Source organism: Williamsia limnetica, assembly GCF_003217475.1.
In the GTDB taxonomy this organism is placed as follows: domain Bacteria; phylum Actinomycetota; class Actinomycetes; order Mycobacteriales; family Mycobacteriaceae; genus Williamsia; species Williamsia limnetica.
In genome coordinates, this window is the sequence record NZ_QJSP01000001.1 from 230,687 (window position 1) to 346,029 (window position 115,343).

The following is a 115,343-nucleotide window of genomic DNA, read 5'->3' on the forward strand; positions in this document are numbered from 1 at the left end:
GCGTTGGTCGGAACCCCCGTCGAACTGCCCGATGCGACACCGTTCGCCGAAGACACCTCACATGCCTCGTACGACGCTGACGCGGTCACTCGGTTCTGGCGGTCGCTCGTCAGTGCTCACGGTGTTTTCTCGAAGTTCCGTGGTGAGTTCCGAGGAAAATCCTCACCTGTTCACTTCTTCTGGGGTGCATTCGATCTGGCCGTCACACGGTTCTCGGGTCGGTCTGCACCTGAGCATCCGGGTGGTGTCCCGAACTGCCCTGACTGGGTCATGCACGAGGCCTATAGCGACGAGGTCTCGAGCGCAGGCTATTGGCCCGGTGGCGCCGAGGAAGGCGTGTTCTACGCGTACGCCTACCCGCATCCGGCCGGATACGACACGCATCCGGCCGTCCAGGCCCCTGCTCGTTGGGACACCGAACTGGGGGAGTACGTGCTGCCGTATCACCTCGTGCGTCAAGCCGCGGATCCCGAAGCCATGGTCTTGTCATTCCTCGCGCAGACCCACCGCGCGGCCGCGGAGACCGCCGACTGGCGTTGACCCACAAACGCCGGTCACCGATGAGTTTGGACGTGCGCGATCGACGTCACCGAGCTGCGGTCCGACATTGGGGGACAAACGACTGGGTGAGAAGCAACTCGAGCCGAGCTCAGGGAGTTGTGCCGTCCAGCCCCTCGCGACGTCGACGTTCGATCTCGCCCAGACGGCGCTGTTCCTCTGCCCGCCGGCGAACTTGGCGCAGGAACTCGGCGTCGGCAACCGGGTCTTGCGGCACGAACCTGCCCGGCCGGTCATACTCCGGAAACGCCGCCACCACCGCCGCCGACGGCTTCCGCTCACCTGGGCGGTTTCGCCGGCGCCGCCGCAGTCGCCGCGGGGTGGGACGTCCGAAGACGAGCCACAGCACAGTTCCGGCCACCGGCAACAGGACAATCAAGAACCATGCCCACCGTGGAAAGAGCCGAACACCGGTGTCGTCGCGGCACAAGACGTCAATGACCCCGATTACCAACGCCACCAGAACAAGTCCCAGGGCCACGGAGGTGTATGGCAGTCCTGGACCACCGATCATCGACAGATACCCCAACACCTGCGCACCCCTCCAGATCACCAATCATCAACACGCCACAGCGCATAGTTTCACACCCGAAACCACACGTATAGACATCATTCGAAGGACCTGATTGCCGCTGTTCTTCCTCCGTGAATTGCGGGGACCAAAGATAGGGAGATCGCCGACTGCATTCAGGTGTTGCCCTGCACACGCTCTATGTTTCGGCGATCAGAAACTTCAGCGCCCCTTATAGTTGGACCCGTGGGTTGGATTCTTTTGACCGTGATAGTGGCAATTCTATTCGTCGCGATGTACTCGGTCTCGCTGCAAATCGGCGCACGAAACAGCGTGGGTTCGGGCCGTAACCTGGAACTGATCATCGACCCTGCCCCACATCCCATTCGTACGCCCGAGGCCCCTGACCCGGTCCGTGACATCTCTGTTGCGGTCACCGCACTGGGGCCGGGTTTATGGATCGACATGGAAGGCTCGCTGACCCTCTACGACGGGACCATCGTCGCTGATCTGTGGTCCGGCCGGACGCTGACTGCGACCGACCAGCCGATCACCGTCGCCCGCCGCATCGATGACTCCGTGATTCCGTCGCTGTATGTAGTCATCACCTGGAAGCGGTCTACCCGTACAGGCCCACGTCCGATGGCTCTACGAGCTCCTCTGCACCCGAAGATCGACTATCAACCCCTTCCCATCGCAGACACCAAACTCGGTGCGGCACCGGTGATCCCCATTCGCCAGTTCCCCATCGGAGAGTTCCACTGGTACGCCGTACACCGACTCCGCCACCGCTACCAGCAGCTCGCTCCCCGCTGGTGGCTTCCCGGCGCCGGCACACCGAAACCGCTCGGCGCGTGGCGACCCAGACCTCTTGTCACCTACAGCGACGCCCAGACGCCCGGCCTACCGCACTGACGCTGGCCGAGCATTAGGGACTAAAGGGTCCATGGGGGATGGACATGCCACATGAGGATAAGTCCCTGGCGGATTGCCGCATTCAATCTCCTACGTGCCCGGGTTTGTGATCATGGTCGAGAGTCGCGTGCAGTTCCTCGAGTAGTCGACGGGTGAGGTGTTGGAGCTGGTTCCTCTCGTCGACGGTCAGGCCGCTGAGGAGTTGGTTTTCCCGGTGCAGGACGGTGTCGACCAGTTGCTCGACGGTGTGGTGACCCAGTTCGGTGAGTTGAACCTCCACTCGCCGTGCGACTTTGGGATCGGCATGTCGTGTGACAAGGCCCTGTCCTTCGGCGCGAGATACTCGTTGGGAGATTGCGCCGGCGGTGATGAGCGCCTGGTCGGCAAGTTCGCGCGTGCTGAGCCGATACGGTGTTCCTGCGCGTCGCAGGGTTGACAGCAGGTCCAATGTTGCCGAGTCGGTGCCATGCTCACGGAGCAGTCTCATGCGATCGTCACCGAATAGTTTTGCTGCCTGCCAGATCCGGGTCACGATCGGGATCGAGTGAATCGGCGTCTGCGGTCGTTCCCGTATCCAAGCCAGAGCGATGGCATCGATGGGATCGTCGGGGTCAAGTGCCATGTTTGCTCTTCTTCCGGTTAGCCGATACGCTCGTTTAGGCCTAAATAAACAGTCTAGCGGAGGAGTCGCAGCAGATGTCGAAGAAGATTGTGATCACTGGAGGGGGTACCGGGATCGGCCGCGCAATCGCGGTGAGGTTCGCAGCGGCCGGCGATCAGGTTGTGATCACCGGCCGTCGCGCTGCGGTCCTCGAAAACGCCGCGCAGGAGATCGGCACGGGTGTGCCGTGGCGGCTTTCGATGCGTCGGACCCGGAGGCTGTGGCTGGGTTCGCTGCAGACATCGGTCAGATTGATGTACTGGTCAATAACGCGGGTGGCAACACAGACTTCGACCGCGAGGACGTCGACACCCTTCCGGCTGTCGCTGACTCATGGCGGGCGAACTTTGAGTCGAACGTTGTATCTGCGGTTCTGATGACTACGGCACTCATGCCGGCGATCGCTGAAGGCGGAGCGGTCATAACGATCGGTTCTATCGCTGCCGACAAAGGGGCCGGATCCTACGGTGCGGCCAAGGCTGCGGTCGCCTCATGGAATGTCGACCTCGCACGTCAACTCGGCCCGCGTGGCATCACCGCCAACACAGTGGCACCCGGGTACATCGCCGACACCGAGTTCTTTCGTGATGCGCTCACCCCTGACAAAAAGACAAGTCTGATTGACGCCGCGATCACGAAAAGGCCTGGAAATCCTGACGATATCGCCGGCATGGTCGAGTTCCTGGCCTCACCCGATGCCCGGCAGATCACCGCCCAGACGTTCGCCGTCAACGGCGGCGAGTGGACGACCAGGTGAACCCCCGCGGAGCGCCGGGACTCCGAGCCCGCTACTGAGCGATCTCGCCAGGATGCAAAATGCGTCGATGTGGAGTGGCTTCTAGGAGAACCGAATTGCGATGGACGGGTAGTTCACTATCAGCCCGAAGTGGTCGTACGTCAGTTCGCACGCGAAATTGAATGATATCGATGTGTAGGCGAATCGCCCAGCCTCATCGAGCCGTGTGTAGGTTTGTTCGAGCCGTTCGACACTGAGATCGTGTGACCGTACGAACGCTGCAGGCACGCTGATCGTGTCACCGACAGCAAAATCTATTCGGTGGATGGGCAGGGTGTTCGTGACAGCGGACGACTCGAAATCTACATCGACACAGCCGTCCAGGTCGGGCCGGTGATCGCCGTCGACCAGCCACTGCCCGTCGTTCCCGCGTTCGAGACGTGTGTGCGCAGAGCCTTCTACGGTGTGGTTTGTTGCATGCACCCTCGTAGTTCGCCACGACTCATCGGCGGTGATCGTATAGCCGACGTTCCATCCGATTCCGCCTTCGACGGCCGTGGTGTCGCCGGTAAGCGTGTGACCTTTCGCGCCGCTGGGGGCGAACAGTACCTCGAAACCGTCGCGTGCACCCGAGTGACGCCACGACGTCAGCGCCGGTATCGCCGTGAGCTGCATGGCAGTGAATCTACCTGGCGGAGGCAGGATCGCAGATTGACTCCTGCAGACGTAGCGGACGGGGGCCCGGCTGATTTCTATGCGCGTACCGAAAGATGATTGTTTGGGGTGCCCGGTAGGTAAGGGCTCAGTAGCGCGGGTCGCTGCACGTCCAACCGTCGATGACTTGCTGCCGCGTTGCCCATCGAGCCCGTATTTGTGTTCGCTCGGGTGACGAAGAGCATTGCAGCAGAGTGTGTTATGCGCTGGACCGATCCGGGCAACCAAGCCCGCAACGCCACCGACGATGATTTCGACCGACTCACCTGAGCGATGGGTAAGGATGGCTGACCAACGTTGAATTGATAGCCGCCTTACCTGCGGGGTGTGGACCCCCGGATACCACGGCCACAGCGGCGATGGATGGTCACCAATATGACCGTGTACCGCTCAACCGCATTGCCTTGGCTCCTGCTGATCCTGGCCGGCCTCGTCGCGCTACGTGGTAGCGGCGACCTATCCATCCAGGAGACTGGTAATCGCTTCTTTGTCTGGTTCATCGCTGCTGCGATTACGGCGGCGATCCAATCAACGCGACCGCTTCATGCGACAGCACCAAACTAGGGGCGCCACTTGCGGACCGGTACCGTGTCTACGGTGGCAGACCTGCTGGCGGAATCGGGCCTATCGGAGTGCACCAACGCCGGACTCTGTGGGGGACCTTCGGCAGCGACCGTAGCGCTGTTTCTGGTTGGATTCTCCGCGATTTCGACGTGGATCGCCGCTTCGATGGTCGCCACGGCCAGCATCTTCAATGCACCGGACCCCATCGCGCGACCGAGATTGTTGTGGCTTCTCGTCGTTTGGCTGAATCCGCTGGTCGGGCCCGTTCTATGGTGGATCCATCGGCGTCCTGCAAGGCTTCGGTAGAGATCGTCGCGACGACTCTTGACTATCAAAGTGTGAGCAAGCGGCATTTGACGTAGGCCGCGAAGCTCTATGGAGAGAAGCGCTTCGAACTGATGTTCAAAAAATACGAGGCGCAATCGGCTGCTGTCTGAAGAAGTCAAGACTCTCGAGTGCGAGCTTCATGGTGTCGTCGACAGAGCCTTGATGTATTCGCCGCCCCACTGATTGAGTTCAAGTGCGAAAGCTTTCAGACCTTCGCCCGTGACGGTCAGCGAATATTCGACTCGTGGTGGGACTTCGGCATAGGCATGCCGCACTACGATCCCGTCCTGCTCCAATTCACGCAGTTGGCGCGTGAGCACTCGTGGCGTGACGTTTCCCACGCGGCGGCGAAGCTCCCCGTAACGCAGCGAACCCTCGAGGAGGTGCTTGACGATCGTCATCTTCCATGCGCCGCCCAGAACGGCAATGGCAACTTCCACAGGACACACGTCCATGGCGCGCTGCACGGGTCCCCTGATGCCGCTTCCGAGGTCTGCTGTCATCCCATCCATAGGAACATTTTCGTCCATATGGACAGAAATGTACATACTAACTTTTAGGCTCACACCTTGATATACCGGAACACAGAGAGCCAGGAGCACGTAAACGCTGCCGGAGTAACACCAAGGAGATTGACGTGAGCAGGCAAACCGTAGACGAGGCGCAACCCATCAGAACGCGTGATGTTGCAGTGATCGCCGTCTTGAGCGCAACTCCTCCTCTGACGTGGACAGCAAGTGTTTTGCCTACGGCGGCGGCCGCTGCGTTCTACACCTTGGCGGCAATCGCTTCACTAGCTGCGCTGGTCGTCATCCAGGTGAACGTGGGACTGCGGATTCAAGACGGAGCAGCACTCAGCACCGCGATCGTGGTCATTGCTGGAGTTGCGGCTTGGACTGTGGCGATGGTGCTCGCGCTGGGGCAATCGCCGGGCGCGATACTCAGCACGATCGCTGCCGCAGTGCTGCTGTCGCGGGCACTGAAACTCGGGACAGATCGCCGATGTGGTGGTGCTACTCGGACTTCAGCCACTCGATGAATTCGTCGGGAGGTAACCAACACGATCCGACCACCCGCGGGCGCCGATGGCCTCGTGGACGGAGTGTTCAAAGCACGCGCAGGTGTCGGTCTGCCTCCTGTATGCGGTGCAGGGCAAGATTGTCGAGCGCGTTCTGCGACTGCGCGTTTGCCGCGCGGTAAATGATCAGCCGCAGGTCGGGATCGCCCAGGGGGTTGAGGACGTCGAACGACACGGTCAGATCGCCCACCGCAGGATGCCGCATCGGTTTGTCGCCGCGAGCGCGGACCGCGACGGCGCGTGAGCGCCAGTAGCCGGCGAACTCGGCACTGCCCTGTTCGAGTTCGTTGATGAGGTGGGCGAGTTCGATGTCGGTGGCGTGCGCGGCCCACGCCGCGCGTAGGTCGGCCACCGCCCCCAGGACCACATCCTCCCGGCCTCGATAAAACCCGTCGAATCGCGGGTCGAGAAAACACATGCGCAGGACGTTGCGCGAACGTGCGGGTTGTTCATCGAGGTCGAGAAGCAGGGCGGCCATGACCTCGTTCCACGCCAGGATGTCGAGTCGATAGTTGACGATCATCGCCGGACGCGGATAGATATCGTCGACGAGTTGGACCAAGCTGGCCGGCACGAGCGGCACGGTGTCGCGTTGGGGCACGCGGTGTCCGGCCAAGGTCAGCAGGTATGCGCGTTGATCGTTGTCTAGGTGCAGAGCCGCGCAGAGGGCTTCGGCCACCTGTACAGAGGGCCTGGCATCGCGGGCCTGCTCTAGACGGGTCAAGTAGTCGACGCTGACTCCGGCCAGCGCCGCGACCTCTTCGCGGCGAAGCCCCGGTGTGCGCGACGCCCCGATGCGCGGAGCCAACCCCACGTCGACGGGCTGGAGCGCTTCGCGGCGGCGACGCAGCAACGCCGCCAGTTCCTGCCGGGCCACCGGCGATGTGGTGCTCACGAGTCCACGCTATGCCGGTTGGCAGAAATTATCCTGGTACGCCCTGACCCAGGATGACTTCGGCCTACCTGCCGACGCCCACGTCGGGCACCGTCAACGAGAGACGACGCAATGGCTGTCGGCGCTAACAAACACACCGCAGGGAGCATTCAGTGACAAGACTCGATGACTATCGACTACTGGGACGGTCCGGACTACGGGTCTCGCCACTGTCGTTGGGGGCCATGACTTTCGGTGACGCATGGGGGTGGGGAGCCGACAAAGCGTCCGCCCGCCAGATTTTCGACACTTATTTGGAGGCGGGGGGCAATATGATCGACACCGCCAACATTTACACAGACGGCCAATCCGAGCAGTATCTCGGTGAGTTCCTCCGATCCCGCCGCGAATCGGTGGTGGTGGCGACCAAATACTCAGGCACACGCAACCCCGGCGATCCCAACGCCGGAGGCGCCCATCGCAAAAGTCTCGTCGCCTCGGTAGAAGCAAGCCTGCGCAACCTGCGCACCGACTATATCGATCTGCTCTACGTCCACGCCTGGGATGGTCTGACCTCCGGCGATGAGGTCATCGCAGCCTTGAATGATCTGGTGCGCAGCGGCAAGGTCCTCTACCTCGGCATATCGGACACACCGGCGTGGCAGGTCGCGAAGATGGCAACCATCGCCGAACTACGCGGCTGGGCGCCGTTGTCCGCGCTGCAAGTCGAGTACAGCCTGATAGAACGCACCACCGAGCGGGACCTGATCCCGATGGCCGCCGAACTCGGTCTGGCAGTGGTGCCCTGGGCGCCGCTGGGCGGGGGCGTCCTCACCGGCAAATACACCTCCGCCGACCTCACCGCACCGCCGGCTGATCGCGCCGGTGGCACACGTCGAGACCACGCGAAGGTCAATGGCACCCTCACTGAACGCGGCCTGCACATCGCCGAGGCCGTTGTCTCGGTCGCCGGCGAACTGGGAGTGCGCCCGGCCCAGGTCGCTCTGGCCTGGACGCTCCACAACCCGGCAGTGGTGAGCTCGCTGATCGGTGCCCGAACACTGCACCAGTTGCACGAAAATCTCGCGGCCCTAGACATCGACCTCGATTCTGAGCACATCGACCAGCTCGATCGGATCAGTGCAATCGAGCACGGTTTTCCGCACGAGTTCCTGACCAGGCCGATGGTGCGCGGCGTCGTTCACGGCCACACCACCACCCGCCTACGACCCACCGTGCGATGGTGACCAAATGGGATTCACGGCGTTGTTCACACCGATGATCGGTGGACTGATGATCGCGGTCGGGGGTTTCGTTGCTTGCTAGCAGGAGTCGCGAATGATGGAGCGACCCGCTGGCTCCGATCAGCTAGCGCCGGTGGTGCGCACGGTGTACGGCCGGCCGAATTGTGTGGAGACACCGGGCGAGTACAGCACCGAGTCGGGTGGCCGGTTGGAGACGTTCGGAAGTCCTGCTGCGCCGACGAGTTGGTCGTTGCAGTGGGTGACCGTACCGTCTGACAGTTCCCAGCGCCGATGCACATTCGGTACGTAGAGAAGTCGCCCTGCAAGCGATGTGTGTAAACCCCAACGCGCCGTGAGGAACACGGCGAGCGCGTCGTCGGACATGTCCCGCGATCCACGAACCACCCCGAACTCCGTTGTGGTGCCGCGGAGTGGTGGCGCCAAGCGCGAACTTCGGTAGGAGATCGCCGATCGGTCGTCAGCGATTGCCATGGATGCCCAGCGGTATGGAACACCAAGGAGGTTGGTGCCCAGGACTACAGCGAGTCGACTCGCTTCGAGTGAGCGGAATACGACGCCACGTCGGCCATCTGAGTCCGTCGAATACAGCCGAACATTGATCTCAGGAAATGTGCCTAGATAGGGAACAGGACGCCGGTATCCCAGGCCGGCGCCCACCATGCGGAACCCGATCAGCCCAACCCACGACGAGCCGTCGAACTCATCAGGGATACAGCCGTGGGGCAACAGCGGAGCAACAAGGTCGCCGGAGACGCGCCAGTGCAAGAACACAAGCCGTTCCCAGCGTTGGTCCATGACAATCGGGCGCGGTAGGAGAGGAGGCCTCGGCCAGAGTCGTCGTCCACCATCGCAGTCCATGTCATGAACGATAGGCGCGATGGCCCGGGGTATCCGGTGCAGTACGCAGAGGTCCACTTGCAACCCTGCATGGTCAGGAATAGTGGAGCCGCATGCTCGAGTGCAGGCCGGCTCTACGGCCTGTTCATTGTCCGCCCCCGACGCTTGGCCACTGAGCGGTGATGGACCGCGGCGTCAGCCGCTTCTCATCGGACCCGTCGGGGTTCATGGAGCCGAGCTCAGCCCGACTCGGGATGGCTATATCTGTGACGAGCTCGCCGGTTTCCGTGGTGGCCCGGGTGTAGATGATGCGCGATCCATCGGGCGTGAATACCGGATGTATTGCGTAGGTGTCAGTGAGCTGCCTGATCTCACCGCCCGTGGTGGGCATCGAATAGATTTCCGATCCATTGTTTCCGCCGCGGTTGCTAGAGAAGACGAGGGTCGATCCGTCGGGGGAGTAGGCAGGATCAGCATTCCAGAATTGGTCGCGCAAGACGACTTTCGATTCTCCGCCTGTCGTTGGTGCCTCGACGAGGTACCCGGCGACGTTGAAGATCACGCGTGAACCGTCTGGAGAAAATGCCGGTTCGGAGGCCCCGTCGTTCTGCGCGATGACACGCACATCAGAACCGTCGCTGTTCATGACGTGGATGGAGCCATTGCTCGTGAACGCGATCACAGAACCGTCCGGCGAGAAGACCGGTTGGTAGCCGCCGTCGCGAATAGTCTTCGACTTGCCTGACTTCAGGTCGACGAGTTCGATGACCGTGCCGCCCCGGGTGTACGCGAGTTGTTCGCCGGACGGGGACAGTGCGGGGAAGTTCGCGTATCTCATGTCGGTGTCATCGCCCAATGTCGGGGTGATCTGGCGTAGGCCACTGCCGTCCACGTCTGCCACGAATACCTGGCCCCACCCGTCGTCGAAGGCGATGAGAACCGGTGTTGGCGCTGGCCGTGCGTCGTCCGAGCAGGATGTCAGGACCACGAGCGCGGCGATGACAACGGGCACTATCCGGGAGAACCGCACCGGGTGATGATCGCAGATACTGAGCATCAGCACGGTCGAACCAAGACGTCTTCATAGCGATTTGGCTGCGGCCTTTGTTGGCGTTTGCGTGCGCTCTTCACATCAGGAAAGCCCCAATGCGCGTCCTTCAAACAGGTGAACATGTCCACCCGACTAGGTTCGATGCGGCCAGTACCTCTGTGAGACAGTATTTTTGAAGTTTCGCGTCGAAGGGGGACAGGCGATGCCCTATATGGGTTTGATCGTGCTTGTAGTGATGATTGCGGCATTGATCGACATTGTCGGCAGTGAGGCCGGTATTCGAGGTCTGCCGCGGTGGGGATGGCTGCTGTTGGTCATAGTGCTGCCGTTGGTGGGGTCGATTGTCTGGTTCGTGGCCGGCCGGCCGGTCGCAGGTGGTCATCGGCATCCGTCGGGTTCGGGCCGGGCGAGTGCGTTGGGGTTTCCCGAGTATGACGAACCGGGCCGATTCGAGCCGGCAGATCCCGCGGCCGATGCTGAGTTCTTGCGGCAGGTGCGTGAACGAGCCGACGAACAACGCCGACAGGCAGAGCTGCAACGTCGACGCCGAGAGCAGGACGGTTGAGTTGCGGTGACTGAGCCCGGTCATGCTCGAACGGTGGGCGATGCGGCGTGGTGGGTCTTCATCGTCGCCAGCCTGATCGCGGGAGGCGTGACATGGCTCGCCGGTGAGCGTTATGTGCAGTTCGTGCCCCCTTCGGCCGTCATGAGTGGTTCCGATATGGCGTACTCGGGTTCGTACTCCAGCTTCGTCGGTGTGGCCATAACGGAGGCTTCCACGGGGGACGGGACCACCAGCTGGTGGCTGAACCCGGCGTTCTACTCTTTGGCCGCGTTCGTCGTCGTGGTTGCGGCTTCCTTGTGGGAAGCCTGTACCTACCGGGATGTGGTCACGGCTGCGGCAACTGTCACCGTCCCCTTCGCTGCGCTCGTGGTCCTGGGACTGGCCACACCGGGTGTCATCGTCGATCAAGACCTGACTCCGGTAGCGACGTTGGCGCTGGCAATCGTGGCTGCAGGGATACGGGGATTGTGGAAGCGAACACTCCCGTCGACGAGCATGCAATAACCGGCGCACCACGGTGGCTGTGCGATTTGCCGCGCACTAGTCGTAGAGGACTGCACCGCCGCGGCGTCGTAGCGCGTCCAGCCCGGCGCGGAACTGACGAAGGTACTCGGGAGAATGCCCGACCCAGTCGGTCATCTCCCCAACGATCTTCACCGGCTGGGCGCTCCGATAGGAGTGAGTCGGATTGCCGGGAATTTTCTTGTCGGTGACATTCGGGTCGTCTTCGACGTCGTCGTTGGGCTCCACGATGTAGACGCGGCAGGCTCCATCGCCCACCGCCATTTCTGCGGCCAGCACCGCGCCATCCAACACCTTTGTCATGTAGACGTAGTTCGAGATGTGATCGGCGCGGTAATTGGAGCGATGACCGGGCACGAGTAAGTCACTTACCTGAAGATCGGCCTTGGTGCCGTGGAAGTAGTTCCCTGACTCGTGCACCAAAAAGCGTTCTGGCGTGTCTGCCATATCTGCCATCGAAAACCCCTCCGCATGTCGGTTGCCGGGTGATTGTGCACGACGTCCGGGGTCTTGCGGCAAGCCCCCGGCCCCGCGATATCATCAAACGGGAACTGGCAGTACGGACGATCGAGCCAGGCGGCGCGCCATTGGACTGTTCAGATGAATGAGACACCTCCTTCACCCGAGAACCGCTGTAAAGTCGCGGGAACCGGCGCCTTTGTTGCGGTCGTCATCGTGATCGCAGTGCTGGTAGTGGTTCTTGCGGTGCCAGCCTTCATCGTCGTTGCCTATCTCGTTGCGCTCTGAGCGCGGCAGGCAGCTCAGTATTTCCCGACGCCTGTCAGCGATTGCCCGATCGCCGTCCCGCTACTGGTTGAGGCAGCTTCATGTGGGACGACTTCGCGGGGGATCAGTTTTGGCCCTGCTGCAACGCTGCTGTTACTGCGGTGTACATGGTGGTCTTGATTGCTCCCAACGTGTCCGGGCTTTTCCCGATGATGGGTGACAGTCGGCCGATTGCGGCGTCCACGACGTCGGCTTCTGGCGCGGTGTCGTCGACGATGCCGACGGTCAGTGCTTCTGGGCCACCATATCGATGGCCGGTCGTCATGGCAGTGACTGCCGTCTGGGGGCTCAGCTTTGCTTGGATGAGGGCCGCCATTCCAGGCGTGAAGGGAATGTTGATGTCGACTTCGGGGAAACAGAAGTAGCCGCGGTCGTCTCGCATCACCCGATAGTCGTGGGCGGTCGCAAGCATGGCTGCGGCGCCAAAGGCATGACCGTTGATCGCCGCCACCGTAGGCAATGGGAAGGTCAAGATCCGGTTGAACAGCGCGTGTACCTGATCGACGTACCATTCGGCGCGGTCACCGTGTGCCAGAAGCCAGTCGAGGTCCAGTCCGTTGGAGTAGAACTTTCCCGTTGCGGTGGTGATGAGTCCTTGGGCGTCGGTGTGAGCGGCGGTCAGGTGTGTATTGACTGTCTCGAGCCAGTCCGGTGAGAACCTGTTTTCGTCGTCGCCGAAGTTCAGTACGGCGATCTTGTCGTGGTACTCAAGGGTTGCGGTCATAGGACGTCCTTTCACTTCACTTTCTGGTTGATCTGGCGGTAGGCGGAGAAACGGTCAACACTGCTCGCACGGCGGCGGCGAGTCGTTCTCGTGCCAGGGAATCGTGAGTGTCTTTGTGACGCAACAGCAAAGCGGATGGCAGTTCGACGACGCAGTCTCGGATGACCGCAACCGCGAGTCGGTCGGCACGGTTCCACATCACCTGAGACAGTTGGATGAGTAGGTCGCCCAAGGTCTTGTCGAGCAAGCGCAGATCCTCGGCTATGTCGGCCGGAATGTCGCCGGAACCCAGGAGTTCCTCACGTCGCACGGTGAGGAGAAACCGTGCCGAGATAGGGTGCTCAATCGAGAACAGGGCAGGGGTATCGGCGGCCGCGACCACCGCCTCGACCGCGCTCTCGCGGCCAGAGCCCTCGGCTAGTGCTCGGTCAACCGAGTCGCGTTGCAGCGCGAGAAACTGTCCGGCCGCACGCAACCACACCCGCCCAACCAACCCGGTCCGTGACCCAAAAGCGTTGTATATAGCGCCATTTGATACCGCGGTGGCCTCAGAGAGCGCGCGTATGGTGACAGCGGCCGGCCCTGCATCGACAGCCAGCTTTTCGGCGACATCCAACAGGTGGTCGTGATCGTGAACGCGGGGGCGTGCCATGGAGCCACCATAACAGAGCGCTTGCTCTGAAACCCACACCCAAGCGGTTTGGACCCGCAAGACGCCCTCCCGATACGGGGCCGCTCGTAACAGCTGTTACGATCTTTGTAACAGCTGTTACGAGCGTGAGACGGGAGGTGAGTGAACTGGCCGCCAAAGTGAACGACGCGCGAGGCCGTATCTCCCGTGCAGTGTGGGACACGGTCGCGGAACTAGGAATCGAAGCGACGACCGTGCGTGCCGTCGCGGACCGCGCCGACTGCACCACTGGCCTGATCATGCACCGGTTCGGCTCTCGGTCGGCCATGCTGGTCCATGCGCGACAGATGCTCTTCGAGCGCACCTCAGCGCGGGCCGACAGCGTCGCCGAAGCAAGGGCCACCTCTGCGGCCGAGCGTCTTTTCGCCATCGCTTGTACAGCGCTGCCGCTTGACGATGAACGCATCGTAGAAGCCCGGATCTGGACAGGCTTCGCGGCAGCCTCCATCGCCGATGCCGACCTGCGAGAGCTGCACGTGCACAACACGCGGCAGTGGCTCGCTCGCATCACGAACCTTGTCGCCGGTCTCGATTCGGACGTCACCGATGCCGACGCCACCGAGTACGCCCAACAGATCATTGCCGTCGTCGAGGGCGCCGCAGTCCTGGCGGTGCTCGACGACACAATGTATCCGCCGGCACGGCAGAAACGGCTGCTACACCAGACGATCACCGACGTGGTCAACCGGATCGGGAGTGACCGGCTGTGATCGATCCTCGGTTTGTCCTGGTCGGTGCGGCCCTGTCAATGCTCGGTAGCTCGTGGTACGCCTTGCTCACCCTGCGTGGTGTCGTGCGCCCCAACCGCGTCTCGTGGTTCTTGTGGTCAGCCGCACCCGCCGTAGCGTTCGGCGCGCAAATCAGCGACGGTGTCGGGCTTGCCGCCGTCACCACCCTCGCTGTCGGCCTAGGCCCGTTCCTCATCTTCTGCGCGTCATTCGTCAATCCGTCGAGTTATTGGCGGGTAAGCAGATTTGACCTGTGGTGCGGCGTCGGCGCCGTGATTGCCCTGCTGCTCTGGCTCGCTCTCGACAATCCCGTCCTTGCTGTTCTCACTGCGGTCGCCGCCGACGCCATCGGCGGCATTCCCACCGTGGTCAAAGCATGGCGACAACCTGATACCGAGCGGGGCTTTGTCTACCTGCTCGGCACTGCCAACGGCACAATTGCTTTGCTGAGCCTGCCCGTGCTCGACGTCACCACCGTCGCGTTCCCGCTCTACTTGCTTCTACTCGGGCTCACCATGTGCTCCGTCGTGTCGATACGCGGGCGCCGATTCCACACACGAGACCACTACCCCGCACCGACGAAACGGATCCGAAATGCCCACCCTCCATCACGCCCCACTCGCTCGAATCGACCAACACACCCTCTACCGCATCATGGCTCTGCGGATAGCAGTGTTCGTGCACGAGCAGGGAATCGTCGATGAAATCGAGCTGGACGGCGCGGACCTACTGCTCACAACAGACTTGTTCTGGATGCAGAACGACGACGGCGAGGTGACAGCCACTCTGCGCGTCCTCGCCGACCACGACCCGGTCCACATCGGGCGCGTGGCGACGGCGGCCGCCGCAAGGGGCCGCGGTTACGCCGGGCAACTTCTCAGGGCCGCTCTGCGGGCTTACCCCGGCGCAGTAGAGATCTCAGCACAGTCCCACCTCGAGAAGTGGTACGGCCGCTTTGGCTTCGCTCGCATCGGCGACAACTACCAAGAAGCGGGAATCCCGCACGTGCGGATGCTCAAGACGTCTGGTGAAACCGACGCGACTTAATCCCACGAAAGAACTCCGGTCCGTCTGAGGCGAATCGCCCCTGGAAACAGCCTTGTTCGTTGCGCCGCCGCCGGGACAGCGCTTCGTTTTGACACGGTCGGTGACGCTTCGAATGCGTGCTGAGAACGGCTGCCGCTGCTGGTCCTGCGATGACGTCCGAGCCCACAGATGGGAGTCGCCGACCAAGGCAGCGCTGATATAGGAGACGAACATCCCAAAACAGTTGTCATCGAACTTCGGTGACGTCCACCAGTCGATAGTGCTCAGGGCGCGCCGTGGTGGGAGTGGTGCAGGACGTCAAACGTGAGGGAGCTGGGGCTGAGGCGAGTTGAACCCGGTACCGCCGGTGGGCGGTGTCGACCACGACGAAGATGTCGTTGCCGAGGAACGTGGCCGGGTGTGGGGTCACGTCGGTGATCCCAGTCAGACCCAAATGTTCCCGGACGAGTGCGTCGGCCGCTTGTTCGACGGGTTCGTCAACGCACCGACCCCGGTAGAGATCGAGTCGAATGTCGCCGCCATCGTGCTCGTCAAGAAGTTCGGGCGCAGTGGCAGCGTCGACATGCCCGTAATAGATACCCTCCGGCAATCCGACCACACCGGCAGCGAAACGGTCACCGCCTAGGTGGGTCGACTCCCACGCACGATCGCCGCGATCACGCAGGGCCCGGGTGACCCGTTTGCCGAAGACCGCACAACATGCGTCCTTCTTTCCGTGAGTACAAACCAAGTAGAGAGCGGCCTCGACAGCGTTCCAACCAGCCACCGGCACAGGGCTCGCAGCAGCCTCGATATCCAGGGACAGGACGTCCAACGGGTCCGCGAGCGTGCGTGAGCGAAGCCACGGACCTTTGCGGCCGGAGTGAGCCAAGAATACTGTGATGGCCTTGTCATCCGCGGGTTTGCGGACGGTCGGCCTGATCAGTTGAGGACGGATTGCCGCCGCCCTACAGCGCACCTTCAGTTCCTCAACGACCTCCTGAGCAAAAACACTGTGGGTGAATGCATCTCGGGACCACGGGCCCGTCTGTTCGATCAGCAGCCATCCAGCAGCGCGGGCAGCGGTACCGCGAAGTGGCTCCCGCAGGGTACGGGCGATCTGAGTGCAGGCAGGGGGTCGGGTGGGGAGAGCGGTCACGCCGTACCGCCGCCAATGGTGTCGAGAAGCCTGTTGGCTGACAAGACATTGCCGAACAGAAACTCTGCCGACGGAGCGGTCGTGATCGAAGACGCGGCGACCGCGAACAATGGGTTGCCGATCGAACGGACGACCTGATGTTCGGTGTCCGAATCGGCCTCGGCTCGGACGCGAATTACCAAGCGCTCGAGGTTATCCGGATCGCGGGTATCTGACATGTCGGTGATCTTGCAATCGGAAAGCAAGGACTGCGCCTGCGCAGAGCAATCACGGAACTCAGCGAGCTGCGTCAATGTCTGCTGCCACCGATCGGGCGCGTAGACGCCCACGATCGCCGGCGCGATGTCAGCGATCCCATCGAAGAGCTCACGGGTGTCGCCGCACCTATTGGGAGGCCCGCGACCGCCATCACGGCGATCACCATCATTCGATTGCGAATCACAGCGTGCTCGCCTTGTCGAGTATGGCATTTGCGCCAGTCACACCGATTCCGGTGATCCAGGTGCGATAGTCCACCATGTGGATCTCGCCCCGGCGATACACGTCGAGATTCACGAGGAGCGTTTCCGGGATCTCCATGGCACTAGAGGAATTCGCTACGAACACCTGGTCAGTGTCGATCTGGGAGATGTACTCCATCGAGATCTCCGACATATTGTTCTTGGGGTCCCACGGCTGCTCAGCGATCGTGTAGCCGGCAGACGTGAGCACCGATCCGGCAAAAGTCTGCGGTCCGTGGAGACGCAGCTTTCCGTCCACAACTCGGACGAGATGAACTGTTCGCCCAGTGGTCGCCCGAGCAGACATGGTGTCGGCGCGAGTTTGCAGGTCGGCCAGCAAGGCGTTTGCCTCGTCGGCCTTGTTCAGCGCCTCGCCGAACGTTCGCACCGATCCTTGCCAGTCGATTGCCGGCGACGCCACGAAAACTGTGGGAGCAATCGCCGACAGTGCATCGTACAGATCGCCGTGCCGTTGTTTGTTCGACAGGATCAGATCCGGCTCCAGCGCGAGGATCGCCTCGAGACTGGGGTCAGTGATGGATCCGACGATTTCGGTGGGGTCCAGAGCTGAACCGAGATACAGAGGCAACGTGTCTGCAGAACCGGCCTGGGCTGCGCCGACGGGGGAGAACCCCAACGAGACCGCTGTATCGATCGGGAGACTGTCCAACGTCACGACCCGCTTGGGATTGATGACCACCTCGGACGTGCCCATTGCATGCGAGATCGACCGAGTCTTGCCCCCGTCGGTTGACTCACTTGAACTTCCACAGCCGACGACCACCGCACCGAGCGCCGCTGCACCGATGCCGAAACCGAATTGGCGTCGGGTCAGAGCCATGACCAACGACTCCCATGAGGCAGGGTCTATATCCCTGTCGTTCGTACGAATGCTCGTGCGGTCCATCACTGAGGTCACCATGACAATCACCTTAACGCAGGTGAGCCTTGCCTAATGACATTGAGTAGTGTCCGCTCGATGAGGCTTCGCAGCGTGCAGATGTAGAACCGCGCGTCGCCGTTCGACACTTGGGCGCGGGCGCGGGCGCCGGGCATCATCATTCGATATGTCTGACGCGCTGTAGCGGCCACTCAAGGCGGATACTCGAAAAGATCCACTTTATCGGCGCCCTGAAAGGGCTGGGGGAAAAGTTCTTTCAGCGACGGCTTGAGACATGTTGCCCCCTCATTGGAGTGAGTCTCATTCTCTGCAAAGAGTTTTGACGATGGCAGTGGGGTCAGTGGTCCTTATGGATATTCGTTCGGGAGTACATGCTGTTCGAGGTCGATGCTCGTGCGATGGTCGCCAGGCTGATGGCGATGAGAACTATTCCGCCGATCCAAATCCCGGTGGCGTCGGAGTTCAGTGGGATTGCTGACGAGGCGAGGACGATCGCTGCGACTCCGGCTGCGAGTGCTCGTACTCGGCGGGTGAGGACGTCGCTGCTGTTGTCGCGGTTGCTGATGTCGCTACTGTTGGTGCGGTTGCTTCTGGCGTGCAATTTGTACGACGAGAACGCTGCGACGGCCAAGAGGATGCCCGCGATGATGAGGAGGATGTTTGCGGCGGTTTCCATAATGTTCCCTGTGCTCGTTGATGGTGCTTGTTCGTCAGTGATCGCTACTGCGCTGGGTGAGATTGATGAGCATTGCGTTTCACCGATTGAGGTGAGGCCCGAATGTGCTGGAGAAGATCTTCCCCCGCTCTCGGTTACATTGCGTCTGCGAGTGTGTTTGGTGCGGTTTCACCTGGGTGCTTCCGAGGTGGCAGTTGATGTGGTGGGGGCTGGGTCGCCGGGTACGTTGGTTGGTCCGTAGAGCGTGCTGATGATCGACTTCGCCACCACTACGGCGGCGTTCTCTCCATCGACCGGGGAGGCCGAGAGATTCGTGCCGACAATGATGGTGTCACCGGTGTTGAGGTTGTAGGCCATAAACGACGAGAACCCGGGTAGCTGACCGTCGTGACCGAGGATGCCGGGGGCGAACTGTGCGATCCCGAGGCCATAGCCGACGCCGCTCGTTGAGCCTGGGGTCATAGGCTGCACACTGTCGAGTCGCAGCTTCTGGGTTGTGTCGTCGAGCAAACCGCCGCGGACGAGGGCTTTCACGTATATAGCAAGGTCAGCGGGGGTGGAAATGGCGCCGCCCGCCGTCCACGCCCATGATGGGTTCGCATCGGTCTGATCGATCGGCTTGAGGGTTCCATCGAGCGCATCGGGCAGTTGCGCGGCGGGTACTGCGTACGAGTCGATCGTTTCGACGTTCGTGCCGAACTGGTAGCCCTGCGGATGGGTGTCGGGAATCGATGAATCGTCCGGCGCCGGCAGGTGGGTGTGGGTAAGGCCGAGCGGTTCGAAGATTCGCTTGTCGAACGCTTCCGAGGCCGACATGCCGGTGAGCTGTTCGATCACCACCCCGAGCAGCACGATGTTGGTATTGCTGTATTCGAAGACCTGATCGGGAGCGGCATTGGCCGGATGTGAGAAGGCGATCGCGAGCAGTTCATCGGCCGTCCACGCTTTTTGTGGCTCTGCATCGAGCGTGGCATTGAAAGTGGGGTCGAAGGTGTAACTGTAAAGCCCGCTGCGCATCTCGGAAAGATTGGCAATGGTGATGTCGTCGCCGCCAGGTACATCGGGCCGAAACTTCGAGATCGGGTCCTCGAGGGACAGTCTGCCCTCTTGGACGAGCTGCAGGATGACGGTCGAGGTCATGGTCTTGGTGTTGCTGCCGATGCGCAGGTAGTCATCGATGGCTATCGGCACATCTGCGCCGAGCTCAGCGGTGCCGAATGTCGATGTCCAGTCTCCCCGGGAGGGCGACTGCACCATGACGACGACGCCCGGGATGGCGTTGTCTGCCATGACTGTAGGGACGGCACTCTGCAGCTGGGTCGAGTAGGCGGGTTGGGCTGACGTTGTCGATGTGTCGGCGGTGGGGGCGGCGCCGGTCGGTGACTGCGATGTGCACGCGCTCAGGGCTAGCACTGCGACCGCGGCGATCGTCGCCAGGGCGGTTCGGTTGCTCGATGTCATTGCGTGTCCTTCGATCACAGTGGCAGTGGGTGGTTGAGTAGCCCGGTCGCCTCGCCGCGCCCGGACAAGATCGAACAGAACTCGATGGCATCGATCTCGATGGCCTCACCACCGTCGCCGGCGCGGTACGAGCCACCAGCAGGGCCGGTCAGCGTCAGGTTGAACGGCAGACCGTGAGTGCCCGCCCATTCGGCGACGATGTCGGCGATGAGGCGGCCGTCGTGCTCGGCGTCGACGTCGAGTTCGGTCCCCGCAGCACGCGCGATGTCCACCCGGTGCATCCAGACATCTCGGGTGAACCCGACATCAAACAAGTACCCGACCGGCTGACGCCCCACTGGGGCCGGCAGATTGAGTAGCGGCAACTTGGCGATCAGGCGAGGCAGCGTCGTGCGGGACTTGAGTGCCTTCGGAACTATCGCGTCCCACTCAGCGATCAACTCCTCAGGCGAGCTGGTCGCCCGCTCGCGGACATGCACCTCGTTCATGCCGTCCCACCAATACTGCCCACCGACCTCGGCAACCAGCGGCTTGCCTTTACGGACCTGCCGGACGAACTCACGCGGCGATGCCTGGCCGGCGGCCGATCCGACAATGTGGGCAGCGACGGCGTGCACGTCCCACAGCTGACAGGCCGTAGGCTTGCCCCAGTCGCTCGTCCGGAGGGCACGTAGCGCGGCGGCGAACTTGCCGTTCTCGACAGCGGTGATCTGCATCGCCTCGTGGTGCTTGATCCGCGGGATCGCGGCGACGTCGGTGTTCGTGGGACTGGTCATGATCTGCCTTTCGGGTGAACGGGCGCGAACTGGAGTGTGGTCGATCAGGTGGCCGGACGGACTGCGCCGGCGAGGAACATGGCGACGACGCGGGGCACATGCTCGACCCACCGGTCGCCGCCTGGGTCGTTGGCCATCTGCTGGTCGCACAGACCTGCGACCAGCGCGCTGAAGATGTCAACGTCGTCCTGGTGCTCGACTCCTGCGTCGGCAAGGACCCCTCGGGCCCGGTGGTAGAAGTCCAGGGCCACCTCCCAGGACGCGGTCGACGGGGCGAACCCTGGGATCACGCGCTGGAAGAGCAGCTGGTGAACCACCGGCTCGGCACTCGCGAAACGCACGAGCTCGACCACGAAGTGCTCGACCGCGGCTCGCGGCTCGCCCGGCAGTGGCCGCTCATCCAAATACGTTGCGAGACGGCGGTACCCGTCGGCGAACATGGCGTCATACAAGTCGAGCTTGGAGGCGAAGTACACGTATAGCGACGGCTGACGCAGATTGACCCGGGCGGCCAAGTCGCGCAGCGAGATCAGCGCCAACCCGTCGCGCTCAGCCAACAGCCAAGCCTCGGCAAGGATCCCAGCGATCTTGGCCTCTCGCCTCGCTTGGCGGGGGTCGGTCTGCGTGCCTGACATCTACACTCCTATCGGCGATAGGAAAACTATCACTGAAAGGTAAAGGTGTTGTCAAGCTTTCTGCGCGATTGGCCGAAGATGTAGCGAACGTGGAGGAGGGCCACCGCGGAACCACTGAACTTCCGAATAGCTCCTGGGTACGACCCACCTAAGCCGCGTGCCGGCCATCGTTTTGTCTGCCGTCACGAGCCACCCGCGCCGCCGAGATCGGCTGGCTCTGATCGAACAGGACTACCCGGGAGCGATCGCCGAAGAACGCGCACCGACGCGACGGCTACTACGACACCACCATCGTCAACTGATCCGCCGACTCACACGGGCGAAGAGCCGCCGAGATCCGTGGGTCTTCGGCCCGCGATCGTGGTCGTCGATCTCCGGCCCGAACAGCCGAAACCATCTAAACTGCTGTCTGATCGAACAAACACCGGGGTCACCCGCTCGTGGTCGCCGCCGCGAGCCGTCCGCGAGGAGAGACGACTTGCCCGCTCGCCGCCAGGGGAGAACGCGTCCTTTCCGCTCGACGAGTATGCGAGCGCTGGTCGCGACGGCTCTGGCCGCACTGGTGATGGTGATGGGTTGCGCTCCTGCGACCAGTGCGCCGGACCCCCAACTTCCCCTCGCGCTGATCTACAACGGTCCTCAAGGGTGCGACGACTGCGCGCCCTCCATCGCGACGCTCCTGCGCAACGCGCCGCAACCGTTCCGGACCAAATATGTGGGTCCCGGCACCGGCACCCCTCTCACCGCGGCCACTCTGGCCACCGCGTCGCTGTACGTGCAACCCGGGGGAGGCCAGGATCTCGAGTCCAGTTGGGACGACCTCAAGGGAGTGGCCGGCGACCTGCGCGCGTGGATCAGCGGCGGAGGTAGCTATCTCGGCGTTTGTTTCGGAGGCTACCTGGCGGGAGCCGATCCCGGTTTCGACCTGCTGCCTGCCGCAGTGGGCGGGTACACGGACACCGCCGGCGCCACTGTGCACAACGACAGGGACACCGTCGTCGATGTCACCTACCGCGGACAGAAGCGGCACATGTACTTCCAGGACGGTCCCGCGTTCACCGTCAAGCCGAACTCGAATGCCGAAGTCCTGGCGACCTACCCCAACGGAATCGCCGCAGTCATGGTCGCGCCCTATGGGAAAGGCAAGGTCGGGGTCAGCGGCCCACACCCCGAAGCTGACCAGTCGTGGTACGACGAAGCCGATCTCGAGAATCCGGACGGAGTACGGACCGATATCGCCTACGAGCTCATCGAGAAGACCACCGGCCGGTAGGTGGACTCGCGAAAGGACGCCGCAGCAGACTGATCGGCGGAACGGTGTTCGCGCCGCAGACCGACCGTGAGCACTTGGGCGAGCTTGGTTCGGACCGCGGTGGTGCCTGCGTCGGTGGGTCCGCTTCGGGGCGTTAGAACTGCACTTCGAACCTCTCGCGTCCGGCATCACCCGCACCGGCGCTCACCCCGACGACTACCTCCAGGACATGAGCGAGGCTGGCCTCGACCTCACCCATTCGCGCGATGTTCGAGATGTTCCAGTCAACGCAGCCACCCTCGCCCTCGCCGAGCGAGCCACCGAAACTCCATTGCATCCGGAAGTGTTTCACAGCAACACTTTCACACTGGGACTCGTCCAAGCGTCCAGGTCACCTGCCAGTCGCCCCGCATAGCCAGAGCGAGACCTGCACTCGCGGGGGTCCGTGGAACAGGTCAGGGGCGGGCCGCGCGCCATCCGTCAATGACGGCCATGGCGGACGCACCCGGATCGGCCCCTTCCGGAAAGTGACCGGCAAGCATCAACGTGGTTAGCCCATGAACCTGCGACCACAGCGAAGCCACCACGGTATCTACCTCAGCCGACCGAAAGATGCCGGCGGCGATGGCCCGCCGCACACCGTCCCTCAGCGGCGCGATCGCGCGGGCCGAGGCAGCTTTGGTCTCAGGACTTTCCGCGATACCAACAACTGATTGCCCGAACATCAGCTCATACAGCCGCGGATTCTCCAGCGCCCACGCCACATACATCACACCCATGCCCGCGAGATCAGTAGACGCCTCGCCGGACTGGGTGCCGGACACCTGCGCCTGGGTGAAAGATTCGAACGCCCGGACCAGGACGCTTCGCGCCAAACCGTCCTTGCTGCCAAACAGGGAATAGACCGCGGAGGTCGAGGTGCCGGCAGCGCTCGCGGCCTCGCGGACAGACAATGCCGCTATGCCGCGGTCCGCGACGATCCTCATCGCCTCGTCCACCAGCCGGTCACCCACCGCGTCCGTGTGCATTTTTGGTCTTGCCACAACTCCCATAGTTGCATAACATCGTTTCGTAACAACGTTTCGAAACCAGGGGTAGGCGCTATGGTCCAGACCGAGGCGACACGGATGACCGCCGAATCTCCCTCACAGGGAACAACCTTGTTCCTGATCGGCATGCGCGTGACACGGCCGTGGCGCCCGCTCTCGTGGCTATCGGTGATGATCGAGATGCCGCCGATGCTGTGGCATCTTCGAAGGCATCGCGACGCCGGAATGCTCGCCAGTCGCATGTATTTCGGCGGTTCGATACTGGTGGTGTCGTACTGGCGTTCCGGTGAAGACCTGCGCCGCTTCGCGGCCGACACCTCCGCACCGCATCTGCCCGCCTGGCGCCGCTACTCCAAGCGCCTGGCCGATCGCAACCGTGTTGGTATCTGGCACGAAACGTACGTCATCGGCGAACACGAGACGATCTACGCCGGAATGCCACCCTGGGGGCTTGCCGAGGCAGTCGGACACAGACCGATCGGACCCACCCAAGCCACTGCACAGAGGCGTCTCGCCGCATCTCGCACGACGCCAGCACAGGCCGACGCCCATCAGGCTCTGTGAGGGTTACTGCGCCCTGTCACCCGAACGGCACTGTGTTCGAAGGCGGCGCGTCCGAATAGGGCTGTGAGTGTGTAGTCGATTTGTCGAAAGTCGCACTCCCGCCGCGCGGCATCCCGAGCGCGGCTCCAAGGATCCACGCAAAGAGGAACCCTGGCATAGCTGTGATCGAGAGCCCTTGCAGGGAGAGCGGTCCATCTTTGACGATGAAAGCCCCCTTGCCTCAATTCGCACTCCAGTACGCGGCATGGCGCAATGCCCTGCCAGCCGTTGGTCAGCTTTACTTGACAAAATCTAAATATCCCGGCGTATCGCTCTGTGGTGCAATGTGTTCCGTTACCTGTGACGAAACGAAGCCCGATCTAGGATGAGCACGGTCCCACGAGGTCGCTCCGCCATCCAGCGCTCGCCAACTATAGTTGTGTTAGTCCAACATTAGTTAATAACAGGGGTGCGGACCATGCAGCTCAACAAGCCATTCGCTACGGCGACGCCAACCCTGGACGGTGACGTGCTCGCCGTCCTGGCGAGTTCGGACGTTACACACGATCGGCCAGGTCCAGCGCATCCTCACCACCGTGTCGGGGGAGGGCATCCGCAAGGTCCTCAACCGGCTCACCACTCAGGGCGTAGTGCTGCACGACGAAGTGGTCGGACCCACACCTACCGCCTTAACACCGAGCACCTCGCGACCGAGCCGATCATGGCGCTCGCGCGGCTGCACTCCACATTCCTGCGCCGCCTCGAGTGACACGCCACCGCGAGCACTTGGACCCGATCGTCGAGGTGTCCGTATCGCGGAGGACTGCAGTGAGGACAATTCACGGGGCTCGCTCAGAAGCAGAACTCGCCGGGGTTGGCGAGAGTTGTAGCAACAACTCCCGCCGCCACGATCGCCGCGACCACGACGAGCACAACCGCCGCAACTGACCGGGTTCGGATGGCCAGCGCCATGAACGGAACCATCCACACCGAAGCCACGACAATGAGATACACAACACCGAGCGTGGACGGCCGCAACTTGCCTCCGTCGCAGCTGGTGTCGGACACCGCGAACCTACTAAACGTCGCATAGATGCCGACGAAGGCGGTCCACCCGGCGAGTGCGAGGCCGATGGCCAGCGCCGTCACTACCTGCCGCCTGCCCATCTGCCGCCTGCGCATATCCGCGCAGTCTAGCGTCCGGCGGCACCGCCACATGATGGAGTCGGGTCATCGGTGCCAGATTCGTAGTAGTAGGCGAGCCCGCGGAGTTGTTGTTTTGCCTGATCATCGACACGCTCGGTCCGTGATTCATCGGATGAAACTGAGTGCATTACTTGACATAATGTTTCTTATCGGCGCGGAACTAATACCAGGCCAGGGGCCTAGGGCCGGCTGCAGCCCGAGTCGCTTTGTTGCGAGCCTCTGCGGTCGATGCCGACGCAACGACCGCGTCACAACCCAAATACTCGGTGAGCGCTGAGCCGCCCCGCGGCGACTACGGGCAAGTTGACACTGGATGCGAACCCCCGAGTCGGCTGCGGTCATCCTTCGGTGACATTCTTCGGCGACGGCCCTCAGTATGGATGGGCTGCACAGAGCCCGCTGTTAGGCACCAAAACGTCACACGTGACGAAACCTGGTGATCAGCTGTTACTAATTCACCTGCGGCTCACGCCCTTTGGACCCGCTCCGCTCATGACTACTTGCTGGCGAGGCCGGCGACCGCAGTGGCGCCGATATCGATCAGGCGTAAGACGAACTCGTCGCGCTCCATCGGTAGTGCACCGCGAAGCCACATCGCCACGACATGTGTCGAGCCGGACACGAGCAGGTGCGCCACCAATTTGGCGTCGGCGTCGTTGACTGGGTCTGCGACCATCAGCCCCAAGAGCTGGTCGACGTAGCCATCGACAGCAGCATCGCGCGTGGCGAGCAACGCCGGACTGGCGGCCGACTCCAGGTACAGTCGTGCCGCGCGCGGGTCGTCCATAGCCGTCAAGACGGCGTCGATTGCAACCTCGAGGATCTGTTCGGGTGTGACGTCGCCGGGGCTTCGTACCGACTCGATGGCTTCTGCGATGCGGTCAAAAACACCTTGTAGTGCGGTCGATAGCAGTTCGTCGAGTGATGTGAAGCTCTCGTAAAAATATCGCTTGGCCAAGCCCGCCCTGGTGCACACGGCGCCAATGGTGAGCTCGCCGACGCCACCCTCATGCACCAGATCGAGTGCGGCGCTGAGCAGACGCTCGCGACGATCAACGAGACGTTCCGCCTGCGACACACCACCGTACGTGCGTCCGAAACCATCGGCTGTGTTCATGAAGACATCTTGACAGTGATCGGCGACGCATGCGAGCATTCAGGAACTGCTACGTAGCAGTTCCTGATTGGAGTCTTCATGGTGTGCTGCATCGCCGCCGTCGCTGTCCTTGCCGTCCTGACGCGGTTCGTCGTTGCACCGCTGTCCTGGATTCGTGGCACGACGCAGGACAGCTGCACGTTGCCCACAGCTCAATACACGGCTCAGCATGCCGAGAAGTCGGGAGCACTACAGTGACGCACGACCACTCTCCTACCCTTCTGACCCGGCCGATGGTCATGCCGCTCCTCGACGAACATGCCCGCCTCCTTCCGCCCGTCACGCGCAGAATCATCGCGAGATCCGCACTCTCCTATGCAATCCTCTGGCTTGTCGGCATCATTCTCATTCTTTCTGGCACCGGCCGTATACAGATGCTGGGCGCGGGCTTGCTCGTGCCGGGCGGGGCCCACTTCGCACACGGTCACATTGCTTTCGGAGTCGTCGCCCTCGCCGCAGTGGCTGTGGCCGTGCTGCTGTGGTGGATGGTGGGTGCATTCGTCGCGCCGTTCATCGTGTGGGGAATCGACCTCGCGTGGTCGGTTGCAATGGCCAGTGGACACCACCACGACGACACCGCACTGGCCGTCCTGCCCACCGTCGTGCCCGCGGTCGTCGCGCTGGCTGCGATTGCCCACGGGTTACGTCACCGGCGGCGGCTCGAGACCGCCGCCCGCACCAATCACGTCCTCAGTGCCCGCCCCGTAGAGGTGACGCGAGTGCCCTCCCGAGCCGTGCTACCCGTCGGCGAAGCCACACCCGAGGATCTGGCTCGGCTTCGGCTTGCCTTCGACCTTGCCCTGCAACCCATCGATCGATTTGATGGCTTCGACCGACGCGATCAGTTTCGCGAGGCTGCGCTGCGATACCAGCTCAGCATCCTCGGATATACGCTCTCGACCTACCGTTACAACTACGCGCCAGCATTCTCGGGGTACCTTGCCGAAGCAGGAGCCCGCTCGATCCAGAAAATGAGTGACCGACGAGTGTGGGGATACTGGGCTCTGGAAAACGCATGGGGTCGAATGAAACCGGGCCGCGACCCGGTCGACAACACCGACAACATCATGCTCACCGGGTGGCAGGGCGTCTCCGTAGGAATGTTCGAAAGCCTGGAGGACGACCGCTTCTCCCAGCCCGGGGCAATCACATACCGGTGGTCCGATACCGAGTCGTACGCCAACGACTTCCACTCTCTCGCAGTCTCCATTGAAGGGAACATGCGCAGATCGCCGTACACGCTGTACTCCTGCGAACCTCGCTGGATCTACCCGGTGTGCAACACCTTTGGCGTCAATACCCTTGTGCTGCACGACCGTCTTCACGGGACCAACATGTTCGCGGGCCTCGAGGAGGCCATCAGACGGGCGTACCTCGAGGAGTTCCACCGTCCCGACGGGAGGATCATCGGCGTGAGATCGGAGACATTGGGAATTTCCTGGAGCCCGTGGTCAGGCGACGGAGTATGGTTGCCCACCACCTACTGGATGCACGCCGCCCTGCCCGACCTTGCGCATCGTTCCTGGCAGCTGATGCGCGAGAACGTACTTCGCCACGACGGTGAACGGTTCCACCTACCGCGCACCCTGGCCAATCGTTGCGATGCCGGTTCTTACTCGTTCGGTCGTGACACCTTCGGCCAGATAATGCTGGCCATGGCAGCGCGTGAGATCGGCGACGAGGAAGTCGCGTCCAACGTCTTGGACCACCTCGATCACCACGAACCCATCCAAACCATCAACGAAGCAACAACATTCACCCAGACCTCCACGCAAGGAAACTTGTACTCACTGATGGCGCGATTCGGCCGGCACTCCGGTCTCCGCGATCTCATCGGCCACGGAGCGCAATCCACCTGGCATGGAGGGCCGCGCCTCGGGGATGCGTCGTATCCGGACGTGCTCGTGGCCCGCGCCGTCAACGACGGAGCAGCACTCGAGTGTGTTCTGTACCCCGGCGCAGGTGCCAGGCGAGTGAAACTCACCATCGACCGCGCGCAGCCCCACCGAACCTACCGAGTACGAGGTGCCCACGAATCTCAAGCATGCGCGGACACCGACGGAACGTTTCTCCTGACAATCGATCTCGGTGGTCGGACCGAACTGAAAGTGGAACCGCAGCTGTGAAACGGACCTTGGGCTGGAACGTCCGGCGGAAGATGCGAGCACTTGATCCGACCTGCGATGCGGACGAGATCGCGAGATTGTCGCTGGTCACGCTCAACGGAAAGAGTCGCCTCGTCTACACACTCTTCACCGTGGCGTTCATCAAACAGGTTGCCGTGCCTGCCATGGCACGCACACTCTATCGCCGCGGCACAGGCGATATCGTCGAGCAAACCATCAAACGCAACGACGACACAATCGTGTTCTTTGGGCAGCTGCTCGACCACGGACCGAGTTCACCGACCGGCCGTGACTGGATCGAACGACTCAATCAGATACATGCGCATTTCCCCCTCCGCAACTCCGACTCCCTGTACACCCTGTCGACGCTCGCGCTCGATCCACACGACCTGACCGCTGCACTCGGACACTCACCGTTCACCCCGGCCGAACTCGGATCACACTGGCTGTTCTGGCGGCAAGTGGCCGAGCGGCAACACCTCTACGGAATACCCGAGACACGCGCCGAACTGCGCACCTGGGCACAGCAGTACGAGGAAACCGAATATGCTCCCAGCGACGACGGCCGCCAGATCGTGGCAGCGCTCGTGCGAGCATTCGGACAACGCTGCCTGCCGGCTCCGCTCCGCCGTTGGGATGCCCACATCATCGGCGCCTTCTGTCCCCCGCGACTCCGTGACGTCCACGGCCTACCGGTCCCCGGACCCATCATCCACACCATCATCCGGCTCGGACTCGCGGTGTATGTTCACACCCTCGCCCTGCATCTTGTACCCACCGACCGCTCTCTGGCAGAAGATTTCGGCGACAAACGCTACGGTTCGCGGCCGCCGGCCGACGTCGGCTATCAGCGGACGCGCGGATGACCGGCTTGGCGGGTGGCACGATGGACCGTATTAGAGCTCAGCGAAAGGTGGACATGGTCAAAGTCTTGGCGTTCGACACGTTCGGCACCGTCACGGACTGGCACAGTGGCGTCAGTGCGGCGCTCTACAGATTGTTCCCCGACATCGACGGGTCTGAACTCGCGCTCGACTGGCGACGCACCTACGGCCCTGCGCTTGCTGAAGTGGAAGCCGGCGCTCGACCCTGGACGTTGCTCGACGACCTGCACCGCGAAGCACTCGAGCGACTACTCCACGACCGTGGCGTTGTGAACGCCACTGCCGATCAGATCAATTCGGCTGTGCACGCGTGGCACACGATCCCTGGCTGGCCCGAGGCCGCTGAAGGTCTGCGCCGACTCAAACGGCGATATACCGTGTGCGCGCTCAGCAATGGCAACGTTGCGCTGCTCACCGAGATGGCCAAGCTCAACGATTTCGCCTGGGACTTCATCGGTGGCGCCGATCTTTGGCGTCACTACAAGCCGGCCTCCGAGGTGTATCTCGGAATTGCCGATCTCATGCGCGTCGAACCACATGAGGTGCTGATGGTAGCCACCCACGCATCTGACCTCGAGGCGGCCAGATCTTGCGGTCTACGCACCGCGTACGTCGAACGACCTCGCGAGTGGGGAACGCAGCACAAAGATGAGCCCGTCAACCCACTCGATGACTACCACGTCACCGGAATGGACGATCTGGCCACACAACTGGGCTGCTGACCTCTGCCGGCTAAGTGCGGCGCACGAGTAGGTTGGCCATCGGGAATCTGTAACTACTGTCCCGGTAGATGATTCGCCAATCTTCGGCGAAACCGTGACTCCTCAGTAGTCGGCTGAACTCGTCGGGGTGCCATCGCCACGCGGGCGCAACCACGTGGTCGAACGGAACAGGCGGCCCGGGGTCGTCGCATGCCTGAAACGCAATCAGGACCGGCGTGCCCTCGGTCAGCCTGTCAGACCAGATGCGAACAACCTCGACAACCTGATCGGGCTCGACGTGGATCAGACTGAATCGGGCTATGACCGCGGCGATCCGGGTGTTCTCGGACAACACCGTCAAAGTCGCATCGCCCGCGATGAAGCGCAGGTCGGGGTATGTGCGCCACGCATGGTCGAGCATTCCCGTGCTGGGGTCGCAGCCGATCGCATCGAGCCCGCGATCAATCAAATCCGCTGTCACATGGCCGAGCCCACATCCAACGTCGACCGTCACGCCATCGCGGTCCTTGGCCACCTCTGCGAACGCGGCCACCGCATGCGCTTCGATGGGAAATTGATAGGCCGTCGGGATGGTCGCTGCGTACAGATCGGCCATGGCGTCGTAACCATCCTGAGTCATAGGATCGCCGCCGCCGTCAGCTGTCAGCTGCCTGTTCGTCAAGGTGCGCCAGCACCGCGCGTGCAGCCTCGAGCTCCTGACTGAGTTCGTCAATTCTCTTTTGGGTAGCGGCACGCGCCGACTCGATCACTGCCTCGACAGCAGTGATCGCCGCGTCGTCACCGAGCGCGTGCATCGCTCGTGCGACCCGGTCTGACGTGACCTCGGCGGGCTTGCCCTGCCGCTTGTTACCGTGCGCCACCGACACTGTCCAGGTGCTCTCGCCCACCGACGTGATGGTGACACTGACTGCTGCGGTCGGCGATTTGGTACGTCGCGCTGTTTTGGGCGGGGCGGGTTTCACATCTGTCGGAACCGTATTCGCAGGTTCTGGCTCGCGCTTCGGCATCGCCGAGACGGTTTTCAGAGGCCGAGTGGGAGCCGGCGGTGCAGGCGTCGTCTTGAGCGGGCGCTGACGCGCAGGAGCCGGGGCGGGTACCGGGGTCCGGGACTTCTGGAGTTCGTCGGCCTCGAACGGAAGCTGATCGTCGACACCTTTCGGGCTCACCATCACCGTCGACCCGTCGATGGCGATCACGCGTGCCGACGCTCCGGCTGCGAGATCGAGCGATGGCATCGGATCACGGAGGTAGACGGTGACCCGCTTGCCCGCGGCGAGTGCCGCGGACAGCGATTCCAATTCTTCGGGGGTCAATCCGGTCGGTTTACGCGAGTTCACGGTGACCATATTCGCACATGCGTGCGAATATTTTGCGATCGGCACGCGCTGTTTCCCGGCGCGCCACCAGGCAACATTGCCGAGCCGAGAATCTTTGTGCAGTGTGGAGCGATGAGCGAAAACACAAAAGTCACTGTCGAACGCACCATCGAGGCGCCCGTCGACGCGGTTTTCGACGTCCTCTCCAATCCTGAGCGCCACGTGGAGCTGGACGGGTCGGGATTCATCCGCAGCGTGGACCACGCCGATCGAATCCAAAAAGTCGGTGAAGTGTTCACCATGAACATGGAAGGCGACCACGTAGGCGGCGAGTACAAAACCGACAACCACGTGACGGGGTACGCCAAGGACAAGCTCCTGGCCTGGAAGACCGCACCCGCCGGCACGGAGCCCCCCGGGTGGGAATGGTTGTGGGAGCTCGAATCACAGGGGCCCAACGAGACCCTGGTTCGGCACACCTATGACTGGTCGAAGGTCACCGACAAGAAGCTGCTCGAACAGTTGAAGTTCCCGCTCGTCACCGAGACCCAGCTGACAGACACGCTCGGTCGTCTGGCTGCCGCAGCTACGTCCTGATCACGAACCTGGCCGTCACGAACGTGGCCGACCTCGATCGCTGCCGCAGCCACGTGTGCGTCGGCGATCGAGACGGCGAGCAGTGCCGTCGAGGGCTGCGTTGGTCAACCTCCGCAGAGCTGTCATGCCCGGCGGCACGCTGTATGTCGACACCGGGTCACCGTTGACTCCCATTGCTCTCGATTGAGGACGTGTCAGAGCCGAGCGTCGAAACGTCTGGCGTGTTCCAAGATTACTTCGACGGCGCGCGCTGCGCTTTGACACGCACCTTCCATTGTTGTGGTCCAGTCGGTCCGGGTCCAGTCGCCTGCCAATGCGAGCCCCTGGACAGAGGTGCGCTGATCTGGGCGAATACCAGCGGTTCCTGGTCGTTGGGCAAAGGTGGACTTCGGCATCCTGACGACATGACTGTGGACCACCTCGGCATGCGCGGCGCCGGGGAAGTACCTGCGCAGCTGATTCATCTGGATGTCGGTGATCTCGGTGTTCGTCTTGTTGGTCAGTTCATAGGCCGCCGACACAGTGGTGGAGTAAAGGTGATGCCGAGATGCGTCCCGTCCGTGCATGCGCTGACGATCCCAGACCTGCTCGAGGGTCCCTTCTCCACCCAAGAGAATCTCTCCCCAGTCGGCCATACCGATCGAGCGATCGAGGTACAAGTTGACACTCACTATGGGTACCGGCGTCAGTTGCTCGATTGCCGCATAGATTCGTTCGTGTTCGGGAACCTGATCGAGCAGTCCTCTCACGCTCCACACCGGCACGGCACAGATGACTGCGTCGGCCGAGACCCGTTCACCGTCGACGAGAGTGACCCCCACGACGGCGCCGCCGGCGACGTCGACCGCCGAAACAACTGCCCGATAACGGATATCGACGCCGGCGTCGGCGAACAGTTTCTCTGCGCCGTCGACGAACAGGGTGTTGAGGTCGACGGTCGGATACCCAATTGAGATCGGTGTCTTGGTCTCGCGCGCTCGTCGTATGCCGGTCACCAGCAAGTCGGCCGGGACCTTCGCCGACGTGATGTCGGGTTTGTCGCCAGTCAGTCCGATCACGATCCCGTCCCACAGCGCGTCGCGGGCCGACTGTGGCATCTTGATGCGCCGGAACCAGTCGTCTGCAGTAATGTCGTCGAGCCAGGCGGGCTGACGAATGGCCTGCCGGATCAGCGTGATCTGCGCCCGTGCCGTGCGCAATCGGTCGAGACCGGTGACGCCGGGAAGATCTCCGAACGCGGCCCGCAACCCGGCCACACCTCCGAACGCCGACACGCGGGTGCCGCCACCGGGCAGCCGAATGGTCATGTGCCCGGGAAACTCGACATATTTCCGGGTGCCGACGCTGTCCAGATACCGCATCAGGTGCTGATATCCGCTCGCGAAGACGTGCTGTCCATTGTCGGGCACGTCGTCGACTGCGGCGACCGGCATTGCGATGGTTCGGCCGCCCAACGACCCCCGTCGTTCCAGGAGCGTCACCCGATGGCCGGCTTCCGACAGCCATACCGCCGAGGCGAGTCCGGCCAGTCCCCCACCAACGACTACGCAATGCATGTGGCCACAGTAACGGTCAGTGCTGACCGAAGAGGCGGTTCGTTGGGGTCCTTCTGCGACTCGTCCATAGAGCGATCAACAAAGCGCCGCCCCAGATCAGGAACAGTGGGTCCCACGCGACGGCGTGACCGACCATCGTGGCGCGGTCATACCCTCCGTCAGGCGTGATCACCCCCGCCAGAACCGCCCAGGCCGACATCGTCGATAACCCGCCCCAGGCCACGAGAAGCACACCACCGGCCCAGCTGCACAACCGAATCGCCCGGTAACCGGAGCCTTTTTGCCTCTCGTTGAGAGCCGGGACGATCGCGGCAAAAGCTTTGAGAACGGCGAGCAGACCAAGCCCGACACCTGACCAGACCGGATGGTCGTCAACCAATTCTACTGCCCAGTCGCCAACCGACTCGAGTTGCCAGCGCCCGCCGATCGCCCAGTAGAGGCTCGCGGTGCCATGAAGTAGTCCCGCCACGGCAGCGGCGGCGAACCCAAGTGATGCAATCGGAATGTGCTGGCCCACTGGCTGACTCTGCATGACTATGACGGTACGAACAACGCCCGGCCTGCGCATCCAGGATATCCCTGAACGGGACCCTGACCTAGGTGGGAGCCGCTGGATCGATCCGTCCTGCGCTGAACGAGTCAGAATCGGTCGCGATCACGCTCTTGCTCGATCACCGCGTCGAGATCGCTGAGCCTGTTCATGTTGGACACCTGTCGGCGCGTTCGAACATTGTCTCCCAACAGCTTTTGGTGTTTGTGCGTGAAGAACCAGTACCCGGCGGTGAACGGACAGGCATCGTCGCCGAGACGTTTCTTGGGGTCGAACTCGCAGTCGCCACAGTGATCCGACATCTTGTTGATGTATGCGCCGCCGGATGTATACGGTTTCGACGCCATCAACCCGCCGTCTGCGTGCTGGCTCATCCCGACGACATTGACGGGCATCACCCATTCATACCCGTCGACGAAGTTGGCGGTGAACCAGGCTGTGAGCTCGGCTGGGTCATAACCTCGTTGCAGCGCATGGCTTCCCAGCACCATCAACCGTGGGATGTGATGGACCCATCCCCGGTCCCGAACACCGGACAGTGCATCGGAGAGGCACCGCGCGGTCACCGCATCGGCGTCCAAGTGTCGAAACCAGTCCGGAAGCGGCTCGGTCGCATCGAGCTCGTTGCTGGCGGTGTAGTCCGCGCCGAAATGCCAGTAGAGATGCCAGATGAACTCGCGCCAGCCGAGTATCTGGCGGATGAACCCTTCGGCGCTGGCCAGAGACACCCCGTCCTCCCGCGTTGCACGCTCCGCGGCGTGGACGACGTCGAGTGGGTCAAGGAGGGACAGGTTCAACGGGACGGACAGCAGCGAATGTGACATCGTCCAGTCGTCGCCCATGATGGCGTCCTCGTATGGGCCGAATGTCTCGAGGCGGTGGTCGATGAAGGTCCGCAGCGCCGCCTGGGCCTCTTCCGCTGTCACCGCGAACAGCCGCGGCCCATCGACGCCGGACCAGTCGGCGTTCAGAGCATCGAGATCCGTCCGAACCTGTTCGTCGATGGCGTCCTCGATCGGCCACCATGGCTTGTCCACTCCGAGCGTGCGTCGTTTGGGTGGGGGTTTGCGGTTCTCGTGGTCGTAGTTCCAGGTGCCACCGGTGGGCTGGTCACCGTCCATGAGTACGTCGAAACGTGTCCGCTGCTGCCGATAGAACGTCTCCATGCGGAAGGACGTGTGGGCTCCGGCCCACTGCTCGAAGTCCTCGCGAGGCAGCGCGAACGATGGATTGGGGAGGATTTCACTCACCAAGCCTTCGTTTGCGAGACGGTGGACGAAGGCGTGGGCGGCCCGAGACGTCGGCTCATGGACTGCGACCGGCCCAGGCAGTTCGCGGAGCACATCTCGGTAGCCCACGCCTCTGATGTACTGGGCGCGATCACCGAGTTCATCTGCCAAATGGCGCATCCCGGACAGCAGAAGGTGGGCCTTCTGCCGGTGACCATTTCGACGATGGATGGCGGCGGACGACTCGATGAGAACTACATCCCGCCCGGCGTTGTCCTCGGAGGAATGGATGTGCGGACCGAGCTGATCGGCGAAGAGCCACAACGGTGCTGGACTACGAGTCACCGTTCCAGGCTACGCACGTCACCCGATGACCACACCGCCCTCGACCGGGTGCATAGAGTTGCGTGCGGCTGGGTATTCCTGGCGAGTGTCAGATTTTCGTGAAGCCGAAGAACATGAGTCCGCATCGCTCGAGAAGCGACGTCCCGAGGGCGTCTCCGACGACACCGTGACCGCGGTCGGGAAACTGTCCGAAGCGCTGGAGTGTCTGGAGCGCGCACGCGGCCACCTCTACTCGTTCCATCAGATGATGGGTCACACCGACCTTCTCCTCGGGGACGCTGTGGACGAACTGCGGGAGGCGGGTCACGGCGAGGTCGCCGACGAACTGGAGAAGGAATTGGTCGGCCGCAACGTCCTCGAAGGACGTTGGACGTTTCAGATCGTCGAAGATTTCGACGACAACTACTGGGCGCCGTTCCGCGACCACGAGCGGCGTACCCGGGACAAGCTCCAAGGCGGAGTCAGGCATGTGTTCGAAGCCGAGATGAAGGAACGTCGGCGCACCGCTGGTAAGCGCCACCATGAAGCACGGCCCTGACGCCCGCGACGCGTGAGCAACCTGTTTAGAGCTCGTTCACCGCGGAGTCCTCATAGACCATCTTGATCGGCCACTGGCCGGCCGCCAACGGGGTTCGGGCGGAGGGCTTGCACCAACCTCGAGAACCTGGCGTTGTCGATGAGGTCTTCGACGGCGACCACTCTGCCCTCGCCGTCGGCCAGCGGAATGGACCAGTTCGAGTACTGGGTTTCGTCGGTTCCCGGCTGATTCTGTATCCGCCGCTCTCCCACGGCATCGGCCAGCGCAACCGACAACAAGATCGACGGACTGCGGGCGATGAGCGCATGCAGCGCATCAACGGTCTGTTCCTCGTCCGCGTCGTCCCCGAGTAACCGACGGTCGCGGGCCAATTGGAGGATCGCTTCGCGGTCGCGGGCATCATCTGCGCGTTCGATGGCTTCGTCTTGCTCGAGCAATCCGAGTTCTGCTCGCAACCGGATGTGTTCACCGGCCAGGTACCCGGCGGTCGGCGGTAGATCGTGCGTATTCACCGAGGTCAGACACAGGGTCCGGTATTCCTCCGGCGGGATCGGTGCGGACTCGCCGTGTTCGAACCAGAGAATCGATGTCCCCAGAACCCCACGCGCACTGAGGTAATCCTGAACGATGGGCTCGAAGACACCGAGATCTTCGCCGATGACGACGGCGCCGGCGCGTTGCGCCTCCAGTACCAAGATGCCGATCAGGGCTTCGTGATCAAACCGAACATAGGTGCCGGCGGCCGCAGATTCCCCCTCTGGAATCCACCACAGGCGGAAAAAGCCCAGAATGTGATCGATCCGTAGCCCACCTGCCCGGCGCAGGACCGTTCTGAGCATATCCCGGAACGGGACGTAACCCTGCTCCTCCAAACGCCATGGGTGCCAAGGCGGTTGATTCCACACCTGACCCTGCTGATTGAACGCATCGGGCGGAGCCCCCACCGACACACCGGTGGTGAGAGCATCGCCGAGCACCCATGCGTCGGCCCCACCTTGCTGCACCCCGACCGCGAGATCGTGAATGATCCCGATGCTCATACCCGCGTCGAGAGCGGCCTGCTGTGCGGACGCGAGCTGCTCGTCGCAGACCCACTGCAACCAACTGTAGAACGCGATCCGGTCTGCAAGCTTTATCTTCGATTCGGCGAGGCCACTGGGATCGCGTAGAGATTTACGCCATTTCGGGCTTGCTGCGCCGTACTTCTCGATCAGCGCGCACCATGTCGCGAACTCCTGCAGGCCGTTGCCTTGAGCGGTGAGGTACCGATCGAGGCTGCCGCGCCGGTGCGGGCTCAACGGGACGCGGAAGATGGTTTCGAGGACCTGAAGTTTCGCGCGGTACACGGAGTTTCGGCGAATTCGATTGGGGTCGGCGTTGTTCTTCGCGTATTTGGCCGCGTAGTCGTGCATCTGCCGGTGCGCGGTCTCCGGCAGCAGTGCCGCCTCGGGGATGTCCTCGACCCGGATGTAGAGCGGATTGACGAAGCGCCGGGTCGTCGGTAGGTACGGAGACCGCTCCAGTGGTGGTTGTGGCTGGGCGGCGTGCAGGGGATTCACCAACACGAAGTCGGCGCCGTGCACCGACCCCGCGATGTGGGCGATGTCTGACAGGTCGGCCAAGTCCCCGATCCCCCACGAACGGCGGGAGCGGATCGAATACAGCTGAGCAGCCAATCCCCAGCGCTGATCGGAAGCGAACTTGTCGGCGGTTGTCAGTCTCTTCGGTGTCACGACAAGCGAACAGAGCGCCGGTGTCGCGCCCTCGGGTTCGGCGTGTACTGAGTGCCATCCTGTGGGCAACGTCGGGGGCACCGCAAAGGTCGCCCGCCCGATCAGCACGCCGTCGAGCTCGCGTGGCTCCGTCCACACGTCCATTTGGTCCACTTCGACGCGGTCGCCCTGCTCCGTGGTGACCCACACTCGGACCTGTGTGTCGTGGACAACGTGTACCGGTATCTGGTGGTCCGACCCTTCGACGACGACCAGGACCGGCGGCAGCGTCCTGCGCCAGGGTTTTTCGTCCATGTCTTGCAAGGACTGCGCGATGCTGTCGGCGGTGTCGCACGGCACTCCCAGCGCGCCGAGAATGTGCTGCAAACTGGCCTCGGACACCTGTTTGCGCTCTTTGTCCCAGCCCTCGTATGACGTGGCGACACCACATCGGTCGGCAAGGATTTTCAGCTGCTCGGCGTATCCCACCACAGCGATGCTGCCAGGTTTGTCGGCGTTGTGCTCGCCCCGCTCCTCACTCGGCGTCATTCGCGTAGCGCTGGATCTATGAGAGTCTGCAATTTGTCTGGACGCACCGGCAGATCTCTGACTCTCACCCCACTTGCGTGGAACACCGCGTTGACGATCGCGGCCGCGGAACCGACATTCCCGATTTCGCCGATCCCCTTGCTACCCATCGGGTTCAGCTCGTTGTCTTCTTCGTCGATCCAAATCGCGTCGATGTTCCTGACGTCCGCATGCGCGGGCACGTGATAGTCGGCCATGTTCTCGTTCGCGAATCCGCCGTACTCGTGGTCGGGTACCCCCTCTTCGAGCAGCGCCATCCCGAGTCCGAAGGTCATGCCGCCGATGAACTGAGACCGGGCCAGTCGCGGGTTCAGTACCCGTCCGACTGCGAACACCCCGAGCATCTCGTCCACGGCCACTTCTCCGGTGTCGACGTCGACGCTCACCCGCGCGAATTGTGCGCCGAAGGCTTCACGCGGCATCTGCGATCGGGCCGCGAGTTCGTCTTCGGTGTCGGCAGTCACTTCGAGGACGGTCGTCGCTACACCGATTTGCTCGAGCTGGATGCGCAGTTCCCGGCACGCCTTGTCCACGGCAAAACCCCACGACGATGTGCCAGCTGAGCCGCCCGCGCCGGGAGCCGTCGGCAATGAACTGTCGCCGAGGTGTAGGCGAACCGTCGAGTACGGTGCCTCGAGCGCATCAGCGGCTATCTGCGCGAGGACCGTGCGCGCGCCGGTACCGATGTCCGATGCGGCTATCGACACGTCGAAGCTGCCATCGCTGTTCGCACGGGCCCGCGCTGTACTGGGCGAGGTGAGGGTGGGATACGAGGCGAGAGCGACGCCGGTGCCCCACAGCTTCCGTCCGATCCGGGTTGCCGCGGGCTTCGGGTTGCGCTTATGCCAACCGAACTTCTCCGCCCCCACCCGGAGCGCCCGTACCACGTTGCGCGAACTGAACGGCGTGCCTGTCGCGGGGTCCGCGTCGGGTTCGTTGATCAGACGAAGTTCGATCGGATCCATCCCGAGCTCGTAGGCGAGCTCGTCCATGGCGCATTCGAGCGCGTGGATACCCGGCGACTCACCAGGTGCACGCATCCACCTCGGGGTCGAAACATCTAGCGCGGCAACCTGATGCGTGGTTCTACTGTGGTCCGACCGGTAGATGTGTCGGGTTCCCTCGGCCGTCTGCTCGACGAACTCGACGATCTTGGAGGTCTGTTGCACGGTGTCGTGGCAGACGACCGACAGTCGCCCCTGCGAATCGGCGCCCAGTGCCAGACGTGAAAAGGTCGGGGTTCGGTAACCGACAAAAGTAAACGTGGCCGACCGTGGGAGGACGACGCGGACCGTACCCTGCAGGTGCTTGGCCGCCATCACAGCCAGTACTGCGTTCGGCCGGGTGCTCCCCTTCCCCCCCGAAACCGCCGCCAACGTGTTCGGCGATCACTCGAACCCGTTCGGGTTTCAGACCGAAGAGCGTCGCGAGGTCCCCCTGTACCCCGGAAGGTGCCTGGGTGGAGTCCCAGACCGTCACCTCGGCACCGCCGTCGTTGCGATGCCATCGGGCGACGGACGCGTGCGGCTCCATCGCATTGTTGTGCATGGCCGGAGTGGAATACCAGTGGTCGACAACGTGTGTGGCGTCGGACAGTGCCTGCTCGGGATCACCGCGTTTGGCGTCGGCCGGAAAGCCGGCATTGACCTCGTCGGGCGTGTAGTTGTTCGGATGATCTCGCTGCAGTGCGTTGTCGAAGTCGGGTGCGCGCTCATAGCTGATGTCGAGCCCCGCTGCGGCCGCCTGAGCGGTCTCGGCGGAAGTGGCGATGACCGCGGCGACGATCTGACCACGGTAGTGCACCTCGGCTGACTGCAAGATCAGCAATTCGGCGTCGTCGATCTGCTCCAGCGTCGGCGCGTTCTGATGCCACAACACCGCGAGGACGCCGGGCCGCGACAGTGCCGACTCGACGTCGACGGCGACGACGCGACCGCGGTTGATCTGTGCGCCGACGTGGTGACAATGGGCAACGCCGTCTTCTGCCGGCCGTTGATCTGCGGCGTAGGCGGCTGCTCCCCGGACCTTGTCGTCGCTCTCGAGTCGACGATGCGGCACGCCGAGGGCGGTCATCGCTTCGCCTCTTCATCATCTGCGAGCTCGACCAGGGTCTGCGTCACGAGCGAACGGACCATCGGGATCTTGAACCCGTTGTCTGACAGCGCCTGAGCAGTTTGCAGTTCCAGGTCGATGGCGGCAGCGAATTCCGAACGGTTGGCTGTTCGGCCGATCAGCCGCTCCTCCGCGGCGCGCGCTCGCCACGGTTTGTGGGCGACACCGCCGAGCGCGATACGAACTGCTGAGACCGCACCGTTCTGGACCTCGAGGACTGCTGCCACCGAGACCAGAGCAAATGCGAAAGACGCACGATCGCGGACTTTTCGATAGGTCGACGACCTGGCTGCCGGCAGCTGGGGCACGGTGACCGAGACGACGAGATCGTCGCGCTCGAGGATGGTGTCCAATTCAGGGTGATCACCGGGGAGTCGGTACAGGGCGTCGAATGGGACGAATCGCTGCCCCGCCGGTCCGAGCACTTCGAGTTGCGGTTCGAGGACGGCCAGCGCTACCGCCATGTCAGAGGGATGGGTCGCAACACACTGCGGTGAAGCGCCGAGTATCGCCATATCCCTGTTGACCCCGGTGACGGCAGAACAACCCGATCCGGGCTCGCGCTTGTTGCACGCCTTGCCGGTGTCCATGAAGTACGGGCACCGTGTGCGCTGGAAAAGGTTGCCGCCGGTTGTCGCCATGTTCCGCAACTGTCCGGAGGCTCCGGCGAGTAGTGCTTGCGACAGCACCGGATACCGCGTCCGTACGACCGGGTTGGCGGCGAGATCGCTGTTGCGGACATTTGCGCCGATCTGCAATTCACCAGACTCGGCGAGTTGCACCTGATCAAGGGGCAGAGCACCGATATCGATCAGGGTGTCGGGGGTGCACACGCCGAGCTTCATCAGGTCGACGAGGTTGGTGCCGCCCGCCAGGATTGTCGAGTCAGGGTCTGCGCCGAGGCGCTCGACCGCGGTATCCACGCTGTCCGGAGCCACATAGTCGAAGGTCTTCATGACTTTTCCTCACCGGCTGCGACATCGCCTGCAACACTGCGAACCGCTGCCAGGATGTTCACGTACGCACCGCATCGACAAATATTGCCGCTCAAGCGCTCCCGTATCTCGTCGTCGTCGAGTACGCCGTTGTGCGGCTCGCTGACGTCTGCGGTTGCGGAGCTCGGCCATCCATGTTTGGCCTCGTCGAGCATGCCCACCGCCGAGCAGATCTGTCCGGGAGTGCAGAAGCCGCACTGGAACCCGTCATGATCGACGAACGCCTGCTGCATCGTCGCCCCGGAAGGGACTTCATCGATTCCCTCGATCGTCGTGATCCGGCGATTCTGAGCAGACACGGCCAACATCAGGCAGCTGACCACCCGACGGTCATCGACGAGCACGGTGCAGGCACCACACTGCCCGCGATCACAACCCTTTTTCGATCCCGTCAGCCCCAGATGGTCCCTCAGGGCGTCCAATAGCGTTGTCCGGGGATCACATTCGATATCGAAGTGATCTCCGTTGACCTGCAATCCGATCGCTCGAACAGGGGCGGAGCGCACAGCGACAGGTCTCGATGAGGGCTGGTCATCCATACGTCCGAAATACCCAACCGGCATCAGCGGCAAACCAGAGGGTCAGGCAGGTGTCCTACCATCACGACGCAGAGGATGATCGTCTGGAATCTCTACGAAGATGATCTCGGTACCGTCGGGATCTGCCGTGTGCATTTCGATGAGCCCCCAGGGTTCGGTCCTCGCCCCGCGCGTGATCGTGACCCCTGCTGTGCCTAGTTCCCGTTCGGTCAGGGCGATGTCTCGCACCTGCAGCCATAGGACGCTGGTACTCGGTGGTGATCCATCGGTACCCATGTGCGCGGCGACCTCGATCAGCGCTGCGCCGGCGAAGAAGACGGTTCCACCGGGATACTCGCGTGCGACTGCCAACCCGAGTTGATCGCGATAGAAGCGAGTCGTCGCCTCCGGATCTGATGGACGCAGAATTATCCGACCGCTGAGAACCTCCATACGTCTTGTCTACCCGACATGCCGGCTCGAAACGGACACTGGCCAACTGTGTCGCGGACGTATCTGCGCCTGATCGCGCGTCAACCGAGGCCCAGCCCTGGTAAGCATGAAGCAGAGCGCCCGATGCAGACCGCTGTCCGCGCTCCACGCAGTCACCCTGAAGGTGAGGAGATCGATCATGGGACAACCGATTCCGGCCCCAGAACGCCCAGAACCACCGGGCACCGAGCCCACCATTCCGCCCGTGCCCGAGCCTGAACCGGTTCCGTCACCCCATCCGACGCCGGAGCCCCCACCCGCACCGGGGCCTGAGCATCCGACACCCGACCCGGCGTTTCCGGAGCCGTCGCCGCCGGAGCCCAGTCCCGGGCCGACGGTCATCTGAAGCTGTTCAGCGATAGACCGTCAGCCGCTGCTCATCGACCTCGAGTACGACACTGTCCACAGGTCCGGTGACTTCGCCATCGTGTGCGGTGAGCAGCGGCCCGGATGCGCTGGCGATCTCCAGCCGAGCGGCTTGCACTGAACCGAGGACCCTGGATCGCTCGACGGTGCCGAACAGCGACGCGATGATTGCCGTGGTGCGGCCCAGTCTCCTGTCGGCGCGTAGGTATTGCAGGTCCAGGACGCCGTCGGCCAGGTCGGAGCGTCGCGCCGGGCTCAACCCGCGGGGACGGTACACGCCGTTGCCGACGAATACTGCCCAGACCGAACGGTGCTGTCCGTTGATGACGAGGTCCACCGGCTTGCGACCCTTGACCGCCCGATACAGCGCAAACGCTGCGGCGGGCCATTTTCCGATGCGATGCTCGAGTCGGTCACGCAGCCGAACCATCTCCGGGTAGCCACCGAGACCTGCAGTGTTGAGAAATACCCGGCCATCGATCCGGCCGACGTCGACAGTGCCCGCCGTGCCCGTGGTCACGGCTCGTGCGGTGTCTGCGTAGGTTTCCAAGTTGAGCGATCGGGCGAAGTGGTTGAGGGTCCCCGCCGGGAACACGGCCAACGGCACTCCCCTGTCGAGCGCGAGCTGCGCGACCGTTGCGACAGTGCCGTCTCCGCCTGCGACACCCAACGCGCGAAATCGGTCGGGTACTTGTTCCGCCAGTGGCCGGTCCACATCCCACTGCACGATGGTCGCACCGGGCAGCGCAGTGGCGATGGCCGCAGGAGCGTCGGCGGCTGACCCGGACTGCGCGTTGACGACAACCACGAGACCTTCGCCGTATGTGAGGGCCGGAGCAGAACCGGGGGCGGTTTCAGCCGCGCGAAGCGGCGTTGCCGGCCACAGGAAGTGGCCTGCGAGGGCCACCGCCGTGCCGACGGCTGCTCCGGCCACAACGTCCGTTCGGTAGTGCACGCCGACGTACACCCGGGAATACGCGACGGCGGCAGCTAGGGGGGCGAGTGCTATCGCGGTGCGCGGTCGCTCCATCGCAGCCCCCACTGCGAATGCGGCGGCCGAGGCACTGTGGCCGCTGGGAAAAGACGATGTCCAGGGCATCCTCGGCAGCTGTCGATGGGGATGCAACAGGTCTGCGGGAGGACGGCTGCGTCCGACCAACGGCTTGATCACGGAATTGGACAGCAGGCTGGCGCCGGCGAGCGACCCCAACCCGCGGGCGGCTGCGCGACGGTGCCTTTTGCCCGACACTGCCAGGACACCTGCGACCGCGAACCACAATTTCCCGTGGTTGGCCGACAGTGTCAGATTGCGCATCACCGGCTCGGTCCAACCTCGGTTGCCGGAAAGACGACGCGGTAACTCGGGAGAGTGCACCTTACGAAGTCTAGGGTCTCTCGCGGACCGGGCGCCCTTGACCGGCAGGGTCGACTCGACCGGGCTGATGGATGATGCAGGTGGTGGTGCCGTGCGCGATCAACTTGTCCTGTTCGTCCCGGATCTCGCCCTCGGCGGTCGCTGTCCGACGTCCCACGTGAATGGTTCTGCCGGAACCGATGATTCGGCGCCCGTCGGTCGGGACGGAACGAATGTAGTTGACTTTGAGTTCAAGTGTCCCGTAGCCGACGCCGGCACCGAGGGTCGTGTGCACAGCGCAACCCATCACCGAATCGAGCAGCGTTGCACAGATGCCGCCGTGCAGTGACCCGATCGGATTGGTCATGTCCGGCCGCGCACGCAGGCTGAAGACGACGTGGCCCTCATCCAGCGAGTCGACGTCCATGCCCACGAGCTGCGCGATGTTCGGTGGCCGTTCCGCTAGCCCTGTCATGTACCGCAGGACTTCCAAGCCGGTCATGTCGCCGATCGAGATCTGATCCGGCGAGTCGGCTGTGCCCTGTTCGGTGAGTGGCCCCGTCATGAGGCTCCTTCCTGGTAGCGTTGTGGACCAAATGGTCCATGAGCGGGAGCGTAACACGGCGATGGACCGATTGGTCTACACAGCGCGCGAAAAGAGGGGCACGTGACAGCTGACAAATCGAATGAGGAGTTGCCGAATCAGGAGTTGCCGTTACAGGAGTTCGACGCATCAGCGGGACCTCGTGACCGTCTGATCTCGACCGCAATAGATCTGGTGCGGCGGCGCGGTGTCTTCGCGACGAGTGTCGCCGACCTACTTGGTCGAAGTGGTGCGGCGCGAAATTCGATCTATCAGCACTTCCCCAACGGAAAGTCCGGACTGATCGCAACAGCCACCGCCGAATCCGGCGACCAGATGACTGCGTTCATAGAGCATCTGACGACCACCAGAGCGCCACTGGACGCCGTTGACGCTCTGGTGAAGTGGTGGAAGCGCGAGCTCGAGAACAGCAATTTTGCTCTCGGTTGCCCGGTGGCGGCGGCCGCCATGGCCGGACCCGACGAGCCGGAGATCGCGGCTACCGCCAACGTCGCTTTCGATGCTTGGCGCCGATTGGTCTCCGATGCCGCACGCAGTGGCGGACTGTCCACGCCCGACGCGGAGAGCTTCGCTCTGTTCGTCGTGAATGCGGTAGAGGGCGCGATCATCCAATGCCGTAGCCAACGTGACGTCGAGTCACTCGATGTTGCCGCCGCGCAGCTCAAGATCCTCTATAGGGCGTTGCAGCAGCCCTGAGTCACACTGTCGGCTGATCGAGCTCGCCAGGTGCGCCGTCATAGCGCGGCAACACCGCGAACACAACAAGATCCTTGGGAGTGCCTTTTGCTCGAAACCGTCTGCGGCGCTTTATGTATTTGGTCTCGTCCGTCGCCGCCAAGGTCGCCTCGGTCACCAGCACCTCCCCCGCCGACGCCGCGTCGGCGACTCTGGCGGCGATGTTGACATCGACCCCGAGATAGTCGTCGCCGACCTGCCGTGGCTCCCCGGTGTGCAAGCCGGCCCGCAGGGCGGGGCGATAGCCGTCGATGGTGATGGCCGACACCGCCACACCAGCTTCATGCGCGGCCTCGATGGCGACTGCGCCGTCCCGGAAGACCGCCATCAGTCCATCACCCAGGTGCTTGGTCACCGAGCCACCACGCCTGTTGATGATCTCGGTGCTCGACTCGTTGACCTGCCGAAGGAGCTCGAGCACGGCGTCGTCCCCGGCTCCCAAGGCCCAGGTGGAGAAGCCGACCAGATCGGTGAACAGGATGGTCACGGGTCCGCCGACCTCGGGAACGTCGCTGCGCCGGCGGGTCACCAGCGCTTGCCACGACTCGACTGCGGCGAGCGCCAGTTCCCGCACTGCACTGGGCCTTTCACCGCGGGCCTGCGCGATCAGGCCCGCGATGCGTTCGGAGTGTCGCAGGCGATCGGGATCGATGTCGGGGCGAGCCCCGGGAGCCACTCGGCGGGCTGCGCGCGCTACGCGAACCAGCCCCTCGCTGCCATCCGCGCGAACCAGGAAATCACCGATCCTGCCGGCGCCCCGGCGGACCTGTTCTGATCCCCTGGAGAGATCGCTGTCGCCATCGTTGATCTTGCTCATCGGTGAAAGTCTATGCGGACCGTCTTGATCAGAACGACGAGATCCATGCGTGATGAACTCAGGCCGCCTTCACCTTCGAGTCGCGGAGCTCCTTCAGTGCCGTGCGCAGACCTCGCCGTTTACCGGACTCCGGATCCGCACCGAAACTCGACTGCACACCATCTCGAATGTTGAACCGAAGTTCGGATGCCGTCTCAGGTGCATCGTCGCTGCTCGCCGAGAGAAGTGCGTTCGGCAGGGCCAATTTCGCGATCGTCCGGAAGGTCAGCATGTACTGATGCCAGATCGTGCCGGTGGTGTACGGGAGGTCATACTTCTCGCACAGCTCACGGACACGGACACCGATCTCCTCGTACCGGTTGCTCGGCAGATCCGGGAACAGGTGGTGTTCGATCTGGTGGCTGAGGTTGCCCGACATGAAACGCATCAGCCTGCCGGCGCGGAAGTTTGCCGAACCCAGCATCTGCCGCAGGTACCAGCGAGCCTGATCCTCGGTCTCGTACTCTTCTTTCGTGAACTTCTCGGCCCCGTCCGGGAAGTGACCACAGAAGATCACCGCATACGTCCAGTAGTTGCGGATGAAGTTCGCCGTGACATTGGCCGTCAGGGTGTGCTTCCAGTTGGGGCCGGACAGCGCGGGGAAGATCAGATAGTCCTTCGCGGCCTGCTTACCCACCTTGCGACCGATGATGCGGAGGTCCTTGGCGACCTCTCCGAGGCTCTTCTCCCCTTTGCGGACCTTTTCGGTCTCGACGTGGTGCAGCGCGACCCCGTACTCGAAGAACGTGCCCAGGGTGAGATTGAAGATCGGGTTTCCGAGGTTCCACCATTCCCACGGCTGGTCGCGCGTCACCCGGAGGATTCCGTAGCCCACGTCGTCGTCCATTCCGACGATGTTCGTGTACTTGTGATGAATGAAGTTGTGGGAGTGCTTCCACTGACTGCTCGGGCAGGTGGTGTCCCACTCCCATGACGACGAGTGGATCTCGGGGTCATTCATCCAGTCCCACTGCCCGTGCATCACGTTGTGCCCGAGTTCCATGTTCTCGATGATCTTCGCCAGACCGAGCATCACCGTTCCGGCGACCCACGCGGGCTTCTTGTGGCTCGCGAACAACACCGCACGACCACCCGCGGCGAGACTGCGCTGAATCGTGATCGCCCGGCGGATGTAGCGGGCATCCTCTTCGCCCCGCGATTCTTCGATATCACGCCGGATGGCGTCGAACTCTTTGCCGAGCGCTTCGACGTCGGCTTCGGTCAGGTGTGCGTACAGGTCTATATCAGTGATCGCCACTATGTGTTCCTCCTAGAGGTCGAGTGTGCATTCGCCAGACACGGTGCTGATACACGTCTGGATTCGATCTCCTTCTCGGCGCTCGTCCCCCGAGCGCAGGTCTCGAACGTAGCCCGCGGACAGCGGTACGACGCACGATTGACAAATGCCCATTCGGCAGCCGAACGGCATCTGGATGCCCAAGTCCTCGCCGGCTTCCAAGAGCGTTGTCGCACCGTCGATCTCTGCCGACTTACCCGTCTTGCTGAACGTGACGGTGCCGCCTTCGCCGCCCTTGTCGGTGCGGGCGATCGCAAACCGCTCGATGTGCAAGCTCTCATGCAGCCCGGCCTTTTCCCAGACCTGTTCGGCTACGTCGAGCATCTCGACCGGCCCGCAGGCCCAGCACTCCCGTTCCTGCCAGTCCGGTACGACAGACCCCAGATCGTGGAGGTCGATCTTGCCGTCCTCCCTGGTGAACTGCATCTCCAGATGGTACGAGGGCGACTCCTCCTGTAGCGCAACCAGTTCGTCGTGAAAAATGACGGATTCGCGGTTCGGCGCCGAGTGCAGATGCACCACATCTGGCATATCGCCGCGAGAACGCAGACCGCGCAACATCGCCATCACGGGCGTGACGCCGGAACCGGCGGTCACGAACAGCACTTTTTTCGGAGGCGGACTGGGCAGTGAGAAGTCGCCTTTGGGCGCCGCCAGACGGATGACCGTTCCCGGCAGCACACCGTCTACGAGGTGACTGGACAAGAACCCGTCCGGATTCGCCTTCACGGTCACCGAGATGACTTTGTCGTCACCCGCGATTGACGTCAGTGAGTACGACCGCCAGTGCCATCGGCCCTCCACCTGCAAGCCGATCCCGACGTACTGCCCAGGACGATAGCGATGGCTGAAACCCCAGCCGGTCTCGATGTCCACGGTGGCCGTGTCATCGGTTTCCTTGCGCACTGCCACGATGCGTCCACGTAGCTCGCGGGCGGACCACAGCGGGTTGAGCAGGTGGAGATAGTCGTCGGGCAGCAGTGGGGTCGTAGCGCGCGCCACCAGCCCTCTGAGCACATTGATCTGAGGTTTGGTCGCTTCCACCCCGGCGGCGGGGCGCTTACTCCACTTCAGCAGGTCCACAAACACTCCGCTCCTTGTTCACCGCTGTGATGACGCCCAGAGGGGCGCCACCACAGCCGTGCATGTGGATTCGAGTGTACACATGTACACCGCAGCGTCAGTGGAGTTCGCCGGGTGCGATCTTGGCGGGCGAACTACTTCGCGGGGAGCGAGTCCTTCTCGGACGAAGCGCTGCCTGCTGCGGCAGCTTCCCTGCGATTGGCCACGATGCTCGAGAGTGCGGCCGCACCGATGAACGCCACGCCGACGAGACCGGTGATGATCTCGTTGATGTGCCACTTGATCGAGAAGAACAAGATGGCCGCCAGAGCGCCGATTGCCCAGTGTGCGCCGTGCTCGAGATACCGGTATTCGTTGAGCGTCCCGGCTCGCACCAGGTAGACCGTGATGGACCGGACGAACATGGCGCCGATGAACCCGAGACCCAGAGCGATGATGATCGGGTCCGCTGTGATCGCGAAGGCACCGATGACACCGTCGAACGAGAACGACGCGTCGAGCACCTCGAGGTAGAGAAACAGGAAGAACCCGGCCTTGCCGGTCGCTTTCGCCAAGGTGGACGGGCCGCCCGACTTGACCGCTTCCTCGTGCTCCGCGGTGAGTTCTTCGGTGTGGAAAAGCTGTCCGAGACCATTGACCGTGATGTAGGTGATGATGCCGAGCACACCGGCGACCATGACGGTCGAGATGTGGTCGTCGTCGGCGAGGAACTCGGCGATCAGTACCAGGCTGCCGCCGGCGATGACAACAGCGAGCTGGTCGAGCTTTCCGATGACGGCAAGTGGCTTCTCCAGCCACGTCAACCACTTGATCTCGTTGTCTTCCAAGATGAAGTTGAGGAAGAGCATGAAGAGGAACATCCCGCCGAATGCGGCGATCTGCGGGTGCGCAGCAGTGAGGATTTCTTCATACGACTGCTGCCCGGAACCCTCTTCTGGCACATTCATCGCGAGGTCGAAGGCCTCCACCGGATTGAGTCCGGCCGTGACCCACACGATGAGGAGTGGGAACAGCAGCCGCATTCCGAAGACGGCGATGAGGATACCGATGGTGAGGAAGATCTTCTGCCAGAACTCACTCATCTTCTCGAGGACGGTCGCGTTGATGACCGCGTTGTCGAACGAGAGTGACACCTCGAGGATGCCGAGGATGGCGCACAGAGCAAGCGCAGTCCACCCGCCATACAGGTACGCAACGCCCAGCGAGACGATCGTTACAGCGATCGAAATGCCGAATACGCGGATGACCACTCGTGCTCCTTAGTTTTCGGGCCAGTGACAGCACTATCGCGGAACCGGGGATGGTTCCGCGATAGTGCGCAAGTGTACTTCTATGCAGTTGGCTTGCGTCGCCGGAAGGGCTAGACGTTCACGCCGAAGTCACGCGCGATGCCCGCGAGACCCGAGGCGTAGCCCTGACCGATCGCCCGGAACTTCCACTCGGCGCCGTTGCGGTAGAGCTCTCCGAAGACCATCGCGGTCTCGGTGGATGCATCCTCCGAGAGGTCGTAGCGAGCCAGTTCGTTGCCGTTGGAGCGGTCGGTGACACGGATGTATGCGTTACGGACCTGGCCGAACGACTGCGAACGCGCGTCGGCGTCGTAGATCGACACGGGGAAGACGACCGACTCGATGTTCGGCGGAACGGCTGCGAGGTCGACGTTGATGACCTCGTCGTCACCCTCACCTTCGCCCGTGGTGTTGTCGCCGGTGTGCTCGATGGAGCCATCCGGGGAGCGCAGGTTGTTGAAGAAGATGAAGTGCTGGTCGGAGACGACCTTCTTGTCGGCTCCGGCGCCGATCGCGCTCGCATCCAGGTCGAAGTCCGTGCCCGTGGTGGAACGCACGTCCCAGCCGAGACCGACCGCCACTGCGGTCAGGTTCGGAGCCTCCTTGGTCAACGAAACGTTTCCGCCCTTGCTCAAGCTGACGCCCATGTCAGTACCCTTCCTGAGTTTGTCTTCGTGAGTAGATGAGGCCCAGAGGTCGGAGCAATTTCTGCTCAGAACCAGTCCTTGGATGTAACCGTACGTGAAAGTGGACATCGACGGGGGCGACAACTCCGAACGCTGAACCGATTGAATGACTCCCGTTTCGGCGGTGCGTCGCCACGCCGGTCACCCGGACCCCCGAGTCCACCGGCGAAGCCGGTCGCCCGAACCCCAGTAGGATGCGCGGTGTGGCCAGGGGCTGGTTTCGACGAGATGACCGCAGCGCCGGTGGCGGGTCCACTGGCGCCGTCGAACATGCCAGAAACGACATGGTCACTGCGTTTCTCCAGCTGGATCAGCGATTGTCCATCATCAGCGATTCCGTGGCAGCTGCCGAGGTACTCGGCACGGGTGGCGAACTGGTCCGTGCATTCGGACCCATCCGGGACTCCTGTTACGAGACGATCAACCAGTACCTGACCCTGAGCGGAACGGATGGGCCGCCTGCACCCCTGGCCGACTATCAGCGCACGATGTCGCTGATCACCGATTCGATCCGCGCGCTCGACCAATTCTACGAACGCCACTCGACCCAGCTCGAGCACGCCAGGGTCTCGTATGCAGCAGTACCTGACGAAGCGGCTCGCGTGCGTTCCGATTCTGATCGCCTCGCTGATCGGCTTGCTTCGCTACCTGCCGATCAACTGGCGTACACCTCCGTGAAAACTGCTGTTCAACAACATGATCAATATCTCACTGAACTCGAGTCCGCCCAGCTGGCAGTCTCCCAGGGAGGCGGCGACCGGGCGGACCTCCGGGCCAAGACCGCAGCGCTCGGCGAGGCCGTCAAGAAGCTGGAACAGGCCATCGCTGCAGCTCCGGGCAAGGCCGAGGACGCGCGCGCGGCGCTTGCGTCGGTCCGAACCCGCTTGTCGGCGGTCCAGAACAGGAGCGCCAGGATGCCGCAGGCGTACTCCGCGCTGCTCCGCGAATTCAGTGCCCAGTGCTCTCGCGACCTCGTCGGTCATGAACGCCGCAGTGCACAGGATCTCGAACTCGCCTCCAGCGAGATCGACTCGGCCGCAAGCGCACTGGGATCAGATCCCGAAGCTGCGCTCGCGGCCGTCACCCGGGCTCGAGCACACCTGTCGGAAGCCGAGGAATTGGTGGACGGGGTCACTGATCGTTTGAATGAACTTCGGGTTGTTCAGCGGGATCCACCGGCAGCTGCCGGTAGGGTTCGGTTTCAGATCCGGGACGCACAGCTGCTGGCCGTCAACCTCGGAGTGGTCAAGCAATGGGGGTCGGTCCTGGACGCGCAAGTCCTGAGAGTGGATCGAGCCGTTGCAGCACTGACCGGTCGGCATCCTGACTATTGGGGGTATCTGGTGGACCTGCGTGCCATCTCCGACTTCGTGTCCGGTGTCGTGAGCAAAATGAAGGACGAGGCGAGACGGTGACGATCAACTCGAGCGCTGCGAATGCCGCGGGAACAATGCAGCTACAACATTTCACTGCGCTGGACGACGCCGAACGTGAACGCATGTTCTTCCGCGTTCCCGAACCGATCGGGATCGACGCCCCGCCAGAGCTGCTCAGCGTCGCGTTGGGCGCCACGTTGTACATCCCGGCCAGCCGTGACCGTCTTGCCGAACTGATCCTGAGGCAGCGCCGCGGTGGTTCGACGTCGATGGTCATCGACCTCGAGGATGCTATCGCCGACGGTGACGTCGACGCGGCGATCACCAATCTCGCCAATGCACTCCGTGAGCTGTCAGCGGGCCGTCAGGCCGCACCGCTGCTCTTTGTCAGAGTCCGGCGTCCCCAGCAGATCGACGAATTGCTCGCCCGGATCGGCGAGGGCGTCGACAGCCTCGCCGGGTTCGTGCTCCCCAAGTTCACCGGGGTGGACGGCGACGATTACCTCGGTCGGATCGATGCCGCGCAGGCACACATCGGGCGAGCGTTGTACGCGATGCCCATCATCGAATCGACGTCTGTGCTCCATCTCGAGACCCGCGCCTCTGCGCTGGAGTCGATCAGGCAGGTCCTCGGGAAGCACCGGGACAAGATCCTGGCCGTCAGAATCGGCGGCACCGACATGTGCGGAGCGCTCGGCATCCGGCGGGATCCCGACCTGACCATCTACGACGTCCACCCCGTCGCAGAGGTCATCGGCGCCATCGTCAATGTGCTCGGCAGGGCCGACGGCACCGGCTTCACGATCACCGGACCGGTGTGGGAGTACTACAACACCCATGACCGGATGTTCCGGCCGTTGCTACGCAACACTCCATTCGAAGAGATCGATGCGGTCCGGTTTCGGACGCATCTGGTCAGTCGCGACCTCGACGGCCTACTGCGCGAATTGGTTCTCGACCGCGCGAACGGGTTGCAGGGCAAGACAGTCATCCACCCATCACACGTCAACGTCGTGAACGCGATGAGCGCTGTTCCGCACGAGGAGTACGACGACGCCGTTGCGGTCCTGGGGGTCGACGACACCGGCGGTGTGCTGGCATCGACGTACCGGAACAAGATGAACGAGCGCCGCCCGCATCGGAATTGGGCCATCAAGACGCTGATCCGGTCCCAGGCGTTCGGAGTGCTGCGACCGGACATCGGTGTGGTCGATCTGCTGACGGCCGTGGTGGTTCGATGATCGTCGACAATCGAGAGGCATCGGGTATCGAGCCCTATGCACAAGAACGATTCGGGCTCGGCGCCGAGCACATATCCGGTGTCGACGACTGGCGTGTCGAAGACCTGGTTCGACCGGGTCTTCGACGCAATCCGAAACGGGCTCACCTCTGGGTGTCCACCGTGCTCGGGAAACACATTCCTGTACCGCCTGCTGTCATCTTCGCCGCGGCAGCCGATCTCGGCGTGCTGTCGACCACCGCCCTGCGTGCACGCGGTCTCACCGACTCCCTCGTTTTCGGGTTCGCAGAGACCGCGACGGGCCTCGGGCATGCGGTCGCGCACCAGATGGACGCCGGGCACTACCTGCAATCGACTCGGCGCGAGAACATCGCAGTGCCGGTGATCGCCCGGTTCGAAGAGGGTCACTCGCACGCCACCGACCACCTGATCGTGCCCACCGACCCGGACACCCTGCTCACAGATTTGCCCGTTGTGCTCGTCGATGACGAGATCTCGACGGGCGCGACCGCCCTGGACGCCATCGCTTCCATGCAACGCATTCACCGGCGACCGCTGTACCTGGTGTCATCGCTGGTCGACATGCGTACAGAAGACGACATCAGCCGATGCCGTCAGCGCGCCGAGGAACTGGGCACCGAGGTCGAGTTCATCAGCCTTGCCCGGGGGTGCACCCATATCCCCGAGGGACTGCCCGCGCAGGTCGTCGATCTACCGCCTGCAACGCCCCCGCCGTCGGTCGCGCAAGCAGGTTCGATCGAACGGCTGGAGGTTCCGTGGCCGGCGTCGGTCCCCGACGGCGGTCGACACGGTTTCCGGCGTGAAGATTGGCCGGACTTCGACGAGGCGATCTCCGAGGTCGCCAGGGTCGTGGCCGGACGGTTGGATCCGGGTCGATCCATTGTCGTGGTCGGGCACGAAGAGTTGATGTATCTGCCGCAACGGGTCGCAGCGAGTCTTGCCGAATTCGTCGAGGCCCCGATCTTGAGTCAGACCACCACCCGCTCCCCCGCACACGTGATCGATCGTGAGGGTTACCCACTTCGGCGTGGATATCACTTCAACGCTCCCGAACCAGATGAGGCACGAGATCGGTATCTGTACAACGCAGTTCATGACGATCCCGACGCGCGCGTGGTGATGATCGTAGATTCGCCTGCTGATACCGAATCACTGGCAGGTTCCGGCGGACTCGTCGACACTCTCAGCGGTGCAGGCGTCGATGTCTTGCTCGTGGTTGTGCCGGGGACCGATTTCGGGGCCCTCCGAGCAGCAAGGGAGACGCTGTGAATCCCGGTCACGTCACGAGGGTGTTCCCCGGGCCACTCACAGGACCCGACTTCGGCAGCTACGGCCCCGACGAGGTGAAGTGGCTCCTCAAGGACCTCTCCGCGCTGGCGCTCGAAGGCGACCTCGCCGCGCGGGAGCAGCGGATCCAGGCCGGACTGGCCCACTACGCGGAATCATTGCCCGTCGAGTTCCAGCCGGATGCCGCCTACCAGGAATTGTTCAGACGAGTACTGGCGAGCAGTGCGCACCGCCTGGCTGTCGCGGTGGGCGCGGTCACCGATCTCGTGCTGGCAGAGCGCGGCACCGACATCGTATTGGCTTCTCTGGCCAGGGCGGGCACGCCTGTCGGGGTACTGATGCGCCGCTGGGCCCAGCACCACCACGGACTTGACCTGCCGCACTATGCCGTATCGATCGTCCGAGACCGCGGCATCGATGCGAACGCCATGAAGTACCTTGCTGCTCATCATGATCCGGAGAAGGTGGTTTTCGTCGATGGATGGACCGGCAAAGGCGCCATCACCAGGGAACTCACCGAAGCCCTCGCAGCGTTGGCGGTCGATGACGGTCCTGTGTTCAACCCTGACCTGGCGGTGCTCGCCGACCCCGGCTCGTGCGTACGCACCTTCGGCACCCGCGACGATTTCCTGATCGCATCGGCGTGCCTGAACTCGACTGTGTCCGGACTGGTCTCGCGAACCGTTCTGAATGCCGACTTCATCGGTCCCGACGACTTCCACGGCGCCAAGTTCTATGCAGAGCTCGCCGATCAGGACATGTCGGCCGTTCTTCTCGATGCGGTCACTGCCCAGTTCGATTCAGCAGCAGCAGAAGCGAGAACTCGCCGAGAACAGATTCAACGCACCGACCGCATCCCGACCTGGTCCGGATGGCGGTCGGTTGAGGAGGTCCGCATCAGTCACGGCATCTCGTCGGTCAATTTCGTGAAGCCCGGGGTCGGCGAGACCACCCGTGTCCTGTTGCGCAGAGTCCCCTGGATGATTCTGGTACGGAGTGCGAATGACCCGGAACACGAGCACATCCGCGCGCTGGCAACCGCCCGCGGCGTTCCCGTCGAGGTGGTCCCGGACCTCGCATACAGCTGCATGGGCTTGGTGAAAGAGATCTCGTGAACGCACTCGACGCCGTGGCGACACCGCCTCGGGGACGCCCACTTGCCACAATCGACCTCGATCGCACGCTGATCTACTCTGCCGCCGCGATCGCAGAGGGGGCGCCGGACAACGCCGCTGCCGCAGCATTGTCCGCCACGGCGCGCTGCGTGGAAATCTACGATGGGCGGCCGCAGTCGTTCATGTCGCCCGCGGCGATGGCCCTGTTGTCCGAGCTCGTCGGGGTGGCCGAGGTGGTGCCGACGACCACCCGCACCATGGAGCAATACCGGCGCATCACGCTGCCGATCGGTACCCCGCGCTTTGCGATCACCAGTAACGGAGGCAACATCCTGGTCGACGGAGTTCCCGACGTCGCTTGGTCGCGCCGGGTCGCAGACCTTCTGGGCACCCTTGCCGTCGGCGTCGACGCGGTCTTCGAGCGCCTCGAGGCCGATGCCGCCGGTGCGCCGTGGCTGCGCACCATGCGGATTGCCGATGGTCTCTTCTGTTACGTCGTCGTCGAACTGGACCTGCTTCCCCCACAAGTGGTTCCGGCCTGGGCGAGCTGGGCCGCCGAACGCGGCTGGAACGTCTCTCGTCAAGGCCGGAAGATCTACGTGATGCCGGATCCTGTGACCAAACAACTGGCTGTCGACGAGGTGACCACGCGACTGGTCAACCGACCGTCATCGAGTTACGCAGCGGGCGACGGCGTCCTCGATCAGCCGATGCTTGTCGGCGCCGACGCCGCGATTCGTCCACGGCACGGTGAACTGGAGGAACTCGGGTGGCGGCACTCCAATGTCGCGGTGACGGAGGGGCGGGGCCTGGCGGCGTCCGAAGAGATGCTGACGTGGCTCCTGACCCGGGCAGGCACAATGGTGGACGCCGACGAACCGGACAAATCGGCCCTCGCTCCGCAGATGCTCGGAGCCGGGGACGAAGTACTACGGAGCTCGACCATTGATAGATCCATACCCAACGAAGGGCTCAGGTGATGACAACAACTCTGGTCAAAGGGCAAAACGGCCCGCTGAACGCGGCGACAGTCGATATCACCGTCGACCTGGCCACGGCAGGCGATCTGTCCGCGTTGCTGGTCACAGACAACGGCAAGGTGCGCACCGACGCCGATTTCGTCTTCTTCAACCAACCCAACGGGCCCGGGGTATCGCTGCAGTCCGGTGCCGGGATCGGGACACTGTCCATCTCTTTGGGAGCCGTCCCCGCCGACATCAGTCAAGTGCGGGCGGTGATCACGCTCGAGAACGGAACCTTCGGCGCGGTGGCCCCGCCGGTTGCCCGGGTAACCGGCGGCGGTCAATCGCTGTACGAATACCGGATCGACGGCCTGGCCAGTGAGTCCATCGTGATCGCGCTCGAGGTGTACCGGCGCGGCGGAGACTGGAAAGTTCGCGCCGTCGGGCAGGGCTACGCGGGCGGTTTCGCCGCACTCGTGACCGACCACGGTGTCTCGGTCGACGACGCACCGGCGCCCCCGGCTGCGCCCTCTCCTCCCCCTGTCCGGAACAGTCCGCCGCCGAGCTACTCCCGCCAACCCTCCGCGCCGGCGGCACAGCAGCCGCCTCCCCAGAACTACCCACCACAGCAACCGCCCCAGCAAAACCATCCACCGCAGCAGCCTCCGGCCCAGAATTACCCGCCGCAGCAGCCGGCGCCTGCGGCGTATCCGGCTCCGCAGCAGCCCGCTCCCAGTCAGCAACCGACGTACAACCAGCAGCCCGGTTACGCGGCGCCGGCACCCACCGGCCGTCCCGAGGTCAGCCTCACCAAGGACCGACCCGTGAGTCTGTCCAAGGGACAACGTGTTTCGCTGAAGAAAGACGGTGGGGTTGCGCTCACCAACATCCAGATGGGACTCGGATGGGACCCTGTCATGGTCAAGAAGATGTTCGGCAGCCGCGGCGCCGACATCGACCTCGACGCCTCAGCGGTGATGTACGCCGACACCCAGCTGGCCGATGTCGCCTACTACGGTCAGCTCACCTCCAAGGACGGTTCGATCCGGCATCTCGGTGACAACCTGACCGGCGAGGGTGAGGGCGACGACGAGGTGGTCACGGTCGACCTCACCCGCGTTCCGATGCACGTCAACGCGATCATCTTCATCGTCACGTCCTACCAGGGACAGACATTCGAACAGGTGCAGAATGCCTTCTGCCGGCTGGTCGACCAGACGACCAACGTCGAGCTCGCGCGGTACACCCTCGCCGGCGGCATGGCCTACACCGGCGTGGTGATGGCGAAAGTGTTCCGCGAGGACGCCACCTGGAAGTTGCAGGCGATCGGTGAAGGCATCAACGCGAAGCACCCGGGTGAAGCCGTCCCGCAGCTGCAGCGGTTCTTGTCGAACGACTTCATGAAGTAGCCGCAATTGAATACATTCGCAGCATGAGCGAGTTGGTTCCTGGCCAGAACCTCCCGGTGACGGCCACCACGGTCGTGTTCTCGGTCAGCGGTGTCATCGGTGAAATCGATCTGGTCGGGCTGGTGGTCGGCCCGGATCTGCGGGCAAGCGATTCAGATGGGGTCGTCTTCTACAATCAGCCCCGAGCGGCGGGAGTGCGTCTCGAGGGGAGCCGCATCATCGTCGAGTTCGGGGCGCTGGCAGCTGGTTCGACTGTGCTGTGTGCTCTGAGTGGCGATGCCGACGCAACCCTGGCGCCTGGGCTCACAGCAGAACTCCAGGGTGCGCCGGACGACTCGCGATACACCTTCCCGTTGCGCCCGATCCATGGCGAAACAGCTTTGCTGTGCTTCGAGCTGTACCAGCGGTCGGGGCAATGGCGGGTGCGTGCACTCGGACAGGGTTACCGGGGTGGTCTCGCCGCACTGCTGACCGCCCACGGCGTCGACGTCGACGACGCGCCCGAGGTCGCGCCACCTCCGGCCGCCGACTCACCTGTCGGTTCCCAGGATCCGGCCGGGCCCCAGGCCACAGAATCACCGCAGATCGCGAAGTCCGTGCCACCGGCGACGGTCGCCCTCGGGTCCGACTACGGTGCTGCCGTTGCGCGTGCGCACGTGGTGTTCGAGGACGCGGCCCGGTCAGCCGCCGGATACGTCCAAGCGGAGGCGTTCGCGATGGATCGGCTCGACCGAGAACTCGGCGAGCTCCTGGCCGATCCTGCACAACGCAACTCGCCTGTCGCCGACCGGGCGCGGGCCGCCGCGCAGCAGCGCTGCGACGATCTCGTGGCGTCTGCCAGGAGCAGGTTCGACGCCGACTCGGCGGTGTTGATGGCAGAGCTGGCCGCGCTGGATCCGCAGTTGCCGCCGGCGATGGCGTCATGGGCGTCGCCGGTCTGGAATCGTGCCGGGTCGCCGTCCGCAGGTGGGTTGCGGCTCGGCGAGTTGTTCGCTCCCGAACGCGGCGAACTACGACTTCCCTTTTGCGTTCCGACACCGATTGCCCGGCCGCTGTGGGTGCTCGACGCCGGCGAACCCGTGCTGTCCGTTGTGACCTCGTTGGTGTTGCGTCTCGTGGTCGCTGCCCGGGTGCCTTTTCCCGGAACCCGGGCGACGTCCGACGGGGGGCGTGTGCTGATCGACGTGTTCGATCTGACCGGGTCCCTCGCTCCGATGACCGAAATGCTATTTCCGTTGCTCACCGCTCCCGCGATCACGTCACCGGAGTCCGTTGCCGACCGGCTGTCGGTGCTGGAGTCCTCGATCGACCTCACGCAGATGGCGCTGCAGGCCGGCGAAATCGACGACATCGACACGCGCGTGGTGCTCATCGCGGATTTGCCGTTCGGGTGGGACGTGGCTGCGATGGCAAGGTTGCTGCGAATAGCAGACCGCGGGAGCGAACTCGGCTGGGCGTTCGTATTCGCGGGACCTCTCGACGACAACGACAGCGATCCCTTGGTGAGTACCATCGCGGATCGAACAATGGTGATCCCGGTCACCGAGGAGGCCCGCGCTCACGACCCGTGGGTGGGTCTGCCGTGGTCGGTGTCGGCCGAGCGCATAGATCCCGCGGGCGTGCAGGCCAGACAGATCGTTGCCACCCTGAGCAGCCATCAACCCCGTTCCGGTGTCAACCCGAACGCCTGATTCACTAACGCCATCGTTCAGCCTCCTTGGCCAGGGCGACGAGTTCGGCACCCAAGCTTGCCAATTCGGATTTGGCGGCGTTCTCGTCGACAGCCGTGGCGATGTCCTCCGCCGCACATCGGAGGCGAAACAACCGCTCGATCAGGTCATCGGCTTCACCAGCGCTCAACACCACTGCGTCGGCAGGTATGGACGAACCGGCGACCAGGCTCCGCTGTTCATAGGCCCGCTGGCGGCACGACTGCTTGCAGTATTTGCGGCGGCGTCCGATCTCCGATTCCACGATCTCGCGACCGCACCACGCACACGAGTTACGCGCCCGATTGCGGCGAGGGGCGGCCTCCTGCTCCATATCCTGAGACGCTACTCGGCGTCCGCAGGCAACGGTGGTAACCGGGCCGAACACGGGTCGGTCGGCGCCCGTTGACCTCGCCAGACCCGCAGGCTGATCCACCACAGCCGGATGCGGTTGCGCCGCCTGCGGCCAGTAGTCTCCAGACGCGCGTAAGATGGATAGGTAATCCAACGAGAGGATAGAAGTTATGGCAGATCGAGTTCTACGCGGCAGCCGCCTCGGAGCGGTGAGCTACGAGACCGATCGCGATCATGACCTCGCACCGCGCCGCATCGTGCAGTACCGCACCGACAACGGTGAGATCTTCGACGTCCCGTTCGCGGACGACGCCGAGATCCCGTCCACGTGGCCCTGCAAGAACGGTATGGAAGGCACGATTCTCGAGGGCGCGGAGCCCGAGGAGAAGAAGGTCAAGCCACCGCGGACGCACTGGGACATGCTGCTCGAACGGCGAAGCGAAGACGAGCTCGAGGTCTTGCTGACCGAGCGTCTCGACCTGCTCAAGGCACGTCGCCGCGGCACCTCCAGCTAGGTCGTCTCGACCCGGCGGGTCGAAACGCAACGCCGTAGCACCGTCACGGTGCTGCGGCGTTTTGCTGTGTCTCGAACCCGCGGTTCATCTCCCAGATCAGCAGTTCGGTGGCAGTCCTTGCAGTGACGCGGTGGCCGCCGGTGGCTGTCATGCGGACCGCATCACCCTGACCCAGGTCGCCGATATCCTCGAAGGCCAGATCCCCTATGGCTACGAACACGTGGCCATAGGGGGCATCGGGAATCGTCACGGACTGACCTGGCTGCAGGCGGGCGACGTGGAGCGCGGCGTGACTGTTGCCGATGCCGATCGCGGTGGTGTTCCGGTCCCGCTTCATGCCGGATGCGATCGTGACCAACGACCCGTCGCGTAAGTCGGTGGCGACGTCGAGCTCTTGGTAGCTCGACTGTCCACCGGCGTTGTCGGGTGGAAGCCACATCTGCACGACGCGAAGCGGCGTGCCGTCGCGTCGTAGGGCGCCATTTTTCTCCGAGTGCATGATCCGTGACCCGGCACTCATCCGTTGCGCGAGTCCCGGGTAGATCAAACCCGAGTGTCCGAGAGAATCCTGGTGGACCAGGGTGCCCTCCAGAACCCAGGTGACTATCTCGACACTGTGGTGCTGATGGGTGTCGAAGCCCTCGCCTGCGTCCACGACATCGTCGTTGTGCACCATCAACATGCCGTGAGCGCCCGCCGCGAGGTCAAAGTTGCCGGTGGCCAGGAACGACTGCCGAGACTCGAGCCAATCGCTACGCCAGTGCTCTCGATCGGCAGCGTGAACGACCCTGACATCTGCTTGCGTCATGAACGACCTGTCAGGCGGGCTTCTTCTTCCGCAGCTTGCTGAGGCGGTGGGTCAGTCCCCATCGCGGGACCTTGAACGCAGCCTCACGGACGATGCTGCCGCTCATCTTCGACTCGCCCAGCTCGCGTTCGGTGAAGGTGATCGGTACTTCGGCCACGTCGAATCCGGCTTGGATCACGCGCCAGCCGAGGTCGACCTGGAAGCAGTATCCGTGCGATTCGATGGCGCTGAGGTCCAGGGTCTCGAGTACCTCACGACGGTAGGCGCGGAAGCCGCCGGTGATGTCCTTGACCGAGACGCCGAGAGCCAGTCGAGAGTAGACGTTGCCGCCTCGGGAGAGAATCTCCCGACGACGAGGCCAATTCACCACGGTCCCGCCGGGTACATAACGGGAACCGATCACCAGATCAGCACCCTCGTTGAGACGGTCGAGTAGGCGGTGTAGCTCTTCGGGTGCGTGGCTGCCATCGGCGTCCATCTCGACCAGCACGGCGTAGTCACGTGCCAATCCCCAGTTGAAACCTTCGATGTACGCGGCGCCGAGCCCATTCTTCACTGTGCGGTGCAGCACGTGGATACGGCCTGCGCCATCGGTGTCGGCCAGCTGATCGGCGAGCTCGCCGGTCCCATCGGGGCTGCTGTCGTCGACAACGAGGATATGGACAGCGGGCTGAGCTGCATGAACCCGCTTGACGATCAACGGAAGGTTCTCTATCTCGTTGAAAGTCGGGATGATCACCAGAGTGCCCGCCCCGTCCACACCGACCACGGCCTGTGTCCCCCGCGACTTGTCTTCAGGCCCCGTCACCATGCTCCTCCTTCGACCATCCCCTGAACCTAACGCCTGGCGCCAGCAGGTACAAAAAAGCGCAGATTCCCAAGAGTACGGCCAATCTCTCCGGCCACGGACCGATTGTCGTGGCGATCGTCTGCTCGGTGTTGAGTGGGATTCTGTTCACCAGAGCTGCGGGCTCGAAGAACCCGCTCCGCGACATGCTGTGGCCGTCGGGGGCGATGATCGAGCTGACTCCGCTGGTCGCGGAGACAACTACGGCGCGGCCGTGTTCGACAGCGCGGAGTTGCGACATGGCCAGCTGCTGGTAGGTCATCTGTGTGCGGCCGAACGTGGCGTTGTTGGTCGGGACCGACAAGAACTCGGCACCTGACTGCACCGCCCCACGGGCCGAGCGGTCGAAAGCGATCTCCCAGCAGGTCGACACCCCAACCGTCACCTGCCGGCCGTTCGCGATGTCGACGTCGACCACACCCGGACCGGTGCCCGCCTTGAAGTTGCCCGCCTGTTCCGCGTACGACGAGAAATGAGTGAAAAAGCTCCGCCACGGTAGATATTCGCCGAACGGCTGGATGATGTGCTTGTCGTATCTGCCGCGGATCTGCTGCCCCTCGGCCGCCAACCGCCCGTCCCACACCAACACGGTGTTGGTCGGTCGACCGTCTGGGTTCCGTACGAGGGTGCCCACCATGATCGGGGCGTCGATGGCGATCGACGCTGCGGTGATCTCGGCTGCGGCATCAGAGTTGGCGGTGGGGTCTATGTCGGAGGCGTTCTCCGGCCACAGGACGATGTCGGGCCGGGGCGAGTCCCCGGCTTTGACTGCGTCGGCGAGCCGCATCGTCTCTCGGACATGATTGTCGAGCACGGCGCGGCGCTGCGAATTGAAGTCGAGCCCGAGCCTGGGCACGTTGCCCTGGATCGCTGCGACCGTGATCGTGTTGTCCGAGGAGTCACGTCCGTTCACCGACGGCCAGAGTGCTGCTGCGAACAGCGGTGCCACCAAGACCAGCGCGGTCACGGGCGCCACCGTCTGCCAGCGGCGTGGCGCACGCAGGAGAGCGCCTGCGAGGGCTGCGAGCGCTGCTCCGGTCAGTGCGACCCCGAACGACACCAGTGGCGCACCGCCGATGGAAGCAAGAGAAAGCATCGGGCCGTCGATCTGCCCGAATGCGGCTCTGCCCCAGGGAAAGCCGCCGAAGGGGAACGACGACCGTGCCCATTCGACCGCAACCCACGTGACCGCGAACCACAGTGGCCCCAGCGGCAAGGTGGTCGTCCGTATCGCCAGGACCCCGAACAGACCTGTGTACAGCGACAGCACGATGGCAAGAGCCACCCACGGCAGCGGTCCCACGTAGACGCCGATCCACGGGAGCAGCGGCAGGAAGAACGCCAAGCCGTAGACGAAGCCGTACAAGAACCCTTCACGAAATCGAACGACGCCGCTGAGCGAGCCGGCGAGAAATGCCAGGGAAAGTATGCCCAGGAACCACAGATTGCGAGGCGGGAAAGCGGCCCACATCAGGATTCCGCCCGCCACGGCGGCTGCGGTCCGCACGAGGAACTCACGGGTCCCCATGAACCCGATCCTGCCGCTGAACCCGGGACTGTCCGTCGCGGTGGCCACGGCTGTCACAAACCTGCCCGATCGTAGATCGGCGTGCCGGCGCGCACCGTCCGGACACACTCGGGCAAGCGGGTGCCCGGTCGCAGATCCGGCAAGGCGGGTACGCGGGACCGCGGGTCGGTGGACCATCGAGCGACAGCCGGATCGGCCGACCCCGCGACCACGAGTTCATCGACCTCCCACACCGCATAGTCGGCGCGAGCGCCGGGAACCAGCGTTCCGGCGACACCGTCCCGTTCTCCCCCGGCTCGCCAAGCTCCTCGGGTCGCTGCCGCGAAGGCCGCCCGCACCGAGATCGCACTCGCGGGATTGTTGTGGTGTGCGGCGGCTGCGATCGCCTCCCACGGGCGCATCGACGTAACCGGGGCGTCCGAACTGAAGGCCAACCCGACGCCGGCCCTCGCGAGTTGCGCGAAATCGTTGAGCGAACGTCCGCGAGGTAGCCCGAGCCGCTGTTCATAGAGTTGACCAGGGCCGCCCCAGAGTGCGTCGAACAGCGGCTGCATGCTCGCGATGACGCCGCACGAGGCCAAGATGGCTGCCTGCTCGGCCGTGATCATCTCTGCGTGTTCGATGCGGTGACCCAGACGCGCGAGTGCGGGCGCTCCGAGCTCTGCTGCAACGGCCGAAAAGCCCTCGACCAGCAGATCGGTCGCACCGTCACCGATGACGTGGAATCCGCACTGGATACCGGCTTGGGTACATGCCCGGATGTGCCGAGTGATCGCGTGGCCGTCGAGATAGCAGACTCCGCTGGTGTCAGCGTCGGTGTAGGGCTCACGAAGCAACGCCGTATGGGAGCCGATCGCCCCGTCGATGAACAGGTCGCCGCCGAGCCCATGGGCGCGGGTTGCCGTGAGCAGCGACGTCGCCTGCTCTGCGTCGGCGACCGGCGCTCCCCAGTAACGCCGGATCTGCACCGCGTGATCGAGGTCCGCGAGCGAGAGGAAGTCGTCGAGTCCGCTGATGTCGGGCCCACCGTTCTCGTGGACGGCCACGATGCCATGCGACGCGGCGTCGTCGAGCGCCGCGTGCTGCGCTCGACTGCGGCCGGACTGTGACAGCAGCAGTCGAGCGGCGCCGCGCACGCGGTGGTGGGCATCCGCCGTAAGAGGACCCTGTGCGTCGTAGCCCTGAGCGCCGACGAGACCGTCGGCACGCGAACGCAGAGCCGTCGAGGCGACAGCGCTGTGTTCATCGATTCGAGCGAGATAGACCGGCCGGTCACCGACCACCGCATCGATCTCCGCGGTCGTCGGGCAGGTCAGGTCCGGCCAGGTCGACTCGTCCCAGCCCAGACCCCAGATGAGATCGGTGTCGGTGTTCTCGGCCACGTATCGGTGGATCTGCTGCAGGCAATCGGCCCGGCTTACCGCCGCGCTGAGATCCAGACCGCGGATCGCCAGGCCGGTCGAGGTCAGGTGTACATGCGAGTCGACAAAGGCCGGAGCGACGAGCGCGCCGGCGAGGTCGACGATCTGTGCTTTCGGATGCAGGGTGCGTCCGACATGGTCGGATCCGACCCACACCACCACACCGTTTTCGATCGCCATGGCGGTTGCATCGGGGGCCGACGGCGAATAGATGTGCCCGCCGATCAGCAGTTGACTGTCCACGACGGTCCAGTCTGCCTGTCAGTCGCCGACTCGGTGTGGCCAGGGCCGCGAACCGGCGCCGTCAGAGCTCTGTCTGTGGCTTACGCAACTGCGGGCGGGTGGGGTCGTATCCGGCCGGGCCGTACTCGGTGGTGTCGACCACCTGTCCCTCGACGACGGTGACGCCTGCCATGCCGCGGCCGTACCGCGCGTAGTTCTCCATCGCCCCGACGACCTTACGTGTGCCGAGCGCGATGACGACGGGACGCAGGAGCACGCGAACAGGCTTCAACAGCAACAGGATTCCGACCGCAGTACTGACCAGCCCGGGAATGATCATGGCGATGGTCGCCGCGGCGAGTAGCGCCGTGTCGGCGACAGGTGCCGCCGATTCGGCGGGGCCGGCAGGCTGACCGTTGGCGGCCTTCTCGCCTGCTTCCCTGAGGTTGCGGAACACCTTGGCGCCCTGTCGGCGCAAGAGCCAGAAGCCGCCGATCACTGTTGCCAGGCCGAGCAACAGGGTCCAGCCGAAACCGATGGCGTAGCAGAGCCCCACGAAGGCGGCGATCTCGATTGCCACGTAGAGGAGGAAGAGCGCGAACTTCATGAGGAACCATCCCGACTATCGGCTGTGCGTACACACCTTCAACGCACGGGACGTCCGATTTTCTCCCGCCTCCCGGAATTGGTGGCTTCTGGCGACGCCCAGCTGCGGAAATGGTCGCCAGAATCCACCATGATCGGCTAGCCGCCCTCGATGTCGCCTTCGGTCTCGAGGAAGACGCGCCGGAGTTCGTCTAGCATCGCCGGCGGTGGAGCCGCCCACATCTCTCGCTGCGCCGCTTCGAGAAGCCGTTCGGCGATCCCGTGGAGCGCCCACGGATTCGACTTCGTCATGAAGTCATTGTTGGTCTGATCGAGGACGTAGGACTCCGTCAACTGCTCGTACATCCAGTCGGCCATCACGTTCGTGGTGGCGTCGTAGCCGAAGAGGTAGTCGACGGTCGCCGCCATCTCGAACGCGCCCTTGTATCCGTGCCGTTGCATGGCAGCGATCCATCGCGGATTGACCACACGGGCCCGGAAGACGCGGGTGGTCTCCTCGGACAGGGTCCTGGTGCGGACATTGTCAGGCGTGGTGCTGTCCCCGATGTACGCCTCCGGATCTCGGCCGGTCAGCGACCGGACCGTGGCGACCATACCGCCGTGGTACTGGAAGTAGTCGTCGGAGTCGGCGATGTCGTGCTCACGGGTATCGGTGTTCTTGGCCGCCACTGCGATTCGGCGATAGGCCGAACGCATGTCCTCGACGGCGGCGACGCCGTCGCGCCCCCGACCGTACGCATAACCACCCCACGCGGTGTAGACCTCCGCGAGGTCGGCATCGCTGCGCCAGTCTTTCGAATCGATCAGTTGCAACAACCCGGCCCCATAGGTTCCGGGTTTGGAACCGAAGATCCGCGTGGTCGCGCGATCGATGTCACCGTGTTCGGCGACGTCGGCCCGCGCATGTGCGGCAACGTAATTCGATTCATCGGGCTCATCGAGAGCTGCGACCATCCGGACCGCGTCGTCGAGGATGGTGACCACGTGAGGGAATGCGTCACGGAAAAAGCCCGAGATCCGGACCGTGACGTCGATACGCGGACGGCCGAGTTCGCCGAGGTCGATGAGATCGAGTTTGGTGACCCGCCGAGACGCCTCGTCCCAGATCGGCATGACGCCCAGCAGGGCAAGGACCTCGGCGATATCGTCGCCGGAGGTGCGCATCGCGCTGGTTCCCCACACCGACAGGCCCACCGATCGCGGGTACTCCCCGTGGTCTGTGAGGTAACGCTCCAGCAGCGAATCCGCCATCGCGCGGCCGGTTTCCCACGCGAGCTTCGAGGGCACCGCCTTCGGGTCGACCGAATAGAAGTTGCGTCCGGTCGGCAAAACGTTGATGAGGCCACGCAGCGGTGATCCGCTGGGCCCGGCCGGGATGAAACCACCGTCGAGCGCGTGCAGGATCCGCGGGATCTCCTGCTCGGTCTGCCGCAGGCGGGGCACGACCTCGGTACCGGCGAACTCGAGGATCTTGTGGACGTCGACGGGATGGCCGGCCGCGACCCGAGTGATCGTGTCGGAGTCCCAGTCATCCTTGGCACAGGCGGCCACCAGCTCACGGGCGACGGTTTCGATGTCGTCGGTCGTAGTGCGTCCCGCGGTGCCGTCTTCGACGAGTCCCAGCGCTTCCCGGAGTCCCGGCAGGCTCTGCTTGCCGCCCCAGAGCTGCCGGGCGCGCAGCATCGCCAAGACCAGATCGACCTCGACGTCGTCCTCGGGCGGTTGTCCGAGGATGTGTAGCCCGTCGCGGATCTGAACGTCCTTGATCTCGCACAGCCAGCCGTCGACGTGCAAGAGCATGTCGTCGAAGACGTCCTCCTCGGGCCGTTCCGAGAGTCCGAGGTCGTGATCCATCTTGGCGGCCTGCAGCAGCGTCCAGATCTGCTGGCGGATGGCCGGCAGTTTGCCAGGGTCGAGCGCAGAGATGTTGGCGTGCTCGTCGAGCAACTGCTCCAGGCGGGCGATGTCACCGTAGCTCTCGGCGCGAGCCATCGGCGGGATCAGATGGTCGACGAGGGTCGCATGCGCGCGGCGCTTTGCCTGGGTGCCCTCACCCGGATCATTGACGAGGAACGGATAGATCATGGGCAGATCGCCGAGCGCCGCGTCGGTGCCACAGGAGGCGGACATCCCGAGCGTCTTACCGGGCAGCCATTCGAGGTTTCCGTGTTTGCCCACGTGGACGACGGCATCGGCGTCGAAGCCGTGCTGGGCCGCGACCCAGCGGTAACACGCCAGGTAATGATGGCTCGGTGGCAGGTCCGGGTCGTGGTAGATCGCGACCGGGTTCTCGCCGAATCCCCGAGGAGGCTGGACCATCAGTAGGGTGTTGCCGAATTGCATTGCGGCGATGACGATGTCGCCCTCTGGGTTGGCGGATCGATCGACGAACAACTCGCCGGGGGCTTCGCCCCAGTGCTTGACCATGCCCTCCCTCAGGTCGTCGGGGAGGGTGGCGAACCACTCGCGGTAGTCCGCCGCAGACAGCCGAATCGGGTTGGCTGCCAAAGACTCTTCGGTCAACCAGTCCGGGTCCTGGCCGCCCGCGGCAATCAGTGTGTGGATCAGCTTGTCCGAGTCGTTCTCCGAGAGGCCTGGAACTGATCCTTCACCAGAAACCGGCCCGATGTCGTAACCGGCCTCGCGCATCGCGTCGAGCAGTCGTAGCAGGCTCTGCGGGGTGTCGAGACCCACGGCATTGCCGATTCGCGAGTGTTTTGTAGGGTACGCCGAGAGCATGATGGCGATACGGCGCTCCGATGGAGCGATATGCCGCAGTCTGCCGTGGCGGACGGCGATTCCCGCTACGCGATCGCAGCGCTCGTGATCGGGCCGATACCAGGGCAGACCATCATCCCCGATCTCCTTGAACGAGAACGGCACGGTGATGATCCGGCCATCGAACTCGGGCACGGCAACCTGGGTCGCCACGTCGAGCGGGGACATCCCGTCGTCGTTGGCTGCCCACTTCTCTCGCGACGACGTCAGGCACAGTCCCTGCAAGATGGGAACATCCAGGCGGGCCAGCTGTTCGATGTTCCAGTTGTCGTCGTCGCCACCCGCCGAGGCAGTGGCGGGTGTGGCACCACCGGCCGCGAGCACGGTCACCACCAAAGCGTCTGCGGCACCGAGTTGTTCGAGAAGGTCATCGGGTGCCGTTCGCAGTGATGCGCAGAAGATGGGCAGTGCCCGACCGCCTTTGCGTTCGATCGCGTCGGACAGGGCATGGATGTATGCCGTGTTACCGGCCAGGTGCTGTGCACGGTAATACAGGACGGCGATGGTCGGGCCCGAGGCGGCAGCAGATTCCGGGCGTTCGAGCAGTCCCCACTGCGCTGTCGTGACGGGTCCCCCGAAACCGTGACCGGTGAGCAGGACCGTGTCGGAGAGAAACGCATGCAGATTCGCGAGGTTCTCCGGACCGCCTTGCGCCAGGTAATTGTGGGCGTCCGCGGCGACACCGGGCGCCACCGTCGACATGGACATCAGATCCGGATCAGGAAGCTGTTCGCCGGAGAGCACCACGGTCGGCAACCCCGCCGCCAAGACGGTCTCGAGGCCCTCTTCCCAGATCTTTCGACCGCCCAGGATCCGTACGACCACCAGGTCGATGTCGGCGAGAAGCACCGGAAGGTCCTCACCGATCAGTAATCGGGACGGATTGGCGAGTCGATAGTCCGCGCCGCACGCCTTGGCCGTCAGCAGATCGGTGTCCGAGGTGGACAGCAGCAAGATCACGGGTGGAACCTCCTTGCCGGGGATTCGCGCCCAGCGGGTATTGCAGCGGTGGAGCGGCAGGGGTCTGACTTCGGGTCTCCCCGACACAGTGGCGCGACCGCGCCGGAATCGCACCGGCTTCCCTGTCGCAGGTCTGTCGATCAGAGTATCGTCCCCGCGACTCGGCCGTTCCTGCGAACCCCACCTGGCCTTTCGAACGCCGAGGGGCACGGCGTCGACGGCCGAGCATTTGCGGAGCCAGTACCGTTGAACTCATGAGTCGACCCGCCGACCGGTGCCCGGGGGTGTTTTCTGCACACCCCGCCGCAGACGGTCATCTCGCGCGGATCCGGCTACCCGGTGGACATGTCTCTCCCGCGCAACTCGAGGCACTGGTGGCGGTGGCCGACGATTATGGCGATGCCCACCTGGAGCTCACCTCCCGCGGCAATCTCCAGCTCAGGGGCATCTCAGACCTCCAGGGTGCCGCCGACCTGATCGTGGACGCGGGCTTGATACCGACCCCGAGCCACGAGCGGGTGCGCAATCTGCAACAGTCAGCCCTCACCGGACGCCGCGGCGGCCTGCTCGATGCGCGACCTATCCTCGACGCCCTGGATGTTGGTCTTCGTGCCGACGCCGGGCTTGCTCACCTTCCTGCCCGCTTCCTGTTCGGCATCGACGACGGCCGGGGAGACATCGTGCACGAAGCGCCTGACGCCGGTTTGGTCGCCATCGACGGTGACGCCCTGGAAGTGGTGATCGGCGGCATTCCGACCGGTCGGACAACCACCCGCGAACAGGCAGCGCAGACGCTGTTGGCGGTGGCGCACGCATTCCTGGTCGATCGAACCGACGAATGGCGCATCGAGGCGTTGGGCGAGCACCCGAAGCTCGATGAGGTGGTCGCAGCCCTCGACCCCGCGCCCCCTCACCGGGTGCCTTCCGCTCCGACCGAACCGCTGGTCGGCTGGCTCGACCAGGACGACGGACTCGTCGCCCTCGGTGCTGTCGTGGCACATGGTCGCATGTCATCACGCATCGCCGAGTTCCTCGCGGCGATCGAACGCGACATCTACTTCACGCCGCGCAAGGAGATCGTCGTCGTCGACCTGTCGGAGGGCATGGCAGACACCGTGTTGCGGGTGCTCGCGCCCATGGGGCTGATCTTCGATGCGAACTCACCGTGGACACGGGTCAGCGCGTGCGCCGGCTCCCCTGGCTGTGACAAGTCTCGTGCAGACGTTCGCGGCGACCTCGAGTTGCTCCTGCGCGCGCCCGACGTCGAGATCACCGATCATGAGCACTGGGTTGGCTGCGAACGCGGCTGTGGCTCACCCCGCGGCCCTCACACCCGGGTCGAGGCCACCGACGACGGGTACGTTCGCCAGCGGATCTGAGCGACCTCTATCGTGGCAAACACCATGTACTCCTATATTCGAGACGGCGCTGAGATCTACCGTCAGTCCTTCGCCACAATTCGCTCCGAGGCAGACCTCGGTGGGTTCGACGATGACCTGTCACCGGTGGTCGTCCGAATGATCCATGCCTGCGGCCAGGTTGATCTCACCTCGGATGTTCGTGCCAGTGATCGCGTGGTGAGTGCCGCTCGCGGGGCACTCGAGGCCGGTGCCCCGATTCTGTGCGACGCCAACATGGTCGCTTCCGGAGTCACCCGAAAGCGACTTCCTGCCGACAACGACGTCCTGTGCATGCTCCGCGATCCACGTACCCCTGCGCTCGCGACCGAGCTCGACACCACGAGAACAGCTGCAGCGATAGAGCTTTGGCGTCCGGTATTGGACGGGGCCGTCGTCGCGATCGGTAACGCGCCCACCGCACTGTTCGCCCTCCTCGAGCTCATCGACGCGGGCGGACCTCGCCCCGCTGCGGTCATCGGCGCGCCTGTCGGGTTCATCGGAGCAGCCGAATCGTGTCAGGCCCTCGCGGACCGCAGCGACCTGGAGTACCTCACCGTGCTCGGCCGCCGCGGGGGTTCGGCCATCACCGCAGCCGCAATCAACGCGCTCGCCTCGACAGCGGAATAGAGAGAGACCATGACCGGCAAATTATGGGGTGTGGGACTGGGCCCAGGAGACAGTGAACTCGTCACCGTCAAGGCCGCCAGAATCATCGGCGAGGTCGATGTGGTCGCATATCACTCGGCCCGGCACGGCAGATCCATCGCCCGGTCGGTCGCCGCACCCTATCTTCGCAGCGGTCAGATCGAAGAGAAGCTGATCTACCCGGTCACCACCGAGAGCACCGATCACCCCGGTGGCTACCGGGGTGCACTCGCCGATTTCTACACCGCTGCGGCGCAGACTCTCGCACAACACCTTTCGGCCGGGCGCAGTGTCGCTCTACTTGCCGAGGGCGATCCGCTCTTCTACAGCTCGTACATGCACATGCACAAACGACTGGTCGTGGATTTCGACACCGAGATCATTCCCGGAGTCACCTCGGTGAGTGCGTCAGCGGCTGCCACCGGGTTGCCGCTCGTCGAGGCCGACGAAACACTGACGGTGCTGCCCGGCACACTTTCGAAGGAGGAACTGGTCCGTCGACTGCGGGACAGCGACGCGGTGGCCATCATGAAGCTCGGCCGCACCTTCCCGGATGTCGTTGCGGCACTCACGGAGTCGGGTCGGCTCGAGCAGGCCTGGTACGTAGAACGCGCGTCGACGGCAGCTCAGAAGGTGATACCGGTCGTGGACGTAGAGGCCGAAACCGTTCCGTACTTCTCGATGATCGTCATCCCCGGCGAACTGAACAACCCACTCCTGTCCGAGTCGAGCGGCGGCGGTGGTCAGGTCGTCGTGGTCGGCCTCGGGCCCGGGGCAGACCGCTGGACGACTCCCGAGGTGCGCGGCGAACTCGCCCAGGCCACCGACCTCGTCGGCTACAAGACGTACCTGAATCGGGTCACCCCTCGCCCCGGTCAGCGACTGCACCCCAGCGACAACAAGGTCGAGTCCGAACGCGCCTGCATGGCACTCGATCTCGCCAAAGCCGGAGCCCGTGTCGTGGTGGTGTCCTCCGGTGATCCGGGCGTGTTCGCCATGGCAGCGGCCGTCATCGAGGAAGCCGCAGATGAACAATGGCGTGAGGTCCCGGTTCGGGTGGTGCCCGGAGTGACGGCCGCCAACGCCGTCGCGAGTCTGGCTGGGGCTCCCCTGGGCCACGACTATGCGGTGATCTCCCTGTCTGATCGCCTCAAGAGCTGGGATGTCGTGGCCGAACGGGTGCGGGCGGCTCTGCGCGCCGACTTGGTGCTGGCGATATACAACCCAGGGTCGGCCAGCCGGACCTGGCAGGTGGCGGAGTTGAAAGACATCTTGTTGGAGCAGATAGCGGGAACAACGCCGGTGGTACTCGGGCGCGACGTCGGCGGGCCAGAGCAGTCTTTGGTGATCACGACGGTGTCGGACCTGGATCCGGCCGGCGTGGACATGCGGACGCTGCTGATCGTGGGATCCACCACCACCACTGTTGTCGACCGCGTGGGCGGCCAGGCCGTGTTCACCAATCGTCGTTACGGAGCTAGCCCCTCTACCCACTGAGCAGCCTCGGCAGCCGTCAGGACCCGCGGCCCGGTGGCGGCGGCCTCCGGACGCCGCACCATGATCACCGGGAGCGATAGTGTGCGGGCTGCATCGAGTTTGGCCCTCACGAGGTTCCCGCCGCTGTTCTTCGTCACGACGACGTCGATGCGGTGTTCGCGCAGCAGAGCCAGTTCACCGTCGAGCGTGTACGGTCCTCGACTGCGCATGATGGTGCTCCTCCGAGGACCCTCACGCTCCGGTGGATCGACGAGACGAATCAGGAACCACGCATCGTCCACGGCACGAAAGGCATCGACGTCTTGCCGTCCCGTCGTGAGAAATACTCGCAGCCCATCTCGCGCTGCGGCCATCTCGGTCACGGCGTGTGCGGCCTCGGTCAAGTCGGCCACATCGATCCAGTTGTCGCCGGGTTGCGTCTCCCACGGCGCTCGACGCAAGGTGAGTAGCGGTATCCCGGCACAGGCTGCCGCCTGGGCCGCGTTCGCCGAGATCACACGTGCGAAGGGATGTGTGGCGTCGATGATCGCTGCGCACCCGTGCTGTCTCAGCCACGCGACGAGACCGTCGACTCCGCCGAAACCACCGACGCGCACCTGTCCGACCGGTAGTGCGGGGTTCTTCACCCGGCCTGCCAGCGAGGACACAGCGTCGACCCCGGCGTCGTGAAGCAGAACCGCAAGGGATCTGGCTTCGGCGGTACCTCCGAGTATCAGGACCTTTCGGGCGTTCACGGCAGCTGAGAGTCGTTGCGTAATTTCGACATTCGCGCTGACGAATACAGGTAGCTGTCGGGGAACTGCTCCGCTGCGAGCACGTTCCCGACGAAGATCACCGCAGTACGCACGATGTTGTTGGCAGACAGGTGCACGGTCAGGTCTTCAAGGCGGCAGCGCAGGACCTGTTCGTTGTCGCGACTGGCGAACGCGACCACCGCGACAGGACAGTTCGGTCCATAGTGAGGGACGAGCGCCTCGACGATCTGCTCGCTGCGGTGGGCGGCGAGGTGAAGCGCCATCGTGACCCCGGTGCGGGCGAGTTCTTCGAGTTGTTCGCCGTCGGGCATGTCTGTGGACAGGGTGGAGACCCGGGTGATCAGCAACGATTGCCCCACCCCGGGCACAGTAAGTTCTTGCTTGAGTGCGGCCGCGGCGGCAGCGAAGGCGGGAACCCCCGGAACGATCTCGTAGTCGATGCCCAGTTGCTGGAGATGCCGAATCTGCTCGGCGACAGCTGAATACAAGGCCGGGTCACCTGAGTGCAGCCTCGCCACATCACTTCCTGCGCGATGTGCATCACTGATGCGATCGATGATTGTCGCCAACGGCATCTTCGCGGTGTTGACGAGAGTCGCCTCGGGTGGGCAATGTTCGAGCATCTCATCCGGAACCAGCGATCCGGCGTACAGGCAGGTGCCACACTGTGAGAGGACGCGGGCACCACGCAGGGTGATGAGGTCTGCCGCGCCGGGTCCGGCGCCGATGAAGTAGACCGTCACGTTGTCACCGCCGGCTTGTCGGCTATCCATTGCGTGACCGGAAGGGTCGGTCGCCAGGCAGTCATCGAGCCTAGCGGTTCTGCGTGATCGATCTGGAAACGACGAAGCGTCCCACCGACTGCGGCATGCCAGCTGATCAGCAGCGCTTCGGATTCGATGGTCACAGCGTTGACGACGATGCGGCCCCCCTCGAGCAGTGCCTCCCAGCAGCCTTCCAGAACTCCCCCAGCACTGACGCCGCCGCCGATGAAGATCGCATCGGGATCGGGTGCCTGCCCGAACTGCGCCGGCGCGGATTCGAGCACTGTGAGCCCGTGCGCGACACCGAGTTCAGACGCGTTGTGCTCGATTCGGCGGCGTCGTGCGCTGTCGGACTCGAAGGCTATCGCGCTGCATGAGGGGTCGGTACGCAACCATTCGATCGCGACGCTTCCCGCGCCCGCGCCGACGTCCCACAACATTTGACGCGCAGCGGGACGCAGCGCGGTGACCGTCAAGGCGCGGATCGCCTGCTTGGTCATTTGCCCGTCGTTGCTGAAGTCGGTGTCCGGTAGTCCCGCCTGCGCGCTGACCGCCGGGCCCACGCACTGGACGGCGACGAGGTTGAGCCTGTCGCCGGCGGAGTGATCCCAGGTGCGGGCAATTCCGCCGTATATGCGTTCAGCAGGCCCGCCGAGTTGCTCCAAGACCGTCAGGTGCGACCACCCGAAACCGTGCGCGGTCAACAGTTTTGCGAGCGCCTCGGGTGTCTGTTCGTCGCGGCTGAGCACCAGCAACTGGACGTTGTCACTGACGTTGGTGAGAATCGAGCTCAGCGGTCGATCGACGACACTGCAGATCCGGGTGGTGGCGAGGTCCCATCCGAGCCTGGCCGCGGCGTGGCTCACGCTGGACACGGCCGGAAAGACGCGAACATTCCTCGCTCCAACGGCTTTGACAACGCTCGCGCCGACCCCGTGGAACATCGGATCGCCGGACGCGAGGATGTGAACGGGGTGTGGTTGAGATTCGGTGAGAACAGTCGCCAGGTGCTCCGACATGGGTGACCCCCAGGGGCGCAACGCCGCAGTGACCGATCCGAGCAGATCGAGCTGTCGCCGGGACCCGTAGATGACCTCGGCGTCTTGAAGCTCACGCCGGGAAGCAGGGGTCAATCCGTCCCAGCCATCGGCTCCCATACCGACCACGACAAATCGGGGTTCGCTCATCGAGGCATCCGGCGCCAGATCGCCTGCGGCAGCAGTCGCATGAAGAAGAAGACGGGGCGTAGCTTCCCTGGAACCCAGACGACAGCCTTCTTCTTGTGCATCGCGGACACCACGGCGTCCGCCACCTGCGGCGCCGTGCTCGACATCGGTGCGGGTTTCACACCGGACGCCATCATGTCCCGGGTCATGTTCCCGATCACGAATCCCGACCTGACGAGCAGCAGGTGAACCCCGCTGCCGTGAAGGGCATCGGACAGCCCGCTCGCGAATCCGTCGAGGCCCGCCTTGGTAGACCCGTAGACATAGTTGGCGCGCCGCACTCGCACCCCGGCCACGGAGGAGAAGACGATGATGTCGCCGCGCCCGGCTGCCCGCATCAGACCCGCCAAGGGTGTCAGGACACTGATCTGTGCGAGATAGTCCGTGTGAGCGATCTGGAGAGCGTGAGTCACGTCTGTCTCGGCGCGAGCCTGATCGCCGAGAATCCCGAATGCGACGATCGCGACGTCGATGCGACCGTGCTCGGCGACGATCTGTTCGATGAGCGCGCCATGCTGCTCGGTGTTGTTGGCGTCGAACTCGACCGTGTGTACTGCGGCAGCATTCTCACTCGTCAGACGTTCGCGCTGTTCCTCGAGGTCATCAGGGCGCCGGGCAGCCAGCACAACGGTGGCACCGGCAGCGATCCGCGCAGCGACCTCGATCCCGATCTCGCTGCGTCCGCCGAACAGGACAACTACCTGACCATTGCTCACCGGGTCAGTATCCCAAACGGCAAATGAGGGCTCCGGCGTGCGTCCGTCCTAGATATGGCTGACTACGCTCGGTTCATGCCCCGCAACGCAGACGACCTCACCCCCGCAGCCCTCGAGTTCCTCACCGACCGCCATCTCGGGAGCCTCAGCACGGTACGAGCGGCCGGAACCCCGCATGTGGTTGCTGTCGGCTTCACCTACGATTCCGAAGCGCAGGTCGTCCGAGTTATCACTTTCGAGGGCAGTCAGAAGGTCAAGAACGTCGAACGAGCCGGATACGCAGCAGTATTCCAGGTCGACGGTCCTCGGTGGCTCACGCTGGAGGGCTCGGCAGCCGTCAAACGCGACGACGATTCGATCGCCGAGGGCGTGCGGCGCTATGCGCTGCGCTATCGCCAGCCGAAAGTCAACCCACGGCGAGTGGTCATCGAGATCAGCATCGCACGCATCCTCGGCTCGCAGAGTTTGCTGACCAAGCCCGAATAGGCCACCGAAGCGGCGTGACCCGCGACGGCGCTCGCAGAACTTGGTCCCGCTCACTCTACGGAGCAAGCGGGACCGAGTTCTACGAGCGGGAGTGTCGTAGGGAAGTCAGACGACCTTCAATTCGTGTGGTTGCCTGTTGAGCGGTTCGCAACCGTCTTCGGTCACGATGACGATGTCTTCGATGCGGGCGCCCCAGCTTCCCGGGAAGTAGATGCCGGGCTCGATGCTGAACGCCATGCCCGGCATGAGTGCAATGTCGTTACCGGAGACGATGTACGGCTCTTCGTGCACTGACAAACCGATGCCGTGTCCGGTTCGGTGCACGAACTGCTCCCCCAATCCTGCATCGACAAGGATGTCTCGGGCTGCAGCGTCGATCTGCTCGGCGCGAACCCCGGGCCGGACTGCGGCCACCGCCGCGGCCTGCGCTTGCTGCAGGATCGCGTACTGTTCGGTGACGGTGCTCGAAGGTGTTCCGACGCAATAGGTCCGGGTGCAGTCGGAGTTGTAACCTGGTTCCACGGGTCCACCGATGTCGACCACGACGACGTCACCGTTCTCGATCACCCGATCGGACACCTCGTGGTGGGGATCTGCACCGTTGGGACCGGAGCCCACGATGATGAACTCTGCGCCGGTGTGTCCCTCGGCGACGATGGCCGCCTCGATGTCAGCGGCAACCTCACTTTCGGTGCGCCCTGCCTTGAGCCAGTCGCCAACCCGTGCATGCACGCGGTCGATGGCTGCACCCGCTTCATGCAAAGAGTCGATCTCGGCCTGGTCCTTGACCATTCGCAACTCGCGGAGCACCGCGGTGGCCAGCTCCGGACCGGTCCCGATTCGGGTTGCCAGCGGGACCGTGTGCAGGGCAGGCGCAGCATCCGACACGGCATATCTGCCGATGTCGCCGCCCACAGCATCGGTGGCGAGCGCATACGGATCCTCGCCGTCTACCCAATCATGGATCGGCAGACCGAGTTCGCCCACCGCCGACTCGCGCAGCGCCGCGAGCTCGAGCCGCGGCACGATCACATGCGCCTCGTGGACAGGACTGATCACGAGCGCGGTCAGCCGCTCGAACGTGGCTGCGCGTGAGCCTGTCAGGTAGCGGAGGTCGGGCCCCGGTGTGATGAAGAGCGCGGTCAGCCCCGCTTCTGCGGTCAGCTTCTGCGCCCGTTCGAGTCGCGATTTGTACACCGATGCCGGAAACCTCTGCTCAACCATGCACCCAAGGTTAGTGGCTGAACAGGATGTGGCATCGTGAACACCAGATGAAGCATCGAACGCCATCGCGTCCGAGCGCGCGCGGGAAAACGGCGAAGGATCCAGTTCTCGCACTGAACAGGCGAGATCGGCCGGTTGCCCCCAAGATAGACGCAACATACAACGAGGAGGTCACCGTGGACCGTGAAGGCACACCGCGACGTCTTCGCGCTGTTCCGAATGACGCCACGCAAGTGCAGTTCGCCACGCTGCACGGGTACAAGCGCGCATATCGCAGAGCGGGTAGCGGGCCTGCAGTACTTCTCCTGCACGGGATCGGCGACAATTCGCTGGCGTGGGAACCGCTGTTCGCGCAGCTCAGCGAAGAATACACCGTCATCGCGCCCGATTTCCTGGGCCATGGATTCTCGGATCGGCCTCGTGCGGATTACTCGGTGTCGGCGTTTGCGAACGGGATGCGCGACCTGCTCACCTACCTCGACATCGAGCGGGTGACCGTGGTGGGGCACTCGCTCGGTGGCGGAGTCGCTGGGCAGTTCGCCTATCAATATCCCGAACTCGTCGAACGCCTCGTCCTGGTGGGAACCGGTGGCGTCACCAAAGACGTCAACCCCGCGCTGCGCGCGTTGTCGCTCCCGTTCTCCGAGTACATTCTCGGCCTCATGTCGATCCCAGCGGTCTTTGCGACGTTCTCCACGGCCGCCAAGTCCCTGCAGAACTTGATCCCGACCACCCTTTTCACGGACAACAACGAAATCGTGCGGGTTCTCGAACGTATGCCGGAGAAGGGTTCGGCGGAGGTGTTCGCGCGCACCCTGCGCTCAGCGGTCGACTGGCGCGGGCAAGTCGTCACGATGCTCGACCGCTGTTACCTCAGTGCGGCTATCCCGACGCTGATCGTGTGGGGTTCGGACGATCAGGTGATCCCTGTCGCGCACGCCCACATGCTGCACAGCGCGATGCCGGGATCTCAGCTCGAAGTCTTCGACGGAGCGGGTCACTTCCCGTTCCGGGACGATCCAGAGCGTTTCCTTGATCTGTTCTTCACGTTCGTGGGCGCCACCAATCCGGCAGTGATCTCCCGAAACGATGTGAAAGCGGCACTGCGGCAAGGGCCTTCCGTCAAACCGCTGACCGGGGACAGCGGAACCCGGCACGCGGTACTAGATGCGCTCGGAAACGACGAGCGAAGCGCCACGTAGCGCCGCTACCGTCGGGTGGTGGCTGATCCGGCATGATGAGCCCATGAGCTCTCCGGTGATGTTGCTCGACGGTGCAAGTCTGTGGTTCCGGGCGTTCCACGCCCTGCCCGAGAAGATGACGGCGCCGGATGGCCGGCCGGTCAACGCGGTGCGCGGCTTCGTCGACATGATCGCATCGCTGGTGACCCGCGAGCACCCGCACCGATTGGTGGTATGCCTCGATTTCGATTGGCGACCGGCATTCCGCACCGACCTCATCCCGTCCTACAAGGCGCATCGAGTGGCGGAAGAAGCCACCGACGGATCTGAAGAGGTTCCCGACACCCTGACTCCTCAAGTCGACATGATCATGAGAGTTCTTGCCGCCGCCGGCATTGCGACGGCCGGGGCAGAGGGTTGTGAGGCAGACGACGTACTGGGCACGCTGGCCGACACCGAGAGCACCGATCCGGTCATCGTGGTCAGCGGAGACCGAGATCTACTGCAGGTGGTCGCGGATGATCCCGTACCGGTGCGGGTGCTGTACGTGGGACGTGGACTCGCCAAGGCCGAGATGTACGGCCCGGCTGAGGTCGCAGAGCGATACGACCTACCGACGACCAACCCCGGATCTGCGTACGCCGAGATGGCGATCTTACGCGGCGATCCGTCCGATGGGTTGCCCGGAGTCGCGGGCATCGGCGAGAAGACCGCGTCGAAGTTGTTGCACCAGTTCGGCGACCTGGATGGCCTCCAGCGTGCCGCCGGGGCGGCCGACAAGCGGGTGTCGACCCGGCAACGGAAGTCACTTGCCGATGGGGCGGATTATCTGACCGCGGCCCGCACGGTCGTTTTCGTACGGACAGACGCCGACATCGTCGGATTGGGCGACGATCACCTGCCCTCCGAACCAGCAGATCCCGCTGCTCTTGCCGATCTCATCGAGGAACTGGGAATAGGTTCCTCGGTCGGCCGATTGAGCAAAGCGCTCGGCTGGCAGGTCGGCTGACCCCCGACCGGAGCACGGTTCTCGGTATCAAGCAGCGGTGGGCTGTCCTACCTCGTACTTGCCATCGTCGTCGAGGAACGTGATCTTCACCTGCTGATTGGCGCCCGCAACGGTCGCGGTGCAGGTGAAGGTGTCGCCCTTCTTGATTTCTTTGTCCTTGGGACACTGGACGTTCTGGACATCTTTCGCCTGGTAGTCGGTCTCGAGGACCGTTTTCACACCCTCTTGTGCCGCGTCCTGGCTCAGAACCTTCGTGACCGCGAAACCCGGCGCCAAAAAGGCCGTGACGAGGAGTACGACGGCGATCAACGCCACAACGCCCGCTCCGATGAACAGCGGCAGGTTTTTCTTCGACTCAGGCTGCGCCATGTTCGAGAACTGGTCGGGCCCGCCGTGGCCGAACTGTCCGGGTTGCGAGTACTGGCCGCCTTGGTCCAGCTGACCGTACTGACCCGGCTGACTGTACTGACCTGGCTGACCGTACTGACCTGGCGCGTTCTGCGGAGCACCGAACTGTTGCTCTCCGGGCCGGCCGTACTGCCCCGGCTGCGAACCGTACTGACCAGGCTGACCGTAGTTGCCTCCGGGAGCCTGCTGCGGGTACCCGGTCTGTGGCGGCGCATACTGCTGGGGCGATTGTCCGCCCCAACCCTGTTGCGGCGGTTGGCCTTGCGGCGCCTGCCCCTGCGGCTGTTGTTCGCCCGGCCGGGGCGGCTGATACTGCGTCTGGCCCCACTGGTCGGGCTGGCCGCCCTGCTGCCACGCGTCAGGCGCCCCCGTGCTGCCCGGATTGTTGGGGTCGTGTGGCCCGCTCATGTCGTCCCTCCGCTTGTCCTCACCGCACCGAAGTAACGGGGATCACCGACCCCGAACATACCGCACATCCCGGGCGTGATTCGGAAGGCTCAAGCTGGGCGCGACCGATGTCGCACTCCCGCCATCGGCTGTGGTCAGCCGAGCTCGACGGCCACCACACCACGGCGGATAGCGGCGATCGCAGCTGTTGCCGACTTCGTCAAACGCGATTCGCCGGACGATTCCAGACTTGCCGCAGTACGCATCTGCTCCAGCAGATCGATGACCTGCCGGCTCCACCGCACGAAATCACCCGCAGGCAAGGATGTACCGCGTTCGCCGGCGGCAGCCAGTACCTCGGTCAGGCTGCGACCAGATGCCCACAAGTAGATGGCGGTGGCGAATCCGGCGTCAGGCTCACGGGTGGGTTCTATGAGATGACTCATCTCGATCCGCGTGAGCGTCTGCCAGGCCGCATGGGTGCGGCTCAGCGCTTCTCGGACGCTCGCGACACCGGTGACCAGTTCCGCGCCACCGTAGGAATCGCGCCGCGACTCGTACACCACGGATGACGCGACTGCCGCGAGTTCAGCGGCTCCCAGCTGATCCCACAATCCCGACCGGATGCACTCGCAGATCAGCAGATCACTTTCGCTGTACACGCGGCTCAGCGTGTCCCCTGCCTTGGTCACCATGAGGTCGCCGTTCGACTTGCCCGCGTTCTGTTCGAGATACCCGAGTTCTTTGAGTACCCCGACTATGCGGTCGAAATTGATCGACAAGGTGGACGTGCGCTGCGCGACGGACTCTTCGAGCGCGGTGATCTCTCGTGCGACGCGATTGCGCCGTTCAGCGAGTCGAAACAGCTCATCGTGTTGCGGTATCTGATGTGCCGGATGCTCGCGGAGCTCGGCACGAAGCCGGGCCAGTCCCCTGTCGTCGGCTGCCTGCGTACGCTTGCTCTGCTTGCCCCTCGGCATGTCGATGCCCGACGACCTCAATGCGGACGCGAGGTCTCGCCTGCCGCGTCCGGTTCGTCGGTCCACCTGCTTCGCCAAGCGCATGTTCCCGAGAACCTGCGGCGGGTTGAGGAAATCGCGAGGCCCGACGCGGCCACACCAGGCATCTTCACAAATCACCAGCGGCTTCGGATCGCGAAGATCGGTCGCGGCCTCGAGGACCACTGCCAATCCGCGGTGCCGACCTCCGTGTAATCCGATCACCTGTCCGCGCTTGAGGGCGGACAGATCCTCGACTGTGCTCTGCTGGGTGGCCATTCGATCCTCGAACTTCAGCGAGCGCTCACGGGAGCGGATCTCTTCACGCAGCCGCGTATAGCCGAGGAACCCATCGATTCCGCCATCGAGCCCGCGGCCTTCCGCCCGGTTCTCGAGTTCGACCTCGATCTTGCGGAGCTGCCGACGCGCGGTGTCGATCTGCCGTGCCTGACCCACCACCGACTTGTCGGCCTGGAATTGTGCGAATGAACGATCGAGGAGATTGCGGGAACCGGCAAGGCCGAGTCGGCCGATCAGGTTCACCGCCATGTTGTATTCGGGCGCGAACGAGCTCCGCAGGGGGAAGGTTCTCGCCCCGGCCAGGCCGGCCACCCGGGTGGGCTCGAGATCGTCGGTCCAGACGACGACAGCGTGTCCTTCGATGTCGATGCCGCGTCGGCCTGCCCGGCCGGTCAACTGCGTGTACTCCCCCGGCGTCAGATCGACGTGCGCTTCGCCGTTGAACTTGATCAGACGCTCGAGCACCACTGATCGGGCCGGCATGTTGATTCCCAACGCCAACGTCTCCGTTGCGAAGACGGCTTTCACCAGGCCCTTGACGAACAACTCTTCGACTGCGTGGCGGAACGCGGGCAGCAACCCGGCGTGATGCGCGGCGAACCCCCGGGTCAGGCCTTCCCGCCAGGTGGGCACCCCCAGGATGTCCTGATCCGATGCCGACAGTTCAGAGACGTACTTGTCGACGATGCGGTTGACCTCGTCGGCCTGGTGCGGCTCGAGCAAGCGCAGCCCCGATCGAAGGCACTGGCTCAGCGCGCCCTCACATCCGGCACGCGAGAAGATGAACCCGATCGCGGGCAGCAACCCGTCGCGGTCGAGCCGGGCGATCAGGTCAGGCCTCGAGATCGGCCGGGTTCCGCCGCGTCGCGGATCGTTGCGCTGCGATGCACCACGTCGGCCTCGCGGTCCACGCGGCGTGTAGTCGTCCTCGCGGCGGGCGGCCAACTCACGGTGCCTGATGTATCGGGTCAGTTCGGGGTTGACCGCTGGCTTCTTGTTCGGAGCGCTCGGTTCCTTGCTGTCGAACAGGTCGAACAGCCTGTTCCCGACAATCATGTGCTGGCTCAGAGGAATCGGCCGGTGGTCGTCGACGATCACCGTTGTGTCGCCGCGGACCGTTTGGATCCAGGAGCCGAACTCCTCGGCGTTGCTGACTGTCGCCGACAGGCTGACCACGCGCACCGATGGCGCCAGGTGCAGTATCACCTCTTCCCAGACGGCTCCGCGGAAACGGTCGGCCAAGAAGTGCACTTCATCCATCACCACGTGCGACAAATGCTCCAGCGCAGGCGAGTTCGCGTAGATCATGTTGCGCAGCACTTCGGTCGTCATGACCACGACCGGCGCGTTCGAGTTCACCGACGAGTCACCCGTCAGCAATCCGATCGAATCTGCACCGTGCACACGGACGAGGTCCGCATACTTTTGATTGCTCAAAGCCTTGATGGGCGTGGTGTAGAAACACTTACTTCCCGCGGCGAGTGCGAGATGCACCGCGAACTCGCCGACGATCGTCTTGCCTGCGCCCGTCGGTGCACAGACCAGGACACCGTGACCATCGGCCAGCGCCGCGCACGCGTCGAGCTGGAACGGATCGAGCGCGAACGCCTGACGGGCGGAGAACCTTTCCAGTTCTGCCCGGGTGTCAGAGAGTGTCATCGTAGTGATCGACTCCGCTCGTCGAGGACGTAGCCGATACCGGCGCAGGTGACCGGACCGGACCAGTCGCCGGTTCGGCAGGCGATGCCGGTGTGATCGGAGAGGCCTCGTCGTCGCTCACGTCGCCCCACTCCAGTGCTTCACGCTTGGCCTTGCGCTTGTCGTGGATGCGCGCGATCTGAATCGCGAACTCGAGCAGGATGCAGAGGGCGATCGCGAGCGCCAACATCGTGAACGGGTCGTTGCCGGGGGTCGCCACGGCCGCGAAGACGAACATCCCGAAGTTCAGTCCGCGACGCCAGGCCTTCAACTTGGAGTAGGGAAGCACCCCGATCAGATTCAGCGAGACGATCAGCAGGGGTATCTCGAAGCTGACACCGAAGATGAGCAACAGATGAAGCAGGAAATTGAAGTAGTGGTCGCCGGCCAGCGCCGTGATCTGCACATTGTCACCGACGGTGAGCAGGAACTCGAAGGCCTTGCTGACGACCAGGTACGCGAGCACTGTGCCACCGATGAACAAGACGGCCGCGGCGGCAACGAACGACACTGCGTACTTGCGCTCCTTGGAATGCATGCCTGGAGTGATGAACGACCACAACTGGTAGAACCAGACCGGGCAGGCCATCACGAAGCCTGCGGTGAGGGCGACCTTGAGGCGAAGCATGAACTGATCGAACGGCCCTGTCGCCAACAGTCGGCACGCGTCGTCGGTGGTGAGATTCGCCCGCGAGGACGCCGGCAGATCGCAGTAGGGCTGTCGGAGCAGGTCACCGAGTGAATCCATACCGAGAACTCCGTGGGTGTACCACAGGAAACCGAGGATCGTGGTGAAGGCGATCGCGGCCACCGAGATCAGCAGCCGGGTCCGCAATTCGCGGAGGTGGTCGACCAACGACATGGTGCCGTCGGGGTTGACCTTGCGCTTGCGGCGCCGTGGGTCGAGAGGAATGCGCACTGGTGGACTGTTTTCAGATCAGTAGCTGGTGGATTGGCACCGAGCCGGCTCGGTCACCGAAGTCTCATGAACGGTGAACTGCAGCCCTGACTGCCAACGGGATCGCGATCGGCTCAGGCGGATCGACGTTCGGTCTCGGGCTTGTTCTGCGATGGGGTCGCGCCGTCGGGGCCTGACGTGATCTGCGGAGCACCGTCGGCGGAGGGTGTCTCACCCTCGGGCTTGCCGTCGTTCTGCATCTCTTTGATCTCGCTCTTGAAGATGCGCATGGAACGGCCGAGGCCGCGTGCGGCGTCAGGCAGCTTCTTCGAACCGAACAGAAGTATGAATACGGCGACCACAATGACGATGTGCCACCAGCTGAGTGCTCCAGTCATTGAACTACCTTTCTGACACGATCGACTATGGGCAAGATCGCCTATGGGATTGATGCTACCGGAGTTGCCGACGCGGCCTGGCGTACCCGACCGGGTTTGCCAAACGTTCACAGGGAATCGGATGGTTCCTGGAGGTACATAGCCAGAGCCGCGGCCGCCCGGTCACTGATCGCAGTGCTGACATCCGGGTTGTCGAGGACACGGATCTTCCCGCCGAAGCTGGCGATGAAACGGGTCAGCCATTCGGCCGAACCGTAGGTCATGGTCGCCAGAAGCGGCTTGGTCGAGTCCGGGACCGCATCGGGATCGGCCGGTTCGATCAGGTAGTACTCCATCACCCAGATCACGTCTGGATCGATCTCGATCAACGCGGACGGCAGTGCCGGATCGGATTCGAACAGGCCGAGCGCGGCCGAATCGTCAGTGCCGGGAGGCGGGGTCGCCGGCTCATCGAGCACAACCGCCTCGTCGATCCGGTCGAACCGGAACAGACGGATTCCGTCGCTGTCGCGGCACCAGGCTTCCAGGTACCCGTTCCCCTCGACCACCTGCAGTCGCACGGGATCGACGATTCGATCGGTGACCGCGTCCCGCGACGCGGAGTAATAGCGCAGGCGAAGCGCACGTTTGTCGCGAACCGCGGCGCGGACGACCACCACCGCATCGGACTCGGCCGGCCCGGCGTCTTTGGGCGCCGTGATACCCGAGCCCGACGACGGGCCCATCGCCGCCTCGATCTTTGCGATCGCGGTCCGCGCCGCACCCGTGTCGACGACCCCCGCGGTGTCGATCAATGCCCTCAATGCAATGAGGAGAGGCGCTGCTTCCGCCGCGGTCAGGCGAAGTGGATGATCGATGCCCGCCGAGAAGGTGACCTCGATGCTTTCTTCGGTGAACGACAGATCGATCAGGTCACCGGGCGAGTATCCCGGTAACCCGCACATCCACAGCTGGTTGAGGTCGTCCATGATCTGTTTGCTGGTGGTCCCCAGATCGCGCGCAGCCGTCGCGGCGCTGACCCCGGGGTGAGCTTGCAGGTACGGGACCATGACCAACAGTCGGGTGAGGTGAGAGGTGGCAGCTGCGGTACTCATGCTCGTCCCCCGACCAGCGCACGGAGTTCTCTGACGACGTTCTCCCGGAGTTCCGCCGGTTCCAGGACCACCGCATCGGCTCCGGCGCCCAGCACCTGCCGCGACAAACCGTCGACCGAGTTCATCGCGATGTCCAGCACCGTCCCATCGCGGCCCGCGAAGGCACCCGGTGAGGACGTCGCCGCGATCCGCCGCAGACCCGCCGCGCGGTCGCGCGCCACCCAGATCTTGGCCATCCGAGGCGGACCGGACACCGTCACCGCATCGGCCACGATAGCCCGCAGATCGACGTCGGCAGGTTGCACCACCACACCCGGTCTGCCGAACGGCTCCACCGAGGCGATGCGGGAGAGCCGGAACGTCCGGGGCTCACCGCGGTCCTCGTCGTGGCCGACCAGATACCAACGACGCTGGTGGGTGACGACTCCCCAAGGCTTCATCGTCCGTGTCCGGTACGGCTGATTCCTGGCAGAGCGATGTTCGAATCGCACCTGGCGGCGCGCATCGACAGCCGCAAGCAGGGTCGTGAGTACTTCCTGGGAACCTATCCCGCGCGGGGCGGAGGCATGGATGGCGGGCGCAGAATCCTCGAAGCCGGCGTCTGTATCGACCTGCACACCCGCGGCGCGCAACTTCATCAGCGCGCTGTGAGTGTTGGCGGCAAGCCCCGGCGAATCCCATAGCGCCGCAGCCAGGGCGACCGCAGCGGCCTCTTCCTCGGTCAGATCAATATCACTGAGTTCGTAGGCGTCACGGTCGATGCGGTAGCCGTCGACGGACGCCAGGCCCGAGCTGCGCCCGGTCTCGAGTGGAATCCCCAGATCCCGGAGTTCGTTCTTGTCCCGTTCGAACATCCGGTTGAACGCTTCATCTGTTTTGGACGTCTCGTAGCCGCCGACGATCTTTCGAATCTGCTCGGCAGAGAGGAACTGGCGGGTCGACAGCAGGCAGATGACCAGATTCATCTGCCGCTCGACCTTCGCCTTTGGCTTGGGCCCTGCGCCGATCCCGCTCCCCGCGACTGTGTTCACCGATTTCGCCACGCGCCCAGACTAGTGCTGCGAGGTCTACATGGACGCGATCAGGCGTTCGACGCGCTCATCGACATTGCGGAACGGATCCTTGCACAGCACTGTTCGCTGGGCCTGGTCGTTGAGTTTGAGGTGCACCCAGTCGACCGTGAAGTCGCGGCCCGCCTTCTGTGCGGCCGCGATGAAGTCGCCACGCAACTTCGCTCTCGTGGTTTGCGGCGGGGTGTCGACGGCGGCGGCGATTGCCTCGTCTGTGGTGACCCGAGCAGCCAGCCCCTTGCGTTGCAGCAGATCGAACACACCACGACCCCGTTTGATGTCGTGGTAGGCAAGGTCGAGTTGCGAGATCTTCGGATCGGACAGTTCCATCGAGTAGCGATCCTGATAGCGCTGGAACAATTTGCGCTTGATCACCCAGTCGATCTCGGTGTCGACCTTCGCGTAGTCCTGTTGCTCCACAGCATCGAGCATCCGGCCCCAGAGGTCGACCACCTGGGTCATGTTCTGGTCGGGCTTGCGAGTGCGCAGGTGCTCGACGGCGCGCGCGTGGTACTCGCGTTGGATGTCGAGCGCACTCGCCTGCCGGCCGCCGGCCAGTCGTACCGGACGACGACCGGTGAGGTCGTGCGAGACCTCCCGGATCGCCCTGATGGGGTTGTCGAGGGCGAAGTCCCGGAACGAGACGCCCGCCTCGATCATCTCGAGAACCAGTGCTGCCGATCCGACCTTGAGCATCGTCGTCGTCTCGGCCATGTTGGAGTCACCGACGATGACGTGCAATCGCCGGTATTTCTCGGCGTCAGCATGCGGCTCGTCTCGGGTGTTGATGATCGGCCTACTGCGCGTGGTCGCCGAGGAGACGCCTTCCCAGATGTGTTCGGCTCGCTGGGACAAGCAGAAGGTGGCGGCCTTCGGAGTCTGCAGGACTTTGCCCGCACCGCAGATCAGTTGGCGGGTCACCAGAAACGGGAGCAGAACATCCGAGATCCGGGAGAACTCCCCGGCCCGGACCACCAGATAGTTCTCGTGGCACCCGTACGAATTGCCTGCCGAGTCCGTGTTGTTCTTGAACAGGTAGATGTCGCCGCCGATCCCCTCGTCGGCAAGGCGCCGCTCGGCGTCGACGAGAAGATCTTCCAGCACCAGTTCGCCGGCCCGGTCGTGTTCGATCAACTGCTGCAGGTTGTCGCACTCCGCGGTCGCGTACTCCGGGTGCGACCCGACGTCGAGGTAGAGCCGCGCCCCGTTTTGCAGGAACACGTTCGACGAGCGACCCCACGAGACCACCCGGCGGAAGAGATACCGCGCAACTTCGTCGGGACTGAGCCGACGATGCCCGTGAAAAGTGCACGTGACACCGAACTCGGTTTCGATACCCATTATTCGTCGTTCCACGATTTCAACCTACCGTCGAGTGTCCTGGTGGGTGGTGCTTCAGTGTTCGGTCGAGCCTTCCGGGAGAAGGTCGACGAGTGTCGAACCCGTCAGTCGCCGGAACGCGCGACGAGGACGATTGTGATCGAGCACCGCGACTTCGAGGTCGCTCGGCTCGAGCTTCCGTGGCTCCGCAGCGGGTGCCTGAGTCGACGATGACGATGACGACGATGACGAACCGGACCCGTTGGAGGCGGCCGGAGTCTGCAACGCACCGATCGCGGACGCCACGGCGCTCCGCAGATCCGCCTCCGAGTCGTACGACTCCTTCATCGACGCCGAGATCGCCTCGGTCGTACCGCCCATGACGAGGAACTTGGCCTCGTCGACGATCGAACCGTCGTAGGTGATCCGGTACAGCTGCGACGGGCCGGGCTTGCCGGGGCGGCTCACCTCTGCCACACACAACTCCACCTCGTAAGGCTTAGGCTGCTCGGTGAACACCGCACCCAACGTGCTCGCATAAGCGTTCGCCAAGGACAGGCCGCTGACGTCGAGCCGATCGTATTGATAGCCGCGCATGTCGGCATGCTGGATGCCGGCCTTGCGCAGACTCTCGAACTCGTTGTATTTACCGACGGCCGCGAAACCGATGCGATCGTAGATCTCGCTGACCTTGCGAAGCGTGTTCGACGGGTTCTCGGCCACGAACAGCACACCGTCGGCGTAGGTGAGCGCTATGACGCTGCGACCGCGCGCAATACCCTTGCGGGCCAACTCCGAACGGTCGCGCATGATCTGTTCGGCACTGGCGTAATACGGAAAGGTCACGCTTCACCACCTGCGTTGTCGCCATTTACCGGACCGGTCGAGCTCTGCTGAACGCCGTATCCGGCCGAACGACGGGCGATGACGGACCGCGCCGCCTCTTCGATCTCTTCGGTCGAGACCACCGTCGCGCCATCGGGACCCACCGTTGCCGCCGTGGGATAGAGCCCACGCACCATGTCGGGTCCACCGGTCGCGGAGTCGTCGTCGGCCGCGTCGTAGAGCGACTCGACAGCGATCTCGAGCGCTTGCGCCGCGGTCATGTCGTGGCGGTACAGCTTTTTGATCGCAGACTTCGCGAACACCGAGCCCGACCCGATGGCCTGGTAGCCGCCGTGCTCTTCGTGTCGGTCGCCCGCGACGTCGAACGAGAAGATGCGGCCGGGTCGCTGCGGATCGACCGCGTCCGAGTCGTAGCCGACGAGCAGCGGAATCGCTGCCAGACCGGCCATCGCGGCCTCCAGGTTCGAGCGGACCATCGACGCGAGGCGATTGACCTTGCCGTCGAGCGTGAGCGATACGCCTTCGATCTTCTCGTAGTGCTCGAGTTCCACGGCGAACAACCGGATCATCTCGATGGCCACACCGGCGGTGCCTGCGATACCGGCCGCCGAGTACTCGTCGGTGATGAACACCTTCCGCATGTCGCGGCTGGCGATCAGGTGGCCTGCAGTGGCACGCCGATCACCAGCGATCACCACCCCGCCGGGGTAGGTGATCGCGACGATCGTGGTGCCGTGCGGGATATTCGCGGTAGCCCCCTCTGGAAACCTGTTCTTGGGCAACAAGTCTGGAGCGTGATTACGCAGGTAGTCGGAAAACGATGAGATGTCCTGGCCGAGAGACCGTATTCGATCGGTCACTGGCCGCCCTTCTGGACATAGGCACGGACGAAGTCCTCGGCATTCTCTTCGAGCACATCGTCGATCTCGTCGAGCAGGTCGTCGGTGTCGTCGGCCAGCTTCTCACGGCGTTCCTGGCCGGCACCCGAATCGGGACCGGACTCGTTGTCGTCGTCGTTACCGCCCGTGCGCTTGGTTTGTTCCTGCGCCATCGCTGCCTCCTTCAGACCACGGTCCCGCAGGGACCGTTCGTATGTTCACCCTACCGGGCAAAGGCGATCCCGCCCGGTATATGCAGACGCGGGCCGCACTACGGATTGGTCAGCTGATCGACCAGTTCGGCCGCCGAATTGACCGAATCGAGCAGTTCACCGACGTGAGCCCGACTCCCCCGAAGGGGTTCGAGCGTGGGGATCCGGACCAGTGACTCGCCGCCGAGGTCGAAGATCACCGAATCCCAACTCGCTGCCGCGATGTCGGCGCCGAACCTGCGCAAGCACTCGCCGCGGAAGTACGCCCGGGTGTTCTCCGGTGGGGTCCCGATCGCATCCATGACCTGCTGTTCGGTGGTCAGACGCTTCATGGAGCCACGGGCGACCAACCGGTTGTACAGACCCTTGTCGAGCCTGACATCGGAGTACTGAAGGTCCACCAGGTGTAGTCGCGGCGCAGACCAGGCCAGGTTCTCGCGCTGGCGGAAACCCTCGAGCAATCGGAGTTTCGCGGGCCAGTCCAGCAGATCCGCGCACTCCATCGGGTCGCGCTCGAGTTTGTCGAGCACATCCGCCCAGGTGTCGATGACGTCCTTCGCCCGCAGGTCGTCACTGTGATTGGCATCGTGGAAAGCCGAGACGCGCTCGTGGTAGATCCTTTGCAGCGCAAGCGCCGTCATCTCCCGCCCGTCGGCGAGGGCGACGGTGGCCTGCAGTGTCGGATCGTGACTGATCACGTGGACGGCGTGCACCGGCCTGGCGAGTTCGAGGTCGCTGAGCTCGACGCCCGCTTCGATGAGGTCGAGGACCAGGGAGGCTGTGCCCACCTTCAGATATGTCGCCGTCTCGGCCAGATTTGCATCTCCGATGATCACATGGAGACGGCGATAGCGTTCGGGGTCGGCGTGCGGTTCGTCCCGGGTGTTGATGATGCCGCGTTTGAGCGTGGTCTCCAGGCCCACCTCCACCTCGATGTAGTCGGCGCGCTGGCTGAGCTGGAAGCCGGTCTCATCGCCGGATTGGCCGATGCCGACCCGGCCTGACCCAGTGAACACCTGACGCGATGCGAAGAACGGGGTGAGCCCGGTGATGACCGACGTGAACGGAGTGGAACGCGCCATCAGGTAGTTCTCGTGGGTGCCGTAGGAGGCGCCCTTGTTGTCGATGTTGTTCTTGTACAACTGCAGCTTGGGGGCTCCGGGAACACTCGCCACGTGCCTCGCCGCGGCCTCCATGACCCGTTCGCCCGCCTTGTCCCAGATGACGGCGTCGAGCGGGTCGGTGACCTCAGGCGCGGAGTATTCCGGGTGGGCGTGATCGACGTAAAGTCGAGCGCCGTTGGTGAGGATCATGTTGGCGGCGCCGACCTCGTCGGCATCGATGATCGGGGCCGGGCCCGAGCTTCGGCCCAGATCGAAACCACGTGCATCTCGCAACGGTGATTCGACCTCGTAGTCCCAGCGTGTCCGCTTCGCACGGGGAACGCCTGCGGCTGCCGCGTAGGCGAGAACAGCCTGGGTCGAGGTCATGATCGGGTTGGCACCGGGATCGTTCGGTGCCGAGATCCCGTACTCGACTTCGGTTCCGATTATGCGCTGCATTCCCCGAGCCTAGCCGTGCACCGGACAAGGCCCGTCGCGCGCTCCTCGCCGCCGGCCCCCTCGGATTACGTCCAGATGTACATCTGACCATCGCGGTCGCGCAGGCGGCCGGTCGTCGGTAGGGTTTGCGCCGTGAAAGCACTGCGCCGCTTCACCGTCCGCGCCCACCTGCCCGAGCCCCTCCAGGCCCTGGCGGATCTGTCGACCAACCTGCGTTGGTCCTGGCACCCGCCGACCCAAGATCTCTTCGCCTCCATCGACCCGGACCTGTGGGCGGAGTCGAGGGATCCGCTGCGCTTGCTGGGTGACGTCGGGCCGGGTCGCCTGCGTGAACTCGCGGAAGATCAGGACTTCCTGAGCAGCCTCGACGAGCTCGCCGCAGACCTCGACGCCTACCTGAGCCAACCCAGGTGGTTCCAGCAGCAGGTGACCTCCGGGAACCGCTTCCCCACCGGTATCGCGTACTTCTCGATGGAGTTCGGTGTCTCTGAGGTACTCCCGATCTACTCGGGTGGACTCGGGATCCTCGCCGGCGACCACCTCAAGGCCGCGTCCGACCTCGGACTGCCGCTGATCGGCGTCGGCTTGCTGTACCGCAGCGGCTACTTCCGGCAGTCACTCACTGCCGACGGTTGGCAGACCGAGCGCTACCCGAATCTGGATCCGCAGGGCTTGTCGGTCCGCACCGTCAACGACGCGGATGGAAACCCGGTCACCGTTCGGGTTCCGATGCCCGACAACCGGGTGTTGCGGGCCCGTCTCTGGGTGGCTGACGTGGGACGAATCCCCTTGCTGCTGCTCGACTCCGACATACCGGACAATGACACCGATCTGCGTGGTGTCACCGACCGGCTGTACGGCGGCGACCAGGACCATCGCATCAAGCAAGAGATCCTGGCCGGGGTCGGCGGGGTGCGCGCGGTACGCGAGTACACCCGGATCCAGGGACTGCCCGACCCCGACGTCTTCCACATGAACGAGGGGCATGCGGGGTTCCTGGGCGCCGAGCGGATCCGAGAATTCGTGTCACCGACCGGTGCCGGACTCGACTTCGACACCGCACTCGCGGCGGTGCGTGCGTCGACAGTCTTCACCACGCACACGCCTGTCCCCGCAGGTATCGACCGCTTCCCTCTCGATATGGTGCGCCACTACTTCGGCGACGAGCAGGGACAGTCCACCCTGCTGCCGGGGCTCGAAGTGTCCCGAATCCTGGAATTGGGCAGCGAGAGTGATCCCGGGGTCTTCAACATGGCGCACATGGGTCTGCGCCTCGGGCAGCGCACCAACGGTGTGTCCAAACTGCACGGCGCGGTCAGTCGGGAGATGTTCGGCCCGCTGTGGCCGGGTTTCGACGCCGCGCAGGTACCCATCGGCTCGGTCACCAACGGGGTGCACGCCCCCACCTGGTCATCTCGGCGCTGGACCGAACTGGCCACCGACGGCAACGGCGGGACTCCAGATGAGACAGAGACCCTCGCCGCGATGAAAAATGTCCCAGCGCAACAGCTCTGGGCGACCCGGAACCTACTTCGTACCGAGTTGATCGGTGAGGTTCGGCGAAGGCTCCGCCGGTCCGGCCTCGAACGAGGTTTCTCCGCCGCCGAATTAGGCTGGACAGCAGGCGTTTTCAGTTCGCGAGTGCTGACGATCGGGTTCGCCAGGCGCGCAGCGACATACAAGCGTCTCACCTTGATGCTGCGCGACACCGACCGACTGAAGTCGCTGTTGCTCGACAAGGAGCGCCCCGTGCAACTCGTCGTCGCGGGCAAGGCACATCCGGCGGACGACGGCGGCAAGGCGCTCATCCAGAAGATCGTGCGGTTCGCCGACGCCAACGATGTCCGGCACCGGATCGTGTTCCTGCCGGATTACGACATGTCGATGGCACGATTCCTGTACGGCGGCTGCGACGTGTGGCTGAACAATCCGCTGCGTCCGATGGAGGCCTGTGGAACCTCCGGCATGAAATCGGCACTCAACGGCGGCCTGAACCTGTCGATTCTCGACGGTTGGTGGGACGAGATGTCGGACAGCGAGAACGGTTGGGCCATTCCGACCGCCGACGGAGTGACCGATGATGCGCGCCGCGACGATCTCGAGGCGGCAGCGCTGTACGAGTTGCTCGAGAACGTTGTGGTGCCGAAGTTCTACGACGCCGGTTCCGATGGCGTCCCGACGCGGTGGGTCGAGATGGTGCGCCACACTCTGCACACCCTGGGACCGCAGGTGCTGGCCTCGCGGATGGTGCGCGACTACACCGAGGAGTACTACGCACCCGCGGCGATCTCGGGACGCGAGGTCGCCGACGACAACTACCGCGGGGCACGCGAACTCGCACAGTTCCGCCACCAGGTCGAGACAGCCTGGTCCGGGGTGAAAGTGCTCGACGTCGACAGCGCGGGACTGGAAGACATCCCATTGCTCGGGTCCACGATGACGCTCACCGCACATGTTGATCTGGCCGGCCTCCGTCCGGACCAGGTGCTCGTGCAGGCGGTGATCGGGCGCGTCGACGATGACGAGAACCTCACGCAGACGGCCACGACGACAATGCCCTTGGTCACCGGCAGAGTGGGACCGGCGGGCGAGCCGATCTTCGAGGTCGCGATCGGGCTACCGATGACCGGGCCGATCGGATACACCGTGAGGGTCATGCCACAACACCGCTTCCTCACCAGCAACGCTGAACTCGGCGTCGTCGCGTTCGCTCATCAGTGAGTCGAACGTGCTCCGAACACACATCGTTTCTCGGGTAAGGCCCGGACCGCGGCCTAAAGGGTTCTTTTCTTCAGAATCAGCCTGCTGTAGGTGAACCAGATCAGCACCAGACCGATGATTGTCATCGCGCCATACGCCAGAGCGACGTTCGCCACGGTCTGGTCCCAGATGGTTTCTTTCTGCGTTGACGGCGAACCGGGCGACACCTGGCGCAGATCGACGGCGGCCGCTGCCGCGGAGTATCCCCAGCGGGCGGGGAAGATCCACGACAACTGTTCCAGACCCGGTCGCCCCGCCAGCGGGAAGAGACCTCCGCAGAACACCAGTTGCACCATCACGACCACCACCAGCGGCGGCATCGTCTGCTCACTGGAGTTCACCGCCGCCGAGATCGCCAGGCCGATCAGCGTGCTCACGCACGCCAAGAACGCAACGGCGACAAACAGTTCGATCGCTCCCGAAGTGAGCAACCCGGGACCCGGCGTCCCCTTGCCCGCATAGGTGATGGCGATCATCACCGCGCACTGCAGGATCGACACGACGAAGAACACCACCATCTTCGCCCACAGGTACGCCCCTGGTCGCAGGCCGACGGCCCGTTCACGCACGAAGATCGCGCGCTCGCCGACCAGGTCACGAACCGTGAGCGCGGCACCCATGAAGCTCGCACCCACCACCAGCACGACCAGGATCTGCACGGTCTCGCCGAGACTGTCGTTGTTGTTGAGTCCGAAACCCGCCGTGCCCGGGATCACCAGCGACAGGGCACCCAGGACGATCGGCAGCAGGACGAGGAAAGCCAGATAACCGGTGTCGGCGAGTATCAGCCGGACCTGACGCCGTGACACGGTGGACGTCTGCCGACCGAAACTCGTCTGGGGCGGTCGCACCGGTGAACCGGTCCGCAGACTCGGTGGCCGGGTCGGCGGACGTTGATTGCGTGAACGGTAGCGGTGATGGGCAGCATCGGGCTGTTCCGCCACGAACGCGAAGATCTCCGCCCAGTCCTCGGTCCCCATCGCGGCACCCACCGCTGACGGTGGACCGCAGAACGCTGTCTTGCCGCCCGGCGCCAGCAACAGCACCTGGTCGCACATCGACAGGTAGGTCAGCGAGTGGGTCACGACGATGACCACACGGCCGGCATCGGCGAGCCTACGTAGCGTCGACATGACCTGACGGTCCAACGCCGGGTCGAGGCCGGAAGTGGGCTCGTCGAGAATGAGCAGCGAAGGACCGGTCAGGAGCTCCATCGCGACGGATGCACGCTTACGCTGGCCCCCTGACAGTTTGTCGACGCGGGTGTCGAGGTGTTCGGTGAGCTGGAGTTCGGCCAGCACTCCGGTGATGACGTTGTCGCGGTCGGATGTGCTCATATCCGGCGGCAATCGCAGTTCCGCGGCGTATCGCAGCGCCTGCCGAAGGGTGAGCCGACGGTGCAACACATCGTCCTGGGGCACCATTCCGATGCGGGTACGCAGTGCCTCGTATTCGGCGTGCACGCTGCGACCCTCGAAGGTGACACTTCCGGTCGACGGGTTGGCCGCGCCCGCCACGATCTTCGAAACGGTCGACTTCCCGGCACCCGAAGGGCCGATCACAGCCGTCAGTGTTCCCGGGCCTGCCGCGAACTCGACATCGTGGAGCAGTTGCTTGCCATCGATGTTCAGGCCGACCGTGTGAACGTGTAATCCGTCGGCGACCGCAGCCTGGGCCTGGCCCCGGATGAGGGTGCCTCCCGATACCACGAAGTCACTGTTACCGATGGTGACCACCGCGCCTTCGGCCAGCATCTGCCGACTGATCCGTTGGCCGTTGACATAGGTGCCGTTCACCGACTGCAGATCTTCGATCGCGAGACCCTGTGGGGTGGAGAGCAGTCGAGCGTGACGTCGGGACGCCAGCACGTCGCTGACGACGATGTCGTTGTCGGGCGTCCGTCCGATGCTCAGACGTGCGGAGCCGCCCATGTCGATCGCCTGCCGCTGCGGGGAGGCTTGTGGGTGAATTTGTCCGTCGGGGCTGACCTGGTACACCGCGGACATGTTCTGGTGCAGCGCCTGCAGATGAGGTGCACCCGCGGCCCCACTGAACGCCGGATCGGATTGCCGTACGTACGGCGGAGCCGCCTGTGCAGGTCTGCTCATCGGGCCGGAATGGTTCATCGGGCCCGAGGGCGTAGCAGGCACCGGTTGAGCACCGGGCGCGACCGGTGGGGTGACCGCGATGTCGAGAAGAGGACCGGTGGCGGCGTCCCCCAGACGGATGCGCTGGTTGCTGCGGAGTTCCAGACCGCGCATCCGAGCACCGTCGAGGTAGAAACCGTTGGTGCTGCCCAGATCGACAGCGGTCCAGAATGATCCGTGCCACTCGATCGCCAGATGCCGGCGGGACACCAGCGGATGGATGACGACGATGTCGTTGTCCGGCGTACGTCCGATGGTGAATCGCCCGGCCGGACGCAATCTCTGCTCGGTGCCGTCCACCCAGATCCGCAGCGGCGTTGGGGATGCATTCATTAACGCATCACCTTAGTCTGCCGATGGCTTCAGACCCGCTTCTGCGGGCACGAGGATCAGCCGGTCGGACGACACGGGAAACGCAACGGGCCCACCGGAAGGTACGACCGACGACGGCGGGGCCGGAGCGATATGCTCCGGCCCCGCCGTCGATCGATGTTCTTACAGGTACTGACCAGTATTGGTCTCGGTGTCGATTGCCCGGCTCGCGCCGGCGCTCTTGCCGGTGACGAGGGTGCGGATGTACACGATCCGCTCCCCCTTCTTGCCAGAGATCCGAGCCCAATCGTCAGGGTTGGTGGTGTTCGGGAGGTCTTCGTTCTCCGCGAACTCGTCGAGTATCGAATCGAAGAGATGCTGGATTCGTAGACCGGACTGGCCGGTCTCCAACTGCGACTTGATCGCGTACTTCTTGGACCGGTCGACGACGTTCTGGATCATCGCACCGGAGTTGAAGTCCTTGAAGTACATGATCTCTTTGTCACCGTTCGCGTATGTCACCTCCAAGAACCGGTTGTCGTCCGACTCGTCGTACATCCGCTCCACCACGCGCTCGATCATCGCCTTGACACAGGCGCCGCGGTCGCCGCCGAACTCGTCGATGTCGTCTGGATGGATCGGGAGCGTCGGTACGAGGTACTTGGAGAAGATGTCCATCGCCGACTCGGCATCCGGGCGCTCGATCTTGATCTTCACATCGAGCCGGCCCGGCCGGAGGATGGCCGGATCGATCATGTCCTCGCGGTTGGAGGCACCGATCACGATGACGTTCTCGAGCCCCTCGACACCGTCGATCTCACTGAGCAGCTGCGGTACGACCGTGGTCTCCACGTCGGAGGACACGCCCGAACCACGCGTGCGGAAGATCGAGTCCATCTCGTCGAAGAACACGATCACGGGAGTACCCTCGGAGGCCTTCTCGCGGGCCCGCTGGAAGATCAGGCGGATGTGCCGCTCGGTTTCACCGACGAACTTGTTGAGCAGCTCCGGTCCCTTGATGTTGAGGAAGAACGACTTGGCCTCGCGCGCATCGTCGCCGCGAACCTCAGCGATTTTCTTGGCGAGCGAATTGGCCACCGCCTTGGCGATCAGCGTCTTACCGCAACCGGGAGGGCCGTACAACAGAACACCCTTCGGCGGACGCAGATCGTATTCCCGGAACAGGTCCTTGTGCAGGAACGGCAACTCCACGGCATCGCGGATCTGCTCGATCTGCCGACCGAGACCACCGATGTCCTCGTAGTTGACGTCGGGAACCTCTTCGAGCACGAGATCCTCGACCTCGGCCTTGGGGACGCGTTCGAAAGCGAACCCGGCCTTGGTGTCGATGAGCAGCGAGTCTCCCGGACGGAGCTTACGGTTGCCTTCGATCTCGGCGAGGAACGCTTCGCTGAGCGGTTCGGCGAGCCAGACGACGCGCTCTTCGTCGGCGTGCCCGACGACCAGGGCACGCTGTCCGTCGTCGAGGACCTCGCGCAAGGTGCTGATCTCGCCGACGGAGTCGAAGTCGCCCGCCTCGACGATGGTCAGCGCCTCGTTGAGGCGGACGGACTGTCCACGCTTGAGTGTGTCCAGATCGATGTTGGGGGACACGGTGAGTCGCATCTTGCGGCCGGAAGTGAACACGTCGACCGTGAGGTCCTCGAAGACCCCGAGCAGGACGCCATAGCCGCTGGGCGGTTGCCCGAGACGATCCACCTCTTCGCGCAGAGCGATGAGCTGTTGTCGAGCCTCTTTGAGGGTCTCGAGCAGCTTCGCGTTGCGGGTGGTCAGCGTGTCCAGGCGGGCCTGGAGGTCGGGGTCCACGGCCTTGCCGAACGAGCCGGCATCGGAGGTGGCGCCCGCCTTCGCGGACCGGGTCGAGGCCGAGCCCCACTCGGATGATGCTGCGGTGTCTTCTTGACCGCTGCTGTTCCGAGGCTCGTCACTACTGGATTCCGTCATTTCTGACTCCTCTCCCCGAGTCGACTCGTCGCCACCACCTCGTGATGTACGTACGGTCGAACCCGTCTCCCGAGGTTACCGGCGAATCGGCAGCCTCGCCCTGCACCCCGCGGACCGCGTTGTTGTAGCCATGTTAATTGTGTGTCGCCACAAGGTTTTCCGACGCTACACCACGGCGGGTCCGCCCTTGCTGGGACGGCGGTGTGGTCGAGGCGGTGCCGTGCCTTCGGCAAGCCGGCGCGTGGTGATCAAAAATGCGGTGTGACCTTGCATTTTATGCCCTGGGCGCACAGCCAGACCGACCACGTGCCAGTCTCGGACGAGCGATTCCCATGCTCTCGGCTCGGTCCAGCACTGCTGCTCGCGGATGGCCTCGACGACGCGTGACAACTGGGTGACAGTAGCCACATAAATGGTTAGAACACCGCCGGGTTTGAGTGCCCGCTTGATCGTGTCGAGTGGCTCCCAGGGCGCGAGCATGTCGAGCACCACCCTGTCGACGTCGCCGGTTCCGGGGTAATCGACGAGGTCGGCGATGGTCAGGTCCCAGTTGGGCGGGGGCCCGCCGAAGAACTCCTCGACGTTGCGGACCGCATGCTCGGCGTGATCGTCGCGGACCTCGTACGAGAGCACTTTGCCGTGATCCCCCACCGCGCGCAGCAGCGAACACGTGAGAGCACCCGACCCGGCACCTGCTTCGAGGACAGTGCAACCGGGGTGGATGTCGCCTTCCATCACGATCTGGGCGGCATCCTTGGGATAGATGACCTGTGCCCCACGAGGCATGGACAGGACGTAATCGATGAGCAACGGGCGCAACGCGAGATAGGGGGTGTTGGACGTTGACGTGACCACGATCCCCTCGTCGGCCCCGATGAGGTCGTCGTGGGCGATGCCGCCCTTGTGGGTGTGGAAACTCTTCCCCGCCTCGAGCCGCACGGTGAACTTGCGGCCCTTGGCATCGGAGAGCTGGACGCGGTCGCCGACGGCAAACGGACCTGTGGTTGACATGCGGCGGCTGGCCTTCCTGGTTCACGGTCGAACATCGGTGCACATTGTTTTGACGGCAAATGAGCGGCGACGTCGTTGGTCAGGCATACCCTGCCAGGTGTGAGTGTGAGTACCGAATCCCGCCCCGATGCAGACCCGCCTGTGCGTGTCGACCCACCCTCTGCCAGAAGGACGCCTGCGCTCTCGCCCAGCAGGGCGGGTGATTACAAGCAGTGCCCGCTGCTGTACCGATACCGGGCGATCGACCGGTTACCCGAGGTGCCCACACAGGCACAGGTGAAGGGCACGGTCGTCCATGCCGCGCTCGAGAACCTCTTCGACATGCCCGCCGGGCTTCGGGTGCCGGAATCCGCTGAGTTCTTGGTCGACGGTGCCTGGGGTGCTCTCTGTGAGGAATCGCCCGAGCTGCGTGAGCTCGTTCCCGACGATCAGGTCGACAAATTCCTGTCGGACGCCCACAAGCTCATCTCGACGTACTACACGCTGGAGAACCCGACCGCATTCACGCCGGAATCGTGCGAACTACGCGTCGAGGTGGATCTGGTCGCCGACGACGAATCCGACAACGGGGTCCTGCTGCGCGGGTTCGTCGATCGCATCGATGTCGCTCCCGACGGCAGGGTTCGGGTGGTCGACTACAAGACCGGCCGCTCCCCCGGCGAGAGTTTCGAGTCTCGCGCCCTGTTCCAGATGAAGTTCTATGCACTGGCGATCTACCGCCTACGCGGTGTCGTCCCGGCACGGTTGCAGTTGCTGTATCTGGCGGATGGCCAATCGCTGATCTACACCCCCGACAAGGCTGAACTGGATCGATTCGCCAAGACCCTCAAAGCGATCTGGAAAGCCATTCAGAAGGCAGGCGCCACGGGCGAATTCCCGCCCAAGAAGAGCCGCATGTGCCAATGGTGCGACCACAAGGCCCACTGTCCCGAGTTCGGGGGCACCCTCCTGCCCTACCCCGGGTGGCCCAGTGCTCCCGGCGAGACGAGCCACGCGGAAGCCGTCGCCGAGTAGGTCGTTAGAGTCAGGCAAATGTCTGACGAACGCGCCTACTACCTTCCGCTGGGTCGCGATGGCGATCATGAACACTTCACCCCGACCGAGAACACCGTCAGCGTGTGGGGCGACGAACTTCAGCACGGCGGACCCCCGATCGGGTTGTTGACCCGAGCCCTCGTACGCCACGAACCTGACCCGACCCACGAGTTCTCGCGGATCACCGTCGACATCCTCGGAGCGATCGGTCTCGGCGAAAATCGGGTCGCGACGACCGTGTTGCGTCCAGGTCGCCAGATCTGCCTCGTTCAAGCCGAGTTGTCGGTGCGCCGGGACGACGGGACCTTTCGACCGGTGGCGCGAGCCCAGGGCTGGCGCCTCGCCACGGACACCACTTCTGCGATCGAGCACTACCCCGCCGGGTCGCTGGCCCCCGGACCACAAGATCTCGAGGGCACCATCGGCTTCTCCGGCTTGGGCCCCCTGACCGGGGACTGGGGTACGAAGGGCTTCGTCGGGACCCTGGAGGCCAGGATGGTCCCCGACGATGGTGGCGATGGACGCCGGGTGTGGGTGCGTCCGCTGCTCCCACTGGTCGCCGGTGAGCAGACCACGGACATCGAGAAGTTCTTCACCGTGCTCGACGTCGCCAACGGTGTGGGATCGCGACTCGAGTTCGGCAAGTGGTCGTTCATGAACACCGACACCACCGTCCACCTCTACCGGCAGCCTGTCGGCGACTGGACCGGGATCGACGCCCGGATGGCCGTGGGGCCCGGCGGCTACGGGATGACCGGCGCCGAACTCTTCGACGAATCGGGTGCGGTGGCCCGTTCAGCTCAGACCTTGCTCATCCGCCCATTCAATTGATCCCGATCTTGGTGGGTTGTGGCGACTGTTTCCCCTGGACAGGTCCGCCAGAACCCACCAATTCCGGGTCAGAAGCGGCAGGATCGGATGTCTGAGGCCAAAATCGCCTTCGCGCCGAGTTCGGACAGCTCGTCCATCAGATTCTGGTGCTGCTTCCGAGGCACCAGCGACCGGACGGCCACCCAGTTGTCGTCCGCCATCGGGGCGACGGTCGGCGACTCGAGACCGGGAGTGATCTTCATCGCCGCCTCCAGCAACGACTTGGGGCAGTCGTAGTCGAGCATGACGTAGCGCTGCCCGTAGACGACGCCCTGGACGCGGGCGATGAAGCGTTGCGCAGCCTTGGTGCGCTCGGCCCCGGCACGTTGAACCAGTACGCCTTCGGAGTCGCAGAGCGATTCACCGAACGCCGACAATTGATGCTGCTTCAGAGTCCGGCCTGAGCCGACCACATCGGCGATGGCATCCGCCACGCCGAGCTGGATGGAGATCTCGACCGCGCCGTCCAATCGGATGATCGTCGCCTCGATGCCGCGCGCGGCAAGATCGGCACGGACGAGGTTGGGGTATGAGGTGGCGATGCGCTTGCCCGCCAGATCGGCGACGGTCCACTCCTTCTCGTTGGGTCCGGCATAACGGAACGTCGACGTCCCGATCCCGAGGGCGAGACACTCGTCCACATCGGCACCCGAATCGAGAGCGAGGTCGCGACCGGTCAAGCCGAGGTCGAGCTCGCCGGAACCGACGTAGATCGCGATGTCTTTGGGGCGAAGGAAGAAGAACTCGACCTCGTTGGCCGGGTCGAGAACGGTCAGGTCCTTGGAGTCCGAGCGGCGGCGGTAGCCGGCCTCACTGAGGATCTCGGCGGCCGACTCGGAGAGAGCCCCCTTGTTGGGGACGGCAACGCGCAGCATGGGTGGGTCCTATCGGCAGAAGTGAGTCAGACGCTGTGGTGAGGCAGATGTTGGGGTGTATCGCGATCACAGATGCTTGTACACATCGTCTGTGGTCAGACCGCGTTTGATCATCATCACCTGGAGCCAATAGAGCAACTGAGATATTTCCTCACCCAGCGCCTCGGATGACTCGTGCTCGGCAGCAAGCCACACTTCGCCGGCCTCCTCGATGATCTTCTTGCCGAGGGTGTGCACGCCCTTGTCGAGGGCGGCGACCGTGCCGCTGCCCTCCGGACGGGTAGCAGCCTTGTCGGTCAGTTCGGCAAACAGCTCATCGAAGGTCTTCACGGTGCCCCATTGTCCCATTGAAGGCAGCCGCGACCTCAGCGAGGGTCAGCCCGAGAAGACTTCGACGAATCGTTCGGCGCGGACCCGCGGGAACCGGGGCCGCCGACGGTACGACGATCGCCGCACATCCCGCCGCGGTCGCGGCCTGGGTGCCGGTCGGGGAATCCTCGAACGCCAGACAGTCGGCCGCGTCGACTCCCAGCAGATGGGCCGCCCGCAGGTATGGGTCGGGCGCCGGCTTGCCCACCGGCACCTCGTCACCACAGACCGTTGCCGCGAAGCGGTCCCGGCCGATGGTGTCGAGCGCCTGCTCGGTCAGCACACGTTCGGTGTTGGTCACCAGAGCTAGAGGAATGCCTTGCGCTGCAATCATGTCCAGCGCTTCCCGCGCGCCCGACATCCACGGGATCCCGGCGGTGAACAAGGTCGACACCCGATCGCGTAGCCAAGCCCCACGCCCCGGATAGTCCCTGTCGTCGACAGGGACTGAGGCTGCGGCAAACACCTTTGTCAGTGCATCGTTCATCGAGTTGCCCAGCGTGGACTCGCGGAGCTCGTGCGTCATCTCGATGCCGAGATCGACCGCGAGATCCCCCATCGCGATGTCCCAGAGCTTTTCGGAGTCCAGCAGGGTGCCGTCCATGTCGAACAGCGCGGCTTTCGGTAGATCACTCACCCCCACATCCTTGCCGACCGGGCGGCCTCGACCGAAATCGGTGACGAACGTGCGGGTCAGCGGTTGCCGGCGCTCCAGGCGAACGGCAGCTCGGTTCCGTTGAGGACGTTCGCGCCGATGGCCTGGCTCTTGAAGATCGTCGGGTTGTGCACCGAGATCGTTCTGGCGTTGCGCCAATGGCGATCGAGCCGCAGGCTCTCGGAGGTGATGGACGCGCCACCGACCTCGAACAGGTCGTTCGTGGCCCGGAGCACCAGATCGCTCACGGTGATCTGGGCCTGGGCGGCGGCCAGTTCTGCGCGATCGAGCAGAACCGGGTCGGCGGCGGTCGTCGCGTCGACCAACACCTCGTCGAGAAGGTCGGCGACCGCGAGAACTGCTGTCCGGGCGGTGAATGCTGCCGCGGACAGTTTGCCGATGACCTGCTGGACCAACGGGTCTTCACGGGGCAGATCTGCTGCCGCGTGGGTGTACGAGCGAGTGCGGTCGCGCACCCACTGTGCGGTGTCGTCGGTGGCTCGTTGGGCGATACCCGCGAGGACGGCGAGTTGAACGAGCTGGAGATACGAGGTGGCGTATGTCTTGCCCGCTGCCCCGTATCCCGGGCCGAGGATCCGGTCTGCGGCCACGGCGACGTCGCTGAACTCGGTGGTGCCGCTGGCCGTGAGCCGCTGGCCGAATCCATCCCAGTCGTCATGCTGTGTGATCCCGTCGGCGTCTGCGTCGACCAGGACGGACACTCGCTGCCCGTCCTGGTCTGCGGCGACGAGAATGTAGTTCGAGTACAGCGACCCGGTGCTGTAGTACTTGGTGCCGTTCAACACCCATCCGTCACCCTTTGCCGTGAGGCGCGTTCGATAACGGTCCACGGCGCCGACACCGGGCTCGGTGATGGCGTTGCCGACGAGAACGCCACCGGCCACAGCTCGCAGCCAGGTGTCGCGCTCGTCGCTGGGTTCCGCCAGCCGCTGATCCTCGGCGAAGCTGAAGTGCACGCGGAGCGCCTGAGGAAGGTTCGACTCAGCGGCCGCGAGGTCGATCAGCAGCCGGAACTGTTGCCGCACAGTCGCGCCCAGGCCCCCGAATTCCACTGGTGCGCGCAGCGCTCCCAGCCCGGCTTCCCGAAGTCTGTGCACCTCGTCGAAGGCGAGTCGACGGTCGACCTCCCGTTCGGTCGCGCCAGCGGAGATGCTTTCGAAGACGGGGCGGAAGCGGGCGTCGAGTTCGTCGTCGGTGACAGAGCCGGTGGTGGCGTCAGTTGTGATCGTCATGCCACGAGTGTTGGTCACCCGCGCGATGAAGGCACCAGTTCGATTCACGCTGAATCAAACCGCGCTGACACCCTCCCCACCGGTTTTCCGTTTCCGCGCCGGTGTCACGACGCCGGTACGGAAACGGAAAGCCGGCACGGATGGGCGTTTCAGGTGTTGAAGTACTTCGCCTCGGGATGGTGCAGGACAAAGGCGTCCGTCGACTGCTCCGGATGCAGCTGCAGCTCTTCTGAGAGCTCGACTCCGATGCGTCCGGGCTCGAGCAGATCCATCATCTTCGCCCGGTCCTCGAGATTCGGGCACGCACCGTAGCCGAACGAGAACCGCGCACCGCGATACTTGAGGTCGAAGAAGTCCTGCGCATTGTCAGGGTCTTCCGCGGCCATGGCGGTGTCGCCGAACCGGAGTTCCTCTCGAACCCGCTGATGCCAGAACTCGGCCAGCGCCTCGGTGAGCTGGACCCCGATGCCATGTACCTCGAGATAGTCGCGGTAAGCGTCTTCGGCGAAGAGGGCGTTCGCGAAATCGGCGATCGGCTGACCCATGGTCACCAGCTGGAACGGCAAGACGTCGACGACACCGGTCTCGATCGCCTCCGATCGCGGCCTGATGAAGTCCGCGATACACAGGAATCTGCTTCGCTGCTGGCGCGGGAACTCGAAGCTGTGCCTGACCGGGGCGTCGGGACGCGGTTCGGTGAGCACGTGAACCGTGTCACCCTCGCTGACCGCCGGGAAGTAGCCATAGACGACGGCCGCGTGCTGCAGGATGTTCTCCGACGTGAGCCGGTCGATCCAGTACCGCAACCGTGGCTTGCCGTCGGTATCGACGAGATCCTCGTAGCTGGGCCCTTCTCCGGCCCGGGCTCCGCGAAGTCCCCACTGACCCAAAAACAGTGCGCGTTCGTCGAGCAGGGTGCGGTACTCCGCGATGGGAACACCCTTGATGATGCGCGAGCCCCAGAACGGAGGCGTCGGAACAGGTAGTCCGGCAGCAACATCCGAACGCTCCGGGACCACGATCGGTTCGGCTTCGGCTTTACGCTTTTCGGCGATCCGCTTCGACCGCTCATGCCGCTTCTTCCGCTCGGCGGTCTTCTCGGCCGCCGCAATCGCCTCGGGGCTGTCGGGATCGGGTCCGCCGCCACGCTTGGTCAGCATGATGTCGTCCATCAACCGCAGACCTTCGAAAGCATCTCGCGCGTAATGCACGTCGCCCTCATAGGTTTCGCTGAGGTCGTTCTCGACGTAGGAGCGGGTCAACGCCGCGCCGCCGAGCAGCACCGGATAGTTCTCGGCGAGCCCCCGCGTGTTGAGCTCTTTGAGGTTGTCCTTCATCACCACGGTCGACTTCACCAGCAGTCCGGACATACCGATCACGTCGGCGTTCTTGTCCTGCGCCACCTCGATGATCGTGGAAATCGGTTGCTTGATACCGATGTTGACCACTTCGTAGCCGTTGTTCGACAGGATGATGTCGACGAGGTTCTTGCCGATGTCGTGCACGTCGCCTTTGACGGTCGCCAGCACGATACGGCCTTTGCCGTCTTCGCCGGTGGCCTCCATGTGTGGTTCGAGATGCGCGACAGCGGTTTTCATGACCTCGGCCGACTGCAACACGAACGGCAGCTGCATTTGACCGGAGCCGAACAACTCGCCGACGGTCTTCATCCCCGACAGCAGCGTCTTGTTGATGATGTCGAGCGGAGGCACCTGGGTCATGGCCTCGTCGAGATCGTCTTCGAGTCCCGCCCGCTCGCCGTCGACGATACGTCGTTCCAGCCGTTCGAAGAGGGGCAGCTTGGCCAGTTCTTGGGCCCGCGATTCGCGTGCCGATGCCGCGGAAACACCCTCGAACAGTTGCATCAGCTTCTGCAGAGGGTCGTAGCCCTCACGCCTACGGTCATAGACCAGGTCGAGGGCGATCTCGCGGTGCTCGTCCGGGATCCGCGCCATCGGCAAGATCTTCGACGCGTGCACGATCGCGGTGTCGAGACCGGCTTGCACGCACTCGTTGAGGAAGACCGAATTCAGTACTTGGCGCGCGGCCGGATTGAGTCCGAACGAGACGTTCGAGATGCCCAGCGTGAAATGCAGCCTCGGGTGCCGTTCCTTGAGGGTGCGAATCGCCTCGATCGTCTCGATCGCGTCCCGGCGCACCTCTTCCTGACCGGTCGAGATCGGGAATGTGAGGGCATCGATGATGATGTCCTCTTCTTCCATCCCCCAGTTGTCGACGATGTCGGTGATGAGCCGCTCGGCGACCCGGACCTTCCATTCGGCAGTGCGGGCCTGGCCTTCTTCGTCGATGGTCAGTGCCACCACGGCTGCGCCGTGTTTCTTGGCCAGCTTCATGATTCTCGTGAAGCGCGAATCGGGTCCGTCGCCGTCCTCGTAGTTCACCGAGTTCACGGCGCACCGACCACCGAGATGCTCGAGGCCGGCTTCGATGACCTCGGGCTCGGTGGAGTCGAGCATGATCGGCAACGTCGACGACGTGGCGAGGCGGCTTGCCAATGCGGACATGTCCGCAGCACCGTCACGGCCTACGTAGTCGATGTTGAGGTCGAGCATATGCGCGCCGTCGCGGGTCTGATCCTTCGCGATGTCGAGGCACTTCTGATAGTCCTCTGCCAGCATCGCATCGCGGAACGCCTTGGAGCCGTTCGAGTTGGTGCGCTCACCGATCATCAGGATGCTGGCGTCCTGCGCGAACGGGACGGAACTGTAGAGCGACGAGATCTCGGCTTCGTGCTCCGGCGTGCGCTGGGCCTTGGTGGTGCCGCGTACCGCCTCGGCGACCTGCCGGATGTGCTCGGGCGTGGTGCCACAGCACCCGCCGACGAAGGACAGGCCGAACTCGGAGACGAAACCACTCAACGCGGTGGCCAGCTCTTCCGGCGTCAGCGGGTACTCGGCGCCGTTCGGACCGAGTTGTGGCAGCCCGGCATTGGGCATGACCGAGACGGGGATTCGCGCGTGTTTCGTCAGATAGCGCAGATGTTCGCTCATCTCTGCGGGGCCGGTGGCGCAGTTCAGACCGATCATGTCGATACCGAGTGGCTCCAGCGAGGCGAGGGCCGCTCCGATCTCCGAACCGAGCAGCATGGTGCCGGTGGTCTCCACCGTCACATGCGCGATGATCGGGATGCGCCGACCGAGTTCGGAGAATGCTTCCTGCGACCCGAGGATGGCGGCCTTCACCTGCAGCAGATCCTGGGAGGTCTCGATCAAGATGGCATCGGCGCCGCCGTCGACCATTCCGAGCGCGCATTCCTTGTACGCGTCCCGGATCACGCCGAACGTCGTATGACCAAGGGTCGGGAGCTTGGTGCCCGGACCGATCGATCCCAGGACGAAGCGCGGGGTTCCGTCGGCACTGGGACCGAACTCGTCGGCGACCTCACGCGCCAAGCGGGTGCCCTTGTACGCCAGCTCCCGGATGCGATCGGCGATGTCATAGTCGCCGAGGTTCGACAGGTTGCAGCCGAACGTGTTGGTCTCGACCGCGTCCGCGCCCGCCGCGAAATAGGCGCGGTGGATCTCCTTGAGGACATCGGGACGGGTGTCGTTGAGGATCTCGTTGCAGCCCTCGAGACCGATGAAATCGTCAAGGGTGAGGTCTGCTGCCTGCAACATGGTGCCCATGGCCCCATCACCGATCAAGACGCGTTTGCCCATGGCGGTGAGCAATCCCGAATCGAAGTTTGGTGAAGTGGCTGACGACATGGTTATCAGGGTAGTTCGCTCTCACTCGGTGTTCGGTCGTAGGCTGGTTCAGTGAACGCAAACCTTCCACGCTTGCGCCGCCCCACGCTAGTTGCTGCCTTCGAGGGTTGGAATGACGCCGGCGACGCGGCCAGCGGAGCTGTGGAACATCTTGAGCTCGTCTGGGACGCCGTACCTCTTGCCGAAATCGATTCCGACGACTACTACGACTTTCAGGTCAACAGGCCCATGATCAAACAGATCGATGGCGTCACCCGAAGGATCGATTGGCCGACCACCTCGATCTCGTACTGTACGCCGCCCGGTGCGGACCGGGACATCGTCCTCCTCCGGGGAATCGAACCCAACATGAGGTGGCGAGGTTTTTGCAACGAAATCCTCGAGATCGCCCGTGAGCTGCAGGTAGACACTGTTGTGATCCTCGCCGCGCTGCTTGCCGACACCCCCCACACCCGGCCGGTCCCGGTCACCGGTGCCGCGTACAGCGGTGAGTCGGCGAAACAGTTCAAACTCGAGGAGAGCCGATACGAGGGCCCGACCGGCATCACCGGGGTCCTGCAGGACGAATGCGTCAAAGCAGGCATCCCGGCCATCTCCTTCTGGGCCGCGGTCCCCCACTACGTGTCCACCCCACCGAACCCCAAGGCCTCGGCCGCGTTGCTCAGTCATCTCGAGGAGGTCCTCGATGTCGAGGTACCGCTCGGAGAGCTGCCCGAGCAGGCCGAGGAGTGGGAACGCGCCGTGACCGAGATGACGGAAGACGACGATGAGATCGCCGATTATGTGCGCGGCCTCGAAGAACGCGGCGATGCCGAGGTGTCCGTGGACGAGACGCTGTCGAAGATCGACGGTGACGCCTTGGCCGCCGAGTTCGAACGCTATCTGCGCCGCCGCGGGCCCGGAGGCAGCTTCGGGGCGTGATCACGCCGGGTTCGCAGTGACGGTGAGTACCTGACAATCGGTTCGTAACGCCGCTGCAAGTAGCGGTTCATCCGGTTGCCGTTCACTGACTCCCATGTCCAGTACCCCGAAGTTCTTGCAGGGTGTCTTCTCCTTCACCGGCACCGGATTGACCAAGGCAGCCCCCTTGGATCCCTCGCTGGCCTACCAGGTCCCGGCAGGCATGACCGTTCAGCCTCTGTATTTCCGCGGCGGCAACAGCAGCGACGAGTTGGTCTATGTGACACTGCTCCGCGATCAACAGCCGATGCGATGGTTCCCCATGGGCGCGAAGTCGTCGGTCAACGTCCCTCTGCGCGTTGTCGAGGATGTCGATCCGGACACTTTGCTCGAGTTGGTGTTCGCCGCGCCCGAAGGATGCACGGGTGAGCTGGTCGTCGACTTCGGGTTCACGGAGTTCTGATGACAGACAAACCCGAGCTCGACCGCCTGGTGGTGATCGGCAACGGTATGGCCGGTGCCCGCACGGTCGAAGAGATCCTGTCGCGCGGCGGTGGTTCCCGGTTCGAGATAACGATGATCGGCGACGAACCGTACGGCAACTACAACCGGATCATGCTCTCGCACGTCCTCGCAGGCGAGAACTCGATCGACGACGATGACCTGATGCTCAATCCGATGGCCTGGTATCGCGAGAACAACGTGACACTGTTCTCCGGCGATCGAGCGATGCAGATCGACCGGTTCGCGAAATCGATCACCTGCGAGAGCGGCCGCGTCATCGACTACGACACCCTGATCATCGCCACGGGCAGCAATACCTTCTTCCCCAACATGGACGGGCTGCGTGAACCCGACGGACGCCTGGCACGCGGGGTCTTCGGCTTCCGGACCATCGAGGACACCAACGGCATGCTCCAGATGGCCCTGTCGCGTGACGACATGCGCGCAGTGGTCATCGGCGGTGGCCTGCTCGGTCTCGAAGCGGCCTACGGACTGCGCACCCAGGGCATCGACGTCGACGTGGTCCACTCCCCCGGGCACCTGATGAACCAACAACTCGACGAACGCGGCGGACGAGTGCTGCGCAACAAGATCGAGGAACTCGGTGTCGGGGTGTACACGTCCAAGCGCACCACCACAGTGCTGCGCAACGAGGCCGGCCAGGTGGCCGGGGTCGGCTTCAACGACGACACGTCGCTACCCGCCGACATGATCGTCGTCACAGCGGGTATCCGGCCCAACGTGGAACTCGCCAGGGCCGGCGGGCTGGTCATCGAACGCGGCATCGTCGTCGATGATCAGATGCGCTGCGAGGACGAGGGATCCATCTATGCCGTGGGCGAATGCTGCCAGCACCGCGGCGAGGTCTACGGCCTCGTCGCGCCGCTCTGGGAGCAGGCCGTCGTACTGGCCGACGTGCTGACCGGCGCCGATCCCACCGCCGCGTATCACGGCTCGCGACTCACCACGAAACTCAAGGTCGCCGGGGTCGACGTCGCAGCGATGGGTGTCAAAGGGCCGGAACGCGACACCGACGAATTCGTGCAGTTCTACGAACCTCGCAGCGGCACGTACAAGTCGGTCGTGGTGCGGGACAACAAGCTGATCGGTGCGATGTTGCTCGGCGACATCAGCAAGGTCAATTTCTTGACCCAGGCCTTCGACGACAAGGTCCCCCTGCCCGACGAACGCATCAGCATGTTGTTCGACATGGGGACGCCCAGCGCGCAGACCGGCGCCGCAGAGCTCGCCGACGACGTGCAGGTCTGCAACTGCAACGGCGTCACGAAGGGCGACATCGTCGCCTGCGTGCATTCGGGTGCGAAGACCGTCGGCGACGTGGTTGCCAAGACCCGGGCCGGAAAAGGTTGCGGCTCCTGCAAAGGCCTCGTCGGTGACATCGTCGCATGCGCGGCCGGCGGCGATCTCGCCGTCGATCCGGCGGCGGACTGGTATGTCCCGGCCATCCCGATGGACAAGCCGGAACTGATGGCGCAGATCAAGGAGCGCAATCTGCGCTCGGTGTCCGCGGTCCTCGGCGAACTCGCACCCTCGGGCGACGACGTGACGGCCAAGATGCCCATCGCGTCGTTGCTGCGCATCATCTGGGGTGCCGATTGGGAGGACGAACGCGGCGCACTCTTCATCAACGACCGTGTACACGCGAACATCCAGCGCGACGGCACGTTCTCCGTGGTCCCGCAGATGAAGGGCGGCGTGACGAACCCGGCGCAGTTGCGTCGTATCGCCGACGTCGCGGAGAAATACGACATACCGATGGTCAAGGTCACCGGCGGTCAGCGGATCGATCTGCTCGGGATCAAGAAGGAAGACCTGCCGAAGGTGTGGGCAGACCTCGACATGCCGTCGGGATACGCGTACGGCAAGAGTTTCCGCACGGTCAAAACCTGTGTCGGACTTGATTTCTGCCGCTTCGGCCTGGACGACTCCACCGCACTCGGGATCGCCATCGAGGAGAAGTACCAGGGCCTGGAGTCGCCGGCGAAGCTGAAGCTTGCGGTCACCGGATGTCCGCGCAACTGCGCTGAAGCACTGTGCAAGGACTTCGGCGTCGTCGCGGTGGGCGATGGGAAGTGGGAGATCTACGTCGGTGGCGCGGCAGGGGCCCACATCCGGAAGGGTGACCTGCTCGCGACAGCCCACGGCGCCGACGAGGTCATCCGGATCTGTGGGGTGTTCATCCAGTACTACCGGGAACAGGCGAAGTGGCTCGAACGGACCTACGCGTGGGTGCCGCGCGTCGGGATCGACGAGCTGAAGGCGATCCTGATCGATGACCGCGATGGGTTGGTGGCGGGTCTCACCGACCGGATCAACGCCTCCGCTGCGGCCTACACCGATCCATGGAAAGAACGTCTCGCGCCGAAATCGCCCGCACAGTTCAGCCCGTCGTTGCCGCTCATCAAGCTGCCATTGGTACCGGTCCGATGAGCGCGCCGACGTCGAGCGTGGTGGGGTCCATCACCGATCTCACCGTGGGCGAGGGCCGGACCTACGTGGTGGACGGTCAGCAGGTCGCGGTCTTCCTGCTGGGCGACGGAACCCTGCGGGCCCTCGGAGCCCGGTGCCCGCATCGAGGCGGCCCGATCGCCGACGGTCAGACGGACGCGACGAAGGTGATGTGCCCACTGCACCAGTACACGTTCGCGTTCGCCGACGGTGCCTGCACCAATGGCGATGTCGAGCCGCTGCCGGTCTTCAAGGCCGAGATACGCGACGGTGAGATCCACCTCTGGACCTGATGCGACCCGAAGGGTCAGGAGATCCGCTCGATCGACACGACGGGGGTGGTGATCCGCCAGGTACGGACATCCGGGTCGTCCGCGGCGCGAACCCAGAACTGTGCGGACTCGCCTACCCGGCACGACTTCACGCCGAGCAGTGGTATGTCCTCGGAATCTCGGCGAAGCCGACTCACCGACCATGATTCATCGTCTGTGCCACCGACCCCGGGTGCGCGTAGCAGCGTCATCTCACCGAAGTCGAGCAGATAGGTCGAGGTACGGGTCAGCACGGTCCAGACGCCCTGCGCCGTACCGGGGTCGATCTCCTCAACGTTCGCCACGATGAGAGACCTTACCGGGGCTCGGTCAGCGGAACGCCCAGCAACGCGTCGACCGCCGCGGCGATCTCGCCGGGCGCGGCCGTGTCCGAACCCAATCCGTCATGTACGTCGGCTGCCCAGGCGTCGATGGCGGCGATTGCCTTGGGGGTGTCCAGATCATCGGCCAGGTGCTGGCGCAGACGCTCGATCGTCGGTGCCGACGCCGGGCCGGAGTCATTGGTGGCGGCGCGTCGCCACCGGGCGAGCCTGTTGACGGCGTCGTCGAGGACGTCATCGGTCCACGCCCGGTCCTGGCGGTAGTGACCGGCGAACAACCCGAGCCGGATGGCGGCCGGGTCGACCTGTGCTGCACGAAGTTTCGACACGAACACGAGGTTGCCCCGCGACTTCGACATCTTCTCGCCGTCGAGGCCGATCATCCCGGTGTGCACATAGTGCTTGGCGAACCGGCGATCGCCGGTCAGCGCCTCCGCGTGTGCCGCGGAGAACTCGTGGTGCGGGAAGATCAGGTCGCTCCCACCGCCCTGCACGTCAAAACCGGATCCGATCCGGTTCAAAGCGATTGCCGCGCATTCGATATGCCATCCGGGTCGGCCAGGACCGTGGGGTGAATCCCACGACGGCTCGCCGTCGCGGGCGGCTCGCCAGACCAGCGCATCGAGCGGATCCCGCTTCCCCGGGCGGTCTGGATCGCCGCCGCGCTCGGCGAAGAACTTCTGCATCGTCGGGAGGTCGTATCCGGACTCG

111 protein-coding genes, 4 pseudogenes and 1 riboswitch (2 of these 116 running past the window's edge) are annotated in these 115,343 nt (G+C 63.9%); of the genes and pseudogenes, 45 read left to right on the forward strand and 70 right to left on the reverse strand.

All coding sequences use genetic code 11. The annotated features are described in order from the left end of the window. A protein-coding gene (locus tag DFR67_RS01100; protein ID WP_110467866.1) for a DUF5996 family protein crosses the window boundary here: on the forward strand, positions 1-540 show its 3' portion. 348 nt of this gene lie to the left of the window's left edge; only the last 540 of its 888 coding nucleotides appear in the window; the start codon falls outside the window, past its left edge; its stop codon occupies positions 538-540. Between the two features lie 109 nt (positions 541-649). On the opposite strand, the gene DFR67_RS01105 is transcribed toward DFR67_RS01100, so the two are convergent. Continuing rightward, positions 650-1,111, reverse strand: coding sequence for a PLDc N-terminal domain-containing protein (locus tag DFR67_RS01105; protein WP_245937642.1), 462 nt, complete (start codon positions 1,109-1,111; stop codon positions 650-652). A gap of 204 nt (positions 1,112-1,315) precedes the next feature. On the opposite strand from DFR67_RS01105, the gene DFR67_RS01110 reads away from it, so the two are divergent. Beyond that, positions 1,316-1,984, forward strand: a complete 669-nt coding sequence (locus DFR67_RS01110) for a hypothetical protein (RefSeq protein WP_146240339.1) — start codon at positions 1,316-1,318, stop codon at positions 1,982-1,984. An 82-nt stretch (positions 1,985-2,066) separates the two neighbouring features. Here the strand turns inward: DFR67_RS01110 and DFR67_RS01115 are convergent, their stop codons facing one another. Then, positions 2,067-2,606 carry a MarR family winged helix-turn-helix transcriptional regulator gene (locus DFR67_RS01115; RefSeq protein ID WP_110467574.1) on the reverse strand — a complete coding sequence of 180 codons (540 nt, stop codon included), beginning with the start codon at positions 2,604-2,606 and terminating at the stop codon, positions 2,067-2,069. A gap of 74 nt (positions 2,607-2,680) precedes the next feature. On the opposite strand from DFR67_RS01115, the pseudogene DFR67_RS31350 reads away from it, so the two are divergent. Further along, a pseudogene (locus DFR67_RS31350) lies at positions 2,681-2,764 on the forward strand (3-oxoacyl-ACP reductase); the annotation flags it as partial. Between the two features lie 101 nt (positions 2,765-2,865). Then, positions 2,866-3,402 carry an SDR family NAD(P)-dependent oxidoreductase gene (locus DFR67_RS01120; protein ID WP_281268290.1) on the forward strand — a complete coding sequence of 179 codons (537 nt, stop codon included), beginning with the start codon at positions 2,866-2,868 and terminating at the stop codon, positions 3,400-3,402. 81 nt (positions 3,403-3,483) lie between these two features. Here the strand turns inward: DFR67_RS01120 and DFR67_RS01125 are convergent, their stop codons facing one another. Continuing rightward, the gene (locus DFR67_RS01125; protein ID WP_110467575.1) at positions 3,484-4,056 is read right to left on the reverse strand and encodes a putative glycolipid-binding domain-containing protein; all 573 of its coding nucleotides are present in this window, start codon (positions 4,054-4,056) and stop codon (positions 3,484-3,486) included. Positions 4,057-4,824: 768 nt separating this feature from the next. Between DFR67_RS01125 and DFR67_RS31525 the strand changes: the two genes are divergently transcribed. Next, positions 4,825-4,965: a PLDc N-terminal domain-containing protein gene (locus DFR67_RS31525; protein ID WP_425451234.1), complete on the forward strand. Its 141-nt coding sequence runs from the start codon at positions 4,825-4,827 to the stop codon at positions 4,963-4,965. Positions 4,966-5,123: 158 nt separating this feature from the next. Here the strand turns inward: DFR67_RS31525 and DFR67_RS01135 are convergent, their stop codons facing one another. Further along, positions 5,124-5,489 carry a winged helix-turn-helix transcriptional regulator gene (locus tag DFR67_RS01135; RefSeq protein ID WP_110467868.1) on the reverse strand — a complete coding sequence of 122 codons (366 nt, stop codon included), beginning with the start codon at positions 5,487-5,489 and terminating at the stop codon, positions 5,124-5,126. 134 nt (positions 5,490-5,623) lie between these two features. Here DFR67_RS01135 and DFR67_RS01140 point away from each other — a divergent pair, with 134 nt between their 5' ends. Next, positions 5,624-6,025, forward strand: a complete 402-nt coding sequence (locus DFR67_RS01140; RefSeq protein WP_146240340.1) for a hypothetical protein — start codon at positions 5,624-5,626, stop codon at positions 6,023-6,025. Positions 6,026-6,092: 67 nt separating this feature from the next. On the opposite strand, the gene DFR67_RS01145 is transcribed toward DFR67_RS01140, so the two are convergent. Next, on the reverse strand, positions 6,093-6,959 hold the full coding sequence (locus tag DFR67_RS01145; protein ID WP_110467578.1) for a helix-turn-helix transcriptional regulator: 867 nt from the start codon (positions 6,957-6,959) through the stop codon (positions 6,093-6,095). A 152-nt stretch (positions 6,960-7,111) separates the two neighbouring features. On the opposite strand from DFR67_RS01145, the gene DFR67_RS01150 reads away from it, so the two are divergent. Continuing rightward, complete coding sequence (locus DFR67_RS01150) at positions 7,112-8,185, forward strand: aldo/keto reductase (protein WP_110467579.1); 1,074 nt, start codon at positions 7,112-7,114, stop codon at positions 8,183-8,185. A 117-nt stretch (positions 8,186-8,302) separates the two neighbouring features. Here DFR67_RS01150 and DFR67_RS01155 read toward each other — a convergent pair whose 3' ends face one another. Further along, positions 8,303-8,998 carry a YqjF family protein gene (locus tag DFR67_RS01155; RefSeq protein WP_110467580.1) on the reverse strand — a complete coding sequence of 232 codons (696 nt, stop codon included), beginning with the start codon at positions 8,996-8,998 and terminating at the stop codon, positions 8,303-8,305. Positions 8,999-9,185: 187 nt separating this feature from the next. Continuing rightward, the gene (locus DFR67_RS01160) at positions 9,186-10,097 is read right to left on the reverse strand and encodes a TolB family protein (protein ID WP_110467869.1); all 912 of its coding nucleotides are present in this window, start codon (positions 10,095-10,097) and stop codon (positions 9,186-9,188) included. Positions 10,098-10,314: 217 nt separating this feature from the next. Between DFR67_RS01160 and DFR67_RS01165 the strand changes: the two genes are divergently transcribed. Further along, positions 10,315-10,656 (forward strand): PLDc N-terminal domain-containing protein, encoded by a 342-nt coding sequence (locus DFR67_RS01165; protein ID WP_342766700.1) that lies wholly within the window; start codon positions 10,315-10,317, stop codon positions 10,654-10,656. A gap of 6 nt (positions 10,657-10,662) precedes the next feature. After that, positions 10,663-11,160 carry a hypothetical protein gene (locus tag DFR67_RS01170; protein WP_110467582.1) on the forward strand — a complete coding sequence of 166 codons (498 nt, stop codon included), beginning with the start codon at positions 10,663-10,665 and terminating at the stop codon, positions 11,158-11,160. 36 nt (positions 11,161-11,196) lie between these two features. On the opposite strand, the gene arr is transcribed toward DFR67_RS01170, so the two are convergent. Further along, on the reverse strand, positions 11,197-11,625 hold the full coding sequence (arr, locus tag DFR67_RS01175; protein WP_110467583.1) for an NAD(+)--rifampin ADP-ribosyltransferase: 429 nt from the start codon (positions 11,623-11,625) through the stop codon (positions 11,197-11,199). Positions 11,626-11,778: 153 nt separating this feature from the next. Between arr and DFR67_RS30375 the strand changes: the two genes are divergently transcribed. Continuing rightward, complete coding sequence (locus DFR67_RS30375; RefSeq protein WP_158539867.1) at positions 11,779-11,925, forward strand: hypothetical protein; 147 nt, start codon at positions 11,779-11,781, stop codon at positions 11,923-11,925. A 103-nt stretch (positions 11,926-12,028) separates the two neighbouring features. On the opposite strand, the gene DFR67_RS01180 is transcribed toward DFR67_RS30375, so the two are convergent. Together DFR67_RS01180 and DFR67_RS01185 are read right to left on the reverse strand one after the other, a co-directional pair. Further along, entirely contained in the window at positions 12,029-12,688 is a 660-nt protein-coding gene (locus DFR67_RS01180) for an enoyl-CoA hydratase/isomerase family protein (RefSeq protein ID WP_110467584.1), read from the reverse strand. 16 nt (positions 12,689-12,704) lie between these two features. Continuing rightward, positions 12,705-13,340 carry a TetR/AcrR family transcriptional regulator gene (locus DFR67_RS01185; RefSeq protein WP_110467585.1) on the reverse strand — a complete coding sequence of 212 codons (636 nt, stop codon included), beginning with the start codon at positions 13,338-13,340 and terminating at the stop codon, positions 12,705-12,707. A 137-nt stretch (positions 13,341-13,477) separates the two neighbouring features. Here DFR67_RS01185 and DFR67_RS01190 point away from each other — a divergent pair, with 137 nt between their 5' ends. From DFR67_RS01190 to DFR67_RS01195, 3 genes are read left to right on the forward strand one after another with little or no spacing between them, the layout of a single operon-like run. Beyond that, positions 13,478-14,089 (forward strand): TetR/AcrR family transcriptional regulator, encoded by a 612-nt coding sequence (locus DFR67_RS01190; protein WP_146240341.1) that lies wholly within the window; start codon positions 13,478-13,480, stop codon positions 14,087-14,089. Beyond that, positions 14,086-14,811, forward strand: a complete 726-nt coding sequence (locus DFR67_RS30740; RefSeq protein WP_170135182.1) for a hypothetical protein — start codon at positions 14,086-14,088, stop codon at positions 14,809-14,811. The genes DFR67_RS01190 and DFR67_RS30740 overlap by 4 nt, the downstream gene beginning before the upstream one ends. Beyond that, positions 14,702-15,154, forward strand: a complete 453-nt coding sequence (locus DFR67_RS01195; RefSeq protein ID WP_110467587.1) for a GNAT family N-acetyltransferase — start codon at positions 14,702-14,704, stop codon at positions 15,152-15,154. The genes DFR67_RS30740 and DFR67_RS01195 overlap by 110 nt, the downstream gene beginning before the upstream one ends. Positions 15,155-15,380: 226 nt before the next feature. Here the strand turns inward: DFR67_RS01195 and DFR67_RS01200 are convergent, their stop codons facing one another. From DFR67_RS01200 to DFR67_RS01225, 7 genes are all read right to left on the reverse strand, one after another. Then, on the reverse strand, positions 15,381-16,292 hold the full coding sequence (locus tag DFR67_RS01200; protein WP_158539868.1) for a ferredoxin family protein: 912 nt from the start codon (positions 16,290-16,292) through the stop codon (positions 15,381-15,383). Continuing rightward, complete coding sequence (locus DFR67_RS30380; RefSeq protein WP_158539869.1) at positions 16,289-16,510, reverse strand: hypothetical protein; 222 nt, start codon at positions 16,508-16,510, stop codon at positions 16,289-16,291. Before DFR67_RS30380 ends, DFR67_RS01200 begins: the two co-directional genes overlap by 4 nt. Before the next feature lie 220 nt (positions 16,511-16,730). Further along, positions 16,731-17,714 carry an ABC transporter substrate-binding protein gene (locus DFR67_RS01205; protein ID WP_245937644.1) on the reverse strand — a complete coding sequence of 328 codons (984 nt, stop codon included), beginning with the start codon at positions 17,712-17,714 and terminating at the stop codon, positions 16,731-16,733. Positions 17,715-18,030: 316 nt separating this feature from the next. Next, entirely contained in the window at positions 18,031-18,369 is a 339-nt protein-coding gene (locus tag DFR67_RS01210; RefSeq protein WP_110467589.1) for a hypothetical protein, read from the reverse strand. A gap of 168 nt (positions 18,370-18,537) precedes the next feature. Continuing rightward, a complete protein-coding gene (locus tag DFR67_RS01215; RefSeq protein WP_110467590.1) occupies positions 18,538-19,830 on the reverse strand; it encodes a serine hydrolase domain-containing protein in 1,293 nt (430 codons plus the stop codon). Positions 19,831-19,844: 14 nt separating this feature from the next. Then, entirely contained in the window at positions 19,845-20,606 is a 762-nt protein-coding gene (locus tag DFR67_RS01220) for a maleylpyruvate isomerase family mycothiol-dependent enzyme (protein ID WP_110467591.1), read from the reverse strand. 44 nt (positions 20,607-20,650) lie between these two features. Next, on the reverse strand, positions 20,651-21,241 hold the full coding sequence (locus tag DFR67_RS01225; protein ID WP_110467592.1) for a TetR/AcrR family transcriptional regulator: 591 nt from the start codon (positions 21,239-21,241) through the stop codon (positions 20,651-20,653). A 526-nt stretch (positions 21,242-21,767) separates the two neighbouring features. Between DFR67_RS01225 and DFR67_RS01230 the strand changes: the two genes are divergently transcribed. Together DFR67_RS01230 and DFR67_RS31530 are read left to right on the forward strand one after the other, a co-directional pair. Continuing rightward, positions 21,768-22,514, forward strand: a complete 747-nt coding sequence (locus DFR67_RS01230) for a BPL-N domain-containing protein (RefSeq protein ID WP_245937645.1) — start codon at positions 21,768-21,770, stop codon at positions 22,512-22,514. Positions 22,515-22,680: 166 nt separating this feature from the next. After that, on the forward strand, positions 22,681-22,908 hold the full coding sequence (locus tag DFR67_RS31530) for a DUF6461 domain-containing protein (protein WP_425451235.1): 228 nt from the start codon (positions 22,681-22,683) through the stop codon (positions 22,906-22,908). Positions 22,909-22,948: 40 nt separating this feature from the next. Here DFR67_RS31530 and DFR67_RS01240 read toward each other — a convergent pair whose 3' ends face one another. Then, positions 22,949-23,545 carry a TetR/AcrR family transcriptional regulator gene (locus DFR67_RS01240; RefSeq protein ID WP_110467594.1) on the reverse strand — a complete coding sequence of 199 codons (597 nt, stop codon included), beginning with the start codon at positions 23,543-23,545 and terminating at the stop codon, positions 22,949-22,951. Positions 23,546-23,620: 75 nt separating this feature from the next. Here DFR67_RS01240 and DFR67_RS01245 point away from each other — a divergent pair, with 75 nt between their 5' ends. After that, positions 23,621-24,106, forward strand: a complete 486-nt coding sequence (locus DFR67_RS01245) for a DUF4188 domain-containing protein (protein WP_342766701.1) — start codon at positions 23,621-23,623, stop codon at positions 24,104-24,106. Between the two features lie 457 nt (positions 24,107-24,563). Then, a pseudogene (locus tag DFR67_RS31035) lies at positions 24,564-24,851 on the forward strand (nucleotidyltransferase domain-containing protein); the annotation flags it as partial. Positions 24,852-24,937: 86 nt separating this feature from the next. On the opposite strand, the gene DFR67_RS01255 reads toward DFR67_RS31035, so the two are convergent. Together DFR67_RS01255 and DFR67_RS01260 are read right to left on the reverse strand one after the other, a co-directional pair. Further along, entirely contained in the window at positions 24,938-25,267 is a 330-nt protein-coding gene (locus DFR67_RS01255; RefSeq protein WP_146240343.1) for a hypothetical protein, read from the reverse strand. Between the two features lie 520 nt (positions 25,268-25,787). Next, a complete protein-coding gene (locus tag DFR67_RS01260) occupies positions 25,788-26,408 on the reverse strand; it encodes a TetR/AcrR family transcriptional regulator (protein ID WP_158539870.1) in 621 nt (206 codons plus the stop codon). 272 nt (positions 26,409-26,680) lie between these two features. Here DFR67_RS01260 and DFR67_RS01265 point away from each other — a divergent pair, with 272 nt between their 5' ends. Genes DFR67_RS01265 through DFR67_RS01275 form a run of 3 tightly spaced genes read left to right on the forward strand, consistent with a single transcriptional unit; the run spans position 26,681 to position 30,179 of the window. Further along, complete coding sequence (locus DFR67_RS01265; RefSeq protein WP_110467598.1) at positions 26,681-28,573, forward strand: linalool dehydratase/isomerase domain-containing protein; 1,893 nt, start codon at positions 26,681-26,683, stop codon at positions 28,571-28,573. Continuing rightward, on the forward strand, positions 28,570-29,439 hold the full coding sequence (locus DFR67_RS01270) for an oxygenase MpaB family protein (protein WP_245937646.1): 870 nt from the start codon (positions 28,570-28,572) through the stop codon (positions 29,437-29,439). The genes DFR67_RS01265 and DFR67_RS01270 overlap by 4 nt, the downstream gene beginning before the upstream one ends. 53 nt (positions 29,440-29,492) lie before the next feature. Beyond that, entirely contained in the window at positions 29,493-30,179 is a 687-nt protein-coding gene (locus tag DFR67_RS01275) for a haloacid dehalogenase type II (protein ID WP_110467599.1), read from the forward strand. A gap of 10 nt (positions 30,180-30,189) precedes the next feature. On the opposite strand, the gene DFR67_RS01280 is transcribed toward DFR67_RS01275, so the two are convergent. Further along, entirely contained in the window at positions 30,190-30,798 is a 609-nt protein-coding gene (locus tag DFR67_RS01280; protein ID WP_110467600.1) for a class I SAM-dependent methyltransferase, read from the reverse strand. 16 nt (positions 30,799-30,814) lie between these two features. Further along, on the reverse strand, positions 30,815-31,525 hold the full coding sequence (locus tag DFR67_RS01285) for a DUF6319 family protein (RefSeq protein ID WP_110467601.1): 711 nt from the start codon (positions 31,523-31,525) through the stop codon (positions 30,815-30,817). A gap of 102 nt (positions 31,526-31,627) precedes the next feature. On the opposite strand from DFR67_RS01285, the gene DFR67_RS01290 reads away from it, so the two are divergent. Then, positions 31,628-32,092, forward strand: coding sequence for an SRPBCC family protein (locus tag DFR67_RS01290; protein WP_110467602.1), 465 nt, complete (start codon positions 31,628-31,630; stop codon positions 32,090-32,092). A 194-nt stretch (positions 32,093-32,286) separates the two neighbouring features. Here the strand turns inward: DFR67_RS01290 and hpnE are convergent, their stop codons facing one another. The 3 genes from hpnE to DFR67_RS01305 all read right to left on the reverse strand — a co-directional run bounded on the left by hpnE (position 32,287) and on the right by DFR67_RS01305 (position 35,772). Continuing rightward, positions 32,287-33,648, reverse strand: a complete 1,362-nt coding sequence (gene hpnE, locus DFR67_RS01295; protein WP_110467603.1) for a hydroxysqualene dehydroxylase HpnE — start codon at positions 33,646-33,648, stop codon at positions 32,287-32,289. 16 nt (positions 33,649-33,664) lie between these two features. Then, complete coding sequence (locus tag DFR67_RS01300; protein WP_110467604.1) at positions 33,665-34,180, reverse strand: DUF3995 domain-containing protein; 516 nt, start codon at positions 34,178-34,180, stop codon at positions 33,665-33,667. Positions 34,181-34,287: 107 nt separating this feature from the next. After that, positions 34,288-35,772 carry a cryptochrome/photolyase family protein gene (locus tag DFR67_RS01305; RefSeq protein ID WP_110467605.1) on the reverse strand — a complete coding sequence of 495 codons (1,485 nt, stop codon included), beginning with the start codon at positions 35,770-35,772 and terminating at the stop codon, positions 34,288-34,290. 85 nt (positions 35,773-35,857) lie between these two features. On the opposite strand from DFR67_RS01305, the gene DFR67_RS01310 reads away from it, so the two are divergent. Beyond that, positions 35,858-36,310, forward strand: a complete 453-nt coding sequence (locus tag DFR67_RS01310; protein ID WP_110467873.1) for a hypothetical protein — start codon at positions 35,858-35,860, stop codon at positions 36,308-36,310. Positions 36,311-36,360: 50 nt separating this feature from the next. Here the strand turns inward: DFR67_RS01310 and malQ are convergent, their stop codons facing one another. The 5 genes and pseudogenes from malQ to DFR67_RS01335 all read right to left on the reverse strand — a co-directional run bounded on the left by malQ (position 36,361) and on the right by DFR67_RS01335 (position 42,688). Beyond that, complete coding sequence (malQ, locus tag DFR67_RS01315; protein WP_425451229.1) at positions 36,361-38,571, reverse strand: 4-alpha-glucanotransferase; 2,211 nt, start codon at positions 38,569-38,571, stop codon at positions 36,361-36,363. Continuing rightward, positions 38,568-40,683: pseudogene (locus DFR67_RS31535) on the reverse strand (xanthine dehydrogenase family protein molybdopterin-binding subunit). The gene malQ and the pseudogene DFR67_RS31535 overlap by 4 nt, the downstream one beginning before the upstream one ends. Then, positions 40,680-41,678 (reverse strand): FAD binding domain-containing protein, encoded by a 999-nt coding sequence (locus tag DFR67_RS01325; RefSeq protein ID WP_110467606.1) that lies wholly within the window; start codon positions 41,676-41,678, stop codon positions 40,680-40,682. The pseudogene DFR67_RS31535 and the gene DFR67_RS01325 overlap by 4 nt, the downstream one beginning before the upstream one ends. After that, on the reverse strand, positions 41,675-42,280 hold the full coding sequence (locus DFR67_RS01330; RefSeq protein ID WP_342766703.1) for a 2Fe-2S iron-sulfur cluster-binding protein: 606 nt from the start codon (positions 42,278-42,280) through the stop codon (positions 41,675-41,677). The genes DFR67_RS01325 and DFR67_RS01330 overlap by 4 nt, the downstream gene beginning before the upstream one ends. Before the next feature lie 18 nt (positions 42,281-42,298). Beyond that, positions 42,299-42,688, reverse strand: a complete 390-nt coding sequence (locus tag DFR67_RS01335) for a VOC family protein (RefSeq protein ID WP_110467608.1) — start codon at positions 42,686-42,688, stop codon at positions 42,299-42,301. Between the two features lie 178 nt (positions 42,689-42,866). Here DFR67_RS01335 and DFR67_RS30150 point away from each other — a divergent pair, with 178 nt between their 5' ends. Continuing rightward, positions 42,867-43,073 (forward strand): hypothetical protein, encoded by a 207-nt coding sequence (locus tag DFR67_RS30150; RefSeq protein ID WP_146240344.1) that lies wholly within the window; start codon positions 42,867-42,869, stop codon positions 43,071-43,073. 6 nt (positions 43,074-43,079) lie between these two features. Here DFR67_RS30150 and DFR67_RS01340 read toward each other — a convergent pair whose 3' ends face one another. Further along, a complete protein-coding gene (locus DFR67_RS01340) occupies positions 43,080-44,468 on the reverse strand; it encodes a bifunctional phosphatase PAP2/diacylglycerol kinase family protein (RefSeq protein WP_245937647.1) in 1,389 nt (462 codons plus the stop codon). Positions 44,469-44,478: 10 nt separating this feature from the next. Then, positions 44,479-45,012 (reverse strand): PaaI family thioesterase, encoded by a 534-nt coding sequence (locus DFR67_RS01345; protein WP_110467610.1) that lies wholly within the window; start codon positions 45,010-45,012, stop codon positions 44,479-44,481. Between the two features lie 102 nt (positions 45,013-45,114). Here DFR67_RS01345 and DFR67_RS01350 point away from each other — a divergent pair, with 102 nt between their 5' ends. Next, positions 45,115-45,747 (forward strand): TetR/AcrR family transcriptional regulator, encoded by a 633-nt coding sequence (locus DFR67_RS01350; protein ID WP_158539871.1) that lies wholly within the window; start codon positions 45,115-45,117, stop codon positions 45,745-45,747. 1 nt (position 45,748) lies between these two features. Here DFR67_RS01350 and DFR67_RS01355 read toward each other — a convergent pair whose 3' ends face one another. The 5 genes from DFR67_RS01355 to DFR67_RS01375 form a co-directional block, all read right to left on the reverse strand. After that, entirely contained in the window at positions 45,749-46,603 is an 855-nt protein-coding gene (locus tag DFR67_RS01355) for an adenylate/guanylate cyclase domain-containing protein (RefSeq protein ID WP_110467612.1), read from the reverse strand. 58 nt (positions 46,604-46,661) lie between these two features. Next, positions 46,662-47,900 (reverse strand): fatty acid desaturase family protein, encoded by a 1,239-nt coding sequence (locus DFR67_RS01360; protein ID WP_110467613.1) that lies wholly within the window; start codon positions 47,898-47,900, stop codon positions 46,662-46,664. Positions 47,901-47,912: 12 nt separating this feature from the next. Next, on the reverse strand, positions 47,913-49,022 hold the full coding sequence (locus DFR67_RS01365; protein WP_110467614.1) for a ferredoxin reductase: 1,110 nt from the start codon (positions 49,020-49,022) through the stop codon (positions 47,913-47,915). Positions 49,023-49,156: 134 nt separating this feature from the next. Then, positions 49,157-50,272 carry a DUF475 domain-containing protein gene (locus DFR67_RS01370; protein ID WP_084834870.1) on the reverse strand — a complete coding sequence of 372 codons (1,116 nt, stop codon included), beginning with the start codon at positions 50,270-50,272 and terminating at the stop codon, positions 49,157-49,159. Positions 50,273-50,382: 110 nt separating this feature from the next. After that, complete coding sequence (locus DFR67_RS01375) at positions 50,383-50,958, reverse strand: TerD family protein (protein WP_084896759.1); 576 nt, start codon at positions 50,956-50,958, stop codon at positions 50,383-50,385. A 242-nt stretch (positions 50,959-51,200) separates the two neighbouring features. Between DFR67_RS01375 and DFR67_RS01380 the strand changes: the two genes are divergently transcribed. From DFR67_RS01380 to DFR67_RS01410, 7 genes are read left to right on the forward strand one after another with little or no spacing between them, the layout of a single operon-like run. Beyond that, positions 51,201-52,412, forward strand: a complete 1,212-nt coding sequence (locus DFR67_RS01380) for a hypothetical protein (protein WP_146240345.1) — start codon at positions 51,201-51,203, stop codon at positions 52,410-52,412. Between the two features lie 35 nt (positions 52,413-52,447). Next, positions 52,448-53,614 carry an HpcH/HpaI aldolase/citrate lyase family protein gene (locus DFR67_RS01385; protein WP_110467616.1) on the forward strand — a complete coding sequence of 389 codons (1,167 nt, stop codon included), beginning with the start codon at positions 52,448-52,450 and terminating at the stop codon, positions 53,612-53,614. Continuing rightward, a complete protein-coding gene (locus DFR67_RS01390) occupies positions 53,611-54,903 on the forward strand; it encodes a phosphoribosyltransferase family protein (RefSeq protein ID WP_110467617.1) in 1,293 nt (430 codons plus the stop codon). The genes DFR67_RS01385 and DFR67_RS01390 overlap by 4 nt, the downstream gene beginning before the upstream one ends. After that, entirely contained in the window at positions 54,900-56,036 is a 1,137-nt protein-coding gene (locus tag DFR67_RS01395; protein WP_245937648.1) for a cysteine protease StiP family protein, read from the forward strand. Before DFR67_RS01390 ends, DFR67_RS01395 begins: the two co-directional genes overlap by 4 nt. After that, positions 56,033-57,016 (forward strand): HAD family hydrolase, encoded by a 984-nt coding sequence (locus DFR67_RS01400; RefSeq protein WP_211324909.1) that lies wholly within the window; start codon positions 56,033-56,035, stop codon positions 57,014-57,016. The genes DFR67_RS01395 and DFR67_RS01400 overlap by 4 nt, the downstream gene beginning before the upstream one ends. After that, positions 57,016-58,407, forward strand: coding sequence for a TerD family protein (locus DFR67_RS01405; RefSeq protein WP_110467618.1), 1,392 nt, complete (start codon positions 57,016-57,018; stop codon positions 58,405-58,407). The genes DFR67_RS01400 and DFR67_RS01405 overlap by 1 nt, the downstream gene beginning before the upstream one ends. Positions 58,408-58,430: 23 nt before the next feature. Continuing rightward, entirely contained in the window at positions 58,431-60,098 is a 1,668-nt protein-coding gene (locus tag DFR67_RS01410; protein ID WP_110467619.1) for a TerD family protein, read from the forward strand. Between the two features lie 4 nt (positions 60,099-60,102). Here DFR67_RS01410 and DFR67_RS01415 read toward each other — a convergent pair whose 3' ends face one another. Continuing rightward, positions 60,103-60,450, reverse strand: a complete 348-nt coding sequence (locus DFR67_RS01415) for a hypothetical protein (RefSeq protein ID WP_110467620.1) — start codon at positions 60,448-60,450, stop codon at positions 60,103-60,105. 190 nt (positions 60,451-60,640) lie between these two features. Here DFR67_RS01415 and DFR67_RS01420 point away from each other — a divergent pair, with 190 nt between their 5' ends. Then, positions 60,641-60,985 carry an RNA polymerase-binding protein RbpA gene (locus tag DFR67_RS01420; protein WP_084834877.1) on the forward strand — a complete coding sequence of 115 codons (345 nt, stop codon included), beginning with the start codon at positions 60,641-60,643 and terminating at the stop codon, positions 60,983-60,985. Between the two features lie 43 nt (positions 60,986-61,028). Here DFR67_RS01420 and DFR67_RS01425 read toward each other — a convergent pair whose 3' ends face one another. The 6 genes from DFR67_RS01425 to cobN form a co-directional block, all read right to left on the reverse strand. Then, positions 61,029-61,793 (reverse strand): pirin family protein, encoded by a 765-nt coding sequence (locus DFR67_RS01425; RefSeq protein WP_110467621.1) that lies wholly within the window; start codon positions 61,791-61,793, stop codon positions 61,029-61,031. A 10-nt stretch (positions 61,794-61,803) separates the two neighbouring features. Continuing rightward, positions 61,804-62,604, reverse strand: coding sequence for a polyprenol monophosphomannose synthase (locus tag DFR67_RS01430; RefSeq protein WP_425451230.1), 801 nt, complete (start codon positions 62,602-62,604; stop codon positions 61,804-61,806). Next, a complete protein-coding gene (gene lnt, locus DFR67_RS01435; RefSeq protein WP_110467877.1) occupies positions 62,588-64,168 on the reverse strand; it encodes an apolipoprotein N-acyltransferase in 1,581 nt (526 codons plus the stop codon). The genes DFR67_RS01430 and lnt overlap by 17 nt, the downstream gene beginning before the upstream one ends. Positions 64,169-64,221: 53 nt before the next feature. Then, positions 64,222-65,832 carry an amidohydrolase gene (locus tag DFR67_RS01440; RefSeq protein WP_110467622.1) on the reverse strand — a complete coding sequence of 537 codons (1,611 nt, stop codon included), beginning with the start codon at positions 65,830-65,832 and terminating at the stop codon, positions 64,222-64,224. Between the two features lie 61 nt (positions 65,833-65,893). Further along, positions 65,894-66,418, reverse strand: a complete 525-nt coding sequence (locus tag DFR67_RS01445) for an FxsA family protein (protein ID WP_110467623.1) — start codon at positions 66,416-66,418, stop codon at positions 65,894-65,896. A gap of 137 nt (positions 66,419-66,555) precedes the next feature. Further along, on the reverse strand, positions 66,556-70,155 hold the full coding sequence (cobN, locus tag DFR67_RS01450) for a cobaltochelatase subunit CobN (RefSeq protein WP_110467624.1): 3,600 nt from the start codon (positions 70,153-70,155) through the stop codon (positions 66,556-66,558). Between the two features lie 38 nt (positions 70,156-70,193). Then, positions 70,194-70,340, reverse strand: a riboswitch (cobalamin riboswitch). A 69-nt stretch (positions 70,341-70,409) separates the two neighbouring features. On the opposite strand from cobN, the gene cobG reads away from it, so the two are divergent. From cobG to DFR67_RS01465, 3 genes are read left to right on the forward strand one after another with little or no spacing between them, the layout of a single operon-like run. After that, entirely contained in the window at positions 70,410-71,534 is a 1,125-nt protein-coding gene (gene cobG, locus DFR67_RS01455; RefSeq protein WP_110467625.1) for a precorrin-3B synthase, read from the forward strand. Between the two features lie 24 nt (positions 71,535-71,558). Further along, positions 71,559-72,182: a precorrin-8X methylmutase gene (locus tag DFR67_RS01460; RefSeq protein WP_110467878.1), complete on the forward strand. Its 624-nt coding sequence runs from the start codon at positions 71,559-71,561 to the stop codon at positions 72,180-72,182. A gap of 9 nt (positions 72,183-72,191) precedes the next feature. After that, positions 72,192-73,697, forward strand: a complete 1,506-nt coding sequence (locus DFR67_RS01465) for a precorrin-2 C(20)-methyltransferase (RefSeq protein ID WP_110467626.1) — start codon at positions 72,192-72,194, stop codon at positions 73,695-73,697. Here the strand turns inward: DFR67_RS01465 and DFR67_RS01470 are convergent. Genes DFR67_RS01470 through dprE2 form a run of 4 tightly spaced genes read right to left on the reverse strand, consistent with a single transcriptional unit; the run spans position 73,670 to position 77,158 of the window. Then, on the reverse strand, positions 73,670-74,431 hold the full coding sequence (locus DFR67_RS01470) for a cobalt-precorrin-6A reductase (RefSeq protein WP_110467627.1): 762 nt from the start codon (positions 74,429-74,431) through the stop codon (positions 73,670-73,672). The genes DFR67_RS01465 and DFR67_RS01470 overlap by 28 nt on opposite strands. Next, on the reverse strand, positions 74,428-75,195 hold the full coding sequence (cobM, locus tag DFR67_RS01475; protein ID WP_110467879.1) for a precorrin-4 C(11)-methyltransferase: 768 nt from the start codon (positions 75,193-75,195) through the stop codon (positions 74,428-74,430). Before cobM ends, DFR67_RS01470 begins: the two co-directional genes overlap by 4 nt. Beyond that, on the reverse strand, positions 75,192-76,403 hold the full coding sequence (gene cbiE, locus DFR67_RS01480) for a precorrin-6y C5,15-methyltransferase (decarboxylating) subunit CbiE (RefSeq protein WP_110467628.1): 1,212 nt from the start codon (positions 76,401-76,403) through the stop codon (positions 75,192-75,194). Before cbiE ends, cobM begins: the two co-directional genes overlap by 4 nt. Beyond that, on the reverse strand, positions 76,400-77,158 hold the full coding sequence (dprE2, locus tag DFR67_RS01485) for a decaprenylphospho-beta-D-erythro-pentofuranosid-2-ulose 2-reductase (protein WP_110467629.1): 759 nt from the start codon (positions 77,156-77,158) through the stop codon (positions 76,400-76,402). Before dprE2 ends, cbiE begins: the two co-directional genes overlap by 4 nt. Positions 77,159-77,233: 75 nt before the next feature. On the opposite strand from dprE2, the gene DFR67_RS01490 reads away from it, so the two are divergent. After that, positions 77,234-77,644 (forward strand): PPOX class F420-dependent oxidoreductase, encoded by a 411-nt coding sequence (locus DFR67_RS01490; RefSeq protein ID WP_110467880.1) that lies wholly within the window; start codon positions 77,234-77,236, stop codon positions 77,642-77,644. A gap of 105 nt (positions 77,645-77,749) precedes the next feature. On the opposite strand, the gene DFR67_RS01495 is transcribed toward DFR67_RS01490, so the two are convergent. Beyond that, positions 77,750-78,868, reverse strand: coding sequence for a M24 family metallopeptidase (locus DFR67_RS01495; protein WP_110467630.1), 1,119 nt, complete (start codon positions 78,866-78,868; stop codon positions 77,750-77,752). 233 nt (positions 78,869-79,101) lie between these two features. Here DFR67_RS01495 and DFR67_RS01500 point away from each other — a divergent pair, with 233 nt between their 5' ends. Beyond that, positions 79,102-80,070 (forward strand): alpha/beta fold hydrolase, encoded by a 969-nt coding sequence (locus DFR67_RS01500; RefSeq protein WP_425451236.1) that lies wholly within the window; start codon positions 79,102-79,104, stop codon positions 80,068-80,070. A gap of 58 nt (positions 80,071-80,128) precedes the next feature. Further along, the gene (locus tag DFR67_RS01505; protein ID WP_110467882.1) at positions 80,129-81,058 is read left to right on the forward strand and encodes a 5'-3' exonuclease; all 930 of its coding nucleotides are present in this window, start codon (positions 80,129-80,131) and stop codon (positions 81,056-81,058) included. A gap of 27 nt (positions 81,059-81,085) precedes the next feature. Here DFR67_RS01505 and DFR67_RS01510 read toward each other — a convergent pair whose 3' ends face one another. From DFR67_RS01510 to dop, 11 genes are all read right to left on the reverse strand, one after another. Continuing rightward, a complete protein-coding gene (locus DFR67_RS01510; RefSeq protein ID WP_110467631.1) occupies positions 81,086-81,874 on the reverse strand; it encodes a DUF4333 domain-containing protein in 789 nt (262 codons plus the stop codon). Positions 81,875-82,008: 134 nt separating this feature from the next. Then, positions 82,009-84,810 carry a DEAD/DEAH box helicase gene (locus DFR67_RS01515; RefSeq protein WP_110467632.1) on the reverse strand — a complete coding sequence of 934 codons (2,802 nt, stop codon included), beginning with the start codon at positions 84,808-84,810 and terminating at the stop codon, positions 82,009-82,011. Beyond that, on the reverse strand, positions 84,797-85,768 hold the full coding sequence (gene tatC / locus DFR67_RS01520; RefSeq protein WP_110467633.1) for a twin-arginine translocase subunit TatC: 972 nt from the start codon (positions 85,766-85,768) through the stop codon (positions 84,797-84,799). The genes DFR67_RS01515 and tatC overlap by 14 nt, the downstream gene beginning before the upstream one ends. A 113-nt stretch (positions 85,769-85,881) precedes the next feature. Beyond that, a complete protein-coding gene (tatA, locus tag DFR67_RS01525) occupies positions 85,882-86,145 on the reverse strand; it encodes a Sec-independent protein translocase subunit TatA (protein WP_110467634.1) in 264 nt (87 codons plus the stop codon). 107 nt (positions 86,146-86,252) lie between these two features. Further along, positions 86,253-87,239, reverse strand: a complete 987-nt coding sequence (locus DFR67_RS01530) for a helix-turn-helix transcriptional regulator (protein ID WP_110467635.1) — start codon at positions 87,237-87,239, stop codon at positions 86,253-86,255. Further along, positions 87,236-88,204, reverse strand: a complete 969-nt coding sequence (locus DFR67_RS01535; protein ID WP_110467883.1) for a helix-turn-helix transcriptional regulator — start codon at positions 88,202-88,204, stop codon at positions 87,236-87,238. Before DFR67_RS01535 ends, DFR67_RS01530 begins: the two co-directional genes overlap by 4 nt. 102 nt (positions 88,205-88,306) lie before the next feature. Next, positions 88,307-89,665 carry a Pup--protein ligase gene (pafA, locus tag DFR67_RS01540; RefSeq protein WP_110467636.1) on the reverse strand — a complete coding sequence of 453 codons (1,359 nt, stop codon included), beginning with the start codon at positions 89,663-89,665 and terminating at the stop codon, positions 88,307-88,309. Between the two features lie 39 nt (positions 89,666-89,704). Continuing rightward, complete coding sequence (gene prcA / locus DFR67_RS01545) at positions 89,705-90,475, reverse strand: proteasome subunit alpha (RefSeq protein WP_110467637.1); 771 nt, start codon at positions 90,473-90,475, stop codon at positions 89,705-89,707. Beyond that, positions 90,472-91,335, reverse strand: a complete 864-nt coding sequence (gene prcB, locus DFR67_RS01550; protein WP_110467638.1) for a proteasome subunit beta — start codon at positions 91,333-91,335, stop codon at positions 90,472-90,474. Before prcB ends, prcA begins: the two co-directional genes overlap by 4 nt. Next, positions 91,332-91,526, reverse strand: a complete 195-nt coding sequence (locus DFR67_RS01555) for a ubiquitin-like protein Pup (RefSeq protein WP_084896705.1) — start codon at positions 91,524-91,526, stop codon at positions 91,332-91,334. Before DFR67_RS01555 ends, prcB begins: the two co-directional genes overlap by 4 nt. Before the next feature lie 98 nt (positions 91,527-91,624). After that, the gene (gene dop / locus DFR67_RS01560) at positions 91,625-93,127 is read right to left on the reverse strand and encodes a depupylase/deamidase Dop (protein ID WP_110467639.1); all 1,503 of its coding nucleotides are present in this window, start codon (positions 93,125-93,127) and stop codon (positions 91,625-91,627) included. A 132-nt stretch (positions 93,128-93,259) separates the two neighbouring features. Between dop and glgP the strand changes: the two genes are divergently transcribed. Continuing rightward, positions 93,260-95,848 carry an alpha-glucan family phosphorylase gene (gene glgP / locus DFR67_RS01565; RefSeq protein WP_110467640.1) on the forward strand — a complete coding sequence of 863 codons (2,589 nt, stop codon included), beginning with the start codon at positions 93,260-93,262 and terminating at the stop codon, positions 95,846-95,848. 53 nt (positions 95,849-95,901) lie between these two features. Here the strand turns inward: glgP and DFR67_RS01570 are convergent, their stop codons facing one another. From DFR67_RS01570 to DFR67_RS01580, 3 genes and pseudogenes are all read right to left on the reverse strand, one after another. After that, positions 95,902-98,367 carry an FHA domain-containing protein gene (locus DFR67_RS01570; protein ID WP_110467641.1) on the reverse strand — a complete coding sequence of 822 codons (2,466 nt, stop codon included), beginning with the start codon at positions 98,365-98,367 and terminating at the stop codon, positions 95,902-95,904. Between the two features lie 162 nt (positions 98,368-98,529). Next, positions 98,530-100,164: pseudogene (gene arc, locus DFR67_RS01575) on the reverse strand (proteasome ATPase); the annotation flags it as partial. Positions 100,165-100,476: 312 nt separating this feature from the next. Next, complete coding sequence (locus DFR67_RS01580; protein WP_110467643.1) at positions 100,477-101,322, reverse strand: tRNA (adenine-N1)-methyltransferase; 846 nt, start codon at positions 101,320-101,322, stop codon at positions 100,477-100,479. Positions 101,323-101,427: 105 nt separating this feature from the next. Here DFR67_RS01580 and DFR67_RS01585 point away from each other — a divergent pair, with 105 nt between their 5' ends. Continuing rightward, positions 101,428-102,336, forward strand: coding sequence for a RecB family exonuclease (locus DFR67_RS01585; protein ID WP_425451237.1), 909 nt, complete (start codon positions 101,428-101,430; stop codon positions 102,334-102,336). A gap of 18 nt (positions 102,337-102,354) precedes the next feature. Beyond that, positions 102,355-103,188, forward strand: coding sequence for a thioesterase family protein (locus DFR67_RS01590; RefSeq protein ID WP_110467645.1), 834 nt, complete (start codon positions 102,355-102,357; stop codon positions 103,186-103,188). A gap of 68 nt (positions 103,189-103,256) precedes the next feature. Here DFR67_RS01590 and hisG read toward each other — a convergent pair whose 3' ends face one another. The 5 genes from hisG to metH form a co-directional block, all read right to left on the reverse strand. Further along, positions 103,257-104,102 carry an ATP phosphoribosyltransferase gene (hisG, locus tag DFR67_RS01595; RefSeq protein WP_110467646.1) on the reverse strand — a complete coding sequence of 282 codons (846 nt, stop codon included), beginning with the start codon at positions 104,100-104,102 and terminating at the stop codon, positions 103,257-103,259. 66 nt (positions 104,103-104,168) lie between these two features. Then, positions 104,169-104,432 (reverse strand): phosphoribosyl-ATP diphosphatase, encoded by a 264-nt coding sequence (locus DFR67_RS01600; RefSeq protein ID WP_084836966.1) that lies wholly within the window; start codon positions 104,430-104,432, stop codon positions 104,169-104,171. Further along, positions 104,416-105,108 carry an HAD family hydrolase gene (locus DFR67_RS01605; RefSeq protein ID WP_281268293.1) on the reverse strand — a complete coding sequence of 231 codons (693 nt, stop codon included), beginning with the start codon at positions 105,106-105,108 and terminating at the stop codon, positions 104,416-104,418. The genes DFR67_RS01600 and DFR67_RS01605 overlap by 17 nt, the downstream gene beginning before the upstream one ends. 56 nt (positions 105,109-105,164) lie before the next feature. Then, entirely contained in the window at positions 105,165-106,379 is a 1,215-nt protein-coding gene (locus DFR67_RS01610) for an acyl-CoA dehydrogenase family protein (protein ID WP_110467885.1), read from the reverse strand. Positions 106,380-106,528: 149 nt separating this feature from the next. Next, the gene (gene metH, locus DFR67_RS01615) at positions 106,529-110,107 is read right to left on the reverse strand and encodes a methionine synthase (protein WP_110467647.1); all 3,579 of its coding nucleotides are present in this window, start codon (positions 110,105-110,107) and stop codon (positions 106,529-106,531) included. A 51-nt stretch (positions 110,108-110,158) separates the two neighbouring features. On the opposite strand from metH, the gene DFR67_RS01620 reads away from it, so the two are divergent. The 4 genes from DFR67_RS01620 (at position 110,159) to DFR67_RS01635 (ending at position 114,273) form a co-directional block, all read left to right on the forward strand. Continuing rightward, on the forward strand, positions 110,159-111,028 hold the full coding sequence (locus DFR67_RS01620; RefSeq protein WP_110467648.1) for a PAC2 family protein: 870 nt from the start codon (positions 110,159-110,161) through the stop codon (positions 111,026-111,028). A 94-nt stretch (positions 111,029-111,122) separates the two neighbouring features. Next, positions 111,123-111,470, forward strand: coding sequence for a molybdopterin oxidoreductase (locus tag DFR67_RS01625; RefSeq protein WP_110467649.1), 348 nt, complete (start codon positions 111,123-111,125; stop codon positions 111,468-111,470). Beyond that, positions 111,470-113,962, forward strand: coding sequence for a nitrite reductase large subunit NirB (gene nirB, locus DFR67_RS01630; protein WP_110467650.1), 2,493 nt, complete (start codon positions 111,470-111,472; stop codon positions 113,960-113,962). Before DFR67_RS01625 ends, nirB begins: the two co-directional genes overlap by 1 nt. Beyond that, a complete protein-coding gene (locus DFR67_RS01635) occupies positions 113,959-114,273 on the forward strand; it encodes a Rieske (2Fe-2S) protein (RefSeq protein WP_110467651.1) in 315 nt (104 codons plus the stop codon). Before nirB ends, DFR67_RS01635 begins: the two co-directional genes overlap by 4 nt. Before the next feature lie 14 nt (positions 114,274-114,287). Here the strand turns inward: DFR67_RS01635 and DFR67_RS01640 are convergent, their stop codons facing one another. Continuing rightward, positions 114,288-114,596 carry a hypothetical protein gene (locus tag DFR67_RS01640; protein ID WP_084836915.1) on the reverse strand — a complete coding sequence of 103 codons (309 nt, stop codon included), beginning with the start codon at positions 114,594-114,596 and terminating at the stop codon, positions 114,288-114,290. 11 nt (positions 114,597-114,607) lie between these two features. Further along, positions 114,608-115,343, reverse strand: partial view of a cysteine--1-D-myo-inosityl 2-amino-2-deoxy-alpha-D-glucopyranoside ligase gene (mshC, locus tag DFR67_RS01645; protein ID WP_110467652.1) — the 3' portion only. It continues 515 nt past the right edge of the window; the window shows 736 of its 1,251 coding nt (coding positions 516-1,251); its start codon lies off the right edge, out of view; the stop codon is at positions 114,608-114,610.

Bases quoted from the DNA above. Each gene is read 5' to 3' on its own strand.
- DFR67_RS01115 (WP_110467574.1), bottom strand. From the start codon at position 2,606: ATGGCACTTGACCCCGACGATCCCATCGATGCCATCGCTCTGGCTTGG.
- DFR67_RS01125 (WP_110467575.1), bottom strand. From the start codon at position 4,056: ATGCAGCTCACGGCGATACCGGCGCTGACGTCGTGGCGTCACTCGGGT.
- DFR67_RS31525 (WP_425451234.1), top strand. From the start codon at position 4,825: ATGGTCGCCACGGCCAGCATCTTCAATGCACCGGACCCCATCGCGCGA.
- DFR67_RS01135 (WP_110467868.1), bottom strand. From the start codon at position 5,489: ATGACAGCAGACCTCGGAAGCGGCATCAGGGGACCCGTGCAGCGCGCC.
- DFR67_RS01155 (WP_110467580.1), bottom strand. From the start codon at position 8,998: ATGGACCAACGCTGGGAACGGCTTGTGTTCTTGCACTGGCGCGTCTCC.
- DFR67_RS01160 (WP_110467869.1), bottom strand. From the start codon at position 10,097: ATGCTCAGTATCTGCGATCATCACCCGGTGCGGTTCTCCCGGATAGTG.
- arr (WP_110467583.1), bottom strand. From the start codon at position 11,625: ATGGCAGACACGCCAGAACGCTTTTTGGTGCACGAGTCAGGGAACTAC.
- DFR67_RS30375 (WP_158539867.1), top strand. From the start codon at position 11,779: ATGAATGAGACACCTCCTTCACCCGAGAACCGCTGTAAAGTCGCGGGA.
- DFR67_RS01180 (WP_110467584.1), bottom strand. From the start codon at position 12,688: ATGACCGCAACCCTTGAGTACCACGACAAGATCGCCGTACTGAACTTC.
- DFR67_RS01185 (WP_110467585.1), bottom strand. From the start codon at position 13,340: ATGGCACGCCCCCGCGTTCACGATCACGACCACCTGTTGGATGTCGCC.
- DFR67_RS01195 (WP_110467587.1), top strand. From the start codon at position 14,702: ATGCCCACCCTCCATCACGCCCCACTCGCTCGAATCGACCAACACACC.
- DFR67_RS30380 (WP_158539869.1), bottom strand. From the start codon at position 16,510: ATGTCAGATACCCGCGATCCGGATAACCTCGAGCGCTTGGTAATTCGC.
- DFR67_RS01205 (WP_245937644.1), bottom strand. From the start codon at position 17,714: ATGGTGACCTCAGTGATGGACCGCACGAGCATTCGTACGAACGACAGG.
- DFR67_RS01210 (WP_110467589.1), bottom strand. From the start codon at position 18,369: ATGGAAACCGCCGCAAACATCCTCCTCATCATCGCGGGCATCCTCTTG.
- DFR67_RS01215 (WP_110467590.1), bottom strand. From the start codon at position 19,830: ATGACATCGAGCAACCGAACCGCCCTGGCGACGATCGCCGCGGTCGCA.
- DFR67_RS01220 (WP_110467591.1), bottom strand. From the start codon at position 20,606: ATGACCAGTCCCACGAACACCGACGTCGCCGCGATCCCGCGGATCAAG.
- DFR67_RS01225 (WP_110467592.1), bottom strand. From the start codon at position 21,241: ATGTCAGGCACGCAGACCGACCCCCGCCAAGCGAGGCGAGAGGCCAAG.
- DFR67_RS01230 (WP_245937645.1), top strand. From the start codon at position 21,768: ATGCGAGCGCTGGTCGCGACGGCTCTGGCCGCACTGGTGATGGTGATG.
- DFR67_RS01240 (WP_110467594.1), bottom strand. From the start codon at position 23,545: ATGGGAGTTGTGGCAAGACCAAAAATGCACACGGACGCGGTGGGTGAC.
- DFR67_RS01245 (WP_342766701.1), top strand. From the start codon at position 23,621: ATGACCGCCGAATCTCCCTCACAGGGAACAACCTTGTTCCTGATCGGC.
- DFR67_RS01255 (WP_146240343.1), bottom strand. From the start codon at position 25,267: ATGCGCAGGCGGCAGATGGGCAGGCGGCAGGTAGTGACGGCGCTGGCC.
- DFR67_RS01260 (WP_158539870.1), bottom strand. From the start codon at position 26,408: ATGAACACAGCCGATGGTTTCGGACGCACGTACGGTGGTGTGTCGCAG.
- DFR67_RS01265 (WP_110467598.1), top strand. From the start codon at position 26,681: ATGGTCATGCCGCTCCTCGACGAACATGCCCGCCTCCTTCCGCCCGTC.
- DFR67_RS01275 (WP_110467599.1), top strand. From the start codon at position 29,493: ATGGTCAAAGTCTTGGCGTTCGACACGTTCGGCACCGTCACGGACTGG.
- DFR67_RS01280 (WP_110467600.1), bottom strand. From the start codon at position 30,798: ATGACTCAGGATGGTTACGACGCCATGGCCGATCTGTACGCAGCGACC.
- DFR67_RS01285 (WP_110467601.1), bottom strand. From the start codon at position 31,525: ATGGTCACCGTGAACTCGCGTAAACCGACCGGATTGACCCCCGAAGAA.
- DFR67_RS01290 (WP_110467602.1), top strand. From the start codon at position 31,628: ATGAGCGAAAACACAAAAGTCACTGTCGAACGCACCATCGAGGCGCCC.
- hpnE (WP_110467603.1), bottom strand. From the start codon at position 33,648: ATGCATTGCGTAGTCGTTGGTGGGGGACTGGCCGGACTCGCCTCGGCG.
- DFR67_RS01300 (WP_110467604.1), bottom strand. From the start codon at position 34,180: ATGCAGAGTCAGCCAGTGGGCCAGCACATTCCGATTGCATCACTTGGG.
- malQ (WP_425451229.1), bottom strand. From the start codon at position 38,571: ATGACGCCGAGTGAGGAGCGGGGCGAGCACAACGCCGACAAACCTGGC.
- DFR67_RS01325 (WP_110467606.1), bottom strand. From the start codon at position 41,678: ATGAAGACCTTCGACTATGTGGCTCCGGACAGCGTGGATACCGCGGTC.
- DFR67_RS01330 (WP_342766703.1), bottom strand. From the start codon at position 42,280: ATGCCGGTTGGGTATTTCGGACGTATGGATGACCAGCCCTCATCGAGA.
- DFR67_RS01335 (WP_110467608.1), bottom strand. From the start codon at position 42,688: ATGGAGGTTCTCAGCGGTCGGATAATTCTGCGTCCATCAGATCCGGAG.
- DFR67_RS30150 (WP_146240344.1), top strand. From the start codon at position 42,867: ATGGGACAACCGATTCCGGCCCCAGAACGCCCAGAACCACCGGGCACC.
- DFR67_RS01345 (WP_110467610.1), bottom strand. From the start codon at position 45,012: ATGACGGGGCCACTCACCGAACAGGGCACAGCCGACTCGCCGGATCAG.
- DFR67_RS01355 (WP_110467612.1), bottom strand. From the start codon at position 46,603: ATGAGCAAGATCAACGATGGCGACAGCGATCTCTCCAGGGGATCAGAA.
- DFR67_RS01375 (WP_084896759.1), bottom strand. From the start codon at position 50,958: ATGGGCGTCAGCTTGAGCAAGGGCGGAAACGTTTCGTTGACCAAGGAG.
- DFR67_RS01385 (WP_110467616.1), top strand. From the start codon at position 52,448: ATGCAGCTACAACATTTCACTGCGCTGGACGACGCCGAACGTGAACGC.
- DFR67_RS01390 (WP_110467617.1), top strand. From the start codon at position 53,611: ATGATCGTCGACAATCGAGAGGCATCGGGTATCGAGCCCTATGCACAA.
- DFR67_RS01405 (WP_110467618.1), top strand. From the start codon at position 57,016: ATGACAACAACTCTGGTCAAAGGGCAAAACGGCCCGCTGAACGCGGCG.
- DFR67_RS01410 (WP_110467619.1), top strand. From the start codon at position 58,431: ATGAGCGAGTTGGTTCCTGGCCAGAACCTCCCGGTGACGGCCACCACG.
- DFR67_RS01415 (WP_110467620.1), bottom strand. From the start codon at position 60,450: ATGGAGCAGGAGGCCGCCCCTCGCCGCAATCGGGCGCGTAACTCGTGT.
- DFR67_RS01420 (WP_084834877.1), top strand. From the start codon at position 60,641: ATGGCAGATCGAGTTCTACGCGGCAGCCGCCTCGGAGCGGTGAGCTAC.
- DFR67_RS01425 (WP_110467621.1), bottom strand. From the start codon at position 61,793: ATGACGCAAGCAGATGTCAGGGTCGTTCACGCTGCCGATCGAGAGCAC.
- DFR67_RS01430 (WP_425451230.1), bottom strand. From the start codon at position 62,604: ATGGTGACGGGGCCTGAAGACAAGTCGCGGGGGACACAGGCCGTGGTC.
- lnt (WP_110467877.1), bottom strand. From the start codon at position 64,168: ATGGGGACCCGTGAGTTCCTCGTGCGGACCGCAGCCGCCGTGGCGGGC.
- DFR67_RS01445 (WP_110467623.1), bottom strand. From the start codon at position 66,418: ATGAAGTTCGCGCTCTTCCTCCTCTACGTGGCAATCGAGATCGCCGCC.
- cobG (WP_110467625.1), top strand. From the start codon at position 70,410: ATGAGTCGACCCGCCGACCGGTGCCCGGGGGTGTTTTCTGCACACCCC.
- DFR67_RS01460 (WP_110467878.1), top strand. From the start codon at position 71,559: ATGTACTCCTATATTCGAGACGGCGCTGAGATCTACCGTCAGTCCTTC.
- DFR67_RS01465 (WP_110467626.1), top strand. From the start codon at position 72,192: ATGACCGGCAAATTATGGGGTGTGGGACTGGGCCCAGGAGACAGTGAA.
- cbiE (WP_110467628.1), bottom strand. From the start codon at position 76,403: ATGAGCGAACCCCGATTTGTCGTGGTCGGTATGGGAGCCGATGGCTGG.
- DFR67_RS01490 (WP_110467880.1), top strand. From the start codon at position 77,234: ATGCCCCGCAACGCAGACGACCTCACCCCCGCAGCCCTCGAGTTCCTC.
- DFR67_RS01495 (WP_110467630.1), bottom strand. From the start codon at position 78,868: ATGGTTGAGCAGAGGTTTCCGGCATCGGTGTACAAATCGCGACTCGAA.
- DFR67_RS01505 (WP_110467882.1), top strand. From the start codon at position 80,129: ATGTTGCTCGACGGTGCAAGTCTGTGGTTCCGGGCGTTCCACGCCCTG.
- DFR67_RS01510 (WP_110467631.1), bottom strand. From the start codon at position 81,874: ATGAGCGGGCCACACGACCCCAACAATCCGGGCAGCACGGGGGCGCCT.
- DFR67_RS01515 (WP_110467632.1), bottom strand. From the start codon at position 84,810: ATGACACTCTCTGACACCCGGGCAGAACTGGAAAGGTTCTCCGCCCGT.
- tatA (WP_110467634.1), bottom strand. From the start codon at position 86,145: ATGACTGGAGCACTCAGCTGGTGGCACATCGTCATTGTGGTCGCCGTA.
- DFR67_RS01530 (WP_110467635.1), bottom strand. From the start codon at position 87,239: ATGAGTACCGCAGCTGCCACCTCTCACCTCACCCGACTGTTGGTCATG.
- DFR67_RS01535 (WP_110467883.1), bottom strand. From the start codon at position 88,204: ATGAATCTGGTCATCTGCCTGCTGTCGACCCGCCAGTTCCTCTCTGCC.
- DFR67_RS01555 (WP_084896705.1), bottom strand. From the start codon at position 91,526: ATGGCGCAGGAACAAACCAAGCGCACGGGCGGTAACGACGACGACAAC.
- dop (WP_110467639.1), bottom strand. From the start codon at position 93,127: ATGCAGCGCATAATCGGAACCGAAGTCGAGTACGGGATCTCGGCACCG.
- DFR67_RS01570 (WP_110467641.1), bottom strand. From the start codon at position 98,367: ATGAATGCATCCCCAACGCCGCTGCGGATCTGGGTGGACGGCACCGAG.
- DFR67_RS01580 (WP_110467643.1), bottom strand. From the start codon at position 101,322: ATGTCAACCACAGGTCCGTTTGCCGTCGGCGACCGCGTCCAGCTCTCC.
- DFR67_RS01590 (WP_110467645.1), top strand. From the start codon at position 102,355: ATGTCTGACGAACGCGCCTACTACCTTCCGCTGGGTCGCGATGGCGAT.
- hisG (WP_110467646.1), bottom strand. From the start codon at position 104,102: ATGCTGCGCGTTGCCGTCCCCAACAAGGGGGCTCTCTCCGAGTCGGCC.
- DFR67_RS01610 (WP_110467885.1), bottom strand. From the start codon at position 106,379: ATGACGATCACAACTGACGCCACCACCGGCTCTGTCACCGACGACGAA.
- metH (WP_110467647.1), bottom strand. From the start codon at position 110,107: ATGTCGTCAGCCACTTCACCAAACTTCGATTCGGGATTGCTCACCGCC.
- DFR67_RS01625 (WP_110467649.1), top strand. From the start codon at position 111,123: ATGTCCAGTACCCCGAAGTTCTTGCAGGGTGTCTTCTCCTTCACCGGC.
- nirB (WP_110467650.1), top strand. From the start codon at position 111,470: ATGACAGACAAACCCGAGCTCGACCGCCTGGTGGTGATCGGCAACGGT.
- DFR67_RS01635 (WP_110467651.1), top strand. From the start codon at position 113,959: ATGAGCGCGCCGACGTCGAGCGTGGTGGGGTCCATCACCGATCTCACC.